Raw genomic sequence first — 110,582 nt, forward strand, 5'->3', positions numbered from 1 at the left:
AGGACGATCTGAGCGAGGCGGTTCCGTCCGGCGAGGTGCGGACGCTGCCCGCCTCGCTCGCCCTGCGGCTCAGAACCGTCGACGGGGTCGCCGCCACGCACATCGACGCCGAGGCCGAGGACATCACGGTCGTCGACCGGAACAACGACTCGGTCGGGCCGACCACCGGCGCCCCGACCATCGCCACCAACTGGGAGCCCACCGACCGCAGCCCCGTCCGGCTGACGTCCGGCCACGCGCCCCGGGGCGACGGGCAGGCGCTCCTCGACGCGGACACCGCCGAGGAGAAACACGTACGTATCGGGGACACGCTCACGGTCCTCGCGCGGCCCGGCTCGTTCAAGGTCGAGGTCGTCGGCATCGCGACGTTCCGCACGACCAACCCGGGCGCCGCCCTGGTGTACCTGGAGACCCGTACCGCGCAGCGCCGGCTGCTGGGCGAGGCCGGCCGGGCGACGAGCATCTCGCTCGACGCGGCGGACGGTGTGAGCAACGCGCAGCTGAAGCGGAATGTCGAGCAACGGCTCGGCGACACCTATGAGTCGAAGACCGCGGACGAGGACGCCAAGTCGTCCGCCGAGGATCTCGGGGGCTTTCTCGACGTCATCAAGTACGTGATGCTGAGCTTCGCCGGGATCGCCGTCCTCGTCGGCGTGTTTCTCATCGTGAACACGTTCTCGATGCTGATCGCCCAGCGCACACGTGAGCTGGGGCTGCTGCGCGCGCTCGGCGCCGACCGACGGCAGGTGCGGCGTTCGGTGCTGACGGAGGCGGTGCTGCTCGGCCTGGTCAGCTCGGCGGTCGGGCTCGGGCTCGGAGTGGGGCTCGCCGCGGGGCTGATCCGGCTCATGAGCGTCTTCGGGATGAACCTCAAGTCCACGGAGATGGTGGTCGGGTGGGGGACACCCGTCGCCGCGTTCGTGGTGGGGGTCGGGGTCACGTTCGTGGCCGCGTACCTGCCCTCGCGGCGGGCCTCCCGCGTCTCCCCGATGGCGGCCCTCGTGGACGCCGAGATCGCCGGGGTGGGGCGGCCGCTGCGGGTGCGCGCGCTCGTCGGCCTGCTGGTCGGAGCGGCGGGCGCGGGCGCGCTCGTCGGCTGCGCGACCGCGGACAGCACCGGTACGGCCGGTTCGCTGCTCGCGCTCGGCATCGTGCTGACGCTGCTCGCCACGGTCGTCGCGGGGCCGTTGCTCGTGCGCCCGGTGATCCGGGTGCTCGGCGCCGTGTTCCCGGCCGTGTTCGGCTCGGTCGGCCGGATGAGCCAGCGCAACGCGCTGCGCAACCCGCGCCGCACCGGTGCCACGGCGGGCGCCCTCATGGTGGGGCTCGCGCTGGTCGCGGGCATGTCGGTGGCCAGTGCCTCGATGAGCAAGTCGTTCGACGAGCAGATCGACAAGACGCTCGGCGCCGACTTCACCGTGCAGAACGCCAACTTCGCGCCGTTCCCGCAGGAGGTCACCGAGGAGGTCGAGGGCACCGAGGGCGTCGGCCTCGTCGTACGGCAGCGGTTCACACCCCTCGCGGTGCACATGCCGGACGGCACACGTGTCGAAACGACCGCCGCCGGGTATGAGGCGCGGCTCGACGACGTGGCACGCGTGACGTATGCGCAGGGCGACACCGCGGCGGCGCTCGCGCCCCGCCGCCTCGCGCTGCAGAAGGACTACGCGGACGAGCACGGGGCGCGGGTCGGCAGTGTGCTGCGGGTCGAACTGCCCGGCGGGCGGCGGACCGCGTTCAGGGTGGGCGCCCTCACCGACCAGGAGGGCGGCGGCTTCGGCATGCAGGGCGGCTTCTTCATGGGGCTCGCCACGCTGGAGAGGTACGTTCCCGGCGGCCAGGACTCGGCGGTGTACGTGAACGCGGCGTCCGGCACCTCGGCGGACACCCTGCGCGCGAACCTGGAGAAGACGCTCGACCCGTATCCGCAGGTGCAGGTCCGCGACCTGGCCGACTACAAGAAGCTCGTGCACGACCAGATCGCGGTGCTGCTGTACCTCGTGTACGCGCTGCTGGGCCTGGCGATCGTCATCGCGGTCCTCGGCGTGGTCAACACCCTCGCCCTGTCGGTCGTCGAGCGGACCCGGGAGATCGGGCTGCTGCGGGCGATCGGGCTCGCGCGGCGGCAGCTGCGGCGCATGATCCGGCTCGAGTCGGTGGTGATCGCGGTGTTCGGCGCGGTCCTCGGGCTGGCTCTGGGCCTGGTGTGGGGCGTGGCCGCGCAGCAGGTCCTCGCCCTGGAGGGGATGGAGGCGCTGGCGGTCCCGTGGACGACGATCGCGGCGGTCGTCGTCGGCTCGGTCCTGGTCGGGCTCGCGGCGGCGCTGCTGCCCGCGCTGCGCGCGTCGCGGATGAATGTGCTGGCGGCGATCGCGCACGAGTGAGCTCCGCGCGCTCCCGGGGGGGGCGGCGTCCGGCATCTGAAATGGGCGGCGCCCCCAGGAAGGCCGATGGTGGGATCGGGGCATGAGCGATTCTGAGAACAACCCGCGTGACGGCCGCCCCGGCGACGTACGCCGTGACCCCCGCGGCGGGCTTCGCGTACGGTCCGCCTCCCCCGCCGATCTCGACGCCGTCCTCGCCTTCTGGAAGACGGCCGCCGAGGGTACGAGCATCAGCGACGACCGCGCGGGCGTGGAGCGCCTCGTCGCACGCGACCCGGAGGCGCTGCTCCTCGCGGAGCGGGCCGACGGGGAGCTGGTGGGAACGGTCATCGCCGGGTTCGACGGCTGGCGCTGCCATCTGTACCGGCTGGCGGTCCGGCCCGACGCCCGCAGGCAGGGCATCGGCTCGGCGCTGCTCGCCGCCGCGGAGGAACGGTTCACGGCGCTGGGCGGACGGCGCGGCGACGCGATGGTGCTCAACCGCAACGAGCGGGCGCACGCCGCGTGGAAGGCCGCCGGGTACGCGCCCCAGCCGCAGTGGAGCCGCTGGGTGAAACCGCTGGTCGAGGAGTGAGACCGGCGCGCACGGCGACCGCACTTTGCCGATCCTTTACTATGGGAGTGTCACCCCGACTTCTGCGAAAGGTGTGAGCGTCCGCCCATGGGCGAGCCCCCTAGTACCCGGTCCCTCCCGCAGCGCGCTCCCCGCGAGCGCGCGTCACTCCCGGCCCTGGCCGATCATGGGACGGAGGTGACCCGATGACCGAAGTGCTACTGCTCGCCGTCGCAGTGCTGCTCTCGCTGGCCTGCGGCGCGTTCGTCGCGGCGGAGTTCTCGCTCACCACCGTCCAGCGCGGCGACCTGGAAATGGCCGTCGAGCGGGGTGAGCGGGGCGCCGTCGGCGCCCTCAAGGCCGCACGGAACCTGACGTTCCAGCTGTCCGGCGCCCAGCTCGGCATCACCGTCACCAATCTGGTGGTCGGCATGCTCGCCGAGCCGTCCATCGCCAAGCTCATCGCCGGTCCGCTCGAAGCGATCGGCATCCCGGGCTCGGCATCCACGTCCGTGGCGCTCGTCCTCGGCACCGCCCTGTCGACCGTCTTCCTGATGGTCGTCGGCGAGCTGGTGCCGAAGAACTGGGCGATCTCCTCGCCGCTGGCCGTCGCCAAGCGGGTGGCGACGCCGCAGCGCTGGTTCAGCGCGGCGTTCCGCCCGTTCATCACGCACCTGAACAACACGGCGAACCGGCTCGTGCGCCGTTTCGGCATCGAGCCGACCGAGGAGCTGGCCTCCGCGCGCGGGCCGCAGGAGCTGATGGCGCTCGCCCGGCACTCCGCCAAGGAGGGCGCCCTGGAGGCGGACACCGCCGAGCTGTTCGTCCGCACGCTCAACCTGGCGGACCTGACCGCCGAGAACGTGATGACGCCCCGCGTCCAGGTCATGGCCCTCGATACGCAGGCCACCTGCGAGGACGTGGCGAACGCGACGCGGGCGACCGGGTTGTCCCGCTTCCCCGTCTACCGCGGCAACCTCGACTCCGTCGTCGGTGTCGCGCACATCAAGGACATCCTGGCGGTGCCCGCGGAGCAGCGGCCCCGCAAGCGCGTCTCGGAGTTGTTGCGCGAGCCGCTGCTCGTGCCGGAGACGCTGACCGTGGACCGGCTGCTCGACCGCCTTTCGGGCAAGCGCACCATGGCCGTCGTCATCGACGAGTACGGCGGCACCGCGGGCGTCGCCACTCTGGAGGACATCGTCGAGGAGGTCGTCGGCGAGGTCCGCGACGAGCACGACCCGCACGAGACCCCCGACATCGCCCCGGCCGGCACCGACGAGGACGGCCGCACGCTGTACTCCGCCGACGGCGCCGCCCGTACCGACCAGCTCGCGCGCGTGGGGCTGCGGGTGCCGGACGGCCCGTACGAGACGCTGGCCGGGCTCGTCGCGTCCGAGCTGGGCCGGATCCCGGCCGTCGGCGACCGCGTCGAGGTCGCCGGCTGGCGGCTCGACGTCGTGGACGCGCACGGCCACCGCGCCGCCCGCGTCCTGCTCCACGCACCGCTCATCACGACCCCGCACGAGGAGGAGGCCCGATGACCGCCGTCCAGTTGCTGATCGGCCTGGCGACCCTGGTCGTCAACGCCTTCTTCGTCGGCGGCGAGTTCGCGCTCATCTCCGTACGCCGCAGCCAGATCGAGCCGTACGCGGAGAACGGCGACCGGCGCGCGCGCAGCGTCCTGTGGGGCCTGCAGCACGTGTCGGCGCTGCTCGCCGCGGCGCAGCTCGGCATCACCCTGTGCACCCTGGTGCTCGGCATCGTCGCCGAACCGGCGATCGCGCATCTCCTGGAGCCGCTGTTCGACGCGGCCGGGGTGCCGCACGGCCTGGTCCACCCGATCTCGTTCGTGATCGCGCTGGCCGTGGCGACGTATCTGCACATGCTGCTCGGCGAGATGGTGCCGAAGAACATCGCCCTTGCCGAGCCGGTGCGCTCCGCCCTGCTGCTCGGCCCGCCGCTCGTGGCGCTCGCGCGGGCGCTGCGTCCGGTCATCTTCACCGTCAACGCCTTCGCGAACGCGCTGCTGAAGCTGATGCGCGTGGAGACGAAGGACGAGGTCACGGCGGTGTTCTCGGACGATGAGCTGGCCCGCATGGTCAAGGACTCCTCCGAGGCGGGCCTGATCGACGATCGCGCGCAGGAGCGTCTGCACGACGCGCTCGAACTGGGCCGGCGCCCCATCAAGGACGTCGTCCTGCCGCTGGAGAAGGTCGTCTACGCGCGCGTGGGCGTCACGCCCGAGCAGCTGGAGGAGCTGTCGGCGACGTCCGGGTTCTCGCGCTTCCCCGTCGTGGACGAGGGGCGGCGCATCGTCGGCTACCTGCACGTCAAGGACGCCCTCGACGCGATGCCGCGCGATCTGCCGTTCCGGGTGCCGGACATGCGGCCCATCGCGCGCGTGCGGGAGACGACGCCGCTGGACGACGTGCTGACCGCCATGCGCGGCAGCCGTACGCACGTGGCGGCGGTGCTCGGCGCGGACGGGCGGCTCGCCGGGATGGTGACCATGGAGGACGTGCTGCGGGAGCTGTTCGGCCAGCCCGCGTGAGCGCCCTGGTCCGCTGGTGGTACCCGCCGGTGATCAGTGGCTGTGACGGCGCGCGCCGTCCTCCGTGGGGGTCTCCAGGATCCCCGGGCCGCGCGCGCCGACCTCGGCCGTGCCGATCGCGGTGAGGACGGCCAGCACGGCGGCGAGGCCCGCGGTGCCGAGCGCCGCGGGCCAGTCGATGTCGAGCAGGTTCGTCGCCCCGGCTACGAGGACGGCGGCCAGTGCCTGCGCGAAGGTCCGGATGGCGCGTTCGGCGGTGGCTTTCCAGAAGGCGGCGGTCCACATGGTGTGCTCCCCCGTGCGGTGACGTATGTGGTGCGGCGGTGTGCGGTGACGTATGGGGTGCGGCGGTGTGCGGTGTGTACTTCTTCGGCATACCGCCGTCCCGGTCCGCTGCCCAGACCTCCCGCGCGGGAGCCGGAGCGCCGGGATACGATTTCCGACGCCATGCAGACGAACCCCCACTACACCAGCCTTGTCGCGGTCGGCGACTCCTTCACCGAGGGCATGTCGGACCTGCTGCCCGACGGCTCCTACCGCGGCTGGGCCGACCTGCTGGCCGCCCGGATGGCTGCGCGGACGCCCGGCTTCAAGTACGCGAACCTCGCCGTGCGCGGCAAGCTCATCCAGCAGATCGTCGACGAGCAGGTCGACGTGGCCGCCGCGATGAAGGCGGACGTCGTCACGCTCGTCGGCGGCCTCAACGACACCTTGCGGCCCAAGTGCGACATGGTCCGCGTGCGGGACCTGCTCACGGAGGCCGTCGAGAAGCTCGCCCCCTCCTGTCAGCAGCTCGTCCTGATGCGCAGTCCTGGGCGCAACGGCCCCGTGCTCGAACGCTTCCGCCCGCGCATGGAGGAGCTGTTCACGTGCGTCGACGAGCTGGCGGCGAAGCACGACGCGCTCGTCATCGACCTGTACGGGGTTCCGGTCCTCGCCGATCAGCGGATGTGGGACGTGGACCGGCTGCACCCGACGGCGGAGGGCCACCGCCGCATCGCCGAGGCCGTGTGGCAGGGCCTCGGCTACGAGGGCGAGGCGGAGTGGCGTACGCCGCTGGACGCCGCGGTGCTGCCGAACTGGCTGGCGCGGCGCGTGGCCGACGCCCGCTTCGCCAAGCAGCATCTGGTGCCGTGGATCGGCCGCAGGCTGACCGACCGCTCGTCGGGGGACGGGCGTCCGCCGAAGCGACCTGAGCTGGCGCCCTGGGAGCCTGAACCCGGGCCTGACCTGTAGGTTCCTCCAGTAGCTGTGCGTTCCTCCAGGACGCGGCCGGTGCGGAGCCTGTAGGGACGCCCGGTAAACTCCGTACACGTGACTGCGCCTGCCAAGCCCCGTATCCCGAACGTTCTCGCCGGACGCTATGCCTCCGCCGAGCTCGCCACCCTCTGGTCGCCGGAGGAGAAGGTGAAGCTCGAGCGCCGCCTCTGGCTCGCCGTGCTCAAGGCACAGAAGGACCTCGGGATCGAGGTGCCGGACGCCGCGATCGCCGACTACGAGCGCGTCCTCGACCAGGTCGACCTCGCCTCGATCGCCGAGCGCGAGAAGGTCACCCGGCACGACGTGAAGGCGCGCATCGAGGAGTTCAACGCGCTCGCCGGGCACGAGCAGGTCCACAAGGGGATGACCTCCCGCGACCTGACGGAGAACGTCGAGCAGTTGCAGATCCGGCTCTCCCTGGAGCTGGTCCGCGACCGCACCGTGGCCGTCCTCGCCCGCCTCGCCAAGCTGTCCGGGGAGTACGGCGAGCTGGTCATGGCGGGCCGCTCGCACAATGTCGCCGCGCAGGCCACCACCCTGGGCAAGCGCTTCGCGACCGCCACCGACGAGCTGCTCGTCGCGTACGGCCGCGTCGAGGAGCTGCTCACGCGCTACCCGCTGCGCGGCATCAAGGGCCCGGTCGGCACCGCGCAGGACATGCTCGACCTGCTCGGCGGCGACGCCGACAAGCTGGCGGACCTGGAGCAGCGGATCGCCGTGCACCTGGGCTTCTCGCAGGCGTTCACGTCGGTCGGCCAGGTCTACCCGCGCTCGCTCGACTACGAGGTCGTGACGGCGCTCGTGCAACTGGCCGCCGCGCCCTCCTCCACCGCCAAGACGATCCGTCTGATGGCCGGGCACGAACTGGTCACCGAGGGCTTCAAGCCGGGCCAGGTCGGCTCGTCGGCGATGCCGCACAAGATGAACACCCGCTCCTGCGAGCGCGTCAACGGCCTCATGGTCATCCTGCGCGGCTACGCGTCGATGACCGGCGAGCTCGCGGGCGACCAGTGGAACGAGGGCGACGTCTCCTGCTCCGTCGTCCGCCGCGTGGCACTGCCCGACGCGTTCTTCGCGCTCGACGGTCTCCTGGAGACGTTCCTGACGGTGCTCGACGAATTCGGCGCGTTCCCCGCCGTCGTCGCTCGCGAGCTCGACCGCTACCTGCCGTTCCTCGCCACCACGAAGGTGCTCATGGCGTCGGTGCGCGCCGGTGTGGGCCGCGAGGAGGCCCACGAGGCGATCAAGGAGAACGCGGTCGCCTCCGCCCTCGCCATGCGCGAGCAGGGCGCCGAGCGCAACGAGCTGCTCGACAAGCTGGCCGCCGATTCCCGCATCCCGCTGGACCGGGCGCAGCTCGACGCACTGATGGCCGACAAGCTGTCGTTCACCGGCGCCGCCGCCGGTCAGGTGGCGCAGGTCGTGGCGCGCGTCGAGGAGATCGTGAAGCAGCGCCCCGAGGCCGCCGGTTACACCCCCGGGGCGATCCTCTGACCCGGCCGACCCCCGCGGAGCTGGAGGCCGCTCGCGACCGTCTGGTACCGGACGTCGCCGCGAGCGGCCTCTCCGTGCTGTTCTGCGGCATCAACCCGGGCCTGATGTCGGCGGCCCTGGGCCGGCACTTCGCCCGCCCCGGCAACCGCTTCTGGCCCGTCCTGCACCTCTCCGGTTTCACACCGCGCCGCCTCCGCCCCGACGAGCAGGAGGAACTGCTGTCGTACGGGCTCGGCATCACGAACGTCGTCGCGCGGGCCTCGGCGCGGGCGGACGAGTTGAGCCCGGAGGAGTACCAGGAGGGCGGGCGCCTCCTCGAGGAGAAGGTCGCCCGGCTGCGGCCCCGCTGGCTCGCGGTCGTCGGCGTGACCGCGTACCGGTCGGCTTTCCGGGACCCCAGGGCGAAGATCGGCCCGCAGGAGCGGACGATCGGCGGCGCCCGGGTGTGGGCGCTGCCGAACCCCAGCGGGCTGAACGCGCATTGGACGACGGAGACGATGGCGGAGGAGTTCGCACGGTTGCGGGTGGCAGCGTCCGCCGACCGGTAGGCAGGGCGTCCGCCGACCAGTAGACGGATAGTCCGCCGACCCCAGTAGGCGGGGCATCCGCCGACCAATAGGCGGATCGTCAGGGCTTGCGGGCCACGACCCCGAACTGGGCCACCAGCGGGCCCTCCTCCCCCTCCTCCGTACGCCAGCGGGCGCAGGAGACGAGCCCCGGTTCGACGATCTCCAGACCGTCGACGAAGGCGGCGATCTCGGCGCCGGTGCGGGCGGTGATCGGGGGCGTCGCGTTCTCGTTCCAGAACTTCATCGCCGCCTCGTTGCCCTCTCCGCCCAGTTCGAGGGTGGGGTGGGTGAGCACGACGTAGCTCCCCGACGGGATCGCCTCGACGAGCCGGTGCACGATGGAGGTGGCCTCGTCGGTGTCGACGACGAAGTTCAGGATGCCGAGGAGCATGACCGCGACGGGCTTCTCGAGGTCCAGCGTCTCGGAGGCGGCCTTCACGATCGCGCGCGGGTCGCGCGCGTCCGCGTCCACGTAGTGGGTGGCGCCCTCGTCGGAGCTGGTGAGCAGCGCGCGGGCGTGGGTGAGCACGATCGGGTCGTTGTCCACGTAGACGACGCGCGCGTCGGGGGCGATGCGCTGGGCGACCTCGTGCGTGTTGTTCGCGGTGGGCAGGCCCGTACCGATGTCGAGGAACTGCCTGATGCCGGCCTCGCCCGCGAGGAAGCCGACGGCGCGGCCCAGGAACGCCCGGTCGGCGCGGGCGACCTCGCCGATGCTCGGGTACATGGACGTGACCATGGAACCGACCTGCTCGTCCACCTCGTAGTGGTCCTTGCCGCCCAGCCAGAAGTTCCACACGCGGGCGTTGTGCGCGATGTGGCTGGCGATCCGCTCCCCGGGCTGCGCGCCGTCGTCGCTCATGTGCTCTCCATAGGGTGTCGGGCGGCCTGGAGGGCCGGGCGTGGTGCAAGATCCCATGGTGGCACGTGAGTTCCGTGTCAGGCACCTCGGCCGCGGTCACGGCGGCGCCACGTCCGTCAGGGCGTCACGGCGCCACGTCCGTCACGGCGGCGCCACGTCCGTCACGACCGCGAGGAGTTGGTACGGCTGCTCCTCGCCCTGGCGGGAGACGGCAAGGGCGACCCATCTCTCGCCGACGTTCCACAGGTGCAGGTCCTGGGCGCAGGCGCTGAGCCAGCCCCAGGGCTCGGGTATCTCCTCCCCCTGCTCGACGCCCCGGACATGCACGCTCCACAGGCTCAGCCGGTACGGCTCTCCCCAGCGCCCGGTGAGCAGCGCGGTCAGGCCGTCGCGGTCGGCGTCCGCCTGAGCCTCCGCCAGGTCGCGCGCGCCGCCCCGCTCGGTCAGTCCCGCCATGACGAACCCGGGGCCGCCCCAGCCCGCGACGGACCCGCCGTGGTCGTCCGGGAAGGGGTCGGCCCACAACTGGTCGATCGTCGCGAGTTGCTCCGCGATGTTCATGCCCTCCAGTAAAGCGGCCGCCACTGACAACGGGCCGACGGGCCGTCAGCCCCCGCTCGCCCGGCCCCGTTCGGCGACGGCTCACGCGTCCCTGCGGCGCACGGCCCACCACCCGGCGAGCTGAGCCGCCGCGGCCCACAGCGCGGTCACCACGAGCCCCGTCCAAGGGCCCAGGGAGCCCACCGCGTCCTGGCGCAACACCTGTTGACCGGCGCGGTCCGGCAGGAAGTCGGCGGCGGCGCCCGCGACGTCACCGACCACGAACGACACGATCAGCAGGAACGGGACGAGGATGCTCAACACCGCGACCGCGCTGCGCAGCACAGCCGTGAGCCCCGCCGCGAACAGCGCCATCAGCGCGAGGTACACCCCGCCACCGAGGCAGGCCCGCAGCGCGCCGGGGTCGTCGAGGCGGAGCGCGTCGGGCCCCATGAACGCCTGCCCGGCGAGGAACGCCCCGAACGTGGTCGCGGTGCCGACGACCAAGGCGCACGCCCCGACGACCGCCGTCTTCGCCCCGTAGAACAGCGTCCGGTCCGGCACCGCCGCGAGGGACACCCGCAGCGCGCCGTTGAGGTATTCACTGGAGAGTGCGGTGGCGCCGAAGGCGAGCGCGGCGATCTGGCCGAAGTTGAGGGCGTAGAACGCGCCCAGGAGCGGGTCGTCTCCGTTGTCCGCCTCGGCGCGGCCCACGGTCGCGAACACCAGGACCGTGACGGCGACGGTGACCACGAGGACGGCGAGGAGCGAGCCGAGAACGCCCCGCAACGACCTGATCTTGATCCACTCGGAGTGCATGACGGTGGCGACGGATACCGGGGACATGGCGGGTCAGACCTCCTGGAAGGGGTGTGCGGCGAACTCCGTGTCCGCGGTTGTCAGGGCCAGATAGGCGTCCTCCAAGGACGCGCGCTCGTCGCCGAGTTCGAGGACGGGGACGCGCTCGGCCGCCGCCAGGGCGCCCACCTCGGCGGCGGTCGCGCCGGCGACGGTGCAGCGGCCGTCGTCGGCGGCCGTGAGCGTGTGGCCCACGCGCGCGAGGGCGGCGCGCAGCCGTTCCGGCTCGGTGGTGCGCACGCGGACGCGCCCCGCGCTGTGCGCGGCGATGAAGTCCCGCGTCGACGCGTCGGCGAGCAGCCGTCCGCGGCCGAGGACGACGAGGTGGTCGGCGAAGGTCGCGGTCTCGTTCATGAGGTGGCTGGAGACCAGCACGGTGCGTCCCGCGCGCGCGAGGTCGCGCAGCAACTCGCGGATCCAGACGATGCCTTCGGGGTCGAGCCCGTTGGACGGTTCGTCGAGCAGCACCACGGCCGGGTCGCCGAGCAGCGCCGCCGCGATCCCGAGCCGCTGCCGCATCCCGAGCGAGTACGTCTTCACGCGCCGCCCGGCGACCGCCGCCAAGCCGACCTGTTCGAGCACGTCGTCGACGCGGCGCACGGGGATGCGGTTGGCGGCGGCGAGCACCCGGAGGTGATCGCGCGCCGTACGGGAGCCGTGGGCGGCCTGCGGGTCGAGCAGGGCGCCCACGGTGCGCAGCGGTTCGTCGTACGCGGCGTACGGGCGGCCCCCGACGAGCACGCGCCCGGAGGTGGGCCGGGCGAGGCCGAGCGCGAGGCGCAGGGTGGTGGACTTGCCGGCGCCGTTCGGGCCTAGGAACCCGGTGACGCGGCCGGGCCCGACCCGGAAGGTCAGCCCGTCCACGGCGCGCGTGGCCCCGTACTCCTTGGTGAGGTCCTGGACGTCGATGCTGGTCATGGCAGCAGCCTGGCCGGTCGTCCCACCCCGGGTCCTCCCCCGCGCGTGGGGATCGTCTCCCTCGCACGGGGGAGCCGGTGGCGCCGGTGCGGCTGGCACGATGACCGCATGCCCGGCTTCCTCGCACCTCTGACGCGTACGGTCACGTACACCCGTTGGCTGCATCTGCTGTGCGCGGCCGTCCTGGCCTTCGTGTGCGGTGCGGTCTACCCGGGCCTCTCGTCGCCCTCCCTGCGCGAATGGGTCCTCATCTACGTCGTTCCCGTACCGCTGCTCGTCCTTGCGGCCATGCTGCCGGTGGTGCGGCGCGCGGAGGGACTTCAGGCGCGGCTGATGCTGTTTCCCGGCGGCCACGCGCGCGTGGCGAGAGACGGCGCGGAGGGCGGCGTCTCGGTCACCCCGTCGGCGTCCTGGCGGGACCGCGCCAGGACGGCGGCGTGGCTGGTACTGCGGCTGTTCCTGGGGCTCACCGTGGCGCTGCTGTCCGGTCAGCTCATGGCCGTGGTCATCGAACTGACGGGCGCGGCGGCGGGCCGGCCGGTGAGCACGGTCTCCCTGCTGCCGCTGCCGACGTCGGGCCTGTGGTGCCTGCTGCTCGTCCCTGCCGTCCTCCTCGTCCTGCTGTACGTGGTGGAGGGCGCGGGCCGGCTGTCCGCGCGGGCCGCCAGGCTGCTGCTCGGCCCGTCCCCGGCAGAGCGCCTGGCCGCCCTGGAGGAGCGCACCGAGCGGCTCCTGGAGCGCAATCGCATCGCGCGTGAACTGCACGACTCGCTGGGGCACGCGCTGACGGTCGCTGTGGTGCAGGCGGGCGCGGCGCGGGCGGCGGGCGACCCGGAGTTCACGGACCGGGCCCTGGCCGCCATCGAGGAGACCGGCAGGGCAGCGCTCGAGGACCTGGAGCGCGTACTGGTCGTCCTGCGTGAGGCGGAGCAGCCGGTGCGCGGGCGGCCCACGCTGGGCGAGGCGGACCGGCTGCTCGACTCGGCGCGGGCGTCGGGGGCGACGGTGGACATGACCGTCAAAGGGCCGCTGGAGACGGTGCCGGGGCCCGTCTCCCGGGAGGGCTACCGCATCCTCCAGGAAGGGCTCACGAACGTGCTGCGGCACTGCGGCGCCGTCCCGGTCCGGATCGCCCTCACCGTCGCCGACGGACGGCTCAGCCTTGACGTGCGCAACGGCCTCCCGGCGGGGGCGCCGCCCGCTGCAGGGGGCACGGGGAGCGGGCTGCGCGGGGTGCGGGAGCGGGCGGCGCTGCTCGGCGGCCGGGCCCTCGCCGGGCCGGTCGGCGATGAGTGGCGGGTGCATGTTGAGCTGCCGGTGGTGTGATCCGGGTGACGTGCATACTCCGCGTGACTTGCGTTACTTGCGTGGTTCACGTGGTTCATCACGTGACTTGCATAGTTCACGTGATCCGCGTGATCCGTTCGCGCGGCCTGGTCAGAGCCCCGGTGGCCTACGCTGATCCGCGTGCCGATCACCGTGCTCCTCGTCGACGACGAACCCCTGGTCCGCGCCGGTCTGCGCGCCGTCCTCGCGGCGCAGCCCGACATCGAGGTGGTCGGTGAGGCCGCCGACGGCGCGGCCGTGGTCCCGCTCGTGCGCGAGCTGAGCCCCGATGTCGTCGCCATGGACGTACGGATGCCGCTGCTCGACGGGATCGATGCCACGCGCGCGGTGCTGCGTTCCGTGGAGCGGCCGCCGAAGATCGTCGTCATCACCACCTTCGAGAACGACGAGTACGTGTACGGGGCGCTGCGCGCGGGCGCCGACGGGTTCCTGCTGAAGCGGGCACGGCCCGCCGAGATCGTGCACGCGGTGCGGCTCGTCGCGGCGGGCGAGTCGCTCCTCTTCCCGGCGGCGGTGCGCAAGCTGGCCGCCGAGTACGGCAACGCCTCGGCGCGGGCCACCATGGAGCGGGCCGCGCTGACCGAGCGGGAGGCGGCCGTGCTGCGGCGGATGGCGCGCGGGCTGTCGAACGCGGAGATCGCCGCGGATCTCGTCGTCGGCACCGAGACGGTCAAGTCGCACGTGAGCGCCGTGCTCGCCAAGCTCGGGGCCCGTGATCGCACCCAGGCGGTGATCGCCGCCTACGAATCCGGTTTCGTCGCGCCGGGGTGAAGGGCTCTCGCCCGTTTTGGGCATGCCCGTGTGAGCATTCGTCGCCACATGAGTGCACCCGACTCTCGCCGGTGCCGGTCGCGGCGAGTACCATCCGGCGAACACGCGCAACTGCTGGGAGGACGGACGTTGGGGCAGCTGACCGGCGGGGATCCCTCTCTGCTCAGGCGGATCAACTCCGCGGTGGTGCTGCATGCGCTGCGCTCCACGGATTTCGCGACGCTCACCGAGATCACCCGGGTGACGGGCCTCTCGCGGCCGACCGTCGAAGGCGTCGTGGAGGGGCTCATCGAGGCCGGGCTCGTCGTGGAGACCACCGTCGAGGAACCCGGCGCGCGGCGCCAGGGACGACCCGCGCGGAAGTTCCGCTTCCGGGCCGAGGCGGGGCATCTGCTCGGCCTGGAGATCGGCCCCCACCGGGTCGCCGCGGTGCTCTCCGCGCTTGACGGCCGGATCCTCGGCTCGGCGTCCAAGGAGGTCGACGAGGCCGCGCCCGCGGAGGAGCGCATCGAGCGGCTGCGCGGAACCGTCGCGGACCTGCTGCGGCGGGCCGGCGTGGCACGCAGCTCGCTGCGCGCGGTCGGCGTCGGCAGCCCCGGGATCGTCGAGGCCGACGGCACCGTGCGGCTCGGGACGGCGCTGCCCGGTTGGACCGGGCTGCCGCTCGGCGAACGGTTGCGGCGCTCCTTCAAGTGCCCGGTGATCGTCGAGAACGACGCCAACACGGCGGCGATGGCGGAGCACTGGAAGGGCGCCGGTGTCGACTCCGACGACATGGTGTTCGTCCTCGCCGGGCTCAGCCCGGGCGCCGGTGCGCTGATCGGGGGGCGGCTGCACCGGGGGTACGGGGGCGCCGCCGGGGAGATCGGGGCGTTGCATCTGCTGGGGCGCGGGGTGCGGCCCGAGGCGCTGCTCTCGACCACGGACGAGCCGCTGCATCCGCTGGACGAGCAGGCTGTGGCGGAGGTGTTCGCGCTGGCCCGCAAGGGGGACGAGCGGGCCCAGGCCGCGATGGAGCGGTTCATTCAGCGCCTTGTGCACGATGTCGCGGCGCTTGCGCTCGCGCTTGATCCGGAGCTTGTCATTGTCGGTGGGTGGGCCGCGGGGCTCGACGGGGTTCTGGACCCGCTGCGGCGTGAGCTCGAGCGGTACTGTTTGCGGCCGCCCCGGGTTGCGTTGTCGTTGCTCGGGGAGGCGGCTGTTGCCACTGGGGCGTTGCGGCTGGCTCTGGATCATGTGGAGGCGCAGCTGTTCGCCATGGAGGGGGCCGTTTCCGCTCGGTGAGCGCGCGCGACTGCCCCGCCGTCGCTGTTGGCGGCTTCGCGTCGTGGGTGGTTGCTCGCGCCGTTCCCCGCGCCCCTGGCGGGGCTGATACCCGGCCGGGGCGCCCAAGCGACTGCCCCGCCATCGCCGATCGCGGCTTACCGGCGTGCGTGATTGCTCGCGCCGTTCCCCGCGCCCCTGGCGGGGCTGATACCCGGCCGGGGCGCCCAAGCGACTGCCCCGCCATCGCCGATCGCGGCTTACCGTCGTGCGTGGCTGAGCGCGCCGTTCCCCGCGCCCCTGGCGGGGCTGCATCCCGGTCCCGCCGTGACCTGCGTCAGGACGCCCTCGTCGCCGGGGTGTGGTGGATCTCCACTCCCGGGGTGTCGCCGAAAGTCAGGCGGCAGGTGTCCGCCCTGTATGTGGCCAGCGAGACCGCCGCCGTGTCGCCCTCGCTGAAGTAGCGCGTGGTGACGACCAGGACGGGGGCGCCGGGGAGGCGGTCCAGTTCCTTGGCGTCGTCGGCGCGGGCCGAGCCGAGTTCGACCGCGCGGTCCTGGCCGTCGAGGCCGAAGCGCTGGAGCTCGCGCAGGACGGCACGCGCGCGTGCGGCGCCGGACGGAGTGTCTATGGCGGTGAGGTCGGGCACCGAGGCCGACGGGACGTAGAGCAGCTCCGCGGCGACCGGCTGGCCGTGCGAGACACGGGTGCGGCGCAGGACGTGCACGGTCTCGCCGGGGGCCGTGGAGAGCATCTCGGCGACCGCGGCCGGCGGCAGCGCGGGCGTGCAGTCGACGGCCTGCCAAGCGTCCCCGCTGGCGCCGGGCCAGTCCTGGTCGGTGGAGGCGACGGCGACGCCCACCCGGGGCGGCGCGACGGTGGTGCCGACCCCGCGGCGGCGCTGGAGGCGTCCTTCGAGTTCGAGCTGTTCGAGCGCCTGGCGGAGCGTGGCGCGGGCGACGCCGAAGCGGGCCGCGAGATCGCGTTCGTTCGGCAGGATCTCACCGACGGCGAACTCGGAGTCGAGCGCCTCGCTGAGCACGGTCCTGAGGTGCCAGTACTTCGGCTCCGGTGCCGCTTCCAACTGCGTGGTCCCCACCCTGTCCTCCGCAACAGCCGTGTCCCGGCGGCTTTTTAGCGCCCTTGTTTATTAAAGGTTCCTGCACTAACTCTGCGAGACTAGGGCCGCCTCCGGACTTGGTCAAGACCAATCCTCGGTCGGTTACCGTCCGCATGGGCGCTCTGCCGCAGAGCGTTCATGGAGGGCCGCACTCCGTTCACGCGGCGTTCGCACGGCATGCGAGAGGCCCGCCGGTCGTTCATCGACCGACGGGCCCGGACTTCCGGACGGCTAGACGAGCGACTGCAGCTTGTCCGGGTTGCGCACGATGTAGATGTACTGCACCTTGCCGTCGACGATGCCGAGCTGGAAGGCGGCGTCGAGCTTGCCTTTGTCGAGCGCGAGCAGTCCGACGCCGCCGTTGAACTCCGTGAGGCGGAAGTCGAACCATTCCGCGCCGCCCTGGCGCGACGCGCCCGCCACGAAGCGGCCCACCTTGTCGGCGGTCTCGATGACGCGCACCGGCGCCTTCGACTTGCCGCCGCTGTCGCCGACGAGGCGCACGTCGGGGGCGAGCAGCGCCATGAGGCCGTCGAGGTCGCCCTCGGTCGCGGCGGCGAGGAACCGCTCGGTGAGGTCGCGCTGCTGCGCGGGGTCGACGTCGAAGCGGGGCCGCCGCTCCTCGACGTGCTTACGCGCGCGTGCGGCGAGTTGGCGCACCGCGGCCTCGCCGCGCTCCAGGGTGGCCGCGATCTCGGCGAACGGCAGCCCGAACGCCTCGCGCAGCACGAACACGGCGCGCTCCAGCGGCGAGAGCGACTCCAGGACGACGAGGACGGCGAGCGAGACGGTGTCGGCGAGCACGGCCTGTTCGGCGGTGTCGGGGACGGTGGGCCCGAAGTCGGTGACGACCGGCTCGGGGAGCCAGGGGCCGACGTAGGACTCGCGCCGGGCCTGGGCCTGGCGGAGTCGGTCGACGGCCAGGCGGGTCGTGATGCGGACCAGGTAGGCGCGTGGTTCGCGGACGTCGGACCGGTCGGCCCGGGACCAGCGCAGCCACGCGTCCTGGACGACGTCCTCGGCGTCCGTGACGCGGCCCAGCATGCGGTAGGCCACGCCCATCAGGACGGGGCGGTGTTCCTGGAAGGCGTCGATCGCTGTGTCGGTGGCGGTCACGCTCCCATCCCAACCCGGCGGAGTACGCGCTGTCCAGGAGGAACCGCCACGTGTGAGCGTTCTCCCTCTTGAACTGGCCGCTACCGAGCGGTAATTGTTGCTGACAGGATGTCTAAGGAATGGAGCGAGCGACATGGCGGCACAAGCGTCCTTCAGCATCGAGAGGCCCGGCGGGCCGCGCACGGTGACCGTCGCGTACGAGCGCGCGGGCGCCGGTGAACCGCTGCTCCTGCTGCACGGCATCGGACACCACTGGCAGGCCTGGGAGCCGGTACTGCGGATCCTGGCCACCGAGCGCGACGTCATAGCCGTCGACCTGCCGGGGTTCGGCACCTCCCCCGCGCTGCCCGACGGCTTCACCTACGACCTGACGAGCATGGTGCCGGTCCTGGCCGGGTTCTGCCGCGAGCTGGGCCTCGACCGGCCCCACGTGGCGGGCAACTCGCTCGGCGGGCTGCTCGCCCTCGACATGGGCCGCGAGAAGCTGGTCCGCTCCGTGACCGCGCTCTCCCCCGCCGGGTTCTGGACCGGGGCCGAGCGCCGCTACGCCTTCGGGACGCTGCTCGCGATGCGCCACGGCGCGCGGACCCTGCCGGTGCCGCTGGTCGAGCGTCTGTCCCGGTCGGCCGCCGGGCGCGCCGCGCTCACCGGCACCATCTACGCGCGCCCCGGGCGCCGTTCACCGGAGGCCGTGGTCGCCGAGACGCTCGCGCTGCGCCACGCGACCGGGTTCGGCCAGACCCTCGCGGCCGGCCGCGACGTGCTCTTCCGCGACGACATCCCGGAGATCCCGGTCACCGTCGCCTGGGGCTCGCGCGACCGTATCCTGCTGCGCCGCCAGGGCGTCCGGGCCAAGCGGGTCCTGCCGGGCGCCCGCCTCGTCAGGCTGCCCGGCTGCGGCCACGTCCCGATGAACGACGACCCGGCGCTCGTGGCCCGCGTCATCCTGGACACCAGCCGCTGACCGACGGCTGAACACCCCCGAGCCCAGGGCCACCCCGGCGCCCACGAGCGCGCTGCCGACGCCCTGGGCGAGCCCGTACGCGCCCGAACCGACCAGCGGCGCGGTGCAGGCGGCGGCCACCGGGATCAGCCCGGAGAAGAGCGTGGCGCGCTCCGCGCCGATCCGTTGCAGGCCCATGTACCAGCAGACGAAGCCGACCACGGTGACGATCACGGCCTGCCACACCAGGGCGGCGCTCTCCTGACCGTCCGGCACGCGCAGCCAGGCCGCGCCGTCGACGACGAGCCCCACGGCGGCCGCCTCGGCAGCGGCGATCCCGCAGACGACGCACGACAGGAGCCGGGGCCCGAGCGGGCGCAGCACGGGCACGGCGAGGACAGCGAAGCCGACCTCGCCCGCGAGCGCGCACACCGAGAACCCGATGCCGACGGCGTCCGTCCGGCCCCACCCCTGCACCGTGAACGCCCCGGCGGCGACGAGCAGTGCCCCGTACAGCACGATCCGTCGCGGCCGTCGGCCGGCCGCGAACGGCACCATGACGGCGACGAGCACGGGTGCGCACCCCACGAAGACGCCGGGCACCGCTGGTTCCGCCGTCCGTTCGGCCGCCAGGATCGCGAGGTTGAAGCCGACCATGCCGACCGCCGCGAGGAGGGCGAGGCGTGCCCACTGGCGCGGTGCGAGGCGGCGCAGCGGGGCCGTGCCGCCGCGGCCGACGAGGGCCAGGAGGAGCAGGCAGGCGAGGCCGTAGCGCAGGAACTGGCCGCCCGCGTACGGGTAGTCGCCCAGGAGGCTGTTGGCGGTGAAGGAGCCGCCCACCAGGACGCACGCGAAGGCGGCGAGCAGGGAGCCGTTGAGGGACGTGGTCTTCATGGCGTCGACGCTAGGAGCGGTGGTGGTCCCGTTGGAGGTCCACTGAAGGGACGGTGTCGGGGACCAATCGCGGCTGTCCGCTTAAGATCCTTGCGCATGACGTCTCCACCGGCCGATCCTCCGTCCGCCGCCTGGGAGTTGCTGCTGCCCGCCGCTTCCGCGCCGCCACGCGCGCGTGGGCGCTCGTTGCAGTCGGCGCTGCGCGCGGCGGTGCGGTCGGGGCGGCTCGCGCCGGGGACGCGGCTGCCGTCGAGCCGGGATCTGGCGAAGGACCTCGGTGTCTCGCGCGGTCTGGTCACCGAGGCGTACGAGCAGCTGACCGCCGAGGGCTATCTGCGCAGCGGGCGCGGCGCGGGGACCTGGGTCGGCGAGGTGGTCAGGGCCGCCGCTCCCGGCGCCCGGGACCTGGCGCCGCGCCCCGCCGCCGACGTACGGGCCGACTTCGTGGCGGGCAGCCCGGATCTGTCACTGTTCCCGCGCGCGGCCTGGGCGGCGGCGCAGCGGGGTGTGCTCGCGGGACTCCCGCACCCGGACCTGGGGTACCCGGACCCGCGCGGGCTGCCCCGGCTGCGTACGGCCCTCGCCGAGCTGCTCGCGCGGCGCCGCGGGGTGGTGGCGGACCCGGAGCGGATCATCGTCTGTTCCGGTGTGACACAGGCGGTCACGCTGCTCGGAATCGTGCTCCACGCGCGCGGGCAGCACGCCATCGGGGTGGAGCGCCCCGGCAGCCCGCAGTACGAGGACCTGTTCGCGACGGCGGGGCCGCGGGCGGTGCGGCTGCCTCTGGACGAGGAGGGCCTCGCCCTTGGCCCCCTGCGGGACTCGGGTGTGCGGACGGTGGTCACGACGCCGTCGCACCACTTTCCCTCGGGCATCGCCTACTCGGCGGCGCGCCGCGCTCGGCTCCTGGACTGGGCGCGGGAAGTGGACGGGCTGATCGTGGAGGACGACTACGACGGGGACTTCCGCTACGACCGTGCCCCCGTGGGCGCGCTCCAAGGCCTCGATCCCGACCATGTGGCGTACACGGGTTCGGTCAGCAAGGCGCTGGTGCCGGGGCTCCGGCTCGGCTGGCTCGTCGTGCCCGACGGACTCGCCGACGAGATCGTGGCCCGCAAGCGGTACATGGACCTCGGCAATCCGGCGCTCGACCAGGCGGTCCTGGCCCGCTTCGTCGAGCGCGGCGACCACGACCGGCAACTGCGCCGCTGCCAGCGCGCCTACAAGGAGCGGCGGGACGCGCTGGTGGCCGCCCTCGCCGAGCACCTGCCCGGCACCGAGATCTCCGGGATCGCGGCGGGCCTGCACGCCATCGCCACACTGCCCGCACGCTGCGGCCCCTCCGAGGACGCCGTCGTGGCACGCCTCGCGGCGTCCGGCGTGACGGTGCGCCCGCTGAGCCACTACGGCGGCGGCGCGTCCGGCGACCGGGTCTCCCTCGTCCTCGGATACGCCCATCTGACACCGGCCCGCATCGCCGAAGGCGTCCGTCTCCTGGCGCGCGCCGCCCTTGCGGAGAGCGCGCGATGACGCGCGCCCGGTTCCACCGGTGCGCTGTCGGCTGTTCACTTGGGGTTCGTGTGCGCGCTGTGGGGACGCAGTTGGGTGGTGGCTCCACGGCGCCGCACGCGCAGGCCAGGCAGTACAGCGTCGTCGTAGGACCCTGATCCCGAGGTTGCCGTCGCACCCGTCACTGGAGGCGCCATGTCACACCGTCCGCCGAGCCCGATGCCCGGCCGCCGTGGAGTGCTGCGGGGTTCGCTCGCCGCGTCGGCGGCGCTCGCCCTGCCCGCGATGGGCGGCGCGGCGGTCCCCGCGTTCGCCCTGTCGGGCCGCCCCAGCGCGGGCTGGGGCGTGCAGAGCGGTGACGTCGGCGCGCACTCGGGGCTCGTGTGGGTGCGCTCGGACCGGCCCGCGCGGATGATCGTGGAGACGTCGGCCACCGAGTCGTTCAAGCGGGTGACCAGATGGCGCGGCCCGCTCCTCGGCCCGGACACCGACTTCACCGGCACGACCAGGCTGCGGGGCCTTCCGCCCGGCGAGCAGATCCACTACCGGGTGCTCCTCGCCGACCCGGACGACCCACGCCGTACGAGCGCCCCGGTGCCCGGAACGTTCCGCACCGCGCGCGTGGGGCGCAAGGGCGGGGTCCGGTTCCTGTGGTCCGGGGACATCGCGGGCCAGGGCTGGGGCATCAACCCCGACCGCGGCGGCTACCGCGTCTATGAGGACATGCGCGCCCTGGACCCCGACTTCTTCCTGTGCAGCGGCGACAACATCTACGCTGACGGGCCGATCCAGGCGAGCGTGACGCTGCCCGACGGAAGTGTCTGGCGCAATGTGACGACCGAGGAGAAGTCCAAGGTCGCCGAGGAGCTCGCGGAGTTCCGCGGCAACTTCCGCTACAACCTGCTCGACGCCCATGCCCGCCGGTTCAACGCCCAGGTCCCCACCATCACCCAGTGGGACGACCACGAGGTGCACAACAACTGGTACCCGGGCCAGATCCTGGACGACGCCCGCTACTCGGAGAAGCGCACGGACGTGCTCGCGGCCCGGTCGCTGCGCGCGTTCAGCGAGTACTTCCCGGTCTCGACGCTGCCGCCGGGCGACGCGGACGGCCGGGTGTACCGGGTCCTGCGCCAGGGCCCGCTGCTCGACGTGTTCGTCCTGGACATGCGCACGTACCGCGACGCCAACTCACCGAACCGGCAGCCCGACGACACCACCGGCATCCTCGGAGCCGGACAACTGGCGTGGCTGAAGCGCGAGTTGTCGCGCTCCCGCGCGGTGTGGAAGGTCATCGCCTCCGACATGCCGCTCGGCCTCGTCGTGGCGGACGGGGCGGTGAACTTCGAGGCCGTGGCGCAGGGCGACCCGGGCGCGCCGCTCGGCCGGGAGCTGCAGATCGCCGAGTTGCTGCGCCACATCAAGCACCGGCGGATCACGGGCACCCTGTGGCTCACGGCCGACGTGCACTACACCTCGGCGCAGCACTACGAGCCGGAGCGGGCCGCCTTCCAGGACTTCGCGCCGTTCTGGGAGTTCGTCTCGGGGCCGCTGGCCGCGGGCGGCTACCCGGCGGCGAAGCTCGACGGGACGTTCGGTCCGCGCCAGGTGTTCGTCAAGGCGCCCACGCGCGCGAACACGTCACCGGCCGAGACGCCGCCGTACTTCGGCGAGGTCGACATCGACGGCGGCAGCGGGGAGTTGACCGTACGGTTGCGGCAGGAGGGCGGCGAGGTGCTGTTCGCGCAGACGCTCCAACCGGGCCGCGTCGGACAGTGACCTCTCCCAGCGGACCAAAACGGGCATAGTCGGGCGCTCTTTACCCATCGGTCACAGATCGTTCGCGGTCACGCAACACCGTTCCTTCACAGTGGACGCATGAGTCGAGACATGTCTGATGTGATGCGAGTGACCAACGACGACCAGCACGACCGCGCCCCCCGGAGGCGCGGCGCCCTGCTGGAGCGAGCCACCCAATGGTGGTCACGCCGCCAGGGCCACGCGCCTCCGGCCGAGCCCGGGACCAGCGGTGCCCCAACCGATCCGGCGCCGAGCGCGCTGTGGCGCATGCGGACGACCGTGCGCGACGAGCCCGGCACCCTCGCCGTCCTGTGCACGTCCCTCGCCGAGCGCCGCGTCGACATCCTCAGCCTCCAGACGCACCCGCTCGCCGACGGCACCATGGACGAGTTCCTGCTGCGCGCCCCGCAGGAGCTGCCCGCCGCCGACCTGACCGGCGCCGCGGAGGAGGCCGGCGGCACCGGCACCTGGATCGAGCGCGCCGACGCCCACGACCTGGTGGACGCCCCCACCCGCATCCTGGGGCTCGCCACCCGCACCGCCCTGGACGCGGCCGAACTGCCGCTCGCGCTGCGCCAGTTGTTCGGCCGGTGCACGATCAGGTCGCTGCCCGCCGCGTCGGCGGCGCGTGGTGCGCACCCGGCCGAGGGCGGCTTCGAGGAGACCGTGATGCGGCTGCGGACGCCGGAGGGCGGGACCCTCACCGTGGAGCGGCCGTACCTGCCGTTCACGCCGACCGAGTTCGCGCGGGCCCGCGCCCTCGTCGACCTCGACGCGCGCCTCGGCCCGCGGGTGCCGCGCGGCAAGGACGTCCTCACCCTGCCCGAGGGCAACGACATCACCGTGAGCCGCGCCGACCCCGAGGACCTGGCCGCGGCGAAGGCGATGCACGAACGCTGCTCGCCGCAGACGCTGAGCAAGCGCTACCACGGCCCCGTCGGCGACGCGGACCGCTACCTCGGCCACCTGCTCAGCCCCCGCTACGGCCGCACCCTCGCCGCCCGGACCGCCTCCGGCCGCGTCGTCGCCCTCGGCCACCTCCTGTGGGACGGCGACGAGACCGAGATCGCGCTGCTCGTGGAGGACGACTGGCAGCGCCGCGGCATCGGCGCCCAGCTCCTGCGCCGCCTGGTCGCGCTCGCCGGCGAGGCCGACTGCCGGAGCGTGTACGCGGTCACGCAGGCGTCCAACACGGGCATGGTCGCGGCGATGCGCGGGCTCGGTCTGCCGCTCGACTACCAGATCGAGGAGGGCACGCTGGTCGTCACCGCGCAGCTCGCGGCGACAGCGGCGGCGTCCCCGTCGCCGTACGGGGAGTACGAAGAGGCGGAACAGCACTGAGGTGACCGCCCGGTGAGGGTGTACCGAGCGCCCGGTCCAGGTCGGCCCAGAGGTCCTCGACGTCCTCCAGGCCGACCGACAGGCGCAGCAGCTTGTCGTCGACGCCCGCCGCCCTGCGGTCGCCGGCGGCGACGACGCGGTGGCTGATCGAGGCCGGGTGCTGGATGAGCGAGTCGACGCTGCCGAGGCTCACCGCGGGCGTGACGAGGTCCACTCCGGCGATCACCGCGTGCGGGTCGCCCGCGATCTCGAAGGCGATCATGGCGCCGCCGATCCGGGGGTAGTGGACGCGGGTGACGCGCGGGTCGGCGGCCAGGCGCCGGGCCAGTTCGGCGGCGGTCGCGGAAGCCGCGCGGACCCGGACCGGCAGCGTCGCGAGGCCGCGGAGCAGCAGGTATCCGGCGAGCGGGTGCAGGACACCGCCGGTCGCGAACCGCACCTTGCGCAGCTCGCGCGCGAACAGCTCGTCGCAGGCGACCACGCCGCCCAGGACGTCCCCGTGCCCGCCGAGGTACTTGGTCGCGCTGTGCAGCACGAGCCGCGCCCCGCTCTCCAGCGGCCGTTGCAGTACGGGCGTCGCGAAGGTGTTGTCGACGAGCAGCGGTACCGAGCCGCAGGCGTGGACCAGGGCGCGTAGCTCCACCTCGGCGAGGGTCGGGTTGGCCGGGGACTCCACCATGACCAGGCCGGTGCCGGGCCGGATCGCCTCCGCGACGCCCGCGGGGCCGGTCCAGGTCACCTCCGAACCCAGAGCGCCCGCGGTGAGGAGGTGGTCGCTGCACCCGTAGAGCGGGCGGACGGCGACGACATGGCGCAGGCCCGCCGCGATCCGTACGAGGAGGACGGCGGTCAGCGCCGCCATGCCGCTCGCGAACGCGACCGCGGTGTCGGTCCCCTCCAGGCGGGCGAGGGCCGTCTCGAAGCGGGCGACGGTCGGGTTGCCGAGGCGGCCGTAGACCGGCGGCCCGTCGTCGACGACGCCGTGGGCGGCGAACAGGTCGACGCGGGCGGCCTCGGCGCGGCTGTCGGCCGACGGATACGTGGTGGACAGGTCGATGGGCGCGGCGTGCAGGCCGAGGGCGGCGAGGTCTTCGCGTCCCGCGTGCACGGCCTCGGTGGCGAAAGCCCGTGGGCGGAGGGTGTCGTCCATGCGCCCAGGCTGAACAGTGGGCGGGGTACTGAGGGTAACTCCCGTGCTACGTTCGGCGGATGACCGATTCCGTCGTACTCGATCCGGTCGACCTGGAGATCCTGCGGCTCCTTCAGAACGATGCCCGCACCACCTACCGGGACCTCGCCGCACAGGTCGGGGTCGCGCCCTCGACCTGCCTGGACCGGGTGGCCCGGCTGCGCCGCTCGGGCGTCGTCCTCGGGCACGTCCTGCGCCTCGACCCGGCCAAACTGGGGCGCGGCCTTCAGGCGCTCCTCTCGGTCCAGGTACGGCCGCACCGCAGGGAGCTGGTCGGCCCGTTCGTGGAGCGGATCCGGGCGCTGCCCGAAGCCCGTACGGTGTTCCATCTGACCGGCCCCGACGACTACCTGGTGCACGTCGCCGTGCGCGACATGGCCGATCTGCAACGGCTCGTCCTCGACGAGTTCACGGCGCGGCGCGAGGTGGCGCGCGTCGAGACCCGGCTCATCTTCCAGCAGTGGGAGTGCGGGCCGCTGCTGCCGCCCGAGGGTGACACCGCCTCCTGAGACACAGCCCCCTGCCACGTAGAAGGATGTACGCATGCCAGCCACCCCGAACGACCAGCACACCCGCCCCTCGCTGCCCCGGCAGGTCGCCGACGCGTATCTCGACGCCTACGTGATCCTCGACCCCGTCGAGGGCACGTACCTCGGCGACGCCGCGTCCCACAGCCGGCTGCGCGACCTCTCCCCCGCGGGCGGCGAGGCCGTGGCCCGGCTGGCGCGCGAGACCCTCGCCCGGCTCGACGAGGCCGAGCGCGTACCCGGCGCCGACAGCGACGTGGAGCGGCGGTGCGCGCGGCTGCTTCGCGAGCGGCTGACCGCCGAACTCGCCGTGCACGACGCGGAGGAGCCGCTGCGCGCCGTCAGCAACCTCGGCTCGCCCGTGCACGGCGTGCGCGAGGTCTTCACCGTCACGCCCGCCGAGACCGACGAGGACTGGCTGGTCATCGCCGAGCGGCTGCGGGCGGTGCCTGCGGCGTTCGCCGGGTACCGCGAGACGCTCGAACTCGGCCTGGAGCGCAAGCTGCCCGCCGCGCCGCGCCCCACCGCCACCTTCGTCGAGCAGCTCACCGAGTGGGCGGGTACCGGGCGCGGCTGGTTCGGGGAGTTCGCCGCCGCCGGACCCGAGGCGCTGCGCGCCGCGCTGAGCGAGGCGGCGCGCGCCGCCGACGCGGCCACCGTCGAACTGCGCGACTGGATGCGCGACGTGTACGCGCCCACCATCGAGGGCTCCCCCGACGTGGTCGGCCGTGAGCGGTACACCCGCTGGTCGCGCTACTACAACGGCGCGGACCTCGACCTCGACGAGGCGTACGCGTACGGCTGGAGCGAGTTCCACCGCCTCCTCGCCGAGATGCGGACCGAGGCGGAGAAGATCCTCCCCGGCGCGGCCACGCCGTGGGCCGCCCTCGCCCACCTCGACGAGCACGGGCGCCACATCGAGGGCGTCGACGAGGTCCGCGCGTGGCTCCAGGGCGTCATGGACGAGGCCATCGAGGCGCTCGACGGCACCCACTTCGAACTCGCCCGGCGGGTACGGAAGGTGGAGTCCCGCATCGCGCCGCCCGGCAGCGCCGCCGCGCCCTACTACACGGCGCCGTCGGTCGACTTCTCCCGGCCCGGCCGCACGTGGCTGCCCACCATGGGCGCGACCCGCTTCCCCGTCTACGACCTGCTCTCCACCTGGTACCACGAGGGCGTTCCCGGACACCACCTGCAGCTGGCGCAGTGGGTGCACGTCGCCGACGACCTCTCCCGCTACCAGGCCACGCTCGGCGGCGTCTCCGCCAACGCGGAGGGCTGGGCACTGTACGCGGAGCGGCTCATGGACGAACTCGGCTTCCTCACCGACGCGGAGGCGCGGCTCGGCTACCTCGACGCGCAGATGATGCGCGCGCTCCGTGTCATCGTCGACATCGGCATGCACCTGGAGCTGGGGATTCCGGCGGACTCCCCGTTCCACCCGGGCGAGCGGTGGACGCCGGCGCTCGCCGAGGAGTTCTTCGGCGCCCACAGCAGCCGTCCCGCGGACTTCGTGGAGAGTGAGCTGACCCGCTACCTGTCCATCCCCGGCCAGGCCATCGGTTACAAGCTGGGCGAACGGGCGTGGCTGCGCGGGCGGGCCAACGCGCAGGCGGCGCACGGTGCGGCGTTCGACGCGAAGGCGTGGCACATGGCGGCGCTGTCGCAGGGTTCGCTGGGACTGGACGACCTGGTCGACGAACTGTCCAAGCTGTAGCCGCTGTCCCTGGCGGGTCGTTCAGCAGCCGCAGTCGTCCGCGTGGACGGGCACGGTCAGCGGGTCGGCGTCGCCGCGGGCCGGGCCCTCCCACGTCTCGTACGGGAACCCCTCGCGGGCCCAGTACTCGAAGCCGCCGAGCATCTCCTTGACCTGGAAGCCGAGCCGGGCGAGGGCGAGGGCCGCGCGGGAGGCGCCGTTGCAGGCCGGGCTCCAGCAGTACGTGACCACGGGGACGGATCTGTCCAAGAGCTGTCCGGCCCGCTCGGTGATGAGCGCGCCGGGCAGGTGGGTGGCGCCAGGGATGTGGCCCTGGTCCCAGGACTCGGTGGAGCGCACGTCGACGAGGACGAAGCCGGGGGCGCCGTCTGCCGCCAGCGCTGCGGCGACGTCGGACACGTCGGCGTGGAAGGCGAGGTGGGCGGTGAAGTGGGCGACCGCGGCGGCGGGCTGGGCGGGGGCGTCCCGCAGGACCGGGTTGGTCGTGGCCGGAGTGGCCGGGGCCGGGGTGGTCGTGGCCGGGGCCGGAGTGGCCGAGGTGGTCGTGGCCGGGGTGGTGGTCATGGCTGCCCGTTCCTGTCCGGAGGTGTGATCTTCCTGGTCAGAAACCTATGGCGGCCGCTGCTCGATCTGAAGGGATGATCCCCGGCGTCTGCCTTGTCCAGCCGGGGATCGTGATGCTATTCCTCGTCCATGACCATGGATTCCACAGACCGGCCCGTGCACGTCCCGGACGCCACCGACTGGCGCATCCTGGAGTCCCTCCAGCGCGAGGGCCGCGCGAGCTACGCCGAACTGGCGCGCGCCGTGTCGATGTCGGCGAGCGCCGTCACCGAGCGGGTGCGCCGCCTGGAGGAGGCGGGGGTCATCGCGGGCTACACGGCGGTCGTGGTGCCGGAGCGGCTCGGCCTCCCGATCCTCGCGTACGTGCGGCTGCGCTACCCGAACGCGAACTACAAGCCGTTCCACGACCTGGTCGAAGTGACCCCGGAGATCCTGGAGGCCCACCACGTCACGGGCGACGACTGCTTCGTGGTGAAGGTGGCGGCCCGTTCGATGCCGCACCTCGAGGAAATCTCCGGGAAGCTCAGCACGCTGGGCTCGGTGACGACGAGCGTGGTGTATTCCTCACCACTGCCTCGCAGGGCCATCGGGAAGTGAGCCGGTCGAGAGGGCGAGGCTCTACGACCCCGGGCACGCCCGCAGCCCGCTCTACTCGGCCCCGCGCTGCCGCACGACCGACCCCGAGCGTCCCTTCACCACCTCGAGCTGCGCGTGCACCCTGCGGCGCAGGTCGCCGACGTGGCTGACGATGCCTACGCTGCGGTCGCGTTCGCGGAGGGAGTCGAGGACGTCGAGGACCTCGTCGAGGGTCTGGTCGTCGAGGCTGCCGAAGCCCTCGTCGATGAAGAGGGTGTCGAGGCGGACGCCGCCCGCCTCGTCCGTGACCACGTCCGCGAGGCCGAGCGCGAGGGCGAGGGAGGCGAAGAAGGTCTCGCCGCCGGAGAGTGTCGCCGTGTCGCGTTCGCGGCCCGTCCAGGCGTCGACGACGTGCAGGCCGAGGCCCGAACGGCCGCGCCCCGCGAGGGAGTCGGAGTGGACCAGCGTGTACCGGCCCGATGACATGCGGCGCAGGCGGGCCGTGGCCGCCGCCGCGACCTGTTCGAGGCGGGCGGCCAGGACGTAGGACTCCAGGCGCATCTTGCGCTCGTTGTCGGCGGAGGTACCGGCCGCGAGGGAGGCGAGCCGGGCGATGCGGTTGTACGTGGCACGCAGCGGACCGAGGCGGCGGGCCTCGGTGGCGGTGCGCCGGGAGAGCCGGTCGAGTTCGTCGCAGCGGCGGGCGGCGGCGTCCCGCGCGGAGCCCGCCGCCCGTACGCGCACGTCGGCGGCCTCGGCGGCGGCGCGGGCGGCGGGCACGTCGGCGGCGGGCTCGCGCGAGGCCGCGACGGTGTCCTCCTCCGCGAGGATCGCGCGCACGGCTGCCTGCTCCGACTGCCAGGCGTCCAGGCGGCGTTGGAGCTCCCGGTGCCCGGCGTCGTCGACCAGCGCGGCGGCCGCGTCCTGCGGCGTGTCGAACCCGGCGCGGAACGCCGCGTCGGCGAGGCGCGCGTCCGCGTCCTTGAGGCGGGTCGCCGTGGACTCGACGGCGCGGGCCGCGTCGGCCGCCTCGGTGAGCAGGTGCGCGAGCCGCTCCAACTGGGCCGCGCGCTCCTCGACGCTCCCGGCGCTGCCGCGCGCCTCGCTCAACTCACGCTCCAGAGCTGCCTGTTCGCGCTCCAGCGCCTCGCGCGTGGACGCACGGGCCGCGGTGCGCGTGGCGGCCTCCTGGCGGTCGGTGAGCCGTCGGCCCTGCTCGCTCTCGGCGCGGGCGAGCGTCTCGCGGGCCGCGTGCAGAGCGGACGCGGCGGTACGGGCCTCGGCGTGTCGCACCTCCAAGTCCCGCACACTCTCCGCGAGTCGCTCCGCCGAACCCTCCCCGGCGGCGGCCTTCGCGCCGGCCAGCTCCTCCCGTACGGAGGCCAGGGCGCGCTCCGTGTCGCCACGGCGGGCGTCGGCCGCGCGGTAGGCGGTGAGGGCGCCCTCCTCGGCGGCGCGGTCCACGTGCCGCTCGGACTTGCGCATCGGCGCGGGGTGTTCGGTCGCCCCGCAGACGGTGCAGGGCGCGCCGTCGACGAGCCCCTCCGCGAGCTCGGCGGCCACGTCGCGCAGGCGCTGTTCCTTGAGGCCGAGCCAGTGCTCGTGCGCGGCGGCGGCTTCCTCGCGGGCCGCCAGCATGACGGCGGCGGCGTCCTCGGCCCGGGACGCGAGCCGGTCGCGTTCCATGGCGGCGCGGGCCTGCTGCCGCGCGGGCTCCAGCTGCCCGGCGAGGTGCTCGGCGCGGGTCGCGGCCTCCTGGGCGGCGTCGACCCGGCTCTGGAGTGCGGCGCGGCGCGTGTCCCACGCGGAGAGCCATGCCTCCGCCTCGTCGAGCAGTTCGGTGTCGGCGCGCTCGTCCCGGTCGAGCGCCGTGCGCTCGTCGGCCGACGAGACAAGCCTGCGCTCGGCGCGCCGCGCGGAGGCGAGTCCGCCCAGCTCCAGGGCGACACGCCGCGCGGCCTCGGTGAGCGCCTCGGGCGGGGCCGAAGCGAAGGAGCCTTCGCCCGACGGCTCCGCGCGCAGGGCGAGCCGCGCCTGCTCCTCCCGTACCAGCGCGCCTTGGTGCTCGCTCTCCGCCGCCTCCCGGAGAGACAGCGGAGGGGCGACCTTCTCGGCCTTCCGCGCCCGCTCCATCCTCTCCTCGACGGCTCGGTGCTCGGGCGCACGCTCGGCGAGCCCGGCGGCCCGCGCCCCGGCCTCCGCGTGTCGGCGCTGGAGCCGCTCCGTCTCGGTGGCCTCGGCCAGTTCGCGCTGGGTCGCCACACGCGCCGACTCGGCCGCGCCCAACGCCAGATGCGTGCGCGTGAAGTGCTCGCGCGCGGTGGAGCGGGCGGTCGCCGCCCAGGCGAGGACGGCGTCCGCGAGTCCGGGGTCACCGGGCGCCGCGTCCACGGGCGGGAGTTCGACGATGCCGCCCGCGGCCTGCTGCATCCGGTGCGCGTCGGCGAGCAGCTCCGCGTCGCCCGCCTCGACCTGCCGCTGGGCCCCGCGCCGGTCCTCCGCGAGCCGCTGCTCGACGGCGGCGAACCGGTGCGTGTCGAAGAGCCGCCCGAGGAGCTTGCCGCGCGCCTCCGCGTCGGCGCGCAGGAACCGGGCGAAGTCGCCCTGCGGCAACAGCACGACCTGGCAGAACTGGTCCTTGCTCATGCCGAGCAGCTGCGTGATCTCCTCGCCGATCTCCTGGTGGGAGCGGCTGAGGTCCTTCCACTCCCCCGTCACGGCGTCGTACTCGCGCAGCCAGCTCTGCGCCTTCTCCGTCGTGAACCCGGTCCCGCGCTTCTTCGGCCGGGCGAACGGCGGCTGCCGGGTCAGCTCCAGACGGCGCCCCGCGACGGTCAGATCGAGGGCGACCTCGGTGCGTACCCCCGGTACGGCGTGGTCACTGCGGAGATTCTGCCCCTGGCCGCTCCCGGCGGCCTGGCGGGCGCCGGGCACGGACCCGTACAGGGCGTAGCAGACCGCGTCGAGGACGGAGGTCTTGCCGGCGCCGGTCGGGCCGTGCAGCAGGAACAGACCGGCCGACGACAGGGCGTCGAAGTCGATCTCCTGCGCCCCGCCGAAGGGCCCGAACGCGGTGACGCGCAGCGTGTGCAGTCTCACCGGGCGACCTCGCGCACCACGTCGTCGGTGCGTACGGCGTCGAACGCGGCCCGCAGCACGGCGCGCTCCTCGTCGTCGGGGCCGGCCCCCCGGACATGCTGCACGAAGTCCTCCGCGATCTCGTGGTCGTCGCGCCCCTTGAGGCGCTCGGCGTACGTGGCGTCGGGCCGCGTCTCGGTGCGGCGCGGGTCGAAGAGCAGGCTCAGCGTGTGCGGGAAGCGCTCGACGAGGCGGGCCATCGGGTCGTCGGGCCGGACCTCGTCGGTGAGCGTCGCCTCGACCCAGGACTCCTCGTGGACGGTGAGGTCCGGGTCGGCGAGGAGGTCGTCGAGGTCGCCACGGACGCGGGCGAGGGCCCGGGGCACAGGACAGTCGATCCGCTCGGCCGCGACGGCGCCCTCCGCGTCCAGGTCGACGAGCCACATGCTCTTGCGGTGACCGGCCTCGGAGAAGGAGTACGGGAGCGGCGAGCCGGAGTAGCGGACGCGCTCCGAGATGACCTGGCTGCCGTGGAGGTGGCCGAGGGCCACGTAGTCGACCCCGTCGAAGATCCCGGCCGGGACCGCCGAGACGCCGCCCACCGTGATGTCGCGCTCGCTGTCGCTGGGCGCGCCGCCGGTCACGAAGGCGTGCGCGAGGACGACCGAGCGGGTGCCGGGCGCGCGCCCGGCGAGGTCGGCGCGGACCCGCTCCATCGCGGCGCCGAGCACCTGCTCGTGCCCGGCCTTGGCGACCCCGAACTCGTCCTTCACCAGCGCCGGTTCGAGGTACGGGAGCCCGTAGAGGGCGACCTCGCCGTGGGCGTCCGCCAGGACGACGGGCTCGCCGCTGCGGCCCGGCTCCGTACGCAGATGGATGCCTGCCCGTCCGATGAGCCCCGCGCCGACGCCGAGGCGGCGGGCCGAGTCGTGGTTCCCCGAGATCATCACTGTGGGGACGCCGAGGTCGGCGAGGCGGTGCAGCGCGTCGTCGTACAGCTCGACGGCGGCGAGCGGCGGGACCGCGCGGTCGTACACGTCGCCCGACACGACCACCGCGTCGACCTCGCGCTCGCGCGCGACGGTGACGAGGTGGCCGACGAACGTGGCCTGGGCGTCGAGCATGCTCACGCGGTGGAACGCGCGGCCCAGATGCCAGTCGGACGTGTGCAGCAATCTCATTGAACGGCTCCGGCCTGCACGTTTCTCTCGGTAACGCCTCAAAAACCAGCACAAGCCGGCACGGAAACCCCGGGCCGGCACTCCTTACGCTAACGCTTCGCCGCACCTGATTCACCACTGCAGTCACATCCCAGCCGGGCCGCAACAGGCAGACCATGCGAACGGTCCGTGCACCCGCACCCGCATACTCGACAGGCGGGCCTCGCCGGCCAGGGCGAGGCCCGAGAACGGCGAACGGCTCCAGCACCACGTGACGGGCAGGTCTCCGGCGGCGGGGGCGACGGTCTCGCCCATGTCGGTGATCCCGTTCGCGGAGGTGAACAGCGGGTGCATGCCTGAAGCTGTGGCGAACCGGAACCCAGAAGGACCCAACACGCCCCAGGACGGGGGCAGTTCGTCAGGAGTCGAACACGCGAGCGCCCTTAACGCAGGGCCCGGCGCTCAGCCGTACGCCTCCCCGCCGAGCTCGAACCCGGCACCCCCCGCGCTCACATCGGCCAGCCATGCCCGGAACCGCTCCACGTCCCCCTCGGGCAGCCCGATCTCGATGGTCACCCGCTCCGCGTAACGGACGTCGCGCACGGCCCGGCCCGTGGCCCGCAGGTCGTTCTCCATCTTTCCGGCGCGGGCGTGGTCGACGGTCACCGTGGCGATGCGGAACCGGCGGCGCGTCACCGTGCCGAGGGTGTCGAGGGCCTCCCCCACCGCCCCGCCGTACGCCCGGATGAGCCCACCGGCGCCCAGCTTCACGCCGCCGAAGTACCGGGTGACGACCGCGACGACGTACCGCATCTCGCGGCGCGTGAGCATCTGGAGCATCGGGACGCCCGCCGTCCCGCCCGGCTCGCCGTCGTCGCTCGCCTTCTGCACGGCGGCGTCGGCGCCGATGACGTACGCGAAGCAGTTGTGGTTGGCCGTCGGGTGCTCCTTGCGGACGCGGGCGACGAAGGCCTGCGCCTCCTCCTCCGTCGCGGCGGGCGCGAGCGCGCACAGGAACCGGGAGCGGCTGATCTCTGTCTCGTGCACGCCCTCGCGGGCCACAGTGCGGTACTCGTCCTGCATCACCCCAGCGTATGCGCAGGTGCGGCCGGGTTCGCCGCCGCCCGGTGTACGGGCGACGATGTGGTGGACACTCGCACGTCGCCGCCCCCACGGCAGTAGGAGCCCTTCGACAGGAAGCACCGCACCATGACCACCGGTACCCGGACCGAGCGCCCGGCGCCGGGCACGCCCCGCTGGCGCGCCTGGCTCCTGGAAGGGCTGACCGACCGAACGGCGCGCCACCAAGGCCCACACGCACACGCACCCGCGGAGCACGAGGGTCACACGTGGTGGCGGGTCATGTGTCTGACGGGTGTGGACTACTTCTCCACGCTCGGCTACCAGCCGGGTATCGCGGCCCTGGCGGCGGGCCTGCTGTCACCGCTCGCGACGCTGGTCCTGATCGCCCTCACCCTCCTCGGCGCGCTGCCGGTCTACCGCCGGGTGGCGAAGGAGTCGCCGCACGGCGAGGGCTCCATCGCGATGCTGGAGCGGCTCCTGCCGTGGTGGGCGGGGAAGCTGTTCGTGCTCGTGCTCCTCGGCTTCGCCGCCACCGACTTCATGATCACCATCACGTTGTCGGGGGCGGACGCGGCGGCACACGTGGTCGAGAACCCGTTCGCGCCCGCCGCGCTGCACGGGGCGAACACCTGGATCACGCTGGTGCTCCTCGCGGCGCTGGGTGCGGTGTTCCTGAAGGGTTTCCAGGAGGCGATCCGGGTGGCGGTCGTCCTGGTGGCCGCCTACCTGCTCCTGAACATCGTCGTGCTCGCCACGGCCGCCGCCCACGTCGTGACCGCGCCGGTGAAGGTCGGCGACTGGTGGGGCACGATGACGGCCGAGCACTCCTCCCCGTTCGTGATGGTCGGCGTGGCGCTGCTGGTCTTCCCGAAGCTGGCGCTCGGCATGTCCGGTTTCGAGACGGGTGTGGCGGTGATGCCGCAGGTCAGGGGCGACAGGACGGACACGTTCGCGAAGCCGGCGGGCCGCATCCGCGAGACCCGCAGGCTGCTCACCACGGCCGCGCTGATCATGAGCGGCTTCCTGCTCCTGTCGAGCCTGGCGACGACGATCCTGATCCCGCAGAAGGAGTTCGAGCCGGGCGGCTCGGCGAACGGCCGCGCGCTCGCCTACCTCGCTCACACGTATCTCGGCGAAGGTTTCGGCACGGTCTACGACGTGTCGACGATCTGCATCCTGTGGTTCGCGGGCGCCTCCGCGATGGCGGGGCTGCTCAACCTCGTCCCCCGCTACCTGCCGCGCTACGGCATGGCCCCGGAGTGGACGCGGGCCGTCCGCCCCCTGGTCCTCACCTTCATGGCGGCGGCGGTCGCCATCACCCTGTGGTTCAACGCGAACGTCGACGACCAGTCCGGCGCCTACGCCACGGGTGTCCTGGTCCTGATGCTGTCCGCGTCGTTCGCCTCCACGGTCGCCGTGCACCGGCACGGGCGCCGCCGGGCGACGCTCGGCTTCGGCGCGATCACCGCCGTCTTCGCGTACACCCTGGTCACGAACGTCGTCGAACGCCCCGACGGCATCAAGATCGCCGCGATCTTCATCGTCGCGATCCTGCTCTCCTCCTTCGCCTCGCGCGTGCACCGCGCCTTCGAGCTGCGCGCGGGCGCGGTCACCTTCGACGACGCGGCCGCGCGGATCATCGACGAGGCGACGGCGCACGGCCCGCTCCGGCTCATCGCGAACGAGCCGCAGGAGCACAGCACCGCCGCGTACCGCGATAAGGAGTACGCCCAGCGCGAGGAGACACATATCCCCGAGGGCGGCACGGTGCTCTTCCTCGAGGTGTTCGTGCAGGACTCCTCCGACTTCACCGAGGACCTGACCGTGCACGGCGACGAGAAACACGGGGTGCGCCGTCTGCGCGTGCACGGCCCCGGCGTCCCGAACACGGTGGCCGCGGTCCTGATGAACCTGCGCGACCGTACGGGCGAGGTCCCGCACGCCTACTTCAACTGGACCGAGGGCCACCCCGTCAGCCACCTGCTCCGCTTCCTGGTCTTCGGCTACGGCGAGGTGGCTCCGGTCACCCGCGAGGTGCTGCGCAGGGCGGAACGGGACCCGGCCCGGCGACCGCGCGTACACGTCGGCTGAAAATGCACCGTCCGCCACCCGGTCAGTACGCGACGGGCCACCCACTGCTCCAGTTCAGCAGATTGATGCCGAGCTTGGGCGTCCCGCCGTCGTTCCCGTCGTAGTAGTGGTAGACGAGGAGATCCCCGTCCACGTCGCTCATGACGGACTGCCCGCCGGGCCCGACGACGCTGCCGTGCGACTCCAGGACCGGCGTACCGCCGTTGTCGGTGAGCGCGACCCCGTTCTTGTCGAGGTAAGGACCGGTGACACTGCTCGCCCGCCCGACCTTCACCTTGTACGTGGAGGAGGTGCCGGCGCAGCACACGTCGTACGAGGCGAACAGGTAGTAATAGCTGCCGTGTTTGACGACGTACGGGGCTTCGACGGCCTTGGTCCCGGTCGGCCGGGAGGCGAGGGAGCGCCGGGCGGTGTCGCCCGCGTACTGCTTTCCGGTGGACGGATCGATCCGGATCATCTTGATCCCGGTCCACCAGCTCCCGAACGACAGCCACCACTTCCCGTCGCCGTCGACGAAGAGGTTCGGGTCGATGGCGTTGTAGTCGCTGGAGGTGGTGGAGGTGAGGACGACGCCGTAGTCCGTCCACGAGCCGGGCAGTCCGGTGCTCGAACCGGCGAGTCCGATGGCGGACTTGTTGGACCCGAAGGTGGAGACGGCGTAGTACATCAGGTACTTCCCGCCGTGGTACGAGATGTCGGGCGCCCACGCCTCACTCGCGTACGCCGACCACCACGAGGGCTTGCCGCCGAAGGCGTCGCTCCCGGCGCTGAACGCGATCCGGTCGCCGGACGTACGGGAGCCGAGCCCGCCCCCGGTCGCGTACAGCAGGTACTGACCTGCCGAGGTCCGGATCATGGTCGGGTCGTGGACGACGGTGGCGCCGGTGACGCGGCCCGGGTTCGGGTACGCGGAGGCGGTGGAGGGGACGAGGGCGAGGAGCAGGGCGGCGGGGGAGGGTGGCGAGGGCGGTTCTGAGACGACGACTCACGGAGGCTCCTTCTGTCCGGCCGATGAGACCAGCCGGTGAGAACGTGTCCGGAATTTCGAACACTGGTCGCGACATCGGACGGGACCGTAGAATCGAACGCCAGTTGCGTCAATGCCTGCGCGAAGGAATCCGCGGCGAGCCCGCCCGGTTGACCCGAAGGACGGGAAGTTCCGCGCCACGGCGGTAGGGAGCCAGCATGTACGCCGACCAAGCCACCATCCGGAAGATCCTCACCGAGTCCGGCGACACCTGGGCGGTCGTCGGCCTCTCCTCGAACCAGGCCCGTGCCGCGTACGGGGTCGCCGCCGTCCTGCAACGCTTCGGCAAGCGCGTCGTCCCCGTCCACCCCAAGGCCGAGACGGTCCACGGCGAACAGGGCTACCCCTCCCTCGACGCCATCCCGTTCCCGGTCGACGTGGTCGACGTCTTCGTCAACAGCGACCTCGCGGGCCCCGTCGCCGCCGAAGCCGTCACCGTCGGCGCCAAGGCCGTCTGGTTCCAGCTCGGCGTCATCGACGAGAAGGCGTACGACCGCACGCGGGCGGCGGGCCTGGACATGGTGATGGACCGCTGCCCGGCAATCGAGATCCCACGGCTCGGCTGACCCCGACGTGACCCGGCGTCAGCTCCTCACCGCTCGGTGTCCTTGCCGAACGAAGCGAAGTACGCCGCTGCCATGTCCTCCTCGCCGTGGCCCTGTTCCGCCGCGCGGGTCAGGCGGGCCTCGCTCGCCTCTGCCACGTCGAGGCGGATGCCGTGCTGGCGGCCGGCCTCGACGATGAGGCGGGCGTCCTTGGCCGCGGTGGTGACGGCGAACTGGGCGGGGGTGAGGCGGTCCTCCAGGACGAGGCCCGCCTTGAGGCGGAGGTAGGGGAGGTCGAGGCCGCCGCCCGCGATGGCGTCGAAGAAGTGCTGCGGGTCGACGCCGAGGGCCTTGGAGAGGGCGAGGACCTCGCCCGCCGCGCTGGTGGTGGCCAAAACCCAGCTGTTGGCCACGAGCTTCAGACGGGTCGCGGAGCCGGACGCGCCGTCCTCACCGGTCCAGACCGTGCGGGCGCCGACCGCGTCGAGGACCGGGGTCACGGCGTCGCGGTACGCGGTCGGGCCCGCCGCCAGGACCAGCAGGTCGCCGGATTCGGCGGGCTGGCGGGTGCCGAGCACCGGCGCGTCGAAGAGAACCAGGCCGTGGGCGGTGGCGAAGTCGGCCAGGTCGCTCAGGCCGTCCAGGCCCGCGGTGGTCGACTGCAACCACGCGGTGCCGGAACGCAGCCCGTCCGCGGCCTGCCGCATGACCTCCAGCGCGGCCGGGCCGTCGTAGAGCATCGTCAGGATCACGTCGGCGTCCGCGACGGCCTCGGCCGGGGTGTCGGTGACCCGCACGCCGTCCGCCGTCAGAGGTTCGGCCTTGTCGCGGCTGCGGTTCCAGGCGCGGACGGTGTGTCCGGCGCGCGCGATGTTGCGGGCCATCGCCGCGCCCATGATCCCGGTGCCCAGGACGCTCACGGTCAGCTGGTCGTCGCTCATCTCTTCGTCAACTCTCCGTCGTCGGTCAGCTGTCGCCTTCTCGGGTCGAGCTTAGGCTCGTGCCGCCCTCATCAGGGCGTGCGACCGCGCCCACGTGCCCCACACGACAGCTCGTCCAGGCGTGCCGACACCGCCTTCGCGATCGTCTCCGCGTGTTCGTCCCGCAGCAACTCCGGGTGGCCGCACGGCAGATCGTGGTTGATCACCTGCCCGCCCACGTGCGGGTGCCACGCCTTCCGGGTCAGCCAGGACTCCGGGCGCGGGGCCGCCGCGGTGAAGAACAGGACGTCGCCCTCGTAGCGGCGGTGGGTGTGGGCGCGCATCATGCGGGCGTGGTTCGGGACGATGTCGACGATGCGGGAGAGTGTCGCGTCGGTGAGGCCCGCCAAGGGGCTGCCCGCCTTGCGGAGGGTGGCCAGGACGTCTTCGCGGGTGCGTTCGCCGGAGCGTTCGAAGCCCGCCATGCGCAGGACCGCCGTGAGCGCGTCGCCCTCCTCGGGGGCCGGGCGCTCCCGCCACTGCTCGGCGGGGAAGGCGTCCAGGAGCGCGAGGAAGTCGACCTCCTCCCCCGCCTCCTGGAGCAGGACGGCGACGGTGTGCGCGAGGATGCCGCCGACGGACCAGCCGAGCAGCCGGTAGGGGCCGTGCGGGCGGACGGCGCGGATCCGGGCCACGTATTCGCCCGCCTGTTCCCACAGGGTGGTGGGGAGCGGGCCGTCCGTGGTCAGGCCGCGCGCCTGGACGCCGTGGACGGGCTGGTCCCGGTCGAGGCGTGCGGTGAGGCCGGCGTAGCACCAGGAGATGCCGCCCGCCGGGTGGATGGCGAAGAGGGGCGGGCGCTCGCCCTGCTTGCGCAGCGGCAGGAGTACGTCCAGGGCGTCGCCGGAGACAGGGGCCGAGGAGGCGATACGGGTGGCCAGGGCCGCCGGGGTGGGGGCCTCGAAGAGGGAGCCGATGGTCAGTTCGGCGCCGAGTTCCTCCCGGACGCGGGCGACCAGGCGGACGGCGAGGAGCGAGGTGCCGCCGAGGTCGAAGAAGGCGTCGTCGGCCCCGGCCCGTTCGACGCCGAGGACCTCGGCGAAGAGGGCGGCCAGGGTGGCCTCGCGGTGGTTCGCCGGGCGGGCGGAGACGCCCCCGCTGCCGGTGAACACCGGGGCGGGGAGCGCGGCGCGGTCCAGCTTGCCGTTGGGGCTCAGGGGGAAGGCCGGAAGCGGGACGATCGCGGACGGGACCATGTGTTCGGGGAGTTCGCGGGCCAGGGCGGCGCGGGCCGCCGTCGGGTCCGGGGCGTCGTCGCCGGTCACGTAGCCGACGAGGCGGTCGTCGCGGACGAGGGCGCAGGCGCCGTCGACCCCGTCGAGGGCCGCGAGGGCGGCCTCGATCTCGCCGAGCTCGATGCGCTGGCCGCGCAGTTTGACCTGGTGGTCGGTGCGGCCGAGGTACTCGACCTCGCCGCGTTCGGTCCAGCGGGCGAGGTCGCCGGTGCGGTACATGCGGCCGCCGCGGCGGAAGGGGTCGGAAACGAAGCGCTCGGCGGTCAGCTCGTCGCGGTTCAGGTAACCGTCCGCCAGTTGGCGTCCCGCCAGGTACAGCTCGCCCGTGATGCCCGGAGGGCACGGGCGGCCCGCCGGGTCGAGGACGTGCAGGCGGGTGTTCCAGACGGGGCGGCCGATGGGGACCGGGCCCTCGCCGTCCGGCTCGCACGCGTGGTAGGTCACGTCGACGGCGGCCTCGGTCGGCCCGTACAGGTTGTGCAGCTCCACGCCGGGCAGCGCGCGGGCGAACGCGCTCGCCGTCTCGCGCGCCAGCGCCTCCCCGCTGCAGAAGACGCGGCGCAGGGAGGCCCCGCACCCGTCGCCCCCGGCCAGGAACACCTGGAGCATCGACGGTACGAAGTGGCAGGTGGTGACGGACTTGTCGCGGATCACGCGGGACAGGTACGCCGGGTCCTTGTGGCCGCCCGGCTCGGCCACGACCAGCGTCGCGCCCTGCCGCAGCGGCCAGAAGAACTCCCACACGGACACGTCGAACGACGACGGCGTCTTCTGCAGCACCCGGTCGTCCGGACCGATCGGGTACGCGTCCTGCATCCACCGCAGCCGGTTGTCGATCGCCGAGTGCGGCACGACGACACCCTTGGGGCGGCCGGTCGAGCCCGAGGTGTAGATGACGTACGCGGGGTGCGCGGGCGTCAGCGCACGCGCCGGTTCGACGGTGGCGTACGAGGAGACGTCCAGGCCGCCGAGGACGACGAGCGGCGTCCCGGTGCGGTCGGCCGGGAGACGGTCCGCGCGGTCGGTGACGGCGCACACCGGCCGGGCGTCGTCGAGCATGTGGGCGAGGCGCTGCGCGGGGTAGTCCGGGTCGAGCGGCAGGTAGGCGGCGCCCGCCTTCAGAACGGCGAGCAGGGCCACGATCAGCTCGACGGAGCGCGGCACGGAGACCGCGACGATCTCGCCGGGGCGGGCGCCGAGGGTCTGGAGGTGGCGGGCCAGCTGGTTGGCGCGGGCGTCGAGTTCCGCGTACGTGAGGGTGGTGTCGCCGTACACCAGCGCCACCGCGTCCGGCGTGCGGGCGGCCTGCGCGCCGATCGGGCCGATGAGGGTCGTCGGGGGCAGGGCGCGTTCCGTGCGGTTGAACTCGTCGAGTACGAGGGAGAGTTCGGCGGAGGTGGCGATGGTGTGCGTGTCGAGCGGGGTGGTGTCGGGGTCGGTCTCCGCGAGCCGGCCGAGGAGGTGGACGAAGCGGGTCTGGTGTGCGGCGAGGTCCGCGTCCTCATGGAGGGCCGGGTTGCCGTCGTGGTCGATGCGCAGGCCGCGGCCGTCGGCGCGGTCGTAGATGTTGACGGTGAGGTCGTCGACAGGACCGGCGGACAGGTTGTGGGCGCGGGCCGGGGCGCCGGCGAAGTCGGTGGCGTAGTCGAACGGCATGACGTTGACGAGGGGCCCGACGAGGCCCCGGTTCTCGCCGAGCAGGCCGAGATCGCGACGGATGTCCTCGTAGCGGTAGCGCTGGTGGCGGCGCAACTCGCGTATGCCCAGCACCACTTGGCGCACCAGCTGGGTGAGTGTCGTGTCCGGGGCGAGTGTCAGGCGTAGCGGCAGGACGTTCATGACCATGCCGGGGACGCGGAGGGCGACCGAGCCCATCCGGCCCATCATCGGTACGCCGAGGACGACGTCGCGGCGGCCGGTGGCGCGCGCGGTGTAGAGGGCCTGGGCGGCTATGAGGACGTCGGGCCAGGTGGCGCGGGTCCGCGTGGCGAGGTCGCGGATCCGTTCCGTCGTCTCCGGCGGCAGCTGCGTCGTACGACGGCGGAACGTGTGCGACGCCGGCGCGCCCCGGCCCGCGAGGCGCGACGCCTCCGGGCGGTCCCCGAACGCGGCGCTCCAGTGCGCGCGGTCGGTCTCGAAGGCGTCGCAGGCCCGGTACTCCGCGTCCAGCGCGAGCAGGTCGGCGAGGCCCGCGAAGGGACGGGGACCGGGGTCCGTGGAGCGGGCGAGCGCCGTGTAGACCTCGGCGGTACGGCGTACGAGGAGGGAGTGGCCGAAGCCGTCGATGACCAGGTGGTGGACGCGCTGGTACCAGAGCCAGCGCCGCTCCCCCACCCGGAACAGGGCGTGTGCGAAGAGCGGTCCGGTCGTCAGGTCGCAGGGGCGGGCGAGGTCGTCGCGCATCCAGGCGAGGGCCTCGTCCGTGCTCAGGTCCCGGCGCACGGTGAGCGGCAGGTCGACGGTGGCACGGATGCGTTGCCGAGGCCCGTCCGGTGTCTCCTCGATGCGCACGCGCAGGGCGTCTGCCTCGTGGACGACGTGGCGCAGCGCGGCGGCGAACACCTCGGGGTCGAGCTCGCCGTCGATCTCCAGGTACTCGGCGGTGTTCTGCGCGGGGCTGGCCGGGTCGAGTGCCTGGGCGAACCACATGCCGGACTGGGCGGCGGTGAGCGGGAGGACGCAGTCGCGGGCGGTACCTGTACGCGTGTCGGTGTCGTGGCCGGTCAGCACGGTCATGAGGGGGTCACCCCGAGCAGCTGGGCCCAGGCGTCGACGGCGGGCTTCTCGGCGAGGTCGACGAAGGACGCCTCTACGCCGTGGTCGCGGCGCCAGCGTTCCAGGAGGGTCATGACGCGGACGGAGTCGAGGCCGTAGTCGACGAGGTTCTCGTCGACGGGGATGGCGGCGGGGTCCTCGCCGAGGCAGTCGGCGACGTCGGTGCGGATCTTTTCGACGGTGAGGGTCGTGGTCATGCGGCCCGTACCTCCTCGATGAGCGCGTCGGTGGTGGTGACGACGGCGCAGCGGCCGGCGGCCCAGCGCAGGGCCATGTCGTGGTCGTCGCGGGTGAAGTCGGCGACGGCGTCGGCGACGACGAACGCCTGGATGTCGCGCATCCACGCGTCCGCGGCGCTGATGAGCACGCCGATGTGGGCGTAGACGCCGACGACGACGAGTTGGTCGCGGCCCGATTCCCGCATCAGCGCTTCGAGTTCGGTGCGGACGAAGGCGCTGTACTTCCACTTGGTGAGGACGGTGTCCCCGTCCTTTGGGGCGACGGCCTCCGGCATGGCGAGCGCGGCCGGGTCGTCGGCTACGCCGGGCCCCCAGAAGTCGAGCTGGAGCCCGCGCTCCTCGGGGGTCTGACCGCCGCGCTGGGCGGAGTAGTAGACGGGGACGCCGAGCGCCCGGCTCTCCTTGAGGAGACGGGCGGTGTTGTCCAGCATGCCGGTCAGCGGCTGCGCGTCCTGCGGGTACTTGGCGAGGAAGTGGTGCTGCAGGTCGTGGACGAGGAGCACGGCGCGCGCGGGGTCCACGGCCCAGGCGACGCGATTGGCCGGCAGTTCGTCCGGGCGGGGCAGGGGGTAGGCGGCGATGGCGGGAAGGGGCATGGTGGGGGGCCTTTCAGGGGTGCGGGACAGGCGACTCGACGCGCTGCCCGGCCGGCGGCTCGGCGGACGGCTCGACCAGTTGTCCAGCGGGCGGCTCGGGCGGCTGCACAGCGGACGGCTCGACCAGGTCTCCAGCGGACGGCTCGACCGGCTGACCAGCGGACGACTCGCCCAGTTGTCCAGCGGGCGGCCCGGGCGGCTGCACAGCGGGCGGCTCCGCGGCCGCGCGTTGTTGCTTTTTGCTGATCTTGCCGATGCCGGTCTGCGGGAAGGTGTCCACGAACTCGACGAGGTCGGGCACCTTGTACGCGGCCACGCCCCGCTCCCGGACGAACCGCTTCACGGCGACCGGCTTCAGCGGTTCGGCGTCGGCGCGCAGGATGACGTAGGCGAGGGAACGTTCGCCGAGGTACTCGTCGGGGACGGCGACGAGGGAGACGTCGTGGACGGCGGGGTGGGCGAGGATGATGTTCTCGATCTCCTCGGGGGCGATCTTCTCGCCGCCCCGGTTGATCTGGTCCTTGGCCCGGCCCTCGACGACGAGGTGGCCGCTCGGGGTGCGGCGCACGATGTCGCCGGTGCGGTAGAAGCCGTCGGCGGTGAAGGAGCGCGCGTTGTGCTCGGGCGCCTTCCAGTAGCCGCGGATGGTGTAAGGGCCCCGGGTCAGCAGGTGCCCGAACGAGCCCTCAGGGACGTCCTCGTCGGCGTCGTCGACCACCCGGATCTCGTCGTGCGGGGAGATCGGCCGGCCCTGCGTGGTGACGACCGTCTCGGTGTCGTCGTCCAGGCGCGTGTAGTTGACCAGGCCCTCCGCCATGCCGAAGACCTGCATGAGCTTGCAGCCGAGCGCGGGCTGGAGGCGGCGCGCGGCGGCCTCGCTGTACTTGGCGCCGCCGACCAGGACGAGTCGGAGGGAGGAGAGGTCGTAGCGGGTTTCCGGCCCCGACCGCGTCCAGACCAGGGCGAGCGGCGGGACGAGGCCCGTCATCGTGATGCGCTCCGCCGCGACGACCGGGAACGCCGTCTCCGGGTCGGTGCCCGGGGACATGACGACCGTGCCGCCCGCGTACAGCACCCCGAGCCAGCCCGGGCTGCTCATCGGGAAGTTGTGGGCGGCGGGCAGGACGACGAGGAAGCGGGTGCCGGCGTCGACGCCGCAGATCTCGTTCGAGCCCCAGAGGGAGTAGAGGTAGTCGTCGTGGGTGCGCGGGATCAGTTTGGGGCGGCCTGTGGTGCCGCCGGAGAGCTGGAGAAAGGCGAGCTCGTGCGGCTCGGGCCCGGGGAGCTCCACCGGGTCCGCGTCGACGTCCGCCAGCGCCGTGTGCTCGCCCGGGTCGCCGACCACGAAGACGTGGCGCAGGCTCGGGGTCTCCTTCTTGACCCGGGTGGCGAGGTCGCGGTGGTCGAAGCCCGCGTGCCGGTCGGGGACGACGTAGGCGACGGCCTCCGCGAAGGAGCAGAAGTACGCGATCTCCGTGTCGCGGTGCGCGGGCAGCGCGTACACCGGCAGCGCGCCGATCCGGAAGAGCGCGAAGACGACCTCGATGAACTCGCCGATGTTCGGGAGTTGGACGACGACGCGGTCTCCCTTGCTTATGCCGCGTTCGGCGAACCCGGCGGCCAGCCGGTCGGCGCGCTCGTCGAGCTGCCGGTAGGTCCAGGTGCGGCGGGTCGGCGCCGGGTCGACGAGGGCGACGCGGTCGGGGTGGGCCTCGGCGCGTTCGCGCAGGACGCCGCCGAAGGTCTCGCCGCGCCAGTACCCGGCGGCGCGGTAGCGCTCCGCGAACTCGGCGGGCCAGGTGGGCGCGTCCACGCCGGGCTGGAGGGCGTCGGCGGTCACAGGGCGGCTCCCACGGCGTTCAGGAACGTACGGAACTTGGCGCCGGTCTCGGCGGTCTCCGCCTCCGGCGACGAGGCGGCCACGACACCGGCCCCGGCGAACAGGCGGAGCAGCCCGCCCTCGGCCCGGGTCTCGGCCTCGGCGCAGCGGATGGTGACGACCCACTCGCCGTCGCCGTCCGCGTTCTGCCAGCCGACCATGCCGGTGTAGGCGCCCCGGTCGAACGGTTCGGACTCGGCGATGACCCGGCGGGCCAGCTCGGTCGGGGTGCCGCAGACGGCGGGGGTCGGGTGGAGCGCGGAGGCGAGGTCGAGGGCGGTGGTGCGGTCCGGGTCCGCTGTCTCGCCGGTGACGGTCGTCGACAGGTGCCACATCGCGGCCGTGCGTACGAGGGTGGGGCGGTCGGGGACGTCGAGGCGGGTGCAGAACGGGGCGAGGGCGTCGCGGACGGCGGCCACGACGACGGCGTGCTCGTGCAGGTCCTTCGGGGATTCGAGGAGGGCGGCGGCGCGGCGGACGTCCTCGGCGAGGTCGGCGCTGCGAGGTGCCGACCCGGCCAGGGGGTTGGCGGTGAGCCGTGCTCCGTCGCGGGCGACGAGCAGCTCCGGGCTGGCGCCGATCAGAGTGCGGCCGGGCCCGCTCGGTACGGCGAACGTGTATCCGGCCGGGTCGCGGCGGGCCAGGCGGCGCAGCATCGTGGGCAGGTCGGGGGTGTGCGGCCCGGTCAGTTCCAGGGTGCGGGCGAGCACGACCTTGTCGAACTCCCCGGCCCGCATCCGGGCGACGGCGGCGGCGACCGCGGCCCCGTACTCGGCGGCGGCGGGCACCTCGCGCACCTGCCACGCGGAGGCGTCCTCGCCGTCCGGTACGGGCAGCGCGATCAGGGGGTCCTCGCGCAGCGGGGGCGCCCATCGCACCCTGTCCGGGACGGCGAGCGAGGGCGCGGCCGCCGGGTCGAAAGGCAGGGCGCCCAGGACGACGGCGGTCTGGCCGGCGCGGCGACGCGTGTCGAGCAGCTCCTGCACGCGGCGGCTCAACGGGCCGTCTCCCGACGGCAGTTCGGCGGCTGTTCCGTGCCCCAGGAGCGTGCGGTGCGGGGTGGCCAGGAAACGGTCGGAGCCGGGGCGGTAGTCGTCGAGGAGCCCGGTCGCCGCGCCGGTCACCTCCGGTGGGGTGGTGACGGGTTCACGGACGGACGTGGTCATCGTGGCCTCCTGGGGGGGGTGGGGGTTGTGGGGCGGGCGGGCGCGAGCTCGCCGTGCGGGTGCGGTCCGTTCGGCGGCCTCCGGTGCGTCGTGGCTGGTCGCGCAGTTCCCCGCGCCCCTGAGATGCGCACTGCGTGCGCCATCTCAGAGGGAGGCGCGTCACGCGCCTCGGAGGGACGCGCGTCACGCGCCTCGGAGGGGCCCGCGGGACGCGCCTCGGAGGGACCCGCGGGACGCACGCCTCTATGGGGCTGCGGCGAAGCCGCATGCCTCAGGGGTGCGGGGAACCGCGCGACCAGCCACGACGCACCCGCAGTCGCCGAACGGACCGCACCCGCACGGCGAGAAGGCGCACCCCGCTACCCGCGGAGCGTCGCGCCGCCGTCGACGTACAGGTCGTGCATCGTGATGTGCCGCGCCCGGTCCGACGCGAGGAACGCGACCGCCTCCGCGATGTCGGACGGGTCCGCGATGCGGCCGAGGGGGATGCCGGTGCGGTGGGCGGCGAGGTCGCCGGCGATGACGGAGCTGCGGGCCGCTTCGATGTCGGCGCCCGCCGCCTCCCACATGCCGCGCTGCATGTCGGTGAGGGTCGAGCCGGGGCAGACGGTGTTGCAGCGCACGCCGTGCGCGGCGACCTCCAGGCCGAGGCATTTGACGAACATCGCGGTGGCCGCCTTCGACGCGGCGTACGCGGACATGCCCGCGCGGGGTATCCCGGCCGCGTTGGAGGCGACGGTGACGAGGGAGCCCGCGCCCCGCGCCGTCATCCGCCGGGCGACGGAGCGGCTGACGTGGAAGACGCCGTCGGTGTTGACGGCGAAGGTGGCGGCCCAGTCCTCGTCGGTGAGGTCGATCGCGGGGGCGCCGCGCAGGATCCCGGCGACGTTGACGGCGATGTCGAGGGGGCCGAGGGTCGCCTCGGCATCGGCCACGAGCGCCTCGACGGCGGCCGCGTCGGTGACGTCTAGGGGGCGTGCGGTGACCTCGGCGCCCGCGTACTGTGCCGCGACCTTCTCCACGGTGTCCGCGTCGAGGTCGGTGGCGAGGACGCGGGCGCCGCGCCCGGCGAGCGCGGCGACCACCGCCTCGCCGATCCCCCGGCCCGCCCCCGTGACGAGGGCGAGCCGGCCGGACAGTTCCCCGGCGGCCGTGTCGTCGGCCTGCCGTGCGCGTTCCTGACCGGTGATCACTTGGCCAGCGCCCCCTTGAGGTCGTCGAGCACGACCTGCGCGGAGAGCGGGCCGCCCGCGCTGTTCCACGCCGAGCCCTCGACGACCACGACGTGCTTGTCCTTCTCGGCGTTCAGCTTGCCGAAGTTGGTGACCTTCCGCGCCTCGCCGTACGCCTTCTCGCCATCGGCCTTGTCGCCGAGCGTGCCGAAGAACAGCCAGTCGCCGTCGATGGTGGAGAGCTTCTCCAGGGAGACCGGCTCGCTGTGGCCGGTGCTCGCGCCCTGCTGGTCCTTGGGCCGGGTGGTGCCGAGCGCCTGGAGGGTGGAGGCGACGACGCCGTCGCCCTTGCCGACGACCGAGGGGGCGCCGTCCTGCCAGCGGATGACGGAGACGGATCTGCCCGCGTTGTCGCCGAGCTGCTTCTTGACGTCGGCGACCTGGGTGTCGAAGTCCGTCAGCCACTTCTCGGCGTCGGCCTTCTTGTTGAGGGCGTCGGCGGTGTCGGTGAAGGACTTCTTCCAGTCCTCGTTGAGCTTGGCGGTGACGACGGTCGGCGCTATCTCCTGGAGCTTGTCGACGGTCTTCTTCGCGCCGGTCGTCTCGTCGAGGAGGATGAGGTCGGGCTGGAGCGCGGCGAGCTTCTCCATGTCGGCCTCGGCGACGGTGGCGACGACCTGCGCCCCGGACGCCTTGTCGGCGAGGTAGGTGGAGACGCCCTTCTGCCCGCGGCCCGCCGTCACGCCGACCGGCTCCACGCCGAGGGCGAGCGCCGCGTCGGTGGTCGGCTCGCTGAGCGTGACGACCTTCTTCGGGGAGCCGGGCACCTTCACCTTGCGGCCCTGGGCGTCGGTGATCTGGCGCGTGGTGGACGCCGCGGGCTTCCCCTCGCCGCTGCCGCCGGCGCTGTCGTCGCTGTCGTCACTGCTGCCGCAGGCGCTGAGGAGCAGGGCTCCCGTGACGGCGGCGCAGGACACCAGGACCGTGCGGCGGAAGGTTCGGTTGGCGGACATGTGCGTGATGCTCCTCAGGGTGAGACGGGGGGTGGTGGAACTCTGGTTTCTTGGAAAGTCAGGCGGCCTGCGGACCCAGCAGCCGGATCAGCGTGTCCGCGAGGGCGACGTGCCAGCAGGCGAAGTCGTGGCCGCCGTTGAACTCGCGCCGGGTGACCTGGTAGCGGGCCGAGTGCAAGGTGTCGTAGAGCGCCCGGCAGTGGTCGACCATGGCGCCCTCGTGCAGGCCGACGTCGAGGTGCACGGTGATGGGGCGCGGCTCGGCGTCCGCGTACCGGGCGACGAGCCAGGGCGTTCCGAAGACGTGTTTCCGCGGCCGGTCCGAGGGCGGGCCGGGCCGCCACCACAGGGACGGGGACTGGGCGATGACGTGGCCGAACCGGTCGGGCCGCTGGTGGCCCGCGTGCAGTGCGGCCATGCCGCCGAGGCTCTGTCCGGCGACGATCGTGCGCGCCGGGTCGTCGGTGACGGGCCAGCGGCCGGCCGCCCAGGGCAGCAGTTCGTCGGCGAGGAACTCCACGAAGGGGTCGCGGGCGCCGAGTTCGCGGGCCCGGGTGGCGCGGTCGACGGCGTCGGGCGCGAGCACGGCCAGCGGTGCCAGCTTCCCCTCCGCGATCAGCGCGTCGAGCGTGTGCTGCAACTGGACGCGGCCGAACCACATGTCGCCGTCGCAGAGCACGAGTACGGGCAGCGGGTCGTCGTCCGTGCGGTGGCCGGGCGGCAGGTAGGTCCAGACGTCGCGCGAGCCGCCCAGCGCGGCGGCCGCCGTACGGTGCCGTTCCACGCGCCCGGCCGGTCCCTTCCCGGGCGTCCTTGCCCACGGCTCGGCCGGAGCGTCCGGCAGGGCGAAGACCGACGACTCGGCCGCCGACCAACGGGTGGCCTGCGCGGAGGGGTTGAGCGGATCGCGCGACGCGTGCACGGCGAGTGAGCGCAGGCGTGCCTGGAGGATGTCCGGATCGGTGGGCGGCTCGGAGGCGGAGATGTCGGCGGCGATCCGGTAGGAGCCGCGGTGGTCGGCGCGCAGCCGCAGCCCGAGGTGCCAGATGTCGGTGCCCGGGGCGCGCTCCATGAGGGAGCCCGCCAGGTGCTCGCGGTCGACGAGCCGGTTGGCCATGAGCAGCACCTGCCGGGTGGTCCGGTGGCCGCGCCACAGGAAGGTGACGGCCCGGTGGTCGGGTGCGCCGTCGATCTCCTCGACGAGCGGGGTGCCGAGGTCCGTCGCGTCGCGCCAGAACTCCTCGGCGAGGCGCAGCCGTCGGGTGTCGTCGGCGGCCGTGGCCAGGTGCTTCAGGAGGTGCGCGACGCGCGGGCCGGTGACGCGCTCCGGCCGGTGGTCCGGCAAGGCGGCGGGCCGGCTGGCGGGGGCCGCGGTCTGGACGCGCATATCTCCTCTTCCTCCGGGCGGATCCGGGCAGCGGGCAGCCCGGACAGCGTTTTCGTCAACGTAATTGTCAGCAGGTGGGGTTAGGTTAGCCTAAGCTAATCACATGCTCACTGGAACCCGCCCCCGCCGGGGAGAAGCACCGCGACTGTCGGCCACCCGCCGCGGCCGCCCACCGCGCGCCGCGGGCCTGGTCCTCGGCGTGCTCCTGCTCTGCGTGGCCTCGGTGACGTCGCTGGCGGTGGGTACGGAGCACATCCCGCTCGGCGACGTGTGGTCCGGCCTGTTCTCGCCCTCGGGCTCCGCGTACGACGGCATCGTGCGCGAGCTGCGGCTGCCGCGGACGCTCATCGGGATCGCCGTCGGCGCGGCGCTCGGCCTCGCGGGCGGCGTGATGCAGGTCCTGACCCGCAACCCGCTGGCCGATCCGGGGCTGCTCGGCGTGAACGCGGGGGCGTCGGCCGCCGTCGTCACCGCGATCAGCGTGCTCGGGATCACGTCGTTCACCGGGTACCTCTGGTTCGCGCTGCTCGGTGCCGCCGTCGCCGCCGTGGCCGTGAACGCGCTCGGCGGCACCCGGGCCGCCACCCCCGTCCGGCTCGCCCTCGCCGGGACCGCCGTCAACGCCGCCCTCTTCGGCTACGTCAACGGGCTCCAGCTGTGGGACCTGAACACCCTGGACTCGATGCGCCACTGGTCGGTCGGCACGCTGGAGAAGCGCGACCCCGACCTGCTCCTCAAGGCGCTGCCGCTGCTGGTCGCGGGCGCGCTCCTGGCCTTCGCCCTGGCCCGGCCGCTCGGCGCCCTCTCGCTCGGCGAGGACCACGCCCGCGCGCTCGGCACCTCGGTGCGGCGCACCCGCACCCTCTCCGTCGTCGCCGTCACGCTGCTGTGCGGCAGCGCCACCGCCGTCTGCGGGCCGATCGGCTTCATCGGCCTGATGATCCCGCACGCGGTCCGCGCGTTCACCGGCCCCGATCCGCGGTGGCTGCTCCCCTATTGCGCCCTGTTCGCCCCGGCCCTGCTGCTCGCCGCCGACGTGATCGGCCGGGTCGTGGTGGCTCCTTCCGAGATCCAGGCGGACATCGTCACCTCGTTCCTCGGCGGCCTGCTCTTCATCCATCTCGTACGCCGGCGGAAGGTGGCCCAGCTGTGACGACGCCGGTGAAGAACGAGCGGCTGCCGTACCGGGCCGAAGTGCGTGCCGGGCGGCTGCGCGCGGGCCGCTGGTCCGTCCGGTTCGACCCCCGTACGGTCCTGGTCTGCCTGGCGCTGATCCTGGTCACGGCGTGCCTGGTGGTGCTCTCCGTCGGCACCGGGACCTACGAGCTGTCGCCCGCCGAGGTGCTGCGGACCTTCGCCGGGAACGGGCCGCCCGGCGCCGAGTTCATCGTGCTCGACCTCCGCCTCCCGCGCGCCCTCACCGCTGTCCTCGTCGGCTTCGGTACGGGCATGGCGGGCGCCGTCTTCCAGTCGCTGACCCGCAACCCGCTGGGCAGCCCGGACATCATCGGGTTCGGCAACGGTGCGTCGGCGGGCGCACTCGTCGCGATCATCTTCCTGAACGCGGGCGCGCCGCAGACCGCGTTCGGCGCGGTGCTCGGCGGCTTCGCGACAGCGGCGGCGGTCTACCTGCTCGCCTGGCGCAGGGGCGTGCACGGTTACCGGCTCGTCCTCGTCGGCATCGGCATGTCCGCGGTGCTCGGCGCGGCGACCAGCTTCCTCTACGTCCGCGCCGACATCGGCAAGGCGGCCCAGGCGGCGAGCTGGATGATCGGCTCCCTCAACGACCGCGGCTGGAGCGAGGTCCGCACGGCAGGGCTCGGCCTGCTCGTCTGCGTCCCCGTCGTCCTGGTGTACGCGCGCCGCCTCACCCTGCTCGAAATGGGCGACGACACGGCGGGGGCGCTCGGCGTGCCGCCCGAACGCAGCCGCCTGATCCTGCTGTGCGCGGGCACGGGCCTGACCGCGATGGCGGTGGCGGCGGCCGGCCCGATCCCGTTCCTCGCCATGGCGGCGCCCCAGCTGGCCCGCCGGGTCACCCGCGCGGCCGGCCCCAACGTCCTGCCCGCCGCTTGCATGGGCGCCCTCCTGGTCCCGGCGGCGGACCTGCTGACGCAGCGCGTGACCGGTTCGGCGCTGATGCCGGTGGGCGTGGTGACGGGAGTGGCCGGCGGCCTGTTCCTGGCCTGGCTGCTACTGCGCGAACGCCGTGCTCACCATCTGTGACACACCGTCGGCCACGAGCCGCACAGGAACTGGTCGCGGCGGGCGCGGGCGGGCGGCGGTGATCAGCCGGTTCGCGCCCCGCGTCACCCCGCATGCCCGCTCTGCCTCTCTGTCCCTCAGGCTCTCAGGCCCCTCAGCCCCTCACCCGACGGGCTGCCGCAGGACGGCCACCCCGCGCGGAGGCAGGACGAGAACCCCGTCCGCCAGGGCCGCACCCATGAGCACCTCACCGGTCCGGCCGGGCAGCGACACCCGCTCCTCTCCCCGGTTGACCAGGAACACGTACCGGTACCGCTCGTCCCGGCGCACCGCCGTCTCCACCACGCCCCGCACCCCCTCCGGGAGCTCCGCCTCCACGCCCGCCGGAGCGAGCAGGCCGGGCAGCAGCGCCGTCAGGCCCGCCACGCCGAGGCGCGTCGAGACGTACGCGGCCGATCCCCGGCCCGTGCCGCGGCGGGTGACCGCGGGGCGCGTCGCGTAGGGCCCCGTGCTGTAGCGGGCCAGGACCTCGACGTCCGGCCCCGTCACGTCGACGCGGTCGCTCCACACGGACCCCGCCGTCCCGTTGTCGAGGCCGACCGTGTCGCCGTCGAGCAGCGGCCCGAACTCCTCGACGCGGATGCCGAGCAGCTCCCGCAGCGCGCCCGGGTGGCCGCCGAGCCAGATGTGGTCGTTCTCGTCGACGATCCCGGAGAAGTACGTGGTCACGAGGTGGCCGCCGGTCTCGACGTACCGGGTCAGCTCCTTGCCGAGCGGCTGCGGCACCACGTGCAGGACGGGCGCGATCACGACGTCGTACGAGGAGAGGCCGGTGCCGTGGGCGGGCACGATGTCGGCGCGGACGCCGAGGCGCAGGAGCGCGGAGTACCAGTCGAGGGCCTCGCCGTGGTAGTCGAGGCGTGAGGTGGGGTGGGAGTCGTGTTCGGCGGCCCACCAGGAGTCCCAGTCGAAGAGGAGGGCGACCCGGGCGGGTTCGCGCACGGACCCGGCGAGCGGCGCGAGCGCCTCCAGGGTGCGGCCCAGCCCCACGACCGTACGGAAGACCTCGCTGTCCTCACCGGCGTGCGGGACCATCGCCGAGTGGTACTTCTCCGCGCCCGCCGCCGACTGCCGCCACTGGAAGAAGCAGACGGCGTCGGCGCCGTGCGCGACGTGCAGCAGTGAGTCGCGGGCCAGCTCGCCCGGCCGCTTGGCGAGGTTGACCGGCTGCCAGTTGACGGCGCTGGTGGAGTGCTCCATGAGGAACCACGGGCGGTGGCCCGCGATGCCGCTGGTGAGGTTGGCGGCGAAGGACAGCTCGTCGCGGTCCTGCGGTCCTGGCACGACGTAGTGGTCGTTGGCGACGAAGTCGACCTCGGCGGCCCAGTCGGCGTAGTCCATGCCCTTGGTGCCGCCCATGACCATGAAGTTGGTGGTGACGGGCGCCTCGGGGGTCAGCTCGCGCAGCACCGCGCGCTCCGCGAGCAGATGCTCCTTCAGCGCGTCGGAGGAGAACCGCTTGAAGTCGAGCTGCTGCGTCGGATTGGGGTGCGAGGCGGCGAGCCGGGGCGGCAGGAGCTGGTCCCAGTCGCTGTAGCGCTGCGACCAGAAGGCCGTTCCCCAGGCGTGGTTGAGGGCGTCGAGGGTGGTGTAGCGGCGCCGCAGCCAGGCGCGGAAGGCGTGGGCGGCGTCGTCGCTGTAGTCGTAGACGTTGTGGCAGCCCAGTTCGTTGTTGACGTGCCAGGCGACCAGGGCGGGATGGCCCGCGTACCGGGTCGCGATCTCGCGGACCAGACGCAGGGCGTGCTCGCGGAAGACGGGCGAGGTGGGCCGCCAGTGCTGGCGCGCGCCGGGCCAGAGCGTCTCGCCGGTCGCGGTCACCGGCAGGATCTCGGGGTGGGCGGTGGTGAGCCAGGGCGGCGGCGACGCGGTCGCGGTGGCCAGGTCGACGCCGATGCCGCCCGCGTGCAGCAGGTCCATCACCTCGTCGAGCCAGGCGAAGTCCCAGGTGTCGGCGGTGGGCTGGAGCCGCGCCCAGGAGAAGATCGCCAGGGAGACGATGTTGACCCCGGCCTCGCGCATCAGCCGGATGTCGTCCGCCCACACCTCCCGCGGCCACTGCTCGGGGTTGTAGTCGGCGCCGTAGCCGATCCGGCGGGCGCCGTCGGGCCCCTTCGCGTACGGGAAACGGGAGGTGTGAGGGGCGGTCATCAAGGTCCTTTCGCGGTGACGGGGGTGCGCGGGGTCATTTCCCGACGGTGAAGCCCTGCTCGTTGCCGTACTTCACGGACGCGTCCTGCCACGACTTCAGCCCCGCGGTGAGCTTCGTGCCGGAGATGTAGGCCTTGCCGACGGTGTCGTTGAAGACCGAGTTGGCGTAGACCTGGTAGGGGAGGTACTTCCAGTCGGTGGGGACGTTCTTCGCGGACTCGGCGAAGATCTTGTTGACCTTCTGGCCGCCGAAGTACGGGAACGCGGTGTCCTGGAACGACGAGGAGTCCAGGTCCTTCGTCGTCGCCGGGAACGCCCCGTTCCTGATGCGGGTCTGCACGCCCGCGCCGGCGCCCGCGTACTCGACGAAGGCGTAGGCGAGTTCCTTGTTCCCGCCAAGATCGGGCAGGGTCAGGGAGCTGCCGCCGTTCTCGGCGGAGGCGGTCGCGCCCTTCTCCCACTGCGGCAGCGGGGCCACGCGCCAGTCACCGGCGCCGCTCTTCACGCCCGAGACGAAGTTGGCTGGCATCCACGCGCCGATGGGCAGCGTGGCGATGGTGCCGTCGCCGAGGCCCTTGTACCAGTCGTCGGTCCAGCCGGTGACGGGCGCGACGAGCTTCTCGTCGACGAGCTTCTGCCAGGTGTCGGTGTACTTCTTCGCTCCCGCGTCGGTGAAGTCGACGGCGACCTCGGTGCCGTCGACCTTGTACGGGTGGGAACCGGCCTGCCACAGCAGACTGGTGGTGAGCCCGGCGTCGCCGACGTCGTTCGTGATGTACGCCTTCGGGTCCGCCTTGTGGAGCTTGCGGGCCGCCTCGACGTACTCGTCCCAGGTCGTCGGAGTGGCGATCTGGTACTTGTCGAAGACCTTCTTGTTGTAGAACAGCGCCATCGGGCCCGAGTCCATCGGCAGGCCGTAGACGCCGTCGCCCGCCTTGACCGAGTTCCAGGGGCCGGGCGAGTACGAGTCGGCCAGTTTGCCGGCGCCGTACGGCGTGAGGTCGGTGACCGACTTGGTCAGGGCGTACTGGCTGAGCGCGTAGTACTCGATCTGCGCGACGTCCGGGACGCCCTTCTTCGCCGACATGGCGTTCTGCAGCGCCTTGTACTGGTCGTTGCCGGTGCCCGCGTTGACCAGCTTGACGTCGACCTTCGGGTACTTCTTCTCGAAGTCGGCGGCGACCTGCTTCAGGGTGGGCTCCCACGCCCACACGGTGAGGGTGCCGCCCTTCTTCAGCGCGGCCTGGATGGTGTCCGAACCGACGGGCTTCTGCGAGGAGTCGTCGTCGGAGCCGCCGCAGGCGGTGGCGCCGAGGGCGAGGGCGGCGAGCAGTCCTGTGCCGCGCAGCAGGCGGCGGGGGTGCTTGGGCATGCGGGGCTTCCACTTCGTCGTGGGTTCTACGGGGATGGAGGGGGCGGGTCCTACTCCTTGACGCTTCCGGCGGCGAGCCCGGACTGCCAGTACTTCTGGAGCAGCAGGAAAGCGGCGATCAGCGGCACGATGGTGAGCAGGGAGCCGGTGACGACCAGGTTGAAGACGGCTTCGCCGCCGGCCGTCTGGCCCTGCTTGTTCCAGGCGTCGAGGCCGAGGGTGAGCGGGTACCAGTCGGGGTCCTTCAGCATGATCAGCGGCAGGAAGTAGTTGTTCCACGTCGTGACCGTGGTGAAGAGGAGGACGGTGACGGTGCCGGGCGCGAGCAGCGGCAGCGCGACCGTGAAGAAGGTGCGCAGCTCGCTCGCGCCGTCGATGCGGGCGGCCTCCATCAGCTCGGTGGGGACGGCCTCGGTGGCGAAGACCCACATCAGGTACAGGCCGAACGGTGAGATGAGCGACGGGACGATGACCGCCCACGGGGTGTCGGTCAGGCCGATCTTGCTGAACATGAGGAACGTCGGGACGGCGAGGGCGGTCGTGGGTACGGCGACCGCGCCGATGACGACGGCGAACACCGCCCGCTTGCCGGGGAACCGGAACTTGGCGAGGGCGTATCCGCCGAGGACGGCCAGGAAGGTGGCGCCGCCCGCGCCCACCACCACGTACAACAGGGTGTTGAGGAGCCAACGGCCGAAGACGCCGTCCTGGTAGGTGAAGGTCGTGCGGATGTTGTCCCAGAGGGCGAAGTCCCCGTCGAACCACAGCCCGAAGGAGGAGGCGAGCCCTTCCTGGGTCTTGGTGGCGCTGATCAGCAGCCACAGCAGCGGCAGAAGGCTGTAGAGGAGGACGATCGCGGTGAGCGCGGTCAGCAGGACGCTGCGCCGGGGGCGTCCCGGGCGGTGGGGTCGTGGCGTGCGCAGGCGCGGGGCGGCGGACCTCGGCGTATCAGCCGCGTCGAGGAGGGTGGTCATCGGGCTCACGCTCCCTTGCGCATGCCGCGCAGCTGGACGACGTAGGCGACGGCCATGGTGAGGACGCCCATGACGATGGCGACCGTCGCGGAGTAGTTGTGCTGCTGGCCGGAGAAGGACAGCGAGTACGTGTAGTAGTTCGGGGTGTAGTCGGTGGTGATCGCGTTCGGGGCGAGCTTCTGGAGGATCGCGGGCTCGTTGAAGAGCTGGAAGCTGCCGATGACCGAGAAGATGGTGGCGATGACGAGGGCGCCGCGGATCGCCGGGAGTTTGATCGCCGAGATCACCCGCCACTGGCCCGCGCCGTCGATCTCGGCGGCCTCGTAGAGGGAGTGCGGGATCACACGCAGCGCGGAGTAGAAGATCAGCATGTTGTAGCCGACGAACTCCCACGTGACGATGTTGCCGATGGAGGCGAGGAGCAGGTCGGAGGAGAGCGGGTCGGGCAGCTCGATGCCGAACGCGTCGTTGACGTCGCCGACCAGGCCGAAGCGGGTGCCGTACAGGAAGCTCCACATGAGCGTGGCGACGACGGCGGGGACCGCGTAGGGCAGGAAGACGGAGATGCGGAAGAAGTCCTTGCCGTAGAGCCGGCCGCTGTCGACGGCGAGCGCGACGAGCAGGGCGATGCCCAGCATGACCGGCACCTGGACCAGCAGGAAGAGGCCGACGCGGGTGACGCCGTCCCAGAACTGGCCGTCCTGGAGCGCCTGTCGGTAGTTGTCCGGGCCGACGAAGGTGGTGCCGCCGATGAGCTGGGTGCGGAAGAGGCTGAGGTAGACCGAGTACGCCAGCGGCGCCAGGAAGACCAGCGCAAAGACGAGCACGAAGGGGCCGATGAAGCCCCAGCCCGTCCAGGAGCGGCGCGTGCGTCGCACCGCCGGTTGAAGCGTCGTCATGTCGGGCGTCCCTCGCTCCTGCGTCCAACCGGGGCGGTACCGAATGTTTACGTAAACATTCGGTGGCCGAATGTCTACACTGCCCTGATGAACACGGTCAAGAGCCCGGCGCCCGACGGCACCGGAGGCCGGCGCCGCACCCCGAACGCGTCGATGGCGGACGTCGCCCGGGTCGCCGGGGTCTCCTCGCAGACGGTCTCCCGCGTCTCGAACGGCTTCCCCGGCGTCAACGAGGAGACGCGGCAACGGGTCCGCGCGGCGATGAAGGAGCTGGGCTACCGGCCCAACAGCGCGGCGCGCGCGCTGAAGCGCGGTGACTTCCGCACGATCGGCGTCATCACCTTCACCCTCTCCACCACGGGCAACATGCGCACCCTGGAGGCCATCGCGGTCTCGGCCGCGCACGAGGGGTACGCGGTGACGCTGCTGCCGGTCGCGGTGCCCACCCAGGACGAGGTCCGCGGCGCCTTCTCCCGCCTCGGCGAACTGGCGGTCGACGCGGTCATCGTCATCATGGAGGTCCATCTCCTCGACTCCGCGCAGCTGTCACTGCCGCCGCACGTGAAGGTCGTGGTCGCCGACTCCGACGCCGGGGACCGGTACGCCGTCGTCGACACCGACCAGGCGGGCGGCGCCCGCGACGCCGTACGCCACCTGCTCGACCTGGGCCATGCCACGGTCTGGCACCTCGCGGGGCCGTCCGAGTCGTACGCGGCGCAGCGCCGGACCGATGCGTGGCGCACGGCGCTTGAGGAGGCGGGGCGGCCGGTCCCGTCCCCGGTACGGGGCGACTGGTCGGCCGAGTCCGGCTACCGCGCGGGGCTGCGCCTGGCCGAACAGGACGGCTGTACCGCCGTGTTCGCGGCCAACGACCAGATGGCGCTCGGCCTGCTGCGCGCCCTGGACGAGCGCGGGCGCCGGGTCCCCGAGGACGTCTCGGTGATCGGCTTCGACGACATCCCGGACTCGGGCTCGTTCCAGCCACCGCTGACCACGGTCCACCAGGACTTCGCCGAGGTCGGGCGGCGCTGCGTGGAGAGCGCGCTGCGGCAGGTGCGCGAGAGCGAGGCGGAGCGGGGTACGACGCTGGTGCCTACGCGGCTCGTGGTGCGGGAGAGCACGGGACGACCGTCTCCGGGGTGACGCCGGGCCGTTCGGGACCGGTCACCTACAGGGTGACGCCCAGACCTTCGAGGACGACCGCGTTCGGCACCTCGGCGAGCGCCTTGCCGGGGACGATCAGCTTGCCTCTGCGGGTGCCGCTGCCGATGAGGACGTGCGGCAGGTCGACGACGGCCGCGTCCACCAGGACCGGCCAGTCGGCGGGGAGCCCGATGGGGGTGATGCCGCCGTACTCCATGCCGGTCTCGCCGACGGCGGTGTCCATGGCGGCGAACGAGGCTTTGCGGGCGCCCAGTTGGCGGCGCGCGACCCCGTTGACGTCGACCCGGGTGGTGGAGAGGACGACGCAGGCGGCCAGCGTGGTCTCGCCGCCGCGCCTGCCCGCGACGACCACGCAGTTGGCCGAGGTGGCGAGCAGTTCGGGCCCGTAGCGCTCGACGAAGGCCGCGGTGTCGGCCCACTCGGGGTCCGTGTCGACGCGGATCAGCTCCTGCGCGGGCACCGTGCCGCGCCAGTGCCGTACGGCGTCGGCGACGGGCCGGGTGAGGAGGTCCAGGGCGTCGGGGGCGGGGCGGGCGTCGTCGAAGGTGCCGAGGGGTGCGCGCATGGCGGCACGCTAACAGCCCGCGCCGCGCCGGGTTCCGGGTGTCTCAGCGTTCGAACGGGACCGAGACCGCCATGATCATCCGGGTCGGCACGTCGCCGTCGTTGCGGTACTCGTGGGGCACGTTCGCCTCGAAGGTGACGCTCGCGCCCTCGGGCACCGTGTGCCGGTCGCCGTCCACGACCAGGGTCAGCTCGCCCTCGGTGACGTGGAGGAGTTCGACGGTGCCGCGCGGGTGCGGGTCGGAGGGGCTGCCCTCGCCGGGCTGGAGGAGCCAGTCCCACATCTCGAGGGGCCCCGGCGCCTCGGTGCCCGCCAGCAGGCGGTGGTAGCTGCCCGCGTCCGTGTGCCACAGCCGGACCGCCTGCTCGGCGGGGACGATCCGTACCTTGGGGCCCTGCTCGTAGTCGAGCAGCGTGGTGATGCTGATGCCGAGCGCGTCGCCGATCTTGACGACGGTGCCGATGCTCGGGTTGGTGCGGGCCTGCTCGATCTGGATGAGCATGCCGCGGCTGACGCCGGCCCGGGTGGCGAGCACGTCCAGGGTGAACCCGCGCTCGGTCCGCCAGTGTTTGACGTTGCGGGCGAGGGACTGGGTCAGGAGGTCGAGGTCCGACACATTCCGTCCAATATTTTTGATGACGAAGTGCAATGCATTGAACTACGTTGTGGTGCACCGAAGTGTTCAGCAAACTGTACTGCGAGGTCGTCCGTGGAAGCACAGACAGCGCTCTTCGCCCTGGCCACAAGCGTGCTGTGGGGCCTGGCCGACTTCGGCGGCGGGCTGCTCACCCGGCGCGCCCCGGCCCTGACGGTCGTGGTCGTGTCGCAGTCCGTCGCCGCGGTGGTGCTCGGCGCGATCGTGGTCGCCACGGGCGGCTGGCGCGAGGCGGGGCCGCAGCTCTGGTTCGCCGTCGGCGCGGGTCTGGTGGGCCCGGTCGCCATGCTGGCGTTCTACAAGGCGCTCGCGCTCGGGCCGATGGGCGTCGTCTCCCCGCTCGGCTCGGTCGGCGTCGCCGTGCCGGTCGGGGTGGGGCTGGTGCTCGGGGAGCGCCCCGGCCTGCTCCAGTTCGCGGGCATCCTCGTGGCCGTCGCGGGGATCGTCCTGGCGGGCGGCCCTCAGTTGCGGGGCGCCCCGGTCCAGCGGCAGGCGGTCCTGCTCACGCTCCTCGCGGCGTTCGGTTTCGGCGCGGTGATGGCCCTGATCTCGGAGGCGTCGACCACGCTGACGGGCCTCTTCCTCGCCCTGTTCGTGCAGCGCGTGACCAATGTGGCGGCGGGCGGCGCGGCGCTCTGCGTCTCCGCCGGGCGCGGGGCGCCGGTGCTCCCGGCAAAGGCCGACGGCGGCGCCCGCCTCATCCTCCGCTCGCTCCCCGCGCTGGCCTTCGTCGGCCTCGCGGACGTCGCCGCCAACGGCACGTACTCGCTGGCCGCTCAGGCCGGGCCGGTGACGGTGGCGGCGGTGCTCGCCTCGCTGTACCCGGTGATCACCGCGCTGGCGGCGCGCGGCTTCCTGGCGGAACGCCTGCGGGGCGTGCAGGCGGCGGGCGCGGGGTTGGCCCTGGTGGGAACGGTGTTGCTGGCGGCGGGGTGAGCAGCCCCGCCCGGCACATGAGCCGTCACGCTTCAGGGACGGGGGACGGGTCAGACTCGGTAGCGGCGCAGTGCCGGGACCGCCAGGGCCAGGGCCAGCATCAGGACGACGACCAGGAGACCGCCCCCGGCGACCGCCGTGCGGGGGCCGAAGGCGGAGCCCGCCGAGCCGTGCAGGACGTCGGCGAGGCGCGGGCCGCCCGCGACGACGACGGTGAAGACACCCTGCATACGGCCGCGCATCTCGTCGGTGGCCGCGGAGAGCAGGATCGCGCCGCGGAAGACCATCGAGACCATGTCCGCGATCCCGGCCACGGCGAGGAAGACCACCGCGAGCCACAGGCTGCCGCTCAGCCCGAACCCGGTGATCGCGGCGCCCCAGGCGACGACCGCGCCGATCACCATCCAGCCGTGCCGCCCGGCCCGCGAGAACGTGCCGGAGAACAGCCCGCCGACCACCGCCCCGATCGGGATGGCGGCGAAGAGGAGGCCCAGGGCGAGCCCTTCCCCGTACGGGGCGTACGTCCCGGCGGCGAGCTCGGGGAACAGGGCGCGGGGCATGCCGAAGACCATGGCGATGATGTCGGCGAGGAAGGACAGCAGCAGCACCTTGTGGGCGCTGATGTAGCGGAAGCCGGCGGCTATCTCGCGCACGCCCGCCCGGCGCTTCGTCGACGGATCCAGGGGCGGCAGCGCCGGGAGGCGGTAGACCGCCCACACGGTGACGCACAGCGCGAGGGCGTCGACGAGGTACAGCTCGGGCAGGCCGATGACGGGTATGAGGACGCCGGCGAGGAGCGGGCCCACGACCTGCCCGGTCTGCATGACGGTCGAGCCGAGCGCGTTGGCGGCGGCCAGCTGCCCCTCGGGCACGAGCCGGGCGATGGAGGCGTTGCGCGCGGGGGCGTTGAGGCCCCAGAACGCCTGCTGCACCGCGAGCAGCACCATGAGCGCCGCCACCGAGTCGAGCCCCATGAGGGCCTGGACCCAGAAGAGGACCGAGGTCACGGCGATGCCGCAGTTGGTGATCAGCAGGAGCTTGCGCCGGTCCATGGTGTCGGCGACCGCGCCGCCCCACAGGGCGAACACGATGAGCGGAAGCAGCCCCGCCATGCTCGCGGCGCCGACCCACGCCGACGAGCCGGTGATGTCGAAGATCTGCTTGGGCACGGCGACCGCCGTGAGCTGGCTGCCCACGGCCGTGACGATGGTCGACGACCACAGCCGGCGGTAGGCGGGGATGCGCAGCGGACGCGTGTCCATGGCGAAACGGCGCCATCCGCGCCGCTCCGCCTCGGCCTCCCGCGGTCCGGTGCCGGTGCCGGTACTGCTCTCGCTGGTGTTCACGTGGTTCCTGGTTGCTCGTTACATCTATCGAATCCAGGGTTCACTATCGCACCGAACGGCTACGGCTCCTCAAGGTCGGCCAGGGCGAGCAGCTGCTCCGGCGTCACCCCGGCGGGGATCGGCCGCGGCGCGGGCGTGCGCAGGGGCGGCTGCCAGCCCGTCTCCGCGTCCCAGGTCCGGACGATCCGGGCGGGCGCCCCGGCCACCACCGCGTGGTCCGGCACCTCGCCGCGCACCACGGCCCCGGCCGCGACCACGACGTTCCGCCCGATCCTCGCGCCCGGCAGGACGACCGCGCCGGTGCCGATCCAGCAGCCGGGCCCGATCTCCACCGGCTCCATGCGGGGCCACTGCCTGCCGATGGGCTCGTGCGGATCGTCGTAGGAGTGGTTGGTGGAGGTGATGTAGACGTACGGGCCCATGTACACGTCGCGACCGATGGTCACGGTCGTGTCCGCGATGACGTGGCTGCCGCGTCCGATGACGACGCCGTCCCCGAGGGTCAGTATGGGATCGGGCCCCAGGTCGAGGTCGGGCATGAGCCCGGCGGTCAGCGTGACCTGCTCGCCGATGATGCAGTGCGCGCCGAGCCGGATCCACCCCTCCCCGAACACGGTTCCCTGCGGGAAGGCCAGCTTCGTGCCGTGGCCGATCGCGCCGAACCGGTGCCCGCCGGGGCGCTCCGCGGTGACCGCGCCCTGGCGCTGCGCCCAGCGCCAGCCCGCCTGGACGGCGCGGTGGGCGAGACCGCCCCTGGCGGACCGCCCACGCGGCGAGAACACGTTCCACTGCTTCGGCACGGCGCCACGTTACTCACCCGTACCGTCCGCCCCCACCTCGACGAGCTGTGATCTTCACCCCACGGGTACGGTTCGCCCAGGCGCGACAGCACACGACACGAGGAGCGGCGAGCGATGGGATCCACGGGCCACGAGGCACTCGTCACCGGGATGGGCGGCAAGGAGCCGCAGGTGGACGCGGAGGCGTTCACGGCGCCGACGTCCGTCGTCATCGGCGAGGTGACGCTGCGCGCGGGCGCCAGCGTCTGGTACGGGGCGGTGCTGCGCGCGGACTGCGGCCCCATCGAGATCGGCGCCGACAGCAACATCCAGGACAACTGCACGGTCCACGTCGACCCCGGCTTCCCGGTGACGGTCGGCGCGCGCGTCTCCGTCGGGCACAACGCGGTCCTGCACGGCTGCACCGTCGAGGACGACTGCCTCGTCGGCATGGGCGCGACGGTCCTCAACGGCGCGGTGATCGGCGCGGGCTCCCTGGTCGCCGCCCAGGCGCTGGTCCCGCAGGGCATGGTCGTGCCGCCCGGTTCGCTGGTCGCGGGCGTCCCCGCCAAGGTCAGGCGCGAACTGACCCAGGAGGAGCGCGAGGGCCTCACCCTCAACGGCACGCTCTACGTGGAACTGGCCAAGGCCCACCGGGCGGCCCACGGAGCCTGACCCGTCGAGCGGAGGGTCACTCCCCGGCCGGGACCGCTTCCGGCTCGGCCGGGGACTCCGCGGCGACCTTGGCCGCGCGCCGCTTCATGAAGAGCATCGACCCGGGCCCGAACAGCACGGCCAGGCCGAGACCCACGTACGAGAACCGCTTCAGCCAGTCCTCGGCGACGATGCCCAGGTAGTAGATGACGGCGGTCGTGCCGCCGGCCCACACGATGCCGCCGAGGACGTTCGCGATGAGGAAGCGCCAGTACGGCATGTGCAGGACGCCCGCGAGCGGTCCGGCGAAGATGCGCAGGAGCGCGATGAAGCGGCCGATGAAGACGGCCCACATGCCCCACTTGTCGAAGGACCGTTCCGCCGTCGCGATGTGGGCGGGCCCGAAGTGCTTGGGGAACTTCCGTCCCAGCTTCGCCAGGAGCGGCCGGCCGCCCTTGCGCCCGATCGCGTACCCGATGGAGTCGCCGACGACGGCGCCGGCCGTGGCGCAGATGCCGAGGACGACGGGGTTGACGTCGCCGTGCTGCGACGACAGCAGCGCCGCCGAGACGAGGACGATCTCGCCGGGCAGCGGAATGCCCAGGCTCTCGAGGCCGATGACCCCGGCCACCAGCGCGTAGATCGCGACCGCCGGAATCGTGTCGAGCCATTCCTGGACGTGCAAGGCGGTCGCCTCCTGTACCGATAAAACCGTGTGCCCGGCGTGCGCTCCCCCTCTGGCCGCGCACGCCGGGCAGCCTACCTGCTCCGTATGACGCGGCTGAGAGCGAAAAGGTGCATCGGGGCGGCGGTGAAGAGGGCCGGGACACCCGAAAGGCCCCACCGTGGGCACGGTGGGGCCTTCCACGCGGGCTACGCGGGCAGGGCTGCGCGGCCTGCTTCTGGTCGTCGCGGCCTACTTCTGGTCGTTGCCGAACTGGTCCCTCAGCTTGTCCTGACCCGTGTCGACCTGCTTGCTGTACTTGCCCTGGGTCTTGTCGTCCACGAAGTCACCGGCCTTGTCGACACCCTGGCCGGCCTTGTCCTCATGGCCTTTCAGCATTTGCTTGAGCTTGTCCATCACGGACATGGTCGGCCTCCTCGGTTCGAGCCGTTGCCTCCAGCATGGGGGCTCACCCGGGACGCCGCATCCGCAGGGCCGGCGGGACCGGAGGGATCAGCTGTTGGGGCGCAGGGTCCACACGACGGTCAGCTCGCCCGTCACGGCGCCGTCCGCCCGCCGGATCGCCACGGTCACCGGGAACTCGGGGCGCTCCCCCGCGTCCAGCTCCGCGACCACCTCGGCGGCCGGGCGGCCCAGGGTCGCCGTGGCGGTGACCCGGCCCATGGCCAGTTTCCGGTACGCGATCTCGGCGCTGACGGCCAGCGGCACGGCCCGCGAGAGCTGGTCCCCGAAGGCGGCGAGGACGATGGCGCCGCTCGCGGACTCGGCGAGCGTGAACATCGCGCCGGCGTGCGGGCCGCCGACGTGATTGTGGTAGTCGGCCTGGTCGGGCAGGGCGACGACCGCCTTGTCCGGGGTCGTCTCCAGGAACTCGAGGTTCAGGGTGCGGGCCATCGGCACCGTGGCGGCGAGCATCTCGCCGACGGACATCTGATCTGCGCTCATGGCGCGCATGTTACCCAGCGGTAGCAACCTTGGCCATCCTCCCCGGTGGCGCGAAACCGTTGCACGTCCGGTACCGGGCGCGGACCCCGCGCACCCCAGGACCCTCTATCGTTTACGGCCATGTGGCCAGGACAGCAGCCGCCCGGGGGCGAGCAGAACCCGCAGGACCCGAACCAGCCGAACCATCCCGGCAACCCGCCGACACCCAACCCGTACCAGCAGCCCGGGTATCAGCAGCCGAACCCGTACCAGCAGCCGGGGTACCAGCAGCCGAACCCGTATCAGCAGCAGCCGCAGCAGGGGTGGAACGCGCCGACGACTCCGCTCGGTCCGCCGCAGCCGCCGAACCAGGGCGGCGGCCCGGACAAGGGCGACAACCGCACGAAGATCGTCGCGATCGTCGCCGCGGTGGCCGTCGTGGTCGCGGCCGGGGTGACCGGATTCCTGGTGCTCGGCGGGGACAAGGACGACGAGGCCACGAACGGCAAGGACGGCGACAAGAAGAACCCGGCCGCCTCGCAGTCCGCGAGCCCGTCGCCGAGCGCGCCGGCCTCCGCGTCGGGCGGCGACAACCCGCGCGGCACCGAGGCCGAGGTCAAGCCGGTCGTCGCCGGGTGGCAGCCCGTCGTGAACACCAAGCACAAGACGGTCTTCGACGTCCCGCCCGGCTGGGAGGTCAGCCCCGGCGGCTCGGACCAGATCATCGGCTTCGAGTACGACTACAAGGACAAGAAGGGCAAGAAGGAGCACGGCATGACCACCGTGTCGGCTCCCGCCGAGTTCAAGACCAAGTGGTGCTCCGACGACTCCGACAAGGACGGACGCAAGGAGGACACCTCGCTCGCCGGCGCGGGCACGCGCGGTGAGGACGGCGCCAAGACCGCCGCGCAGGCGGCCGAGAACCGGATCCCGTGGTGGATCTACGGCGGCTACACCGAGCCGGACATCAAGTCGGTGAAGACGGGCAAGGCCGAGGACTTCACCAACGGCCAGGGCATCAAGGGCAGTCTTACCAGGGCGACCTCGGAGAACACGCCGCAGAAGGGCAAGTGCGCCAGCGACGGCAAGGCGGTCGTCTTCGCCTTCCAGAACGAGGCGGGCGACTTCGTCTCCTTCGACCTGTGGGGCGCCAAGGGCGTCAAGGGCGAGCTGGACGACGCGACGATCGACAAGATCCTCGGCTCGGTCCGCTACTACAAGGACCCGACCACCTCCTGACCGGACGGCGCGCCCGTCCCCGGAGCCCCGGGGGCCCTGGCCGGGGGAAACGGTTTGGCAGATGGGGCGTGCGGCGGCGATAGTCCCTCAGTGACCTCCGCCGCCGCCTCCCCGCCGCCTCCGTCCGAGAGCCCGCGCCGTCGCCGTCCCGCGTGGGCCGGGCGGAACTACACGCTGCTCGCCGTCGCCTCGTTCATCACGACGCTCGGCGCGCACGGGGCGCTGATCGCGTCCACGTTCGCGGTGCTCGACGCGGGCGGTGACGGCGGCGACGTGGGTCTGGTGGCCGCCGCGCGCACCCTGTTCCTGGTGGTGTTCCTGCTGGTCGGCGGCGCGGTGGCGGACCGTCTCCCGCGCCACCACGTGATGGTCGCGGCCAACGCCCTCAACTTCCTCTCGCAAGGCGCCTTCGCGCTCCTCGTGCTCCACGGTGATCCGCAGCTGTGGCAGATGATGGCGCTCAGCGCGCTCGGCGGCACGGGTCAGGCGTTCTTCAACCCGGCGGCCGAGGGCATGCTCATGGCGTCCGTCTCCGGGGAGCAGGCGAGCCGCGCGTTCGCCCTGTTCCGGATGGGGATGTCCGGCGCGGCGGTGGGCGGCGCCGCGCTCGGCGGGGCGATGGTCGCGGCGATCGGGCCCGGCTGGGTGCTCGCGTTCGACGCGGCGGCGTTCGCGGTCGCGGGCGGTCTGCGGATGTTCCTTGACGTCGGCCACATCGCGCCCCGGGTGCCGGGCAGCGGGCTCCTCTCCGACATGCGGGACGGCTGGAAGGAGTTCGTCGGGCGGCCCTGGCTGTGGACGATCGTCGCCCAGTTCTCCGTGGTCGTCGCGGTGGTGGGCGCGGCCGAGTCGGTGTTCGGACCGCTGGTCGCGCGGGACGATCTTGGCGGGGCCGGGCCCTGGGGCATCGCCCTCGGCGCGTTCGGCGTCGGCACGATCCTCGGCGGCCTGCTGATGATGCGCTGGAAGCCGCAACGGCTGCTGTTCGCCGCGACCCTCTCGGTGTTCTCCCTCGCCCTGCCCTCGGCCGCGCTGGCGGTCCCGGTGCCCCTCGGCGCCCTGATCGCCGTGATGTTCGTCAGCGGCGTCACGATCGAGATATTCGGCGTCTCCTGGATCACCGCCCTGCACCAGGAGATCCCCGAGGACAAGCTCTCACGCGTCTCGGCCTACGACTGGTTCGGCTCGGTGGCGATGGTGCCGCTGGCCACGGCGCTCGCGGGCCCGGCCGAGTCGGCGTTCGGCCGCACCGAGTCGCTGTGGGGCTGCGCGGTGCTCGTCGTCGTGGCGACATCGGCGGTCCTGTTCGTACCGGACGTACGCAATCTGCGGCGCCGCGCCGGGACGGAGGTCGTGGCGTCGTCCGGCGACGACGCCGCCGCGCGGGAAGCCGACCTCACCCCACGCTGAACGAGCCGCCCGGCGGCTCCGGCGACGGCACCGCGTCCGCCTCCGTGACGGCCTGCGCGTCGCCGACGAACCGGCGCAGCCCGTCACCGTGCTCGACCCTGGCCGGGAACGCGTCGCGGGCGGTGCGCCGGGCCAGCTCCGCCACGTCGAACTCGCGCCGTGAGGCGACGAGCACGGCGTTGCCGAACCGCCGGCCGCGCAGCACACCCGGCTCCGCGATCAGCGCGAGGTGCGCGAACACGGTCCTCAGGGTTGCCAGCTGGGAGCGCAGGAAGGTGAACGGGGCCCCGTCCGCGAGGTTGGCCACGTAGGTGCCGCCCGGCCGCAGCACGCGGCCCGCCTCGCGCGCGTACGCCTGCGTCGTCAGGTGCGCGGGCACCCGCGAGCCGCCGAACACGTCGGCCACGAGGACGTCCGCCGAGCCGTCCGGCGCGCCCGCCAGCCATTGCCGGGCGTCGGCGCCGTGCACGGAGATGTCCGATCCGGCCGGGAGCGGCAGGTGCTCCGCGACCAGGCCGAGCAGCGCCCGGTCCGCGTCGACGACGTCCTGCCGGGACCCGGGCCGCGTCGCGGCGACGTACCGGGCGAGCGTGCAGGCGCCGCCGCCCAGGTGCAGCACGTCCAGCGGCCGTCCCTCGGGCGCCGCACAGTCGATCACGTGGCCGAGCCGCCGGGCGTACTCGAACTCCAGGTGGCCCGGTTCGTCGAGGTCGACGTAGGACTGCGGCGCCCCATCCACGGTGAGCAGCCACGCGCGCCGCCGATCCACATCGGGCAGCAGCTTGGCGAGGCCGTGATCGACGGGGCGGGTGACGGGTATCGGCTCGGGGTCCGGTGCGGGGTCGGGGTCCGGTACGGGGTCGGGATCCGGTACGGGATCGGGATCCGGTACGGGATCGGGATCCGGTACGGGATCGGGATCCGGTACGGGGCTGGGCTCGTTCACGTGCCCATTGTGCCGGGGGCCGCGCGGAGCCCGGCCTCTCGGTTCAGTCGGCGGCCCGACCGCTTGCCGCCCGATTCGGTCGGGCATGCAGCTCCTGGCCGCCCGACCCGGCCCGCCGCCCAGGCCCGATCCCCCGACCCGGCCGGCCATCAACCTTCAGGCCGCCCCGGCCCGGCCCGCCGGATCAGTCGGCGGTCCACACTTTCCGGACCGCCTCCGCATGGGTCGCCGCCTGTCGGTGGCCCGCGCGGGCGGATGGGGCGCGGTGGGCCGGGTTCAGGCTGTTCACGCCGAAGGCGCGGCGCGCGGCGCGGTCCGGGGTGATCAGGATGGTCCGGGCGCCCGCGGCGGCGAGCCGGGCGGCCTGCGCGCGGGCCGGGTGCAGGACGCCGCCGCCCACCGCGACGGGGGCGAGGACGACGACCCGCTCGTGCCCCTCGGCGAGCTGCGCGTTGGCCGGGGAACGCATCCCGCCGTCGATCCAGCGGGCGCCCCCGATGGTCACCGGGGGCCAGACACCGGGCACGGCACAGCTCGCGGCGACGGCGTCGACGAGGGCGGCGCCCTCCTCCCCGTCGAAGACCCGGAACTCCCCCGTGCGCGCCTGCACCGCGGTGATCAGCAGGCGCCGCTCCGGCCAGTCGTGGGAGAGGAGGCGACCCGCGATCACGGCGCGCCGCGCCGCCTCCTTGGGGGTGGGCGCGGCCAGCGCGAACCGGCCGAGCGCACGGCCGTACGCCTCGATGGTGCGGGAGGTGAGCGCGGCGCGGGCGAAGCGGAGGAGGAGGCCCGCGCCGAGCGTGCCGCCCAGCTCGTGCCCGTGCGGGGCGAGTTGACGCTCGTACAGCGCCGCCGGGGTGAGCTTGCCGGAGGTGAGCTGGGCGCCGACGATCGCGCCCGCCGAGGTGCCGATCACGGTGTCCGCGTCGTCCAGCCCGACGCCCGCCTCCGCGAGCCCGTGCAGCATCCCGCAGAGCCAGCCGACGCCCGCGATCCCGCCACTGCCGAGTACGAGTGCCCTGCCCGCCACCGTGACCTCCCCCGCGCGCCCGTGAGTTGCGCCCAGTGTGGCGCACGGATGGTGCGGCCGGGGCCCGGCCGCACCACCCCCTTCACTCGACGCTCGTCACCGTCCCCGCGCCGACGGTCCTGCCGCCCTCGCGGATCGCGAAGCCGAGCCCGGACTCGAGCGGCACGTCACGGCCGAGCTCGACCGTCATGGTGACGGTGGACCCGGGCCGGGCGACCGCCGTGCCGCCGAGGTCGATGTCCCCGACGACGTCGGCCGTGCGCAGGTAGAACTGCGGCCGGTAGCCGGTGGCGACGGGCGTGGTGCGGCCGCCCTCCGCCGCCGACAGGACGTACACCTGCGCGGTGAAGCGCCGGGCGGGCCGGACGCTGCCGGGCTCCGCGACGACGTGGCCGCGCCGCACCGCGTCACGCGGCACCCCGCGCAGCAGCAGCGCCACGTTGTCCCCGGCCTGCGCCTCGTCCATCGGCTTGCCGAACGTCTCCAGGCCGGTGACGACGGTCTCCGCGTCCTTGCCGGGCTCGGCCCCGTACACGCGGACCCGGTCGCCGAGGCGGACGCGGCCGCGCTCCACGGCGCCGGTGACGACGGTGCCGCGCCCGCTGATGGTCAGCACGTTCTCGACCGGCAGCAGGAACGGCGCGTCCACGTACCGCTCGGGCACCGGGACGTACGTGTCCACCGCGTCGAGCAGCGCCTCGATCGACGCCACCCAGCGCGGGTCGCCCTCCAGGGCCTTGAGCCCGGAGACCCGGACCACGGGCACGGAGTCTCCGCCGTAGCCGTGCGCGGACAGCAGCTCGCGCACCTCGAGCTCGACGAGGTCGGTCAGCTCGGGGTCGCCCGCGTCGGCCTTGTTGACGGCCACGACGATGTGGTCGACGCCCACCTGGCGTGCGAGCAGGACGTGTTCGGCGGTCTGCGGCATGATCCCGTCGAGCGCGGAGACGACGAGGATCGCGCCGTCGAGCTGGGCCGCGCCCGTGACCATGTTCTTGATGTAGTCGGCGTGACCGGGCATGTCGACGTGGGCGTAGTGGCGGGTGTCGGTCTCGTACTCGACGTGCGCGATGTTGATGGTGATGCCGCGCTGCGCCTCCTCCGGGGCCTTGTCGATCCGGTCGAACGGCACGAAGGTGCTCGCGCCGCGGGCGGCCAGGACCTTGGTGATGGCGGCGGTCAGGGTGGTCTTGCCGTGGTCGACGTGGCCCATGGTGCCGATGTTGAGGTGCGGCTTGGTGCGCACGTATGCCGTCTTGGGCATGGCTGGGGTGGTTCCTTCCGGAACGTCCGGGGCACGGCGCATGGCTGTGCGGTGCGTGCTCGGATGTCGAGGGCCTCACGCGAGTGCGGGAGGCGGGGACCCCTGGGCCGGGCCGACCCTCCCCCTGCGGGGTCCGCCGGAGTGTCCGGAGAGGGTCAGCTTCGCGCGCCGTCGACGGCTGCTGCGTGAAGGACGGCAGCCTGAGCAGCGTCCGCGACTGCGGACGGAGCTGCGAGGAAGGCGTGCCGGAACATGCCCAGATCATCGCTGACCCGGCGCCTTGCGTCGAACGGTTTTAGCCGGTGGCCTTCAGCGCCTCCCGCACCGAAAGCGGCGCGAGCACGTCCCGGTGGGCGGCGACGAAGGACCGTACGGCGTCGGGGTCGGTCTTCGCGTACTCGCGCAGGCTCCAGCCGATCGCTTTGCGGATGAAGAAGTCCGGGTGCCCCGCCTGGCGCAGGCAGTACGCGAACAGCCGCTCGGTGTCCGTCGATTCCTTGTGGCGGAGCTGGTGCAGGAGCGCGGTCCGGGCGACCCAGAGGTCGCCGTCCTCGATCCACGCGTCCATGTCGGCGGTGAGAGCGGGATCGGCGGCGACGAGACCGCCCACCACGTGCGCGGCGAGCAGGTCGACCGTGTCCCACCACGGCACGGTCACCACCAACTGCCGGGCGACCGGCAGGAAACTGGAGGTCAGCCGGCGGAGATGCCGCCGCAGCAGGTCGACGGCGAAGTACGCGTACTCGCGCTCGGGCAGCTCCCAGCAGCGCAGGGCGACGGCGGTGAGATCCGTCTCGTCCGGCCGCGGCGTTCCCGCGACCACCGCCTTGCTCAACTCCCGCCGCCGGGGCGAGGGAAGGCCGAGAAAGGGGGCGACGTCCTTCATGTACGCGCGCATCCGCGCGGCGCGTTCCGGGTCCGCCTCGGCGCCGTAGACCTCGATGAGCCTGGTCAGCACGGTGTCGGCGAAGGCGCTCGGCGGCGGCGCGGCGACGGACACGGGACTCCTCCTCGGGACCTCTCGGACCGGGTCTCGGACCGGAACCCGGGCCTCGTCCCGAGCCGGAACCGCGGGAAGAACCGCAGCAAAGGTGAGATACAACCTACGGCGATCTTATGTACGTGTCGGTTAGTCTCCCCGGATGTCCGAAACCGTAGCCGCCCGTCCCGCCGGCCTGGCCGCGCGCTGCACCCGCGTCCTGCTCTCGCCCTGGGCGAGACTCGCGCTGCTGGTGACGCTGCTCGCCGCGGGCGCGTCGTGCGTGCTGCTGTTCGAGCCGCAGAGGTACTTGTCCGGCGGATGGCAGGCCGAGGTGGGCGGCGCGGCCGCGGTGGTCCTGTTCGCCGTGGCGTACGGGGTGTGCACGGTCGCGTTCATGCCGCGCCCCCTGCTGAACCTCGCGGCGGGCGCCCTGTTCGGCTCCCAGCTCGGACTGCTCGGGGCGATCGCCGGAACCGTGCTCGGCGCGGGGCTCGCCTTCGGTCTGGGCCGGATGCTCGGCCAGGACGCGCTGCGGCCGCTGCTGCGCGGGCGCTGGCTGAAGGCGGCGGACGGCCAGTTGAGCCGGCACGGCTTCCGCTCGATGCTGGCGGCCCGCCTCTTCCCCGGCATCCCGTTCTGGGCGGCCAACTACTGCGCGTCCGTCTCCCGGATGAGCTGGCCCGCCTTCCTCCTGGCCACCGCGCTGGGATCGATTCCCAACACGGCGGCCTACGTGGTGGCGGGCGCCCGCGCCTCGACGCCGACCTCGCCCGCGTTCCTGATCGCGATGGGCTTCATCACGGTCACGGCCGTGGCGGGCGCGCTGGTGGCGTGGCTGAAGCGGCACAAGCTGCGCGCCAGGGTCCGGTAGCCGGGCGGCCTCAGCCGGCCCGGTACACGTCCAGGCGTCCGCACTGACCGCGAGGTCGCGCCGGGCCCTTGCCGCCCGTTCCTGCCCGTCCTCGTTGGCGAGCCGGTGGATCGTGCCCGGCGTGAACCAGGCGACGGCGCCCGCCACCAGCGGCGTCTCCTGGAACCCGGCGGCGGTGAGCGTCTGGACGGCGCCGCTGCCGCCCGTGACGACGTAGCCCTCGCCGCGCGTGAGGTGCGTGTGCGGGGCGCCGCCGCACAGGCCGTCGGCGGCGGGCCGGTCGTAGACGGACAGATGCGGGAGGGCGATTTCGCCGGGAACCCGGTGAAGGCCCCGGCCCGCTCCTCCTCACCGGTCACCACGGGTGCTCCGCGAGGTACTTGGCGATCTCGTCGCGTTCCCAGGCGCCGTCGGCGACGACGACGCGGTAGCGGCGGGTGAGGGTGGCGCCGGGCTCCAGGACGAGTTCGTCGTGGAAAGCGAAGGAGGGGGCCACGGCGGCGAACGGGTCGTTGCGCACGAACCAGTGCGCCGGATGCGCGCCCCGCTCCCCCGCGTGGTCGTTCTCCGGGGCATGCTCGAAGACGAGCGTGGCGTGTCCGTCGGCGCCGTCGTGCTCGGCGCTGTACGCGAGCCAGGGCGCCTGCGTCCCCATCGCCCCGGGCCCCTCGGTGCCGGCGGTCTGGACGCGCCCGTCCCGGAAGCCGCGCGGCCCGCGCCAGAACAGGCCGGTATAGCCCGCCATCTCGCGGCCGTGCGTGGTGGGGCTGCCGAAGCGCAGGGGCTCGGCGCGGCGGTTGGTGACGGCGCTGGTCCAGGTCAGCGTCCAGGCCCGGGCGGCCGGGTCGACGTCGCGCACCTCGATGCGGCGCTCCTCGTCGGCCCACAGCTCACCGTCGTACGGGTGCCAGGTCAGGCGTTCGGCGATGGTCAGCCCGTGCGCGCCGGCGGCGACCGTGTCGAAACCCACGTGGGCCATGGAGCCGACCCGCTCGGGCAGCGCGAGGTACCCCTCGCCGTGGACGTAGGTGTTGCCGCCCCACAGGTTCTGGCCCGAGAGGTGCGAGGCGGTCATCTGCAGGCCCTTGTGCCAGCGGTGGTCGTTGGGCCGGTAGTCGGTGACCACGTCGCCGCTCAGCGTCCTGAGCGGGTGCAGGTACGGTTTGGGCGCCTCCCAGGCCGCCTCGGGCCGGTACACGTAGGCGAACAGTTCGACGCCCGTGGTGCGTTCGGTGACGGTGATCCGGTCGCCGTGGGCGTGGACGACGCGCAGGATCTCATTCATGGGCGGCGGCCTCCTGGACGGGCGCCCAGCCGGGAGCGCCGCCGTGCAGGGCTGTGTAGTACGGGTCGCCGGGGCCGATCTCGCCGGCGCGGACGGTGGAGTCGGTGAACGCGGACTTGTAGAGCGCGGAGACCAGCTCCAGGCTCGTACGCCCGTCGGGCCCGCTGCCGCGGGGGCGTTCGCCCGCGCGGATCGAGGCGACGAGTTCGCGGAGTTGGGCGAGGTGGGAGCTGGGCACGTCGGGGCCGAAGTCGCGCCAGGAGGCGGCGAGGCCGGCGGGCACGTCGCGGGCGGGGGTGACGGTCCAGTCGGCGTTGCCGTACCCGTAGAGATGGGTGAGTTCGAGGGTGGCGCGCTCGCAGTCGATCCGGATGCGGCTGACCTCGTCGGGGCTGAGGACGCTGTTGACGACGGTGGCCATGGCGCCGCTCTCGAACCGTACGAGGGCGGTCGAGACGTCCTCGGTCTCCACGTCGTGCACGAGCCGCCCGGCCATCGCCCGCACCTCGGACCACGGCCCGAGGAGGTCGAGCAGCAGATCCGTCTGGTGGATGCCGTGGCCCATGGCGGGCCCGCCGCCCTCACTGGCCCAGCGGCCGCGCCACGGTGCGGCGTAGTAGGCGGTGTCCCGGTACCAGGTCGTCTGGCAGTGGGCGACGAGCGGCCGGCCCACCTCGCCCTTGGCGAGCAGGTCCCGGACGTGCCGGGCGCCCGAGCCGAAGCGGTGCTGGAAGACGATCGCCGCGTACGGGCCGCCCTGCGCGCCCTCGGCCGCCTCGATGGCGTCGAACTCCTCCAGGGACGGCGTCGGCGGCTTCTCGCACCACACCCAGGCGCCCGACCGCAGGGCGGCGACGGTCTGTTCGCGGTGCAGGGTGGGCGGGGTGCAGACGGAGACGAGGTCGGGCTGCCGCTCGTCGAGCATGCGCCGGAGGTCGGTGTACGGGTGCGGGACGTCGCCGTCCGCGCAGAACCGGCGTACGGCGTCGTCGTCGATGTCGACCGCGGCGACGACCTCCAGTTCGCCTTCCGCGGCCAGTTCTCTCAGCGCGGGCAGGTGGCTGCCGCGGGCGATGGCGCCGGTGCCGATGACGGCGGCCTTGAGGCGGTGGCGGCGGGGGCCCGGGCGGGTGGGGGTGGCTGTTACTGGTTCGGGTGTGCTGCGCATGGGCGCGATCAACACTCCATCGGGGTGCGGTGACAGGGCCTGGGGCGTTGCCTTAGCAAGCGCTTTCTCCCCGGCCTCGACGCTAAGCGGGTGGGGTGACAGGGGTCAACAGGGCGGAGGAACTTGATCCACTGCCTGCCCCTCCCGGCGCTCCGCCGGACGCCTCTCCCGGCGCTGCTGCGGGCGCAGGCCGGGTGCGAGCGCGAGCGTGACCGCCAGGGAGACGGCCGCGAGGATCGTCATGGCCGTGGCCGGAGACGTCGCTTCGGCCAGGGCGCCCGCGAGGAGGGCCGCCATGCCCTGCGCCGAGAGCATGCCCGCCGTGTGCAAGCCGAGGGCGTGGCCGCCGAGTTCGTCCGGAGTGAGAGCCACGAGGCGTTCCTGGAGCAGCAGGCTCGCCGCGAAGCCGACGGAGGCCAGCGCCACCGCGAACGCGGCGACCGGCAGGGCGAGCCGCGTCGCGAACAGCAGGTAGGGCGCGGCGAGGAGCAGCCGCAGGGGCGCGCCGAGCCCGGTCCGCCAGCGCGGTGGCAGGAAGCGGCCCGCGAGGACGTCACCGGCGAGCATCCCGACGGCGGCGCTCGCGAGCAGCACGCCGGCATGCCCGGGGTCGTAGGGGACGAACAGGGCTTCGCAGCCGACGATCAGCCCGTTCGGCACCCAGAGGGCGAGGTAGACGTACCGGCGCGGACGCGAGGACCACAGGAGTGCGTTGCCGCGCATGGTCTCCGCGACGGACGGGCGGCCTTCAGCGCGCGCGGGGCGCCGGGTCAGGCCGAAGCGGGCGACGGCCGCCGACAGGCCGTACAGGGCGGCGGCGGTCAGAAGGGTGCCGCGCGGCGAGACGGCCTGGACCAGGAGGCCGCCGAGCGCGTACCCGAGGATCTGGCAGAAGCCCGTGCTCATGTTCAGGACCGAGCGGCCGATGAGGTAGCCGTCCCGGTCGAGGATGTCGGTGAGCAGCCCGTGGCGGACGCCGCCGCCGAGCGCGGCGGGCACGCCCTGGGCGAGGACGAGGGCGAGCGCCAGTGCCGTGGGCATGCCGGGGGCCGCCTGCGCCGCCGTGGCGAGGCCCATGAGCAGCGGCAGCCCGGCGAGGGCGGCCCGCGGGGGCAGCCGGTCCGCGGCCGAGAGCAGCGTGAACGCGCCCACGACCTGCGCGAGCGCGGGGCCGAACATGGCGGTCGCGGAGAGCAGCGCGGAGCCCGTCGAGGCGTAGACGAGCGAGCCGAGGGCCAGGCCCGCGACCGTCCGGGCGGCCGCCTGGGTCGCGCAGGCGAGGAAGAAGGGCGGGTATTCCGGGGTCCGGAACAGGTCGCGGTAGGTACGCATGGGGGAAGGCTGCGGGGCGGCGGGGTGCGGTGGTTAATGTTTCGCGCAGGAGCGAAAGGCGGTCTCCGCGGAGGGGCATATGGGGGTGCGGCCGTATGGGTATCTGGCAGGTCGACGCCGACACGCTCGCCGGGAGCCGGTTCGTCGTGTCGCAGCTCGCCGAGGTGACGGCGAGTCTGAAGAAGCTGGCGGAGGCGAAGGCGGCGCATCCGGGTGAGCGGGCGTGGCTGGACGCGTATCTGCCCGCCTACCGGGCGCGGCTGGCCGCGGACCCGGTGACGGCGCTGCTCGTGGGCGCCGCGTTCGGGGCGTCCTGGATCGCCGACTTCGTCACGCCCACCCCGCTCGGGGCGCCCGGCCTCGATCTGGCCTCGGGTCTTGCGCGGATCCGGGCCACACCGCCGGAGGCCGTGCGCGCCGACCTGGCCGTGGCGTCGGGCGGCCCGCTGCCCGACGCCCTGGCCCGCGCCGACGATCTCGCCGAACGCACGGCCGCCCTCCTGGAGTGGACGTGGCGGGAGACGGTGCGGCCGGACTGGGACCGGCGGCGCCGCGTCGTCGAGGCGGACGTGGTGGCCCGGACGCGGGAGCTGACCGTAGGCGGCTGGGCGGCGGCTTTCGGCGGGCTGCGGCCCGCGATGCGCTGGCTCGGCGAGGGACGGCTGCGGATCAACGCGCACGACCACCCGCCCCGCGACATCTTTGGCGCCGCCCTGCTGTTCATCCCCGTCACCCCGCACCAGGGCTGGGTGTCCTGGCCGCAGTCCGCGGACCGGTACGCGCTGGTCTACCCCTGCGCGGGCGCCCTCGCCGACGCGGGCCGGACGGCACCGCCCGCCGCCCTCGCCACCCTGCTCGGCACGGCCCGCGCGCAGGTCCTCGTCCTCCTCGGCCGGCCCCTGACGACGACCCAGCTGGTGGCGCTGACCGGCCAGGGGCTCGGTTCGGTGGGGCGTCATCTGAAGGTGCTGCTCGACGCGCGCCTCGTACGGCGACGGCGTGCGGGCCGCTCCGTCCTGTACTACCGGTCACCGGCCGGGGACACGCTCCTCATGGCCCAGGAGAGGGGCGGGGAGGACGGAAAGAGGGGGACATGACCGCCCCCGTGGGGGTCCCGTCACTTTCGGGCGCTACGCTGCCCCCGCGCACCCCCGTGCCGAAGGTTCCGGGGAGCGCAGAGCCCTGTCCGGTCCGCGTTCGCGGCCGGTTCCGCCCGCACCCTGGATCGCCTCTTCCCCATGTCTTGGTTCGAATCGTTCATTCTCGGCCTCGTCCAGGGACTGACGGAGTTCCTCCCGATCTCGTCGAGCGCCCACCTCCGTCTGACCGCCGCGTTCGCGGGCTGGACCGACCCGGGCGCCGCCTTCACGGCGATCACCCAGCTCGGCACGGAGACGGCGGTGGTCATCTTCTTCCGGAAGGACATCGCGCGGATCATCTCCGCCTGGTTCCGGTCGCTGACCGACAAGACGATGCGCGGCGACCACGACGCCCAGATGGGCTGGCTGGTCATCGTGGGGTCCATCCCGATCGGCGTGCTCGGTGTGACGCTGAAGGACCAGATCGAGGGACCGTTCCGCGATCTGCGGCTGACCGCGACGACGCTGATCGTGATGGGCGTCGTCCTCGGCATCGCCGACCGGCTCGCGGCCCGCGACGAGACGGGCGGCAAGCACCGCGCCATCCGCAGCCGCAAGGAGCTGAAGGACCTCTCCGTCAAGGACGGCCTGATCTACGGGGTCTGCCAGGCGATGGCCCTGATCCCCGGCGTCTCCCGGTCCGGCGCGACCATCAGCGGCGGCCTCTTCCTCGGGTACACCCGTGAGTCGGCGGCCCGGTACTCGTTCCTCCTGGCCATCCCCGCTGTGCTCGCCTCGGGCGTCTTCGAGCTGAAGGACGCGACCGAGGGCGGCCATGTCTCCTGGGGCCCGACGATCTTCGCGACGTTCATCGCCTTCGGTGTCGGCTACGCGGTCATCTCGTGGCTGATGAAGTACATCTCGACCAAGAGCTTCATGCCGTTCGTGTACTACCGGATCGCGCTCGGCATCGCACTGTTCGTGCTGGTGAGCGTGGGTGTGCTGTCGCCGCACGCGGCGGAGTCGGCGGGCTGAGCCGCCTCGCCGCCCCGCCTCTTCACCACGCCGCGGGGCCGTGCGCGCCGAAGTAGCCGCCCGTCGGGCCGCCCGGTCCCACCCGCGCCGTCCGCACGATGATCTCGGCGCCTTCCTCGACCGTCTGGACGCCGGTGTTCCCGTTGGGGCCGGTCCTGGTGAAGCCCGGCTCGACCTGAGCGCCCTGATCCGCGTCCTGCGGGCGCGGGGCGCCTCGCTCTGCTGACGTCTCACTCAACGTCAACTCCGGCGCTGAAGTGATCACTTGACGCATGCGAACGCTCGCTCAGGGTTCACAATCGGTCGTCTGGCACGTAACCTTGGCACATGCCGCCTGTCCCGTCCTGTTCCGTGCGGTCTGCCGACGAGGTGAACGAGCAGATCCGCGGCCTGTGGCTGCGCACCGGCGGCCGCCTCTCCGCGGAACAGCGCACGGAGTACGAGCTGCTGGTGCGGGAGTGGGCCGCAGCGGTCCATGCGGAGATGGACGAATCCGCCTGACCCGCCACCCCTCAGCCTGATGCGCCACCCTCAGCCTGACCGCCGCGGCTCCGTCGGGGCGGCCGAGCCGTCTTCGAACCACCCCGGCCCGCGCGAGGCGTCTAGCGGCCGCCCGCCACCCTCAGGACCGTGCCCGTCGTGTACGACGCGTCCTGCGACAGGAGCCACGCGATGCCCGCCGCCACCTCTTCCGCGGCGCCAAAGCGGCGCAGCGGGATGTTCGGGGCCGCCTGCGCGGCCCGGTCGGGGGCGCCGCTCGTGGCGTGGATCTCGGTGTCGATGACGCCCGGGGCGACCGCGTTGACCCGTACGCCGACCGGGCCGAGCTCCTTGGCGAGGCCGATGGTGAGGGTGTCGACGGCGGCCTTGGACGCGGCGTAGTGGACGTACTCGCCGGGGCTGCCGAGGGTGGCCGCGCCGGAGGAGACGTTGACGATGGCGCCCTTGCCCGCGGCGGTCATGTCCCGGGCCGCGCGGCGGCAGCAGAGCAGGACGCCGAAAACGTTGACGTCGACCACGCGGCGCAGGCTCTCGGTGCTCGCCTCCGCGAGGGGGCCGATCGGGGCGGTGATCCCGGCGTTGTTGACCAGGCCGGTGAGCGGGCCGAGCCGCTCCGCCGCCTCGTCGAACATCCGCTCCACGTCGGGCTCCTGGGAGGTGTCCGCGCGAAGGACGACGCAGCGGGCGCCGGTCGCGCTGACGGCCTCGGCGACCCGCTCGGCCGCGCCCTTGTCATGAACGTAGGAGAGTGCGACGTCGTGCCCGTCGCGGGCGAGGCGCAGGGCGGTCGCGGCGCCGATGCCGCGGCTGCCGCCGGTGATCAACGTATGCGGACGAGACGGAACGGAGCTGGTCAAAGGGGCCTCCCGGAACGGATGATCATGTCGCGCGGGGTGCACCGTACCAGCGCCATTTCCCGACGCGCGCACGGCCCGGGAGGTCTCCGCGTCCGGTCAGCCACAGCAGGGCCGGCCAGGGTTCGGCGTCCTCCGGCGCCTCCGGGAAGAGGCGGTGCAGCGCGCGGGCGCAGAGGTCGGCGGGCGGCGGCGGGAAGGGCACGCCGAGGCCCTGCGCCAGGTCGTGCGCGTGCAGCAGCGTCTCGACCACGCCCATCGCGGCGAACCCCCCGGGGTCGCTGACGCCGAAGACATGGTGTGCGCGGGCGGTCGCCGGGGTCGCCCGCGCGACGGCGGCGAGCAGCCCGCCACAGTCCTGGAGCACCTGGAGGAGCCCGGCGGGGCCGGCCGCCCGGTCGGCGGTGATCGTGTTCGCGGGCCCTTCGGGGCGCCGCCGCGTCCAGCCGAACGCCTCACGGTCGTCGGTCGACGGCCGCAGCGAGCCGATCTTCGCCGCGTACCAGAACAGGTCGTCGGCGAGGTGCTCGCCGGTCTCCCAGCACGTCCACTCCAGCGAACCCGCGGGCACGTCCCAGTCGGCGCCGAGCGCGGCCCGCAGCGCGGTCACGGTGAGGTGCACGGCGTGCGCCACGTCGTCGGCGGTGACGGGCCCGGGGTCCTGGGCGGCCGTCGGGGTGTTCGATTCGGCTGACATGCAGGGACCGTAACAGCGATCCGCTCGGCCACCCGGGGGATTTTCGCCGCGCTCGCGCACGCCCCTTGGCTGCGCGCACCGGGGGCTCGACACTTGCCCGATGACGCAGCGTGTGGAACTGGCGACCGTCCTGGACAGGCTCGCCGTCGACGATCTGGTGACCGGCTACGCGGTGGCCGTGGACGACGGCGACTGGGCGGCGTACCGCGCCCTGTTCGCGCCGGACGGCCGCGCCGACTACCGGGCCGCGGGCGGCGTGGAGGGCAGCGCGGAGGAGATCGCGCGCTGGCTGACGTCCACGATGGAGCTGTTCCCGACGCGCCAGCACCTGATCGTGAACCGGCTCGTACGGTTCGACTCCGTCGACCGGGAGATCGGTGACGCGGCGCACGTCCAGGCCGATTACGTCAACCCGATGCGCTTCTTCCGCGAGAACGGTGAGAACGGTAAGAACGCTGAGAACGGTGAGAACGGTGAGAACGGTGAGAACACGGCACCGGACTTCGTGTGCGGCGGCCGGTACGCCTTCGACCTCGTCCGCACGCCGCCCGGCTGGCGGCTGCACCGGGTGACCGTCCACGAGAAGTGGCGGCGCGCCCCCGCCCCCGCTCCCGCCCCCGCCGCCAGCGGCACCTGACACCCCCTGACCGCCGTCCTCCCCCACACTGAACGCATGCCGTGGCCGCCGCCGGGTACGCCGGGTGCCGATGCCGGTCCCGTACGAGCCGGTCCCGTACGAACCGGTCCCGTACGAACTGGGAGGACGACCCATATGCAGCAAGGGCGAGGGCCATGGTCGCGGCGGCTGGACTCGTCCTCCTGGTGGCGCGGCGCCGCGGCGGTCCTCGCGGGCGCGCTGCCCGCCCTCGCCTTTCCCGCGCCGTCGCTGTGGTGGCTGGCCTACGTGGCCCTGGTGCCGTGGATGCTGCTCGCGCGTTCGGCGGGCTCGCCGCGGCGCGCGGCGCTCGACGGCTGGCTCGGCGGCCTCGGCTTCATGCTGGCGGTGCACCACTGGCTGGTGCCGAGCCTGAACGTGTTCACGGTCGTCATCGCCGCGCTGCTCGGCGTGTTGTGGGCGCCGTGGGGCTGGCTGCTGCACAGGCTGCTGCGCGGCGTGCCGACACCCGGCCGGGCGGCGGCCGCGCTGGTGGCCGTGGCCTCGGGCTGGCTGATGGTGGAGCTGGTCCGCTCGTGGCAGGGGCTCGGCGGGCCGTGGGGGCTGCTCGGCTCCAGCCAGTGGCAGGTGGTGCCCGCGCTGCGGCTGGCGTCGGTGGGCGGCGTGTGGCTGGTGAGCCTGCTTGTGGTGGCGGTGAACACCGGGATCGTGCTGCTCGTGGTCGCGCGCGGGGCGCGTACGGCCGCGACGGCCGGGCTCGTCGCGGCCGTCGCCGCCACGGGTGCGGCCTGGGCGTGGGCGCCGAGGCCGCAGAGCGACGGCGAGGTCCGCGTGGCCGTGGTGCAGCCGGGCATCATCGAAGGCCCCGGCCACAGGTTCGACCGCGAGGAAGAACTCACCCGTCAACTGGCGGGGCGCGGCGTCGACTTGGTGGTGTGGGGCGAGAGCAGCGTCGGCTTCGACCTCGCCGGACGCCCCGACCTGGCGCGCCGGCTGGCGGCCCTGTCCCGCGCCGTCGACGCGGACATCCTGGTCAACGTGGACGCCCGCCGCCCGGCCACCGGCGCCGAGGGCGACACGAGCCAGGGCATCTACAAGAGCTCGGTACTGATAGGCCCGGACGGCCCGACGGGCGACCGCTACGACAAGATGCGGCTCGTCCCGTTCGGCGAGTACATCCCCGCGCGCTCCCTGCTCGGCTGGGCGACCTCGGTAGGCAAGGCCGCGGGCGAGGACCGCAGGCGCGGCACCCGCCAGGTCGTCATGGACGTACGCCATGGCGGCGAGGAGCTGCGGGTCGGGCCGCTCGTCTGCTTCGAGTCGGCGTTCCCCGACATGACCCGGCAGCTGACCCGGGACGGGGCCCGACTGCTGCTCGCGCAGTCGTCGACGTCCAGCTTCCAGCACAGCTGGGCGCCCCCGCAGCACGCGTCGCTCGCGGCGCTGCGGGCCGCGGAGACCGGCCGCCCGATGGTGCACGCCACCTTGACCGGGGTCTCCGCGGTGTACGGCCCGGACGGCGAGCGCGCGGGCCCGTGGCTGCCGGCCTCGGCGAGCGCGGCCCGCGTGTACACGGCTCCGACGGCGCACGGCGACACGCTGTACGTCCGTTTCGGCGACTGGCCGGTCCACGCGGCGGTGGCGGCCCTCGCGGTCCTCGCGGCGGCGGAGGCGTTCCGGCTGCTCAGGCGCTCCGCTGTACCGCTGCCTCGCGGACGATTCGCTCGCACAGTTCGTGCGTGGCGAGCGCGTCGCGCGCGCTGAGCACCTTGCCCGCCCGTACGGCGTCGAGGAAGGCGAGCACGACCTGTTCGATGCCGCGCTGGCGTGCGACCGGCACCCAGTCGCCGCGGCGGCGCACGGTCGGCTGGCCCTTGTGGTCGATGACGTCGGCGAGGTTCACCACCTGCCGCTTGGTGTCCTGCCCGGAGATCTCGAGGATCTCCTCCGCCGAACCGCTGAGCCGGTTCATGACGCCGAGCGCGGTGAACCCGTCGCCCGCGAGCTGGAGCACGACGTGGTGCAGCAGGCCGTCCCGGGTACGGGCGCGCACGGTGACGTCGTCGATGGTGCCGGGCACGAGGAAGCGCAGTGTGTCGACGACGTGGATGAAGTCGTCGAGGATCATCGCGCGCGGCTCCTCGGGCAGACCGACCCGGTTCTTCTGCAGCAGGATCAGCTCGCGCGGATGCTCGACGCACTGCGCGTACCCGGGCGCGTGGCGCCGGTTGAACCCGACGGCGAGGCTGACCCCGCGCTCCTCGGCGAGCCGCACCAGGCGCTCGGAGTCGGTGAGTTCGTAGGCGAGCGGCTTGTCGACGTACGTGGCGACGCCCGCCTCCAGGAGCCGCGTCACGATCTCGGGGTGCACGGCGGTCGGGGCGTGCACGAAGGCGGCGTCGAGCCCCTGCGCGAGCAACGCGTCCAGGTCGGCGTGGCGCCGCTCCTCGGGGACGTGGTGCTGCTCGCCCACGCGTGCGAGGGTCGCGGGCGTACGGGTCTGCAGATGCAGCTCCACCCCGGCCCGCGCCGTCAGCACCGGCAGGTAGGCCTTCTGCGCGATGTCCCCGAGTCCGATGCAGCCGACCTTCACGTCCCTGTACCCCTCTGTAGCCCCGAACCGCCGCCCCGCGCCGCGGTCCCGGCAGCATACGGGGCGCCCCCGCGCTCACCACCGCGCCCGTACGTCCGTCGTCGCCGTGCGGGGCCGTCCGCCCCGGCGGGACCTGCGCGGCGGCGTACGTGTGGGCCTTGAGGTGAGCGGAGTCGCCGCACGACGCTCGCCGCAAGGGACGGGGCGTGACCCGTGACGTAAGCCGCGGCCTGCGCCCCGTCACCCGTACAGGGCAACCTCCCCGCTACCGCTGCCCCGCCGCGCCGCCGTCCACCACAGTGGCCCGCGTGCCCCAGAACCCCAGCTCGGCCTCGCTCCTGCTGACGGCGGCCGCCGTCCTCGCCGTCACCGCGTCCGGATGCGTGAGCGTGCAGGCCCCGGACGGACGGGGTCGGCACGCGCCCTCCGCCACCGCCCCGGCTCCCCGCCCCGACGGGCACGCCGGCCGGCCGCTCGTCCAGGCCCCCGTACGCGAGGCGCTGGAGCGTACGGGCCGCGCGCCGCACCACACCCCGGCCGCCCCACGCACCGGGGCTGCGCATACCGAGGCTCCGCGCACGGGAACTCCGCACACGCAGGCCCCGCCCGTCCGGCGGCCGCCGCGCCACACGGCCCCGGCCCCGGCGCCGAAGCCCCCGCCCCGCGGGGCCGCTCCCGGGCCCGCCGTGCGGCCCGCCGCTCCCGAGCCGCCCGCCCGGACCGATGTGTGCGCCCTCGGCCACGCGTACGGCCACTGGGCCCCGGACAGCCCGCAGGCCGTCATCTGCCGTGACGCCTACGGGAGTTGAAGTCACGGCAGCGCAGGGGCGCTACTCCCCCGGCAGCCCCGCCACCCGCCGCTCCAGCCGGGTGAGGGCGGCCCGCACCCCGTCCCCGTACCCGTCGTCGCCCAGTGTGTCGACCGCCGACCAGGCGCGTGCCAGGTGGTCGCGGGCCGCGCCGGGGCGGCCGAGCTTCACATAGTCCGCCGCGAGGTTGAGGTGGAGCGACGGGTACAGGGCCCGCAGCGCCAGGGACCCTTCGTGCGCCGCGAGCCGCTCCTGCGTGAGCCCGTCGGCGGCGGTCAGCGCGCGCAGGTCCCAGGCCAGCTCGTCGGCCGGGTCGTCCTGGGTGTCGGCCAGGTAGTGGGCGAGCGTGCAGCGGTGCAGCGGGTCGCCGTCCTCGCCGATCTCGGCCCACAGGGCGAGGAAGCGGCCGCGGGCCTCCTCGCGGTCACCGGCGTGCGCCAGCATGACGGCCTGCCCGATGCGGGTCAGCATGGCGTCGTCCGCCGTCTGCTCACGCTGCTGTGCCACTGGCTCCTCCATGTCCCGGACGGGCCGCGCGCCGGTCCCGGGCACCGACGCTAACGGCCGCCGCCGACGATCCGGGGCAGGCGCGGCTCAGCCCAGATCCGGGATGCGCCAGTCGATCGGCTCGTGGCCCTGCGCCGCCACCGCCTCGTTGATCTGCGTGAACGGCTGGGAGCCGAAGAACTTGCGCGCGGACAGCGGCGAGGGGTGCGCGCCCTTGACGACGATGTGCCGCTCGGCGTCGATGAGCGGGAGCTTCTTCTGCGCGTAGTTGCCCCACAGGACGAAGACGGCCGGGTCGGGCCGGTCGGCGACGGCGCGGATCACCGCGTCCGTGAACTTCTCCCAGCCCTTGCCCTTGTGCGAGTTGGCCTCGCTCGCCCGGACCGTGAGCACCGCGTTCAGCAGCAGCACACCCTGCTCGGCCCACGGCATCAGATAGCCGTTGTCCGGGACCGGGGTGCCCAGCTCGGCCTGCATCTCCTTGTAGATGTTGCGCAGGGACGGGGGCGTGCGCACGCCGGGCCGCACCGAGAAGCACAGCCCGTGGCCCTGGCCCTCGCCGTGGTACGGGTCCTGGCCGAGGACGAGGACCTTGACCTTGTCGTAGGGCGTCGCGTCGAGCGCGGCGAAGACCTCCTCGCGCGGCGGGTAGACGGGGCCCTTCGCGCGCTCCTCCTCGACGAACTCGGTGAGCTCCTTGAAGTAGGGCTTCTGCAGTTCCTCGCCGAGGACGCCGCGCCAGGACTCGGGCAGCATCGCGGTGTCGGTCACGTCAACAACCTCCGGGGTACGGGCCTTTCAGGGCCTTTCACAACACCCCCGAACCTACCGGCGCCCACTGACAACCGGCCCCCGGCCCCGGAAACAACCGCTTGCCACCCGCTTGTCACCAGCTCGTCTTGCGGTGCAGCTCCCACATCATCATGATCGTCGACGGGTCGAGGGCGCGTTCCCCGCCGGAGATCTCGTCGCCGGCCGCGATGTACTGCTTGCCCTGCCACAGGGGAATGAGCCGGGAGTCGTCGGCCATGATCTGCTGGGCCCGCTCGAACTGGCGCACAACGGCGCCGCGGTCGCTCTCGCGGCGCGCCTGCGGAAGCAGCTCGTCGGTGATCTCCGGCGACACGTAGGGCGTGCTCACCGCGTTCTCCTCGCCGACGAAGGGCGCGATGAAGTTGTCGGCGTCCGGGAAGTCCGGGAACCAGCCGCGCCCGAACACCGGGTACTCGCCCTTGCGGTACCCCTGCTCGTACGTCCTCCACGGACGGCTCTCGAGGGTCACTTCGAACAGCTTCGACGCCTCCAGCTGCCGCTTCAGCTCGGCGAACTCGGGTCCGGTCGCCGAACCGTAGCGGTCGGTGGTGTACCAGAGGGTGAGCGGGACCGGTGCGGTGATGCCCGCCTTGGAGAGGATGTCGGCCGCCTTGGCCGGGCTCGGGTCGCCGAAGTCGTCGAAGAAGTCCGTGGTGTGGCCGGTGAGGCCGCGCGGGACCATGGAGTACAGCGGTTCGACGGTGTCCTTGTAGACCTGGTGCGCGATGGCGCCGCGGTCGACGACCTGCGCGACGGCCCGGCGCACGGCCCGTTTGCCCGCCCACGGGTCCTTCGGGTTGAACACGAGGTAACTGATCTCGGTGCCCGCGCCCTCGACGAGCTGCAGGCCCTCCTGGCCGCTCCTGCCCTGGAGGTCCACGACGTCCTCCGCCGCGAGGCCGCGGAAGGTGGCGTCGATCCGGTGCGACTTCAGGGCGGCGACCATCTCCGCGGACGTGCCGAAGTAGCGGATGGTCACGGCGTCGTTCCTGCGGTCGGCGAACCCCTTGTAGTGCGTGTTCTCGACCAGCTCCGCCTTCTGGTCCTCCGTGTACGCCCGGAGCGCGTACGGTCCCGAGCCGGTGATCCTGCCGTCCGTGCGCAGCGCCCTCGCCGGGTACTCCTCGGGGTCGACGATGGACATCGCCGGGGTGGCGAGGACGAACGGGAACGTCGCGTCCGGCTTCTTCAGGTGAAACGTTACGTCGCGCTCGCCCTCCGTCTCGACGCGGTCGAGGCTGCCGAGGAGGCCGCTGGGGCCGCCCTTGACGCCGATCGCGCGGATGCGGTCGATGGAGTGCTTCACGGCGGCGGCGTCGAGCGGGTCGCCGTCGGAGAACCGCATGTCCTCACGGAGTCGGCAGTGGTAGACGCGGTTGGCGCCGTCCTTGAAGGAGCAGGTGGCGGCGTCGGGCTCCGGCTGCGCGGCGCCCGAGGGGAAGGCGACGAGGGTCTGGTACACGTTGCGGAACAGCTCCCAGGAACCGTCCCAGGAAGCGGCCGGGTCGAGGGTGCTCGGCGCGCTCGTCGTCCCCACCACGATCGGCTCGCCGTCGTCGTCGGAGCCACCGGAATCGATCAGTCCGCACCCGGCGAGCAGAACCACGGACGAGGTCGCCGCCCATGTGCGTGGGGCAAGCAGACGTCTGAACACGCGCACGCTCCTCGATCAGCCATGCCAAGAGTCGGCAGACCCTACCGCAGTGGCCTGCCGGATCAACTCCCTGATCCGGCAGGCCACTTCATGCGTTGAGGACGTTTGTCAGGCGTTGTCACCCGACGCCCGCAAAGTCACCCGAGGGCGCGGTGTCAGCCGACGCCCGCGTTGAGGAAGATGCCGCCGTCCACGACGAGCGTCTGCCCGGTGATCCAGTCGGCCTGGTGCGAGGTGAGGAACGCGGCGGCGCCGCCGATGTCCTCGGGCACGCCGAGCCGCCCCAGCGGGTAGGACGCCGCGGCCTCGGCCTCCCTGCCCTCGTACAGGGCCTGCGCGAACTTGGTCTTCACGACCGCCGGGGCGATCGAGTTGACCCGGACCTTCGGCGCGAACTCGTGCGCCAGCTGGAGCGTGAGGTTGACCATGGCGGCCTTGCTCATGCCGTAGGCGCCGATGAACGGCGAGGCCGAGACGCCGGCCACGGAGGCGATGTTGACGATCGCGCCGCCGTTCTCGCTCTGCCACGCCTTCCACGTCTGCTGCGCGAAGCCGAGCGCGGAGACGACGTTGGTCTCGAAGACCTTGCGCGCCACGTTCAGGTCGAGCTCGGCGATGGGGCCGAAGACCGGGTTCGTACCGGCGTTGTTGACGAGGAAGTCGACGCGGCCGAACGCCTCCATGGTGCGCTCGACGGCGACGGCCTGGTGCGCCTCGTCATGGGCCTTTCCCGCGACGTAGACGGCGCGGTCGGGGCCGAGGTTCTGCACGGCCTCCTTGAGCGCGTCCTCACCGCGGCCGGTGATGCAGACGCGGTCGCCGCGCGCGATCAGGGCCTCGGCGATGCCGTAGCCGATGCCGCGGCTGGCGCCGGTGACGAGGGCGACGTTGCCGGACAGGGGCGGGAGTTCGGTAGAAGTCATGTCAGTCACGTCCAGGGCCCCGGTTTCAGTTGAGCGGTCCGCCGGCCACGTACATGACCTGGCCGGAGACGAAGCCGGCGGCATCGCCGGTGAAGAAGGCGATGGCGTTGGCGATGTCCTCGGGGCGGCCCACGCGCTGCACCGGGATCTGCGTGGCGGCGGCGGCCTGGAACTCCTCGAAGCCCATGCCGACGCGGTCGGCCGTGGCCTTGGTCATCTCGGTGACGATGAAGCCGGGGGCGACCGAGTTGGCGGTGACGCCGAACTTGCCGAGCTCCTTGGCGAGGGTCTTGGTGAAGCCCTGCAGACCGGCCTTGGCGGCGGCGTAGTTGACCTGGCCGCGGTTGCCGAGCGCCGACGACGAGGAGAGGTTCACGATGCGGCCGAACTTGGCGTCCACCATGTGCGACTGAACGGCCTTCGACATCAGGAACGCGCCGCGCAGGTGCACGTTCATGACCGTGTCCCAGTCGTTGGCGCTCATCTTGAACAGGAGGTTGTCGCGCAGGACGCCCGCGTTGTTCACGAGGATCGTGGGGGCGCCGAGCTCGGCGGCGATGCGCGCGACGGCCGCCTCGACCGCCGCCTCGTCGGAGACGTCGCAGCCGACGGCGAGCGCCTTGCCACCGGCGGCGGTGATCTTCTCGACGGTGTCCTTGCAGGCCGCCTCGTCGAGGTCGATCACGGCGACGGCGCGGCCCTCCTCGGCAAGCCGGACGGCGGTGGCGGCGCCGATGCCGCGCGCGGCTCCCGTGACGATCGCTACGCGCTGCTCAGTGGTGGACATGCTCTGTGGTCTCCTCGCCCTAGAGGGCGGCCGCACCACCCGGAACAGGTGAGCGACCGCTTAGTACCCTGTGGCTGTGACGCTAGAAGCCCTGGCACCCGGTGTCAACGTACCCACCGGGTGCCCCTGATCACTCAGCGCGCGGATCGGCGCGCGGATCGGCGCACGGATCAGCGCACGAGGAGCGTCAGCAGCCGCTCCGCCTCCGCCGCCGGATCGGTCGTCAGACCGGTGTGCACAGGGCCCGGCTGCACCACCGTCGAGCGGGGCGCGATCAGCCAGCGGTAGCGTCGGCCCGCGTCGTCGGCCGCGGCCTGGCCCGCGCTCTCGCCGCCGCGGCAGTGCCGTTCGACGGCGTGCAGGAGGGCACGTACGCCCGCCACGTCGGCCTCGGGGTCGAGGGCGAGCAGCCGCGCCTCGTCGAGGTGGGTGAGCGCCGTGACGAAGGACTTGGCGCGGCAGTACACGACGACACCGGCGTTGATCTGCTCACCGCGTTCCACGCGCGGCACGACCCGCAGCAGGGCGTACTCGAAGACATCGCGCTCGCTCACCGCGTGATCCAGCCGGTCGTGGGGGCGGCCCCGCCGAGGGGGGCCTCGGGCAGTTCGATGCGCTCACGCACGGTCGCGGCGCGCTCCGCGAGGATCTCCACGTACGCGCGCCGCACGGCGTCGGGGCCGTCGAACCCCGGTTCGTCGGTCAGCCACACCTCGGGCACGTCGGCGGCGGCCTCGGCGAGCAGCTCCTCGGTGACGCGGGGCGCGAGGTCGGCGGCGGCCCCGGCGACGTCGGGACCGAACCGGGCGAGGGCATGGTCCGTGGCGTCGTACGGCTTGGCCGCCCAGGCGGCGGCGGTGCGCCAGTTGTGGTGCCAGATCATGGTGGCCCCATGGTCGACGATCCACAGGTCGCCGCCGTGGACCAGCATGTTCGGGTTGCGCCAGGACCGGTCGACGTTGTTGATCAGCGCGTCGAACCAGACGACCCGTCCCGCCTCCGCGGGCCCGACCGCGTAGGCGAGCGGGTCGAAGCCGAGCGCACGCGGCAGGAACCGCATCCCGAGGTTGGTGCCGCCGCTCGCCTTGAGCAGCCCCTGCACCTCCGGGTCGGGCTCGCCGAGCCCGAGCACCGGGTCGAGGTCGAGGGCGACGAGCTCCGGCACCCGGAACCCGAGCCGGCGCGCGAGCTGTCCGCAGATCACCTCCGCGACGAGCGTCTTGCGGCCCTGTCCCGCGCCGGTGAACTTCATGACGTACGAGGTCAGATCATCGGCCTCGACCAGTCCTGGCAGCGATCCACCCTCCCTCAATGGGGTGACATAGCGGGTCGCCGCGACTTCCGTGAGCATGGGCCCAGGTTATGAGATCGGCGAGCCGTTGAACGCTCCGGGATCACCGCGCGTACGGGAGAACACCCCCACGGGATCCAGCCGACCGTCGAGAGGACCGAGAGCATGACCGATACAGACATGTCCGCGCCGCCGCCCCCGGCGCCCGCGCGCCGCACCGTCGTCGCGGCGGTCGGCGCCGTGGGCCTCGCCGCGGCGCTGACCGCGTGCGGTGGCTCGGAGAACGACGAGTCGTCCGGGCCCGCGGGCGACGCCTCGTCGGCGGACGACGGTGGCGGCGGTGGCGGCGGTGGCGGCCAGGAGCTGGCGAAGACCTCCGACATCCCCGAGGGCGGCGGCAAGATCTTCGCCGACGCCGGGGTCGTGGTGACCCAGCCGACGAAAGGCCGGTTCAAGGGGTTCACCAGCACCTGTACGCATCAGGGGTGCGCGGTGACCAAGGTCGAGGGCGGCACCATCGACTGCCCGTGCCACGGCAGCAAGTTCTCCATCGAGGACGGCAGCGTCAAGAACCCGCCCGCCACGCGCCCGCTGACGGAGAAGCAGATCAAGGTGAGCGGCGAGTCGATCACCCTCGCCTAGGCCGCTTCCAGGCGGCGAGCACATCGCTCGTCGTCACCACGGTGGCGACGAGCGCGAGCGTGTTGCGGACCATCGCGGGGGTGTAGTCGGCGGGCACCCCCGCGATGGCGTCCTTGGGGACGGCGACGGTATAGCCCAGATTCACGGCGTCGAACACCGCGTTCGGTATGGCTACGTTGGCGGAGACGCCGGTGACGAGGAGCGTGCGGCAGCCCAGGTTGCGCAGGAGCGGATCCACCTCGGTGCCCGCGACCGGCGAGAGCCCGTGCAGGCGGCGGACGACGAGATCCTCGTCGGCGACCTCGATGGGCGGCGCGATCCGGACGGCCTTGGACCCGGACAGCTGCTGTACGGGGAGGCGTTCGGCGGCGCGGAAGAGGCGGGCGTTGCGGTTGGCGCCGCGGCCGTCGGGGCGGCGCTCGGCCACGGCGTGCACCACCTGGACCCCGCTCTCGTGGGCGGCGGCGACCAGCCGCGCCACGTTGACCAGCGCCCCCGACGTCCGTGCCGCGTCGGCCAGTTCGGGCAGAGCGCTGTCGGTGCCGACGACGCCCTGCTGGCACTCGACGGTCAGCAGCACCGTGTACGCCGGGTCGAGCAACTCGGCCAGGTCCTCGCGGATCGGCATGGTCCCCCCCTCGTACGTCCTCGCTTCCGGGGGCTGGAGACTAGCCACCATTGCGCGGGGACGGAAGAGGCCGCATGCTGCTTTTCTGACGCCCCGTCAGCCATCCACAATGACCGCACACCGACAAGGAGCACACATGGCCGCCACCCAGCAACGCCGGGGACGCAAGATCATGATGACCCCGCGGGAGCTGGACTCGTTCCTCACCGAGCAGCGCACCTGCCGGGTGGCCACGGTGTCGGCGGACGGGATGCCGCACGTCAGCCCGTTGTGGTTCGTGTGGGACGGCACGTCCTTGTGGCTCTACTCCCTCACGCGCAGCCGCCGCTGGGCCGATCTGCGGGCCGACGGGCGGGTGGCCGTGGCGGTCGACGCGGGCGAGGAGTACGGGGAGCTGCGCGGCGTCGAGCTGTCCGGGCGCGTCGAGTTCGTCGGCGAGTCACCCCGTACGGGCGAGCCGTGCCCCGAACTCGACGCGCCCGAGCGGCTGTTCGCGCGGAAGAACTTCGGCATGTCCGAGATGTTCCACGACGGACGCCACGCCTGGGCCCGCCTCACCCCGGACAAGATCGCCTCCTGGGACTTCCGGAAGCTGGCGGATCTGTAGACCCGCCCGTCAGCGTCGGCCCCGGTCCGCCGACTGCCCCAGATCCGCGCCCGCCTTCTGCAGCGCCTCCACCGCCGCCCTGATGGAGGGGCGGCGGTCGGCGTCCGCGCGCCAGACCACGTAGACGTGGCGCCGCACCTGGTGGCGGACCGGGACCGTGACCACGCCGGGCGGCATCGGGTCGCGGCCGAGCAACGGAGCCACGCAGACGCCCAGCCCGGCCGAGACGAGCGCGAGCTGGGTGTGGGTCTCGGCGGCGATGTGGCCGATGCGGGGCTCGACGCCGCCCGCGCGGAGCGTGAACAGCAGCCACTCGTGGCAGAACTCCCCCTCGCCCCAGGTGATCCACTCGTCGTCGGCGAAGTCCTCCAGGCGGACCTCGTCGCGGTCCGCGAGCGGATGCCCGGCGGGCATGGCGATGTCCGCCGGGTCGTCGAGGACGCTCGCCTTTACCAGTCCGTCGGGCAGCGGCATCGGTTTGTTGTGCCAGTCGAGCACGACGGCCAGGTCGAGGTCGCCGCGGATCACCCCGGCGACCCCGGCCTCCGGCTCCGACTCGTGCGAGCGCACGCGCAGTTGCGGGTGTGCGGCGCGCAGTGCGGCGAGCGCGGCCGGGACGAGGCCGCGCGCGGCGGTCGGGAACGCGGAGAGCCGCAGCTCGCCCACGACCTGCCCGCGCTGCGCCTCCAGGTCGGACTGGGCCAGCTCGACCTGCGACAGGATCCGCCCGGAGTGCTCGGCGAGCAGCCGCCCCGCGTCGGTGAGGCGCACCCCGCGCCCGTGCTTGGCGAGAAGCTGCTGGCCCACCTCCCGCTCCAGCTTCGTCATCTGCTGCGAGACGGCGGACGTGGTCACGTGCAGCGCGTCGGCGGCACCGCTGACCGAGCCGTGCCGGGCCAGCGCGTCGAGGACGCGCAACCGCTCCAGGTTCAACATGGCAACGATGCTATAGGTAAGCGTCGCTAATGAATATCCCGCAAATAATCTCGCTTGTGCTACGAGGTCGACGGGCGCGATTCTTGTCCGCATGAGCACCGTGACCCCCGCGAGCGCCGCCCCCGCCGCCACCACCGACACCCCCTCGGCCGCCCCGCCGCGCCGCGCCCTCGACTGGCGCGTCCGCTTCGGCGTGCTCTCCCTCATCTGGGGTTTCAGCTTTCTCCTCATCAAGGTGGGCACGGACGGCTACGCCCCGTTCCAGGTGACGCTGGGCCGCCTGGTCTTCGGCACGCTCGTGCTCGCCGCGGCGATGGCCGTGAAGCGGGAGCGGCTGCCGCGCGGCGCCCGCACCTGGGGCCACCTGGCGGTGGCGGCGTTCTTCCTGAACGCGCTCCCGTTCTCCCTGTTCGCCTTCGCCGAGGAGACGATCCCCTCGACGCTCGCCGGTATCTGCAACGCGACGTCCCCGCTGTGGGGCATGGCCCTCTCCCTGGTCGCGCTGTCGGAGGACCGGCCGACCCGGCGCCGGGTCGCGGGCCTCGGCCTCGGCTTCCTGGGCGTGCTCACGGTCCTCGGCGTCTGGCAGGGCTTCCACGGCCTGGACCTGACGGGCACGGTGATGGCGCTGCTCGCCTCGTTCAGCTACCCGGTCGGCTGGATCCACGTCCGCCGCACGCTCGCGCGCACCGGCCACTCGCACCTGTCGATGACCGGCGCCCAGCTTCTCCTCGCCACCGTGCAACTGGCCGTCGTCACACCGCTCTTCACGTCCTGGCCGCACGGGTTCCCGGTGCTCCCGCTCCTGTCGGTCGTCGCCCTGGGCACCCTGGGCACCGGTCTCGCGGTCCTCATCCAGTACGGCCTGGTCGCCGAGGTCGGCCCGACGACGGCGCAGATGGTCACGTACTTCATCCCGGTGATCGCCACCGCGGCGGGCGTCGCCGTCCTGGGCGAGTCCCTGAGCTGGTCGACCCCGGTCGGCGCGGTGATCGTGCTCGCGGGCGCGGCGCTCACCCAGCCCCGAAACCGGGGACCCCGCATGCGGGAACCCCGCCGCCTCCGCCGTCAGGCGTAGTACCGCACCGGTCCCGACCCGACCGACTCCGCCACCACCTCCGCCATCGCCCGGACCTCCCCGAGGTCCAGGCTGCTCACGGTGATCCGGACGCCCGGCGCGGCCGTCATCCGGAATCGCGCGCCCGGGGCGACCGCCCAGCCCGCGTGCAGCAGCCGCGCCACGGCGCCGGTCTCGTCTGGGACCGGCACCCACACGTTCATGCCGCTGCGCCCGTACGCGGCGACGCCCCGCTCGGCGAGCGCCGCGATCAGCGCGTCACGCCGCTCGCCGTACGACGCCGCGACGGCCCGCGCGTCCACGGCGCCGCTCGCCCACAGCCCGGCCACCGCCCGCTGCACGATCCGGCTGACCCAGCCGGGGCCGAGGCGCTGGCGACCGCGCACCCGGTCGAGGGTGAGGGGGTCGCCGGTGAGCACCGCGAGCCGCAGATCCGGGCCGTAGGCCTTGGCGACGGAGCGGACGAACGCCCAGTGCCGGACCGTCCCGGCCAGCGGACGCAGCGGCAGGTCGACGATGCCGTGCCCGTGGTCGTCCTCGATGAGCAGCACGTCCGGGTGTGCGGCGAGGACCGTACGCAGGTGGTCGGCGCGCACCGCGCTCACCGCGGCGCCGGTCGGATTCTGCGCGCGGTCGGTGACCACGAGCGCCCGCGCGCCCTCGCGCAGCGCCCGTTCGACGTCGGCGGGCAGTGGCCCGTCGTCGTCCACCCCGACCGGTACGAGCCGCAGGCCGAGGGCGGGCACGAGATCCAGCACGCTGCCCCAGCCCGGGTCCTCGACCGCGACGGCGTCCCCGGCCTTCAGGTGCGCGGTCAGCACCCGTTCGATCGCGTCGAGCGACCCGGACGTGACGACCACCGGCCCGTCGGGCACCCCGTCACGGTCGAGGTCGGCCCGCGCGTGGCGCACCAGTGCGGGCTCCAGCGGATCACTCCCGTAGAGCACGGGCTCCCGGTCGGCGGCGGCGGCCGCCGCGGCGAACGCCTCGGCCAGCGACGGCAGGAGCGCCTTGTCCGGATTGCCGTCGGAGACGTCCCGTACGCCCGGCGGCACGTCCACCCGGATCCGCTCGCGCGCGGTCGTGGCGGGCTTCGGGCGTACGCGGCTGCCGCGCCGGCCCGCGGTCTCGATGACCCCGCGCTCGCGCAGGGTGCGGTACGCGGCCGCGACCGTGTTCGGGTTCACCCCGAGCCGCTGCGCCAACTCCCGCATCGGCGGAAGCAGTTGGCCCGGGGCGAGGCCGCCGTCGGCCACCGCGCGCTCCACGCTCGCCGAAATCTCGGCGGCGCGCCGCCCTTCGATCGGATACTCTTCTAGCACAAACCACAGTTTGCACTAGTGCAATGGAGTCCGCAACATGAGCGTCGCCCCTGAGTCGTCAGCCGCCCCTTCGGTCGCAGCCACCGGGACCGCCTACGCCCCGACGGCCCGCACGGTACCGACCCGCTCCAAGAAGCGCGCCGCGTACGACCGCGAACTGGTGCACTCGATACTCGACGAGGCCTACGTCTGCCACCTCGGTTTCGTGCGCGACGGCGCCCCGGTCGTGCTGCCGACCCTCTACGGCCGCGTCGGTGAACGCCTCTATGTGCACGGCTCCACGGGCTCGCGCCCGCTGCGCATGGCGGGCGAGCAGGACCCGGGCCTGCCGGTGTGCCTGACGGTGACCCATGTCGACGGCCTCGTCCTCGCCCGCTCCGCCTTCCACCACTCCATCAACTACCGCTCCGTCGTGGTCCACGGCATCGCGCACCAGGTCACCGACGCGGACGAGAAGCGGCTCGCCCTGGACGCGCTCGTCGACCACGTCGTAGCCGGTCGCGCCGCCGACTCCCGCCCGGCCGACGCCAAGGAGCTGGCCGCGACCGCCGTGCTCTCCCTCGACCTCGCCGAGGTCTCCGCGAAGGTCCGCACCGGCGGCCCGAACGACGAACCCGAGGACCTGGACCTGCCGCACTGGACCGGCGTCGTCCCGTTGCGGCCGGGCTACGGTCCGCTCGTCCCGGCCGACGACCTCGCCGACGGCATCGAGGTCCCCGCCTACCTGCGCGGACTGTGAATGCTGATCCACCCGTGGGACGCGGCCCGCTCCACCGCCGAGTGGCAGCGCTGGCTCGCCGCCCACGACTTCGGCCAGCTCGCCGTCAACGGCCTCCCGGGCGAGCCGCCCTTCGTGCAGCCGACGCACTTCGCCTACGACCCGTCGGCGGGCGGCGAGTTCGGCGAGGCCGTCGCCCATCTCGCCCGCCCGAACCCGCTGTGGCCCGCGCTCGACGCGGACCCGCACGTCGTACTCAGCGTCGTCGACGACTACGCGTACGTGCCCGGTCCGTGGCAGGCACTGCCCGGCGCCCCCGCCGAGCACGCGACGCCGACCAGCGTCTACACCGCCGTCCAGCTCCGCTGCACCGCCCACGTCGTGGACGATCCGGAGGAGAAGGCCGCGCTGCTCAACCGCCAGGTCGGCCACTTCCAGCCGCCCGGCCTCTCCGCGACGGTGGCGGTGGGTGAGGTCCCGTACGGGCGGATGCTCGCCGGGATCCGTGGCATACGGCTCGAAGTGATAGGCGTACGGGCGAAGTTCAAGTACGCCGGGCACAAGCCGGACGAGGTCCAGGACCGGATCGCCTCGGGGCTCGCGGAGCGGGGCGCCCCCGGCGACGCCGCCGCGCTGGCGGGCCAGCGTCGGCGGCGCCAGGAGGCGTGACCCGCTACGTGGCGGACCGCGCCTCCGCCACCACGAGCCCGACCACCGCGACCAGCATCAGCGCGGTGCCCGCCACGGTCGCCGCGGTCAGCCGCTCCCCGAGGAGGGTCACGGCGATGAGCGCCGCGGCGACCGGTTCGAGCAGCATGATCACGGACACCGTGGCCGAGCTGACGACGGCCGCTCCCGCGAAGTACAGGGCGTAGGCGAGCGCCGTCGGCACGGACGCGGTGTACGCGAGCAGCGCCAGGATCTCCAGGGGCTGGGCCGTGTGCGGGACCAGGCCCTCCGCCGCGCCGAGCGGCAGCAGCGCGAGCGAGGCGACCGCGAACGTGGCCACGGTCGTACCGAGGCTGTCACCGGCGCGGCCCGCCCGGCCGAACCACCGGGTGAGCAGCGTCATCACGGCGTACCCGGCCGCGGAGACGAGCGCCCACAGCACACCGAGCGGGCGGACGGTCGCGCCGCCACCGGCCAGGACGAGCACCGTGAGCCCGCCGAGCACGCCCGCGGCGGCGATCGCTCCGCCGCGCCCGAGCCGCTCCCCCAGGGCCGGCCGGGCGCCGAGCGCGATGAGCACGGGGCCCGCGCCGAGCGTGACGACGGTGGCGACGGCGAGGCCCGTCACTCCGACGGCGGCGAAGTAGGCGGTCTGGAACACGGCCAGGCACAGCCCGAGCACGGTGTACCGGACGGCCCTGCGGCCGATCGGCCGGCCCACCGGTCCGGCGGCGGGCCCCCGCCGCAGCACCCGGGCGCCCACGAGCAGGACGAGCCCTCCGGCGCACCGCCAGAACGACAGGGCGGCGGGCCCCAGATCACTCAGCCGGAACACGACGGAGGCGGCGCCGCCCGCGGTGCCCCAGGCGACACCGGCGACGACGAGATACAACAGGCCGCGCCGGACGGGCAGCCGAGGCGCGGAACAGCCATCGGAACGGCCATCGGAACGATCAGCGGTACGAGCAGCGGTACGAGCAGCGGTACGAGCAGCGGTACGAGCAGCGGAACGGGCATCGGAAGAAGGCGCGGCTGAGCCGGCCGAGACAACACGCGACACGTGGATCTCCACGGAAGGGACCCCGCCAGGGCGAGGCCCGAGGGACACGGACCGTCCTGCGCGGACAGCCACGAGTCCCGGGCTGCCCGCGAGCGGGCCCGTCGGCGGCTCTCTCCGCACACGGCACGGCCACGGTCGTGGCCGACGGTTGTGGGGAGATCTCCGCCCACCGGAACGCCCGCCCCGGCGGATCGGCAGCACCGTGCGGACCGGCACCGAGGGTGCCGGTCTCCTCTCACGGCGGCGGATCGCCGGACGTGACGCCCCGGGTCCGACCGGTTGGCCGGACGACGGGCCCTAGGCCCCCGGAGGCGGCAGAACGAGTGCGCGTGCGTGCATGATCCGCACCCTAGACCGCGCCGCCCGACCGGGACAACGCGGTTTCCGCCGGTTCGGCCGCGGTCTGCTCGGGGGCGGGCGCCGCCGGTTTCGAGGACTGCGCGATGAACGCCCCGACCAGCACCACCGCGCCCCCGGTCAACTGCGGCGCCGACAGATGCTCGCCGAGCAGCACCCACGCGAGGACGGTCGCGATCACCGCCTCCAGGCACGCCACGACCCCGGCCACCTGCGGCGAGAGCCGTCGTACGGACACCACCCCGGTGACGTATGCGACGACGGTGGCGAGCAGCACGATCCAGCAGAGCAGCAGCCATGCCGGGACGGCGGTGCCGTTCATGGCGGCGTCGCCCGCGAGCACCGACCAGTCCATGCCCCAGGGCCGGGCGACGACGGTGAGCACGACGGCGCCGATGAGGAGCCCGTACGCGATGACGCCGAACGGATCGGGCACCTCACCGCCGGAGGCACCCGCGTCGCTGCCCTGGTCGGACAGGACGAAGTAGCCCACCTGGCAGCAGGCGGCGGCGAGCGCGAGGAGCAGCCCGAGCACGTCGAAGCTCAGCCCGGCCCACACCTCCACCACGCACGCGAGACCGCCGGCCGCCAGGACGACGCCGAGCGCGGCGGCACGGGTCACGGGCTTGCGCTGGACGAAACGGACCCAGCCGAGGACCAGCGCGGGCGCCAGATACTCGATGAGCAGGGCCACCCCGACCGGGATACGGGAGATCGCCGCGAAGTAGCAGGCCTGCACACCGGCGACGGCGAGCAGTCCGAACCCGAGCAGCAACAGGGGCCTGCGCCGCACGAGGGCGCGGTGGCGCCAGGCGACGGGCAGCATGACGAGCGCGGCTCCGGCCACCCGCAGCCAGACCACGTGGAGGGGGTCGAGCCCCGCCTCGATCAGTGGTTTCGCCGCGACGCCCGAGCCGCCGAACGCGAGCGCGGAGACCAGGGCGAGCCCGAGACCGAAGCCGCGTCCACTGGTGCCCTGACTCTCCTGAGACCCCTTCGACCCATGCACGGGCACATCATGACAGGGCGAGTCAGCACCGTCACCCCCGATGACGCCTGTCTCACAGGACGGACGCACGAAGCGCTCCGCGGCGCGTCGGACGAGTTCAGCCGAGCCGCCGCCGCAGCCGCGCTACCTCCACGCCCGCCCGGCCGAGCACCTCCACCGCCCGGCACTCCGCGTCCGCCGCGAGCGCCGCGAGGACGTCCACGCCGCGCGCCCGCTCGTCCCCACGGGACGCGGCCCGCTCTCCACCCGCCCCCATCGCGGCGGCGGCCGGCGGCGACCAGCCGGGCGCACCCCCGACGACGGGAACGGCGCCGGAGTCCTCCACGGCGCCCTGCCACTGCAAGCCGTAGCCGATGCTGCGCTGCACCAGGTATCCGAGCAGCCGCGCGACCTGCGCCTTGTCGTCGAAGGCCGCCCGCACCTCGGGGTCGGCCTCGAGCAGCGAGTGCAGCAGATGGGCCGTGTCGATCTGCCGGTCGCCGTCCCGCAGCGCACGCCGCCGGGCTCCCGCGACCACCAGGGCCAGCTCGTCACTGAGCGGGGCGGCGGGGGCGTTCGACGGGGTAGGACTCTGCACGTACCCCACCTCATCAGCCCTGATGCACAGGAACATCCCCGGCGAGGAGCATCTTCGCGTCCGACACAAGGTGGGCATACGGCCGCGGCACCTCCTCCTCAGGGAGGAGAGGCAACCACCACCCCCATCCCACTCGTCCGTCACAGACATGGGAAGCGGGTGCTGGATCGTGACCCTGCCCGCGGTCGACGGCAGGCAGTACGCGTACCGGGTGTACGCCCCGGCCGACGCGCTGCCCGCCGACCTGTTCTGGGACGCCTGGCACTGTCACGACGAGGGACCGCACCCGCGCGCGTACGACGTGTTCGACGCGGCGCGGATCGAGCGCATCACCTCCGCGCGCTCCTGACGGTTCATCAGTATTGAATGTTCGAGGCCGGACGGCTACTTTCCGCGACACAGTGACCCGCACCACATCTGCCGAAGGGGTGCCGCATGGCCGAGGTCAGCGCGGAAGCACGTATCGAGGCGCCCGCCGAGAAGGTCTGGGCGCGGCTCACCGACCTCACCTCGTACGGGGAGTGGAACGCCACCCACACCGGCTTCCCCAAGGGCGCTCCCACCAGCCTCGAGGTCGGCGGGCAGTTCGAGGAGGACATGAAGCTGATGGGGTTTCCGGCCGAGGTCGTCTGGACCGTCGAGGAGCTGGCGGCCCCGCGCACGCTCGCGATCGGCGGGAAGGGCCCGATGGGCGTGCACATCAGTACGCGCTACACCCTCACGCCCGACGGGAACGCGACGACGGTCCGCATCGACGGCGCGTTCACCGGCGCCGCCGTCTCCCTGATGGCGGGCAAGCTGAAGGACTCGGCGACGGCCGCGCTCCAGGAGTCCCTGCGCGAACTGGCGGGCCTGGTGACCTGACCCGTACGCCTGCCTCGTGCACCCCGGACGCGGAGAGGCGCCCCGTACATGACGTACGGGGCGCCTCTCGCGCGCTCTGTCTCCCGGTGGCCGAGCCCGCACGGGCTCAGTCCTCGTCGGCGAGGATCAGGTACAGCTTCTTGCGCGCGTCGTTGATCACGGAGAGCGCCTTCTCGCGCTGCTCCTTGCTGCCGGTCTTCCAGACCTGGCCGAACGCCTCCATCAGACCGAAGCCGGCCTGCCGGATCTCGTTCATGGCGTCCCAGTCGACGCCGCGTCCGGCCTCCTCCCAGGGGGCCTCGGGGCCCTCCTCGGCGGCGGTGCGGCCGTCGTCGGTGAGCGAGAACAGCTTCTTGCCGCCCTCACTGGCACTGGCGATCAGGCCCTCGTCCTCGAGCAGCTGGAGCGTCGGGTAGACGGAGCCCGGGCTGGGCTTCCACGCGCCGCCGCTGCGCTCGGCGATCTCCTGGATCATCTCGTAGCCGTGCATCGGGCGGTCCTTGAGGAGGGCCAGGATCGAGGCGCGCACGTCACCGCGGCGCGCTCGCCCCCGGGGTCCGCCACCGCGGCCGCCGCGTCCGCCCCAGGGCCCCGGGCCGAAGCCGGGTCCGAAGGGCCCGAACGCGCGCCGGCCCTCGAAGCCGCCGCGCTCGGATCCGCCCCGGCCTTCGCGGCCGGGTCCGTAGTGTCCATGTCCATGGTCGTGTCCGTGGGTACGCATGGGAATCAGTCCTTTCGTCACTGATCGTGGGTCCCACTGTCCGTGGGTTTCGTCGATCACGATCATTGACCGATCGCGATGCCTCAACGATATATCGGAAGCTTTCGGTTGGCAACACCCTCCGGCAGCCCGGTGTTGTCCCGTCTCACTCAATCGAGTCGTTTTCTCAGCGAACCGAGTCGTTCCGGCTTCTGTCTCAGCGAACCTAGTCGCGCGGTTGAGCGCGCTGGGGGTGCTGGATGGCTGTACCGGCTGGGGTGGAGCAGGCGGAGCCGTGCTTCGAGTTGTCGTACGTGGACGCGGTGCACGGACGCCGTCGGCGTCCGCTGCGGGACTGCGTGACGGGCCGATTCGAGGATGCCGCTCCGGTACGTACGTTCCGGTGGTCCCGCGGTGAGCGTCACTTCCCGGGCTGGTACTGGTCGGCGACGACCGGGCGGCACGTCGGCTTCGAGTCGTGGCTGGAGCGGGACCGGCTGCTGCTGATGGACTTCGACCCGAGCGTGGTGGGGATCAGCTCGCAGCCGTTCTGGCTGCACTGGCATGACGGCGAGCGGGAGCGTCGGCACGCCCCGGACTACTTCATCCGCCGCGCGGACGGCTCCGCCGTGGTCGTCGATGTCCGTGCGGATGAGCGGATCGAGCCGAAGGACGCCGAAGCATTCGAGGTGACGCGCCTGGTCTGTGCCCAGGCCGGGTGGAGGTTCGACCGGTCGGGGATACCGGACGCGGTGCTGCTCGCGAATGTCCGGTGGCTGTCGCGTTACCGGCACCCGCGGTGTCTGCACGACCCGGCCGCGGCCAGGCTCCGGGAGGTCTTCTCAACCCCGGGGCCACTGATGGTGGGGGCGGATACGGCAGGGGACCGGCTGTCGACGCTGCCGGTGCTGTTCCACCTCCTCTGGCTTCAGGTGCTGACCGCAGCGGAGATGACGGTCGAGTTGCTGGGACCTCGCACGATCGTGCACTTGGCCAGCGGAGTTGACCGGTGACCGGCAAGAGGCGGGTGCCGCCGACCTCCCGAATCGCGGAGTTCCCCGCAGTTGCCGCCGATCAGGCCCGCTGGTGGGAGAGGCACATCCTGGAGGTCCTGCACGGTCTGCCGCCGGACGCTCCGGAAGGGACCAAGCCGCGGCCGGAGTTCGACCCGAAACGGCACTCGCTGGCCCAGCGCGAGCGGGCCAAGGCTGCCGAACTGACGTTGGCCGGGCATCAGGTGTCGGCCAGCGGCATCAAGCAACGGCGCCAGCGCTACCAGCGGGATGGGCTGGTGGGGCTGGCGGACGGCCGGTCGGCCAAGCAGATGCAGGCCTTCGGCCAGGTCGACCCGGTTGTGGTGGAGGCGATGCGACAGGCGATCGCCGAGACCGCCGACGCGTCGTCGAGAACCATCGGCTTCACTCTCTGGCGGACCCAACAGATTCTGTCCGGCAGGAAGGAGACCGCCGAGGTTGAGCTGCCGTCTCGGGCCACGCTCTACCGGCTGTTCGACAGACTCGCCGTCGGCACCCACGCCACCGGTTCGGCCCGCACCCGCCGGTCGGTCGGGGCACGTCCGTCCGGGCCATTCGGCGAAGTACCGGCCAGTGCGCCAGGCGAGCTGATGCAGATCGATTCCACGCCGATGGACGTGCTGGTGCGGCTGGATGACGGCGTCGCCGAGAAGGTCGAGCTGACGGCCATGGTCGACATCGCCACCAGGTCGATCACCGCCGCGGTGCTGCGCCCCTCCACGAAGGCCGCGGACGCTTCCGCCTTGTTGGCTCGCAGTGTCACCCCGGAGGCGATGCGTCCGGGCTGGGCGGAAGCCCTGCGGATGTCCCGGTCAGCGTTGCCGCACCGGCGACTGCTGAGCATCGACGAGCGCCTGGAGCACGCGGCCGCCCGCCCGGTGATCGTGCCGGAGACGATTGTCTGCGACCACGGAAGCGTGTTCATTTCGCACGCGTTCAGGTCGTCCTGCCGTTACCTGGGCATCAACCTGCAGCCGGCGCACAAGGCGACGCCGACCGACAAGGGCACGATCGAGAAGACCCTGGGCTCCGTGGCCACGCTGTTCGCCCAGTTCGTCGCGGGATACACCGGCTCGACGACGGACCGCCGCGGCCGCGGCCTGGAAGACGGGCCGCTGTGGTCGCTGCCCGAACTCCAGAACCTCCTCGACGAGTGGATCATCGCCGTCTGGCAAACGAGGCCCCACGACTCGCTGCGCGACCCGGACGCACCGGGGCGGGCGTGCTCGCCGAACGAGAAGTACGCGACGCTGCTTGAATCCTGCGGATATGTGCCGGTGCCGCTCGGCGGGGAGGACTACGTCGAGTTGCTGCCCGAGCGCTGGCAGGCGATCAACGCTTACGGGATCCGGGTCAAGCGCCGCACCTACGACAGCCCAGAGTTGAACCCGTTGCGCCGCCAGAGCTCGGGGGTGACGGCGAAGAAGGGTCTGTGGGAGGTCCACTACGACCCCTACGACGTGTCCCGGATCTGGGTACGCGACGCCCGCGCTGATCGGTGGATCTCCGTGTTTTGGAAGCATCTGCACCGCGTCGGCGTCCCCTTCGGTGAGCTGGCCTGGGACCACGCTCGCGCCCAGGTCCCCGGCGGCACCGAGGAACAGATCGCGGATGCGGCTGCGGCCTTGCTGCGGCGGGCCCACGACGGTCCCTCTGCGGAGAAGGCCCCTCCGGCCAAGCGTTCACGCCGCGACCGTCGCGTCGCCGCTCGTACTCGGGCCACCTCAACCGACCGCCCGGTCCCTGATCCGCCCGCCAACGACCCCGCAGGCAACGACGAGTCGGACGCCGAGCTCGCCGATGTCATCCCGCTGGGTCTGTTCGACCCGCTCGCCAACCCCTGGAGGCGACCATGACCCTTTCCTGCCCAGCGGCCGGGCCCACGACAGTGCAGGAGGCCGACGCTGAGGCGAACCGGCAGCTGACCACCCTGGCCGGGTGGCGGAAGTTCGTCGACGGACCGCCCCCACCCCCGGGCCGACTGTCCCCAGGACAGTTGAAGCAGCTGTCACCGACCGAGCGCGACCTTCACGACGAGGACCGCCTCGACCATCACGCCCGGATGCTCACGGTCTCCACATCGTTCGTGGAGAAGACACGGATCTGCGGCCGTCGTCTGGTCCTGCTGAACCGGCACGCGATCAGCGCCCGCCGCGGGCTGATGGTCTCGGGCCTTCCAGGCACCGGCAAGACCAGCGCCATCGCCCAACTCGGCCGCGCTCACGAACTACTCGACCGGGCCCGTCACCCGCAGATCTCCGACCGAATTCCGGTTCTCTACATCACGGTTCCACCTGCTGCGACTGCACGCATGGTCGCGGCGGAGTTCGCCCGGTTCCTGGGACTGCCGGTCCGTCCCCGGTCGAACATGACCGACATCATCGAGGCCGTGGTGGGCGTCTGCACCGACACCCGCACGGGTCTCGTGGTCGTCGACGAGATCCACAACATCTCGCAGAGAACCCAGGCCGGCGCCGAGGTCTCCGACACCTTGAAGTACTTTTCCGAGCGCATCCCCGCCACCTTCGTCTACGCCGGCATCGGTTTGGAGACCAGTGAACTGCTGGTCGGCACGCGAGGCGCTCAGATCGCAGGCCGCTTCACCCTCGTCCCCACCGGCCCGTTCCCCTACGGCGACGAATGGAAAGGGCTGATCGCGACCATGGAAGAGACCCTGCTCCTTCACAACCATCCACCGCGCGGCCTGATCAAACTGGACCGCTACCTGCACAACCGCACCGACGGGATGATCGGAGCCCTGTCCCACGCCATCCGCGGCGCCGCAATCGACGCGATCCTCAACGGCACCGAGCGCGTCACCAAAGAAGGCCTCGACGCCATCCCCCTGGATCACGCCGCGGAATCCGTTCGTCCCGCCCGAAAGCCGACCAGGCAGCGATGATCGATATCCCTCCTCCCCGCCTGCCGATCTACGTTCGCCCGGCCGACGACGACACCATCGACTCCTACATCCGCCGCCTGGCGCACGCCAACCACCTCCCGCCCGCTGATCTGCGCTCCCACCTCTGCGCGATGGGCTCCCTCGGCCCGCCCCTCGTCGAGAAAGTGGCCGCGATCACGGGACGCCCCCTTACTGACCTGCAACGAGCACTGAACGACACGCGATGCAGCAACTGTTTCCAGCCCCTACGCTCCCGGACGGTCAAGGGCCGACCCGCACGATGGGCCACCCATAGAGCACCCTGCGCCCAATGCGGCACCGTCATCGAACGCAACCGCCCTTTTCGCTGGTGCTCCGAACCTTGCAGGCAAGCCTCCTACGAAGCCCGGTGGGCCAAGGGAGAGTGCGGACACTGCGGGCAGGATCTGCAGCAGCCGACAAGCTCCTCACGCGGAAGTCGGTGCCGGCCGGTGTGGTGTTCCCGTATCTGCCGCGCTGCAGCCCACCGTGAACGCCTCAGAGCCCTCCCCGACCTTCTCCATCTGCGGGAACGCGACGAGTAGTGCCACCGAGACAGCCACTTCCGCGCACCGTCCCCCTCTTTCACAACGAGACCCTGGACTCTTTCCTCCACAGGCTCGCCGCCGCCAACCACCTACCGGCCGACCAGTTGCTGCCCCTACTGGAGATCCGGCGCACCAAGAAGACCCCGTCCACCACACTCCTTGAGCCTCTCGCCGCCGCAGCCGGCGTCCGCCAACGCACTCTGGAACTGGCTCTGCCTGAATTCCTCGATGCCGACGCCGACACCATCGACAAGCCCGGCACCATCGGCCGTCCGCGCTCAGCCCTGCACACCGCCATCCAGCGTCCTGCCTGCCGCCGTTGCACCCACGCCGCAGGCATCACCATGACCGTGACCTGCTGGACCACTCATGACCGCAACGTCTGCCTCCGCCACCGCCTCTGGATCGGCAACGGCATCGCCAACGCCGACGAGCAAGTCGACATCAGCAGGCTCCCCGACACGCTACGAGCCCAGAGACACCACCGAAACCTGGTGGCCCGCCACGGCCGCCGCTGGGTTCGCAACGTTTACCCGGATGCGCGCAAGATCTACTTCACCTGGCTGCAGCAGACCGCTGATCCGTTCGATCTGCTTGACACTGCACGCCGCATCCTCACCGACGGCACTGGGAAACCGCCCTCTCCCGACCTCACGCTCACGATGGTCTTCCACCCACAAGTCGTGACGCTCGCCGGACTTCTCGCCGGCCGGGAGTGGGAACACCGCGCCGTCGCCACTGGCCACGTCACCTGGCTCGTCGAGCAGATCACCGTCCGCAACATCCTTCTCGGCTACGTCCCCAAAGACCGCAAGGACCCCCTGATCCAATGGGTGGAGCAGCATTTCTCCACCCACAAGTTCGTCGCCTTCCACCGAAGCCCGCGGATCTACGACGCATTCTTCCCTCGCGAAACGATCCCGCCACCGCGCCAGCCCGGTGAAGCCGACGCGGAAACACGGTGGAGCCCGTTCCACCCCTACTACCGCTGCTGAACGTGCGTATGCCGGATCGGTGTCGTTCCGCCGCGAGAGAAGGGGACCCTCGTGACTCTTGACCTTGCCCAAAGGTGAAGGCCGACAGTGTCTGCGGCAACCAAGCCGACGAACTGAGCGTGATTGGCTTTGACCGAGCCCGCATGAGAGGAACCTGCATGGATGACGACGCTCTCCTGGCAGAGCAGAGGGCCTACTACAGGGCCGCCGCGCCCGAATACGACCGGCCCTACGCAGAGTACGAGGCCCTGCAGCAATTGCTGGCTGTCGTCGATGACCTCCCGATTGGCGGGGATGTGCTGGAGCTGGCCTGCGGAACGGGCCAGTGGACCCGGAGGCTTGCCGCACGGGCACGTTCAGTGACGGCCGTCGACGCAGCAACCGAAGTATTGGCCCTCGCTCGGGAGCGCACCACATCCCCCACCGTCCAGTTCATCGAGGCCGACCTGTTCCAGTGGCAGCCGCCACGGCGCTACGACACTGTGTTCTTCGCCTTCTGGCTCTCCCACATCCCGCCGACGCGGTTGCCCGACTTCTGGAACACCGTCTCGGCCGCACTCGCGCCGGGCGGCAAAGTAATCTTCATTGACGACGGCCCCGCCGCAGCCACATACGAGGAAGTCCTTACCAACCAGCCGACCCCGGCAGCGCTGCGTCGGCTCGATGACGGCAGCCAATACCGCATCGTGAAGGTATTCCACGACGCCCAGACCCTCACGGACGACCTCACCGCGCTGGGCTGGTCAGTCCACATCCAGACCAAAGCCGGGAACTTCATCGGCATTGCAGAACCGCCGACCACCGTCGGCTGACGAGACACCGGGCTGCTCGGCTCAGCCCTTTTTGACCCCGAGACCGTGAGTCTGTCTCAACGAACCCAGTCCATGCGTCTCAGCCAACCGAGTCCACACACGTCAACGGCATGCAGGCGACTAACTTCGTTGAGACAGGACAGGTGTCCTGTGACAGCGAATCTCGTTCGATTGCCACTGAAGTTTGACCACCGGTACGTTCCTGCCACTGAACTTTGACCGTTGCGGTTTTCTTGAGCCTGGTGAGCGTTGTCGCGGGTCGTTGGGCCAGTTGTGGAGTACGCAGTTCGAGGGCGTCCAGCCGGTACGTGAGTTCCGGTGGACGAAGGATGGGGAGACCTTCCCGGGCTGGTACTTCGCGGCGACGACCGGTAGCCACGTGGGCTACGAGTCGTGGCTGGAGCGGGACTGCCTGATCTTGCTGGACCGTGATCCGAGGGTGGTCGGGATCGCCTCGCAGCCCTTCTGGTTGCACTGGCAGGACGGTCCGGAACAGCGTCGCCATGCGCCTGACTACTTCGTACGCCTTGCTGACGGGCGGGCCAGGGTGGTCGATGTCCGATCCGCGGACCGGCTGGACGATCGGACCGGGGAGGCGTTCGCGGCGACGCGTCGGGCCTGTGAGGCGGTGGGCTGGGAGTTCGCGTGGATGGGCACGCCCGAGCCGGTGTTCATGGCGAATGTGCGCTGGCTGGCCCGCTACCGGCGGACCCGCTCGGGGCGCCCGGAAGGGGTGGCGGCCGCGCTGGTGGAGGTCTTCGAGGAGCCGCTGCCGTTGTGGTCGGGAGCCGGGCGGGTGGGCGACCGGCTGCAGGTCCTGCCGGTGCTGTTCCATCTGCTGTGGTCCGGGCGGCTGGGCACGGACCTGGAGTCAGCGGTGCTGGGGGCGGACACTCTCGTCTGGACCGAGGGGCGGGCGGCATGGGCAGGATGAAGCGGCCGGGGCGGGTCGCGGTCGGTGTCCGGGTGCGGTTCGAGGGCCGGATCCGTGGAGTGCTCGCCGTTGCTGCCCAGGCGGTGACGCTGACGGACGGCGAAGAGCCGTATCGGGTCGTGCCGTTGCTCGAGTTGTTCGCGGCGGCCGATTTCGAGGTCGTGAACAGCCCGGTTCGGATGCCGTTGCCGGCGGCCTCGCTGCTGGAGGCGTTTCCCGCCCGGGAGGTGGAGAGGGCTCTGTGGTGGGAGGGCCACATCCTGGAGGTCCTGCACGGGTTGCCGCCCGAAGCCGGGCCCGGCACGGCGGTCCGGCCTGAGTACGGGCCGGAGCGGTCCTTGACCGCCCGGCAGCGGGCGAAGGCCGCTGAGCTGACTGCCGCTGGTCACAAGGTCTCTGCCAGTACGGTCGCCCACCGGCGGCGGCGCTACCAGGAACGCGGGGTGCCGGGCCTGGCCGATCACCGGCCGGTCCGCAGGACGGCCGAGTTCGGGGAGGTCGCCGATGCGGTGGTGGCCGCGATGCGGCAGGCGATCGAGGAAGCGGTGGACGCCTCGACCCGCACGGGGACGTTCATCTTGTGGCGGACCGGCGAGATCCTCGAAGAAGCACCTGACATGCAGGGGGCTGGGCTTCCCTCGCAGCGGACGCTCTACCGGCTGCTGGCGAAGCTCACCCCGGGCACCCACACGTCCGGTTCGGCGGTGACCCGCCGGTCCAGGGCCCACGGGGCCACGACGCCGCACGGGGAACTGCCCGTGTTCGCGCCGGGCGAGGTCATGCAAATCGACTCCACCCCGCTGGACGTGCTGGTCCTGCTCGACAACGGCGTCACGGGCAGAGTCGAGCTCACCGCCATGATCGATGTCGCGACCAGGACGCTGACCGCGGCGGTGCTGCGGCCGACCACGAAGGCAGTGGATGCCAGCGTGCTGCCGGCCCGCACCGTCACCCCCGAACTGATGCGGCCGGGCTGGACGGACGCGCTCAGGATGTCGCGCTCGGTGCTGCCGCACCGAAGGCTG

The 110,582-nt window shown here is 72.8% G+C and carries 105 protein-coding genes and 3 pseudogenes (2 of these 108 only partly in view); 47 read left to right on the forward strand and 61 right to left on the reverse strand.

All coding sequences use genetic code 11. The features are described 5' to 3' along the window. The 4 genes from ACH4RC_RS21770 to ACH4RC_RS21785 all read left to right on the forward strand — a co-directional run. A protein-coding gene (locus ACH4RC_RS21770; protein ID WP_398203304.1) for an ABC transporter permease crosses the window boundary here: on the forward strand, positions 1–2,384 show its 3' portion. Its footprint begins 181 nt before the window's first position; 2,384 of the gene's 2,565 nt are visible here — the last part of the coding sequence; the start codon falls outside the window, past its left edge; its stop codon occupies positions 2,382–2,384. A gap of 82 nt (positions 2,385–2,466) precedes the next feature. Next, complete coding sequence (locus ACH4RC_RS21775; RefSeq protein ID WP_398203307.1) at positions 2,467–2,958, forward strand: GNAT family N-acetyltransferase; 492 nt, start codon at positions 2,467–2,469, stop codon at positions 2,956–2,958. Between the two features lie 185 nt (positions 2,959–3,143). Beyond that, positions 3,144–4,478 carry a hemolysin family protein gene (locus ACH4RC_RS21780; protein ID WP_398203310.1) on the forward strand — a complete coding sequence of 445 codons (1,335 nt, stop codon included), beginning with the start codon at positions 3,144–3,146 and terminating at the stop codon, positions 4,476–4,478. Continuing rightward, positions 4,475–5,488 (forward strand): hemolysin family protein, encoded by a 1,014-nt coding sequence (locus ACH4RC_RS21785; protein WP_398203313.1) that lies wholly within the window; start codon positions 4,475–4,477, stop codon positions 5,486–5,488. The genes ACH4RC_RS21780 and ACH4RC_RS21785 overlap by 4 nt, the downstream gene beginning before the upstream one ends. A 33-nt stretch (positions 5,489–5,521) precedes the next feature. On the opposite strand, the gene ACH4RC_RS21790 is transcribed toward ACH4RC_RS21785, so the two are convergent. Beyond that, entirely contained in the window at positions 5,522–5,773 is a 252-nt protein-coding gene (locus ACH4RC_RS21790) for a holin (RefSeq protein WP_398203316.1), read from the reverse strand. 162 nt (positions 5,774–5,935) lie between these two features. Here ACH4RC_RS21790 and ACH4RC_RS21795 point away from each other — a divergent pair, with 162 nt between their 5' ends. The 3 genes from ACH4RC_RS21795 to mug all read left to right on the forward strand — a co-directional run bounded on the left by ACH4RC_RS21795 (position 5,936) and on the right by mug (position 8,790). After that, a complete protein-coding gene (locus ACH4RC_RS21795; RefSeq protein WP_398203319.1) occupies positions 5,936–6,724 on the forward strand; it encodes an SGNH/GDSL hydrolase family protein in 789 nt (262 codons plus the stop codon). A 78-nt stretch (positions 6,725–6,802) separates the two neighbouring features. Next, a complete protein-coding gene (purB, locus tag ACH4RC_RS21800; protein WP_398203322.1) occupies positions 6,803–8,242 on the forward strand; it encodes an adenylosuccinate lyase in 1,440 nt (479 codons plus the stop codon). Beyond that, a complete protein-coding gene (gene mug / locus ACH4RC_RS21805) occupies positions 8,239–8,790 on the forward strand; it encodes a G/U mismatch-specific DNA glycosylase (protein ID WP_398203594.1) in 552 nt (183 codons plus the stop codon). The genes purB and mug overlap by 4 nt, the downstream gene beginning before the upstream one ends. Positions 8,791–8,869: 79 nt before the next feature. Here the strand turns inward: mug and ACH4RC_RS21810 are convergent, their stop codons facing one another. The 4 genes from ACH4RC_RS21810 to ACH4RC_RS21825 all read right to left on the reverse strand — a co-directional run bounded on the left by ACH4RC_RS21810 (position 8,870) and on the right by ACH4RC_RS21825 (position 11,989). After that, positions 8,870–9,673, reverse strand: a complete 804-nt coding sequence (locus ACH4RC_RS21810) for an SAM-dependent methyltransferase (protein WP_398203325.1) — start codon at positions 9,671–9,673, stop codon at positions 8,870–8,872. 141 nt (positions 9,674–9,814) lie between these two features. Continuing rightward, positions 9,815–10,234 carry a hypothetical protein gene (locus tag ACH4RC_RS21815; protein WP_398203328.1) on the reverse strand — a complete coding sequence of 140 codons (420 nt, stop codon included), beginning with the start codon at positions 10,232–10,234 and terminating at the stop codon, positions 9,815–9,817. An 81-nt stretch (positions 10,235–10,315) separates the two neighbouring features. Further along, positions 10,316–11,059, reverse strand: coding sequence for an ABC transporter permease (locus tag ACH4RC_RS21820; RefSeq protein WP_398203331.1), 744 nt, complete (start codon positions 11,057–11,059; stop codon positions 10,316–10,318). Between the two features lie 6 nt (positions 11,060–11,065). After that, on the reverse strand, positions 11,066–11,989 hold the full coding sequence (locus ACH4RC_RS21825; protein WP_398203334.1) for an ABC transporter ATP-binding protein: 924 nt from the start codon (positions 11,987–11,989) through the stop codon (positions 11,066–11,068). Between the two features lie 108 nt (positions 11,990–12,097). Here ACH4RC_RS21825 and ACH4RC_RS21830 point away from each other — a divergent pair, with 108 nt between their 5' ends. The 3 genes from ACH4RC_RS21830 (at position 12,098) to ACH4RC_RS21840 (ending at position 15,391) form a co-directional block, all read left to right on the forward strand. Further along, positions 12,098–13,315: a sensor histidine kinase gene (locus tag ACH4RC_RS21830; protein WP_398203337.1), complete on the forward strand. Its 1,218-nt coding sequence runs from the start codon at positions 12,098–12,100 to the stop codon at positions 13,313–13,315. Positions 13,316–13,456: 141 nt separating this feature from the next. Beyond that, the gene (locus tag ACH4RC_RS21835) at positions 13,457–14,107 is read left to right on the forward strand and encodes a response regulator (protein ID WP_398203339.1); all 651 of its coding nucleotides are present in this window, start codon (positions 13,457–13,459) and stop codon (positions 14,105–14,107) included. Positions 14,108–14,236: 129 nt separating this feature from the next. Next, complete coding sequence (locus ACH4RC_RS21840) at positions 14,237–15,391, forward strand: ROK family transcriptional regulator (RefSeq protein ID WP_398203341.1); 1,155 nt, start codon at positions 14,237–14,239, stop codon at positions 15,389–15,391. A gap of 316 nt (positions 15,392–15,707) precedes the next feature. Here ACH4RC_RS21840 and ACH4RC_RS21845 read toward each other — a convergent pair whose 3' ends face one another. Together ACH4RC_RS21845 and sigJ are read right to left on the reverse strand one after the other, a co-directional pair. Then, positions 15,708–16,469 (reverse strand): GntR family transcriptional regulator, encoded by a 762-nt coding sequence (locus ACH4RC_RS21845; protein WP_398203344.1) that lies wholly within the window; start codon positions 16,467–16,469, stop codon positions 15,708–15,710. Positions 16,470–16,721: 252 nt separating this feature from the next. Next, entirely contained in the window at positions 16,722–17,606 is an 885-nt protein-coding gene (gene sigJ / locus ACH4RC_RS21850; RefSeq protein WP_398203347.1) for an RNA polymerase sigma factor SigJ, read from the reverse strand. A 133-nt stretch (positions 17,607–17,739) separates the two neighbouring features. Between sigJ and ACH4RC_RS21855 the strand changes: the two genes are divergently transcribed. After that, complete coding sequence (locus tag ACH4RC_RS21855) at positions 17,740–18,570, forward strand: alpha/beta fold hydrolase (RefSeq protein ID WP_398203350.1); 831 nt, start codon at positions 17,740–17,742, stop codon at positions 18,568–18,570. Positions 18,571–18,606: 36 nt separating this feature from the next. Here the strand turns inward: ACH4RC_RS21855 and ACH4RC_RS21860 are convergent. After that, positions 18,607–19,443: pseudogene (locus ACH4RC_RS21860) on the reverse strand (DMT family transporter); the annotation flags it as partial. 96 nt (positions 19,444–19,539) lie between these two features. Between ACH4RC_RS21860 and ACH4RC_RS21865 the strand changes: the two are divergent. From ACH4RC_RS21865 to ACH4RC_RS21875, 3 genes are all read left to right on the forward strand, one after another. Then, positions 19,540–20,973: a PLP-dependent aminotransferase family protein gene (locus ACH4RC_RS21865; RefSeq protein ID WP_398203353.1), complete on the forward strand. Its 1,434-nt coding sequence runs from the start codon at positions 19,540–19,542 to the stop codon at positions 20,971–20,973. Positions 20,974–21,147: 174 nt separating this feature from the next. Beyond that, positions 21,148–22,731 carry an alkaline phosphatase D family protein gene (locus tag ACH4RC_RS21870; RefSeq protein WP_398203355.1) on the forward strand — a complete coding sequence of 528 codons (1,584 nt, stop codon included), beginning with the start codon at positions 21,148–21,150 and terminating at the stop codon, positions 22,729–22,731. Positions 22,732–22,830: 99 nt separating this feature from the next. After that, entirely contained in the window at positions 22,831–24,093 is a 1,263-nt protein-coding gene (locus tag ACH4RC_RS21875) for a GNAT family N-acetyltransferase (protein WP_398203358.1), read from the forward strand. Here ACH4RC_RS21875 and ACH4RC_RS21880 read toward each other — a convergent pair. Beyond that, complete coding sequence (locus tag ACH4RC_RS21880) at positions 24,017–25,243, reverse strand: trans-sulfuration enzyme family protein (protein WP_398203360.1); 1,227 nt, start codon at positions 25,241–25,243, stop codon at positions 24,017–24,019. The two genes, ACH4RC_RS21875 and ACH4RC_RS21880, sit on opposite strands and share 77 nt — an antisense overlap. A 59-nt stretch (positions 25,244–25,302) precedes the next feature. Between ACH4RC_RS21880 and ACH4RC_RS21885 the strand changes: the two genes are divergently transcribed. After that, the gene (locus ACH4RC_RS21885) at positions 25,303–25,791 is read left to right on the forward strand and encodes an Lrp/AsnC family transcriptional regulator (RefSeq protein ID WP_398203363.1); all 489 of its coding nucleotides are present in this window, start codon (positions 25,303–25,305) and stop codon (positions 25,789–25,791) included. Positions 25,792–25,825: 34 nt separating this feature from the next. Next, entirely contained in the window at positions 25,826–27,526 is a 1,701-nt protein-coding gene (locus ACH4RC_RS21890; RefSeq protein ID WP_398203365.1) for a DUF885 domain-containing protein, read from the forward strand. Positions 27,527–27,547: 21 nt separating this feature from the next. On the opposite strand, the gene ACH4RC_RS21895 is transcribed toward ACH4RC_RS21890, so the two are convergent. Next, positions 27,548–28,090, reverse strand: coding sequence for a rhodanese-like domain-containing protein (locus ACH4RC_RS21895; RefSeq protein WP_398203366.1), 543 nt, complete (start codon positions 28,088–28,090; stop codon positions 27,548–27,550). A gap of 129 nt (positions 28,091–28,219) precedes the next feature. Between ACH4RC_RS21895 and ACH4RC_RS21900 the strand changes: the two genes are divergently transcribed. Beyond that, entirely contained in the window at positions 28,220–28,687 is a 468-nt protein-coding gene (locus tag ACH4RC_RS21900; RefSeq protein ID WP_398203369.1) for an Lrp/AsnC family transcriptional regulator, read from the forward strand. Between the two features lie 51 nt (positions 28,688–28,738). On the opposite strand, the gene ACH4RC_RS21905 is transcribed toward ACH4RC_RS21900, so the two are convergent. From ACH4RC_RS21905 to ACH4RC_RS21920, 4 genes are all read right to left on the reverse strand, one after another. Continuing rightward, entirely contained in the window at positions 28,739–31,765 is a 3,027-nt protein-coding gene (locus tag ACH4RC_RS21905; RefSeq protein ID WP_398203372.1) for an AAA family ATPase, read from the reverse strand. Beyond that, positions 31,762–32,925 (reverse strand): exonuclease SbcCD subunit D, encoded by a 1,164-nt coding sequence (locus tag ACH4RC_RS21910; protein ID WP_398203373.1) that lies wholly within the window; start codon positions 32,923–32,925, stop codon positions 31,762–31,764. Before ACH4RC_RS21910 ends, ACH4RC_RS21905 begins: the two co-directional genes overlap by 4 nt. 123 nt (positions 32,926–33,048) lie before the next feature. After that, positions 33,049–33,258 carry a hypothetical protein gene (locus ACH4RC_RS21915; protein WP_398203376.1) on the reverse strand — a complete coding sequence of 70 codons (210 nt, stop codon included), beginning with the start codon at positions 33,256–33,258 and terminating at the stop codon, positions 33,049–33,051. Positions 33,259–33,366: 108 nt separating this feature from the next. Continuing rightward, positions 33,367–33,987, reverse strand: coding sequence for a YigZ family protein (locus tag ACH4RC_RS21920; RefSeq protein WP_398203378.1), 621 nt, complete (start codon positions 33,985–33,987; stop codon positions 33,367–33,369). A 126-nt stretch (positions 33,988–34,113) separates the two neighbouring features. Between ACH4RC_RS21920 and ACH4RC_RS21925 the strand changes: the two genes are divergently transcribed. Next, positions 34,114–36,078 (forward strand): amino acid transporter, encoded by a 1,965-nt coding sequence (locus tag ACH4RC_RS21925; protein WP_398203380.1) that lies wholly within the window; start codon positions 34,114–34,116, stop codon positions 36,076–36,078. Between the two features lie 22 nt (positions 36,079–36,100). On the opposite strand, the gene ACH4RC_RS21930 is transcribed toward ACH4RC_RS21925, so the two are convergent. Beyond that, complete coding sequence (locus tag ACH4RC_RS21930) at positions 36,101–36,934, reverse strand: arabinan endo-1,5-alpha-L-arabinosidase (RefSeq protein WP_398203382.1); 834 nt, start codon at positions 36,932–36,934, stop codon at positions 36,101–36,103. 329 nt (positions 36,935–37,263) lie between these two features. Between ACH4RC_RS21930 and ACH4RC_RS21935 the strand changes: the two genes are divergently transcribed. Continuing rightward, entirely contained in the window at positions 37,264–37,671 is a 408-nt protein-coding gene (locus tag ACH4RC_RS21935) for a CoA-binding protein (protein ID WP_398203384.1), read from the forward strand. A 26-nt stretch (positions 37,672–37,697) separates the two neighbouring features. On the opposite strand, the gene ACH4RC_RS21940 is transcribed toward ACH4RC_RS21935, so the two are convergent. The 9 genes from ACH4RC_RS21940 to fes form a co-directional block, all read right to left on the reverse strand. Continuing rightward, positions 37,698–38,591 carry an NAD(P)-dependent oxidoreductase gene (locus tag ACH4RC_RS21940; RefSeq protein WP_398203387.1) on the reverse strand — a complete coding sequence of 298 codons (894 nt, stop codon included), beginning with the start codon at positions 38,589–38,591 and terminating at the stop codon, positions 37,698–37,700. Positions 38,592–38,662: 71 nt separating this feature from the next. Further along, entirely contained in the window at positions 38,663–42,601 is a 3,939-nt protein-coding gene (locus tag ACH4RC_RS21945) for an amino acid adenylation domain-containing protein (RefSeq protein WP_398203390.1), read from the reverse strand. Continuing rightward, positions 42,598–42,837, reverse strand: a complete 240-nt coding sequence (locus tag ACH4RC_RS21950; RefSeq protein WP_398203393.1) for a phosphopantetheine-binding protein — start codon at positions 42,835–42,837, stop codon at positions 42,598–42,600. The genes ACH4RC_RS21945 and ACH4RC_RS21950 overlap by 4 nt, the downstream gene beginning before the upstream one ends. After that, the gene (locus ACH4RC_RS21955) at positions 42,834–43,475 is read right to left on the reverse strand and encodes an isochorismatase family protein (RefSeq protein WP_398203395.1); all 642 of its coding nucleotides are present in this window, start codon (positions 43,473–43,475) and stop codon (positions 42,834–42,836) included. Before ACH4RC_RS21955 ends, ACH4RC_RS21950 begins: the two co-directional genes overlap by 4 nt. 13 nt (positions 43,476–43,488) lie before the next feature. Next, complete coding sequence (locus ACH4RC_RS21960) at positions 43,489–45,315, reverse strand: (2,3-dihydroxybenzoyl)adenylate synthase (protein WP_398203397.1); 1,827 nt, start codon at positions 45,313–45,315, stop codon at positions 43,489–43,491. After that, positions 45,312–46,520, reverse strand: coding sequence for an isochorismate synthase (locus ACH4RC_RS21965; protein WP_398203400.1), 1,209 nt, complete (start codon positions 46,518–46,520; stop codon positions 45,312–45,314). The genes ACH4RC_RS21960 and ACH4RC_RS21965 overlap by 4 nt, the downstream gene beginning before the upstream one ends. Before the next feature lie 359 nt (positions 46,521–46,879). After that, positions 46,880–47,713: a 2,3-dihydro-2,3-dihydroxybenzoate dehydrogenase gene (locus ACH4RC_RS21970; protein ID WP_398203401.1), complete on the reverse strand. Its 834-nt coding sequence runs from the start codon at positions 47,711–47,713 to the stop codon at positions 46,880–46,882. Next, complete coding sequence (locus tag ACH4RC_RS21975) at positions 47,710–48,705, reverse strand: ABC transporter substrate-binding protein (RefSeq protein WP_398203403.1); 996 nt, start codon at positions 48,703–48,705, stop codon at positions 47,710–47,712. The genes ACH4RC_RS21970 and ACH4RC_RS21975 overlap by 4 nt, the downstream gene beginning before the upstream one ends. A gap of 58 nt (positions 48,706–48,763) precedes the next feature. After that, complete coding sequence (gene fes / locus ACH4RC_RS21980) at positions 48,764–50,092, reverse strand: enterochelin esterase (protein ID WP_398203405.1); 1,329 nt, start codon at positions 50,090–50,092, stop codon at positions 48,764–48,766. Between the two features lie 103 nt (positions 50,093–50,195). Here fes and ACH4RC_RS21985 point away from each other — a divergent pair, with 103 nt between their 5' ends. Together ACH4RC_RS21985 and ACH4RC_RS21990 are read left to right on the forward strand one after the other, a co-directional pair. Next, positions 50,196–51,245 carry a FecCD family ABC transporter permease gene (locus tag ACH4RC_RS21985; protein ID WP_398203406.1) on the forward strand — a complete coding sequence of 350 codons (1,050 nt, stop codon included), beginning with the start codon at positions 50,196–50,198 and terminating at the stop codon, positions 51,243–51,245. Then, positions 51,242–52,318 (forward strand): FecCD family ABC transporter permease, encoded by a 1,077-nt coding sequence (locus ACH4RC_RS21990; RefSeq protein ID WP_398203408.1) that lies wholly within the window; start codon positions 51,242–51,244, stop codon positions 52,316–52,318. Before ACH4RC_RS21985 ends, ACH4RC_RS21990 begins: the two co-directional genes overlap by 4 nt. Positions 52,319–52,459: 141 nt before the next feature. On the opposite strand, the gene ACH4RC_RS21995 is transcribed toward ACH4RC_RS21990, so the two are convergent. Genes ACH4RC_RS21995 through ACH4RC_RS22010 form a run of 4 tightly spaced genes read right to left on the reverse strand, consistent with a single transcriptional unit; the run spans position 52,460 to position 57,753 of the window. Beyond that, positions 52,460–54,508: a beta-galactosidase gene (locus tag ACH4RC_RS21995; RefSeq protein WP_398203411.1), complete on the reverse strand. Its 2,049-nt coding sequence runs from the start codon at positions 54,506–54,508 to the stop codon at positions 52,460–52,462. 34 nt (positions 54,509–54,542) lie between these two features. After that, positions 54,543–55,880, reverse strand: a complete 1,338-nt coding sequence (locus ACH4RC_RS22000) for an ABC transporter substrate-binding protein (protein WP_398203412.1) — start codon at positions 55,878–55,880, stop codon at positions 54,543–54,545. Between the two features lie 50 nt (positions 55,881–55,930). Beyond that, positions 55,931–56,854: a carbohydrate ABC transporter permease gene (locus ACH4RC_RS22005; RefSeq protein ID WP_398203415.1), complete on the reverse strand. Its 924-nt coding sequence runs from the start codon at positions 56,852–56,854 to the stop codon at positions 55,931–55,933. A 5-nt stretch (positions 56,855–56,859) separates the two neighbouring features. Continuing rightward, on the reverse strand, positions 56,860–57,753 hold the full coding sequence (locus ACH4RC_RS22010; RefSeq protein WP_398203417.1) for a carbohydrate ABC transporter permease: 894 nt from the start codon (positions 57,751–57,753) through the stop codon (positions 56,860–56,862). A 153-nt stretch (positions 57,754–57,906) separates the two neighbouring features. Here ACH4RC_RS22010 and ACH4RC_RS22015 point away from each other — a divergent pair, with 153 nt between their 5' ends. Further along, positions 57,907–58,896: a LacI family DNA-binding transcriptional regulator gene (locus ACH4RC_RS22015; protein WP_398203597.1), complete on the forward strand. Its 990-nt coding sequence runs from the start codon at positions 57,907–57,909 to the stop codon at positions 58,894–58,896. Between the two features lie 25 nt (positions 58,897–58,921). Here ACH4RC_RS22015 and ACH4RC_RS22020 read toward each other — a convergent pair whose 3' ends face one another. Continuing rightward, positions 58,922–59,482, reverse strand: a complete 561-nt coding sequence (locus tag ACH4RC_RS22020) for a YbaK/EbsC family protein (RefSeq protein WP_398203418.1) — start codon at positions 59,480–59,482, stop codon at positions 58,922–58,924. A 43-nt stretch (positions 59,483–59,525) separates the two neighbouring features. Continuing rightward, a complete protein-coding gene (locus ACH4RC_RS22025) occupies positions 59,526–60,098 on the reverse strand; it encodes a helix-turn-helix domain-containing protein (protein ID WP_398203420.1) in 573 nt (190 codons plus the stop codon). 93 nt (positions 60,099–60,191) lie between these two features. Here ACH4RC_RS22025 and ACH4RC_RS22030 point away from each other — a divergent pair, with 93 nt between their 5' ends. Then, positions 60,192–61,073 carry an EamA family transporter gene (locus tag ACH4RC_RS22030; RefSeq protein ID WP_398203422.1) on the forward strand — a complete coding sequence of 294 codons (882 nt, stop codon included), beginning with the start codon at positions 60,192–60,194 and terminating at the stop codon, positions 61,071–61,073. 50 nt (positions 61,074–61,123) lie between these two features. Here the strand turns inward: ACH4RC_RS22030 and ACH4RC_RS22035 are convergent, their stop codons facing one another. Both ACH4RC_RS22035 and ACH4RC_RS22040 read right to left on the reverse strand, forming a co-directional pair. Beyond that, the gene (locus ACH4RC_RS22035) at positions 61,124–62,419 is read right to left on the reverse strand and encodes an MFS transporter (protein ID WP_398203425.1); all 1,296 of its coding nucleotides are present in this window, start codon (positions 62,417–62,419) and stop codon (positions 61,124–61,126) included. Positions 62,420–62,478: 59 nt separating this feature from the next. Continuing rightward, entirely contained in the window at positions 62,479–63,219 is a 741-nt protein-coding gene (locus ACH4RC_RS22040) for an acyltransferase (protein WP_398203428.1), read from the reverse strand. Between the two features lie 114 nt (positions 63,220–63,333). On the opposite strand from ACH4RC_RS22040, the gene ACH4RC_RS22045 reads away from it, so the two are divergent. Beyond that, entirely contained in the window at positions 63,334–63,873 is a 540-nt protein-coding gene (locus tag ACH4RC_RS22045; protein WP_398203430.1) for a gamma carbonic anhydrase family protein, read from the forward strand. A 16-nt stretch (positions 63,874–63,889) separates the two neighbouring features. On the opposite strand, the gene ACH4RC_RS22050 is transcribed toward ACH4RC_RS22045, so the two are convergent. From ACH4RC_RS22050 to ACH4RC_RS22060, 3 genes are all read right to left on the reverse strand, one after another. Then, a complete protein-coding gene (locus tag ACH4RC_RS22050; RefSeq protein ID WP_398203432.1) occupies positions 63,890–64,537 on the reverse strand; it encodes a DedA family protein in 648 nt (215 codons plus the stop codon). 231 nt (positions 64,538–64,768) lie between these two features. Next, entirely contained in the window at positions 64,769–64,942 is a 174-nt protein-coding gene (locus ACH4RC_RS22055) for an antitoxin (protein ID WP_398203434.1), read from the reverse strand. Between the two features lie 87 nt (positions 64,943–65,029). Continuing rightward, a complete protein-coding gene (locus ACH4RC_RS22060) occupies positions 65,030–65,467 on the reverse strand; it encodes a DUF4442 domain-containing protein (protein ID WP_398203598.1) in 438 nt (145 codons plus the stop codon). Between the two features lie 135 nt (positions 65,468–65,602). On the opposite strand from ACH4RC_RS22060, the gene ACH4RC_RS22065 reads away from it, so the two are divergent. Together ACH4RC_RS22065 and ACH4RC_RS22070 are read left to right on the forward strand one after the other, a co-directional pair. Continuing rightward, positions 65,603–66,700: a hypothetical protein gene (locus tag ACH4RC_RS22065; protein WP_398203436.1), complete on the forward strand. Its 1,098-nt coding sequence runs from the start codon at positions 65,603–65,605 to the stop codon at positions 66,698–66,700. A gap of 90 nt (positions 66,701–66,790) precedes the next feature. Continuing rightward, positions 66,791–68,110 carry an MFS transporter gene (locus tag ACH4RC_RS22070; protein ID WP_398203439.1) on the forward strand — a complete coding sequence of 440 codons (1,320 nt, stop codon included), beginning with the start codon at positions 66,791–66,793 and terminating at the stop codon, positions 68,108–68,110. On the opposite strand, the gene ACH4RC_RS22075 is transcribed toward ACH4RC_RS22070, so the two are convergent. The 4 genes from ACH4RC_RS22075 to ACH4RC_RS22090 all read right to left on the reverse strand — a co-directional run bounded on the left by ACH4RC_RS22075 (position 68,097) and on the right by ACH4RC_RS22090 (position 72,350). Further along, positions 68,097–68,930, reverse strand: a complete 834-nt coding sequence (locus tag ACH4RC_RS22075; protein WP_398203600.1) for a spermidine synthase — start codon at positions 68,928–68,930, stop codon at positions 68,097–68,099. The two genes, ACH4RC_RS22070 and ACH4RC_RS22075, sit on opposite strands and share 14 nt — an antisense overlap. A gap of 310 nt (positions 68,931–69,240) precedes the next feature. Then, positions 69,241–70,086 carry a patatin-like phospholipase family protein gene (locus tag ACH4RC_RS22080; protein WP_398203440.1) on the reverse strand — a complete coding sequence of 282 codons (846 nt, stop codon included), beginning with the start codon at positions 70,084–70,086 and terminating at the stop codon, positions 69,241–69,243. 82 nt (positions 70,087–70,168) lie between these two features. Then, entirely contained in the window at positions 70,169–71,350 is a 1,182-nt protein-coding gene (gene tuf / locus ACH4RC_RS22085; RefSeq protein WP_398203443.1) for an elongation factor Tu, read from the reverse strand. A gap of 295 nt (positions 71,351–71,645) precedes the next feature. Then, positions 71,646–72,350 (reverse strand): DNA alkylation repair protein, encoded by a 705-nt coding sequence (locus ACH4RC_RS22090; protein WP_398203445.1) that lies wholly within the window; start codon positions 72,348–72,350, stop codon positions 71,646–71,648. A gap of 142 nt (positions 72,351–72,492) precedes the next feature. Here ACH4RC_RS22090 and ACH4RC_RS22095 point away from each other — a divergent pair, with 142 nt between their 5' ends. Then, positions 72,493–73,203 (forward strand): TVP38/TMEM64 family protein, encoded by a 711-nt coding sequence (locus ACH4RC_RS22095; RefSeq protein ID WP_398203447.1) that lies wholly within the window; start codon positions 72,493–72,495, stop codon positions 73,201–73,203. A gap of 45 nt (positions 73,204–73,248) precedes the next feature. Here ACH4RC_RS22095 and ACH4RC_RS22100 read toward each other — a convergent pair. The 4 genes and pseudogenes from ACH4RC_RS22100 to ACH4RC_RS22115 form a co-directional block, all read right to left on the reverse strand. Continuing rightward, positions 73,249–73,512: pseudogene (locus ACH4RC_RS22100) on the reverse strand (cupin); the annotation flags it as partial. A 46-nt stretch (positions 73,513–73,558) separates the two neighbouring features. After that, positions 73,559–74,488, reverse strand: coding sequence for a PmoA family protein (locus ACH4RC_RS22105; RefSeq protein WP_398203448.1), 930 nt, complete (start codon positions 74,486–74,488; stop codon positions 73,559–73,561). Further along, positions 74,481–75,656: a Gfo/Idh/MocA family protein gene (locus ACH4RC_RS22110; protein ID WP_398203450.1), complete on the reverse strand. Its 1,176-nt coding sequence runs from the start codon at positions 75,654–75,656 to the stop codon at positions 74,481–74,483. The genes ACH4RC_RS22105 and ACH4RC_RS22110 overlap by 8 nt, the downstream gene beginning before the upstream one ends. A 105-nt stretch (positions 75,657–75,761) precedes the next feature. Beyond that, a complete protein-coding gene (locus tag ACH4RC_RS22115) occupies positions 75,762–76,988 on the reverse strand; it encodes an MFS transporter (protein WP_398203453.1) in 1,227 nt (408 codons plus the stop codon). Positions 76,989–77,083: 95 nt separating this feature from the next. Between ACH4RC_RS22115 and ACH4RC_RS22120 the strand changes: the two genes are divergently transcribed. After that, the gene (locus tag ACH4RC_RS22120; protein ID WP_398203455.1) at positions 77,084–78,085 is read left to right on the forward strand and encodes an ArsR family transcriptional regulator; all 1,002 of its coding nucleotides are present in this window, start codon (positions 77,084–77,086) and stop codon (positions 78,083–78,085) included. Between the two features lie 141 nt (positions 78,086–78,226). Further along, positions 78,227–79,102 carry an undecaprenyl-diphosphate phosphatase gene (locus ACH4RC_RS22125; protein ID WP_398203458.1) on the forward strand — a complete coding sequence of 292 codons (876 nt, stop codon included), beginning with the start codon at positions 78,227–78,229 and terminating at the stop codon, positions 79,100–79,102. 22 nt (positions 79,103–79,124) lie between these two features. Here the strand turns inward: ACH4RC_RS22125 and ACH4RC_RS22130 are convergent. Beyond that, positions 79,125–79,277 (reverse strand): annotated as a pseudogene (locus ACH4RC_RS22130) (short-chain dehydrogenase); the annotation flags it as partial. 152 nt (positions 79,278–79,429) lie between these two features. On the opposite strand from ACH4RC_RS22130, the gene ACH4RC_RS22135 reads away from it, so the two are divergent. Next, the gene (locus ACH4RC_RS22135; protein WP_398203460.1) at positions 79,430–79,603 is read left to right on the forward strand and encodes a hypothetical protein; all 174 of its coding nucleotides are present in this window, start codon (positions 79,430–79,432) and stop codon (positions 79,601–79,603) included. Positions 79,604–79,704: 101 nt separating this feature from the next. Here ACH4RC_RS22135 and ACH4RC_RS22140 read toward each other — a convergent pair whose 3' ends face one another. Together ACH4RC_RS22140 and ACH4RC_RS22145 are read right to left on the reverse strand one after the other, a co-directional pair. After that, positions 79,705–80,460 carry a glucose 1-dehydrogenase gene (locus ACH4RC_RS22140; protein WP_398203463.1) on the reverse strand — a complete coding sequence of 252 codons (756 nt, stop codon included), beginning with the start codon at positions 80,458–80,460 and terminating at the stop codon, positions 79,705–79,707. Between the two features lie 22 nt (positions 80,461–80,482). Next, positions 80,483–81,154: a hypothetical protein gene (locus ACH4RC_RS22145; RefSeq protein ID WP_398203466.1), complete on the reverse strand. Its 672-nt coding sequence runs from the start codon at positions 81,152–81,154 to the stop codon at positions 80,483–80,485. A 100-nt stretch (positions 81,155–81,254) separates the two neighbouring features. On the opposite strand from ACH4RC_RS22145, the gene ACH4RC_RS22150 reads away from it, so the two are divergent. Next, positions 81,255–81,791, forward strand: coding sequence for a nuclear transport factor 2 family protein (locus ACH4RC_RS22150; RefSeq protein WP_398203469.1), 537 nt, complete (start codon positions 81,255–81,257; stop codon positions 81,789–81,791). Positions 81,792–81,926: 135 nt separating this feature from the next. Next, positions 81,927–83,534, forward strand: a complete 1,608-nt coding sequence (lnt, locus tag ACH4RC_RS22155; protein ID WP_398203471.1) for an apolipoprotein N-acyltransferase — start codon at positions 81,927–81,929, stop codon at positions 83,532–83,534. Here lnt and ACH4RC_RS22160 read toward each other — a convergent pair. Next, positions 83,455–84,363, reverse strand: coding sequence for a Gfo/Idh/MocA family protein (locus ACH4RC_RS22160; protein ID WP_398203473.1), 909 nt, complete (start codon positions 84,361–84,363; stop codon positions 83,455–83,457). The two genes, lnt and ACH4RC_RS22160, sit on opposite strands and share 80 nt — an antisense overlap. Before the next feature lie 308 nt (positions 84,364–84,671). On the opposite strand from ACH4RC_RS22160, the gene ACH4RC_RS22165 reads away from it, so the two are divergent. Further along, entirely contained in the window at positions 84,672–85,172 is a 501-nt protein-coding gene (locus ACH4RC_RS22165; RefSeq protein ID WP_398203476.1) for a hypothetical protein, read from the forward strand. Positions 85,173–85,193: 21 nt separating this feature from the next. On the opposite strand, the gene ACH4RC_RS22170 is transcribed toward ACH4RC_RS22165, so the two are convergent. From ACH4RC_RS22170 to ACH4RC_RS22200, 7 genes are all read right to left on the reverse strand, one after another. Next, on the reverse strand, positions 85,194–85,691 hold the full coding sequence (locus ACH4RC_RS22170) for a hypothetical protein (RefSeq protein WP_398203478.1): 498 nt from the start codon (positions 85,689–85,691) through the stop codon (positions 85,194–85,196). 75 nt (positions 85,692–85,766) lie between these two features. Next, on the reverse strand, positions 85,767–86,450 hold the full coding sequence (gene ung, locus ACH4RC_RS22175; RefSeq protein ID WP_398203481.1) for a uracil-DNA glycosylase: 684 nt from the start codon (positions 86,448–86,450) through the stop codon (positions 85,767–85,769). A gap of 115 nt (positions 86,451–86,565) precedes the next feature. Then, the gene (locus ACH4RC_RS22180) at positions 86,566–88,146 is read right to left on the reverse strand and encodes an ABC transporter substrate-binding protein (protein ID WP_398203483.1); all 1,581 of its coding nucleotides are present in this window, start codon (positions 88,144–88,146) and stop codon (positions 86,566–86,568) included. 155 nt (positions 88,147–88,301) lie between these two features. Next, on the reverse strand, positions 88,302–89,069 hold the full coding sequence (locus ACH4RC_RS22185) for an SDR family oxidoreductase (RefSeq protein WP_398203486.1): 768 nt from the start codon (positions 89,067–89,069) through the stop codon (positions 88,302–88,304). A 25-nt stretch (positions 89,070–89,094) separates the two neighbouring features. After that, the gene (fabG, locus tag ACH4RC_RS22190) at positions 89,095–89,856 is read right to left on the reverse strand and encodes a 3-oxoacyl-ACP reductase FabG (protein WP_398203488.1); all 762 of its coding nucleotides are present in this window, start codon (positions 89,854–89,856) and stop codon (positions 89,095–89,097) included. Between the two features lie 170 nt (positions 89,857–90,026). After that, a complete protein-coding gene (locus ACH4RC_RS22195; protein ID WP_398203491.1) occupies positions 90,027–90,410 on the reverse strand; it encodes a DUF3037 domain-containing protein in 384 nt (127 codons plus the stop codon). After that, a complete protein-coding gene (locus ACH4RC_RS22200) occupies positions 90,407–91,207 on the reverse strand; it encodes a HipA family kinase (protein WP_398203494.1) in 801 nt (266 codons plus the stop codon). The genes ACH4RC_RS22195 and ACH4RC_RS22200 overlap by 4 nt, the downstream gene beginning before the upstream one ends. Before the next feature lie 105 nt (positions 91,208–91,312). Between ACH4RC_RS22200 and ACH4RC_RS22205 the strand changes: the two genes are divergently transcribed. Beyond that, positions 91,313–91,789 (forward strand): Rieske (2Fe-2S) protein, encoded by a 477-nt coding sequence (locus ACH4RC_RS22205; protein ID WP_398203496.1) that lies wholly within the window; start codon positions 91,313–91,315, stop codon positions 91,787–91,789. Here the strand turns inward: ACH4RC_RS22205 and ACH4RC_RS22210 are convergent. Continuing rightward, entirely contained in the window at positions 91,776–92,417 is a 642-nt protein-coding gene (locus ACH4RC_RS22210) for a cysteine hydrolase (protein ID WP_398203498.1), read from the reverse strand. The genes ACH4RC_RS22205 and ACH4RC_RS22210 overlap by 14 nt on opposite strands. 136 nt (positions 92,418–92,553) lie before the next feature. Between ACH4RC_RS22210 and ACH4RC_RS22215 the strand changes: the two genes are divergently transcribed. After that, on the forward strand, positions 92,554–93,024 hold the full coding sequence (locus ACH4RC_RS22215) for a pyridoxamine 5'-phosphate oxidase family protein (RefSeq protein ID WP_398203501.1): 471 nt from the start codon (positions 92,554–92,556) through the stop codon (positions 93,022–93,024). Positions 93,025–93,033: 9 nt separating this feature from the next. Here the strand turns inward: ACH4RC_RS22215 and ACH4RC_RS22220 are convergent, their stop codons facing one another. Continuing rightward, positions 93,034–93,960 carry a LysR family transcriptional regulator gene (locus ACH4RC_RS22220; RefSeq protein WP_398203503.1) on the reverse strand — a complete coding sequence of 309 codons (927 nt, stop codon included), beginning with the start codon at positions 93,958–93,960 and terminating at the stop codon, positions 93,034–93,036. 91 nt (positions 93,961–94,051) lie between these two features. Between ACH4RC_RS22220 and ACH4RC_RS22225 the strand changes: the two genes are divergently transcribed. After that, positions 94,052–95,038: a DMT family transporter gene (locus tag ACH4RC_RS22225; protein WP_398203505.1), complete on the forward strand. Its 987-nt coding sequence runs from the start codon at positions 94,052–94,054 to the stop codon at positions 95,036–95,038. Here the strand turns inward: ACH4RC_RS22225 and ACH4RC_RS22230 are convergent. Continuing rightward, positions 95,029–96,360, reverse strand: coding sequence for an aminotransferase class I/II-fold pyridoxal phosphate-dependent enzyme (locus tag ACH4RC_RS22230; RefSeq protein ID WP_398203508.1), 1,332 nt, complete (start codon positions 96,358–96,360; stop codon positions 95,029–95,031). The two genes, ACH4RC_RS22225 and ACH4RC_RS22230, sit on opposite strands and share 10 nt — an antisense overlap. Before the next feature lie 37 nt (positions 96,361–96,397). Between ACH4RC_RS22230 and ACH4RC_RS22235 the strand changes: the two genes are divergently transcribed. After that, positions 96,398–97,099, forward strand: a complete 702-nt coding sequence (locus tag ACH4RC_RS22235; protein WP_398203511.1) for a pyridoxamine 5'-phosphate oxidase family protein — start codon at positions 96,398–96,400, stop codon at positions 97,097–97,099. Beyond that, positions 97,100–97,747 carry an FMN-binding negative transcriptional regulator gene (locus ACH4RC_RS22240; protein WP_398203513.1) on the forward strand — a complete coding sequence of 216 codons (648 nt, stop codon included), beginning with the start codon at positions 97,100–97,102 and terminating at the stop codon, positions 97,745–97,747. A gap of 4 nt (positions 97,748–97,751) precedes the next feature. On the opposite strand, the gene ACH4RC_RS22245 is transcribed toward ACH4RC_RS22240, so the two are convergent. From ACH4RC_RS22245 to ACH4RC_RS22255, 3 genes are all read right to left on the reverse strand, one after another. Next, positions 97,752–98,639 (reverse strand): DMT family transporter, encoded by an 888-nt coding sequence (locus tag ACH4RC_RS22245; RefSeq protein ID WP_398203516.1) that lies wholly within the window; start codon positions 98,637–98,639, stop codon positions 97,752–97,754. 517 nt (positions 98,640–99,156) lie between these two features. Then, positions 99,157–100,173 (reverse strand): EamA family transporter, encoded by a 1,017-nt coding sequence (locus ACH4RC_RS22250; protein WP_398203518.1) that lies wholly within the window; start codon positions 100,171–100,173, stop codon positions 99,157–99,159. 97 nt (positions 100,174–100,270) lie between these two features. Further along, a complete protein-coding gene (locus tag ACH4RC_RS22255; RefSeq protein WP_398203521.1) occupies positions 100,271–100,786 on the reverse strand; it encodes a Clp protease N-terminal domain-containing protein in 516 nt (171 codons plus the stop codon). A gap of 112 nt (positions 100,787–100,898) precedes the next feature. On the opposite strand from ACH4RC_RS22255, the gene ACH4RC_RS22260 reads away from it, so the two are divergent. Together ACH4RC_RS22260 and ACH4RC_RS22265 are read left to right on the forward strand one after the other, a co-directional pair. After that, positions 100,899–101,099, forward strand: coding sequence for a hypothetical protein (locus tag ACH4RC_RS22260; protein WP_398203523.1), 201 nt, complete (start codon positions 100,899–100,901; stop codon positions 101,097–101,099). Between the two features lie 86 nt (positions 101,100–101,185). Further along, positions 101,186–101,614, forward strand: coding sequence for an SRPBCC family protein (locus ACH4RC_RS22265; protein ID WP_398203525.1), 429 nt, complete (start codon positions 101,186–101,188; stop codon positions 101,612–101,614). A gap of 106 nt (positions 101,615–101,720) precedes the next feature. Here the strand turns inward: ACH4RC_RS22265 and ACH4RC_RS22270 are convergent, their stop codons facing one another. After that, positions 101,721–102,335, reverse strand: a complete 615-nt coding sequence (locus ACH4RC_RS22270) for a PadR family transcriptional regulator (RefSeq protein ID WP_398203527.1) — start codon at positions 102,333–102,335, stop codon at positions 101,721–101,723. Between the two features lie 239 nt (positions 102,336–102,574). Between ACH4RC_RS22270 and ACH4RC_RS22275 the strand changes: the two genes are divergently transcribed. The 7 genes from ACH4RC_RS22275 to ACH4RC_RS22305 all read left to right on the forward strand — a co-directional run. Next, the gene (locus ACH4RC_RS22275; protein ID WP_398203530.1) at positions 102,575–103,327 is read left to right on the forward strand and encodes a TnsA-like heteromeric transposase endonuclease subunit; all 753 of its coding nucleotides are present in this window, start codon (positions 102,575–102,577) and stop codon (positions 103,325–103,327) included. Between the two features lie 353 nt (positions 103,328–103,680). Beyond that, the gene (locus tag ACH4RC_RS22280) at positions 103,681–105,204 is read left to right on the forward strand and encodes a Mu transposase C-terminal domain-containing protein (protein ID WP_398203602.1); all 1,524 of its coding nucleotides are present in this window, start codon (positions 103,681–103,683) and stop codon (positions 105,202–105,204) included. Beyond that, positions 105,201–106,250: an ATP-binding protein gene (locus ACH4RC_RS22285; protein WP_398203532.1), complete on the forward strand. Its 1,050-nt coding sequence runs from the start codon at positions 105,201–105,203 to the stop codon at positions 106,248–106,250. The genes ACH4RC_RS22280 and ACH4RC_RS22285 overlap by 4 nt, the downstream gene beginning before the upstream one ends. Before the next feature lie 562 nt (positions 106,251–106,812). Further along, on the forward strand, positions 106,813–107,811 hold the full coding sequence (locus ACH4RC_RS22290; RefSeq protein ID WP_398203535.1) for a TniQ family protein: 999 nt from the start codon (positions 106,813–106,815) through the stop codon (positions 107,809–107,811). Positions 107,812–107,969: 158 nt separating this feature from the next. Next, complete coding sequence (locus ACH4RC_RS22295) at positions 107,970–108,623, forward strand: class I SAM-dependent methyltransferase (RefSeq protein ID WP_398203605.1); 654 nt, start codon at positions 107,970–107,972, stop codon at positions 108,621–108,623. A 184-nt stretch (positions 108,624–108,807) separates the two neighbouring features. Beyond that, positions 108,808–109,557: a TnsA-like heteromeric transposase endonuclease subunit gene (locus ACH4RC_RS22300; RefSeq protein ID WP_398203538.1), complete on the forward strand. Its 750-nt coding sequence runs from the start codon at positions 108,808–108,810 to the stop codon at positions 109,555–109,557. Further along, positions 109,545–110,582 carry the 5' portion of a hypothetical protein gene (locus ACH4RC_RS22305; RefSeq protein ID WP_398203540.1) on the forward strand. Its footprint extends 516 nt past the window's final position, so the window shows 1,038 of its 1,554 coding nt (coding positions 1–1,038); its start codon is at positions 109,545–109,547; the stop codon falls past the right edge of the window. Before ACH4RC_RS22300 ends, ACH4RC_RS22305 begins: the two co-directional genes overlap by 13 nt.

The sequence above is a fragment of the Streptomyces sp. NPDC016845 genome (assembly GCF_044332585.1).
Lineage (GTDB): Bacteria > Actinomycetota > Actinomycetes > Streptomycetales > Streptomycetaceae > Streptomyces.

What these genes read in the sequence shown, in the direction of transcription:
- ACH4RC_RS21830 (WP_398203337.1), top strand. Translation starts at nt 12,098, where the DNA reads ATGCCCGGCTTCCTCGCACCTCTGACGCGTACGGTCACGTACACCCGT.
- ACH4RC_RS22270 (WP_398203527.1), bottom strand. Translation starts at nt 102,335, where the DNA reads ATGCGTACCCACGGACACGACCATGGACATGGACACTACGGACCCGGC.
- ACH4RC_RS22145 (WP_398203466.1), bottom strand. Translation starts at nt 81,154, where the DNA reads ATGTCAGCCGAATCGAACACCCCGACGGCCGCCCAGGACCCCGGGCCC.
- ACH4RC_RS21985 (WP_398203406.1), top strand. Translation starts at nt 50,196, where the DNA reads ATGCTCACTGGAACCCGCCCCCGCCGGGGAGAAGCACCGCGACTGTCG.
- ACH4RC_RS22005 (WP_398203415.1), bottom strand. Translation starts at nt 56,854, where the DNA reads ATGACCACCCTCCTCGACGCGGCTGATACGCCGAGGTCCGCCGCCCCG.
- ACH4RC_RS21790 (WP_398203316.1), bottom strand. Translation starts at nt 5,773, where the DNA reads ATGTGGACCGCCGCCTTCTGGAAAGCCACCGCCGAACGCGCCATCCGG.
- tuf (WP_398203443.1), bottom strand. Translation starts at nt 71,350, where the DNA reads ATGCCCAAGACGGCATACGTGCGCACCAAGCCGCACCTCAACATCGGC.
- ACH4RC_RS21930 (WP_398203382.1), bottom strand. Translation starts at nt 36,934, where the DNA reads ATGATCCGGACCTCGGCAGGTCAGTACCTGCTGTACGCGACCGGGGGC.
- ACH4RC_RS22210 (WP_398203498.1), bottom strand. Translation starts at nt 92,417, where the DNA reads ATGCCGATCCGCGAGGACCTGGCCGAGTTGCTCGACCCGGCGTACACG.
- ACH4RC_RS22185 (WP_398203486.1), bottom strand. Translation starts at nt 89,069, where the DNA reads ATGACTTCTACCGAACTCCCGCCCCTGTCCGGCAACGTCGCCCTCGTC.
- ACH4RC_RS22115 (WP_398203453.1), bottom strand. Translation starts at nt 76,988, where the DNA reads ATGCGTACCTACCGCGACCTGTTCCGGACCCCGGAATACCCGCCCTTC.
- ACH4RC_RS21920 (WP_398203378.1), bottom strand. Translation starts at nt 33,987, where the DNA reads ATGCAGGACGAGTACCGCACTGTGGCCCGCGAGGGCGTGCACGAGACA.
- ACH4RC_RS21870 (WP_398203355.1), top strand. Translation starts at nt 21,148, where the DNA reads ATGTCACACCGTCCGCCGAGCCCGATGCCCGGCCGCCGTGGAGTGCTG.
- ACH4RC_RS22170 (WP_398203478.1), bottom strand. Translation starts at nt 85,691, where the DNA reads ATGGAGGAGCCAGTGGCACAGCAGCGTGAGCAGACGGCGGACGACGCC.
- ACH4RC_RS21825 (WP_398203334.1), bottom strand. Translation starts at nt 11,989, where the DNA reads ATGACCAGCATCGACGTCCAGGACCTCACCAAGGAGTACGGGGCCACG.
- ACH4RC_RS22265 (WP_398203525.1), top strand. Translation starts at nt 101,186, where the DNA reads ATGGCCGAGGTCAGCGCGGAAGCACGTATCGAGGCGCCCGCCGAGAAG.
- ACH4RC_RS21785 (WP_398203313.1), top strand. Translation starts at nt 4,475, where the DNA reads ATGACCGCCGTCCAGTTGCTGATCGGCCTGGCGACCCTGGTCGTCAAC.
- ACH4RC_RS22125 (WP_398203458.1), top strand. Translation starts at nt 78,227, where the DNA reads ATGTCTTGGTTCGAATCGTTCATTCTCGGCCTCGTCCAGGGACTGACG.
- ACH4RC_RS21810 (WP_398203325.1), bottom strand. Translation starts at nt 9,673, where the DNA reads ATGAGCGACGACGGCGCGCAGCCCGGGGAGCGGATCGCCAGCCACATC.
- ACH4RC_RS21995 (WP_398203411.1), bottom strand. Translation starts at nt 54,508, where the DNA reads ATGACCGCCCCTCACACCTCCCGTTTCCCGTACGCGAAGGGGCCCGAC.
- ACH4RC_RS21965 (WP_398203400.1), bottom strand. Translation starts at nt 46,520, where the DNA reads ATGACCACGTCCGTCCGTGAACCCGTCACCACCCCACCGGAGGTGACC.
- ACH4RC_RS22010 (WP_398203417.1), bottom strand. Translation starts at nt 57,753, where the DNA reads ATGACGACGCTTCAACCGGCGGTGCGACGCACGCGCCGCTCCTGGACG.
- ACH4RC_RS22255 (WP_398203521.1), bottom strand. Translation starts at nt 100,786, where the DNA reads ATGTTCCTGTGCATCAGGGCTGATGAGGTGGGGTACGTGCAGAGTCCT.
- ACH4RC_RS22065 (WP_398203436.1), top strand. Translation starts at nt 65,603, where the DNA reads ATGTGGCCAGGACAGCAGCCGCCCGGGGGCGAGCAGAACCCGCAGGAC.
- ACH4RC_RS21885 (WP_398203363.1), top strand. Translation starts at nt 25,303, where the DNA reads ATGACCGATTCCGTCGTACTCGATCCGGTCGACCTGGAGATCCTGCGG.
- ACH4RC_RS22110 (WP_398203450.1), bottom strand. Translation starts at nt 75,656, where the DNA reads ATGCGCAGCACACCCGAACCAGTAACAGCCACCCCCACCCGCCCGGGC.
- ACH4RC_RS21935 (WP_398203384.1), top strand. Translation starts at nt 37,264, where the DNA reads ATGTACGCCGACCAAGCCACCATCCGGAAGATCCTCACCGAGTCCGGC.
- ACH4RC_RS22260 (WP_398203523.1), top strand. Translation starts at nt 100,899, where the DNA reads ATGGGAAGCGGGTGCTGGATCGTGACCCTGCCCGCGGTCGACGGCAGG.
- ACH4RC_RS21815 (WP_398203328.1), bottom strand. Translation starts at nt 10,234, where the DNA reads ATGAACATCGCGGAGCAACTCGCGACGATCGACCAGTTGTGGGCCGAC.
- ACH4RC_RS22135 (WP_398203460.1), top strand. Translation starts at nt 79,430, where the DNA reads ATGCCGCCTGTCCCGTCCTGTTCCGTGCGGTCTGCCGACGAGGTGAAC.
- ACH4RC_RS22285 (WP_398203532.1), top strand. Translation starts at nt 105,201, where the DNA reads ATGACCCTTTCCTGCCCAGCGGCCGGGCCCACGACAGTGCAGGAGGCC.
- ACH4RC_RS21820 (WP_398203331.1), bottom strand. Translation starts at nt 11,059, where the DNA reads ATGTCCCCGGTATCCGTCGCCACCGTCATGCACTCCGAGTGGATCAAG.
- ACH4RC_RS21950 (WP_398203393.1), bottom strand. Translation starts at nt 42,837, where the DNA reads ATGACCACGACCCTCACCGTCGAAAAGATCCGCACCGACGTCGCCGAC.
- ACH4RC_RS22020 (WP_398203418.1), bottom strand. Translation starts at nt 59,482, where the DNA reads ATGCGCGCACCCCTCGGCACCTTCGACGACGCCCGCCCCGCCCCCGAC.
- ACH4RC_RS21975 (WP_398203403.1), bottom strand. Translation starts at nt 48,705, where the DNA reads ATGTCCGCCAACCGAACCTTCCGCCGCACGGTCCTGGTGTCCTGCGCC.
- ACH4RC_RS22280 (WP_398203602.1), top strand. Translation starts at nt 103,681, where the DNA reads ATGCGACAGGCGATCGCCGAGACCGCCGACGCGTCGTCGAGAACCATC.
- ACH4RC_RS22045 (WP_398203430.1), top strand. Translation starts at nt 63,334, where the DNA reads ATGGGATCCACGGGCCACGAGGCACTCGTCACCGGGATGGGCGGCAAG.
- lnt (WP_398203471.1), top strand. Translation starts at nt 81,927, where the DNA reads ATGCAGCAAGGGCGAGGGCCATGGTCGCGGCGGCTGGACTCGTCCTCC.
- ACH4RC_RS22200 (WP_398203494.1), bottom strand. Translation starts at nt 91,207, where the DNA reads ATGCTCACGGAAGTCGCGGCGACCCGCTATGTCACCCCATTGAGGGAG.
- ACH4RC_RS22060 (WP_398203598.1), bottom strand. Translation starts at nt 65,467, where the DNA reads ATGTCCGTCGGCGAGATGCTCGCCGCCACGGTGCCGATGGCCCGCACC.
- ACH4RC_RS21955 (WP_398203395.1), bottom strand. Translation starts at nt 43,475, where the DNA reads ATGCCCCTTCCCGCCATCGCCGCCTACCCCCTGCCCCGCCCGGACGAA.
- ACH4RC_RS22055 (WP_398203434.1), bottom strand. Translation starts at nt 64,942, where the DNA reads ATGTCCGTGATGGACAAGCTCAAGCAAATGCTGAAAGGCCATGAGGAC.
- ACH4RC_RS21895 (WP_398203366.1), bottom strand. Translation starts at nt 28,090, where the DNA reads ATGACCACCACCCCGGCCACGACCACCTCGGCCACTCCGGCCCCGGCC.
- ACH4RC_RS21910 (WP_398203373.1), bottom strand. Translation starts at nt 32,925, where the DNA reads ATGAGATTGCTGCACACGTCCGACTGGCATCTGGGCCGCGCGTTCCAC.
- fabG (WP_398203488.1), bottom strand. Translation starts at nt 89,856, where the DNA reads ATGTCCACCACTGAGCAGCGCGTAGCGATCGTCACGGGAGCCGCGCGC.
- ACH4RC_RS21865 (WP_398203353.1), top strand. Translation starts at nt 19,540, where the DNA reads ATGACGTCTCCACCGGCCGATCCTCCGTCCGCCGCCTGGGAGTTGCTG.
- ACH4RC_RS21940 (WP_398203387.1), bottom strand. Translation starts at nt 38,591, where the DNA reads ATGAGCGACGACCAGCTGACCGTGAGCGTCCTGGGCACCGGGATCATG.
- ACH4RC_RS22015 (WP_398203597.1), top strand. Translation starts at nt 57,907, where the DNA reads ATGGCGGACGTCGCCCGGGTCGCCGGGGTCTCCTCGCAGACGGTCTCC.
- ACH4RC_RS21875 (WP_398203358.1), top strand. Translation starts at nt 22,831, where the DNA reads ATGAGTCGAGACATGTCTGATGTGATGCGAGTGACCAACGACGACCAG.
- ACH4RC_RS22235 (WP_398203511.1), top strand. Translation starts at nt 96,398, where the DNA reads ATGAGCGTCGCCCCTGAGTCGTCAGCCGCCCCTTCGGTCGCAGCCACC.
- fes (WP_398203405.1), bottom strand. Translation starts at nt 50,092, where the DNA reads ATGCGCGTCCAGACCGCGGCCCCCGCCAGCCGGCCCGCCGCCTTGCCG.
- ACH4RC_RS22095 (WP_398203447.1), top strand. Translation starts at nt 72,493, where the DNA reads ATGTCCGAAACCGTAGCCGCCCGTCCCGCCGGCCTGGCCGCGCGCTGC.
- ACH4RC_RS22205 (WP_398203496.1), top strand. Translation starts at nt 91,313, where the DNA reads ATGACCGATACAGACATGTCCGCGCCGCCGCCCCCGGCGCCCGCGCGC.
- ACH4RC_RS22215 (WP_398203501.1), top strand. Translation starts at nt 92,554, where the DNA reads ATGGCCGCCACCCAGCAACGCCGGGGACGCAAGATCATGATGACCCCG.
- ACH4RC_RS22150 (WP_398203469.1), top strand. Translation starts at nt 81,255, where the DNA reads ATGACGCAGCGTGTGGAACTGGCGACCGTCCTGGACAGGCTCGCCGTC.
- ACH4RC_RS22240 (WP_398203513.1), top strand. Translation starts at nt 97,100, where the DNA reads ATGCTGATCCACCCGTGGGACGCGGCCCGCTCCACCGCCGAGTGGCAG.
- ACH4RC_RS22220 (WP_398203503.1), bottom strand. Translation starts at nt 93,960, where the DNA reads ATGTTGAACCTGGAGCGGTTGCGCGTCCTCGACGCGCTGGCCCGGCAC.
- ACH4RC_RS22275 (WP_398203530.1), top strand. Translation starts at nt 102,575, where the DNA reads ATGGCTGTACCGGCTGGGGTGGAGCAGGCGGAGCCGTGCTTCGAGTTG.
- ACH4RC_RS22105 (WP_398203448.1), bottom strand. Translation starts at nt 74,488, where the DNA reads ATGAATGAGATCCTGCGCGTCGTCCACGCCCACGGCGACCGGATCACC.
- ACH4RC_RS21780 (WP_398203310.1), top strand. Translation starts at nt 3,144, where the DNA reads ATGACCGAAGTGCTACTGCTCGCCGTCGCAGTGCTGCTCTCGCTGGCC.
- ACH4RC_RS21900 (WP_398203369.1), top strand. Translation starts at nt 28,220, where the DNA reads ATGACCATGGATTCCACAGACCGGCCCGTGCACGTCCCGGACGCCACC.
- ACH4RC_RS22000 (WP_398203412.1), bottom strand. Translation starts at nt 55,880, where the DNA reads ATGCCCAAGCACCCCCGCCGCCTGCTGCGCGGCACAGGACTGCTCGCC.
- ACH4RC_RS21795 (WP_398203319.1), top strand. Translation starts at nt 5,936, where the DNA reads ATGCAGACGAACCCCCACTACACCAGCCTTGTCGCGGTCGGCGACTCC.
- ACH4RC_RS21925 (WP_398203380.1), top strand. Translation starts at nt 34,114, where the DNA reads ATGACCACCGGTACCCGGACCGAGCGCCCGGCGCCGGGCACGCCCCGC.
- ACH4RC_RS21775 (WP_398203307.1), top strand. Translation starts at nt 2,467, where the DNA reads ATGAGCGATTCTGAGAACAACCCGCGTGACGGCCGCCCCGGCGACGTA.
- ACH4RC_RS22120 (WP_398203455.1), top strand. Translation starts at nt 77,084, where the DNA reads ATGGGTATCTGGCAGGTCGACGCCGACACGCTCGCCGGGAGCCGGTTC.
- ACH4RC_RS21945 (WP_398203390.1), bottom strand. Translation starts at nt 42,601, where the DNA reads ATGACCGTGCTGACCGGCCACGACACCGACACGCGTACAGGTACCGCC.
- ACH4RC_RS21880 (WP_398203360.1), bottom strand. Translation starts at nt 25,243, where the DNA reads ATGGACGACACCCTCCGCCCACGGGCTTTCGCCACCGAGGCCGTGCAC.
- ACH4RC_RS21890 (WP_398203365.1), top strand. Translation starts at nt 25,826, where the DNA reads ATGCCAGCCACCCCGAACGACCAGCACACCCGCCCCTCGCTGCCCCGG.
- ACH4RC_RS22225 (WP_398203505.1), top strand. Translation starts at nt 94,052, where the DNA reads ATGAGCACCGTGACCCCCGCGAGCGCCGCCCCCGCCGCCACCACCGAC.
- ACH4RC_RS21855 (WP_398203350.1), top strand. Translation starts at nt 17,740, where the DNA reads ATGGCGGCACAAGCGTCCTTCAGCATCGAGAGGCCCGGCGGGCCGCGC.
- ACH4RC_RS22295 (WP_398203605.1), top strand. Translation starts at nt 107,970, where the DNA reads ATGGATGACGACGCTCTCCTGGCAGAGCAGAGGGCCTACTACAGGGCC.
- ACH4RC_RS21915 (WP_398203376.1), bottom strand. Translation starts at nt 33,258, where the DNA reads ATGCACCCGCTGTTCACCTCCGCGAACGGGATCACCGACATGGGCGAG.